Raw genomic sequence first — 112,743 nt, forward strand, 5'->3', positions numbered from 1 at the left:
GCTAAAATGCTCCACCTTCTGCAGGGTACCCATCCTGCCCGACACCGGCTATCGCAAATATGAAATATTCGTTGCGTCAGCCCAGTTTTTTCCAAGAGGTTCAGCAATGCCCACACCCAAGGTCGGCTTCGTCTCCCTGGGCTGCCCCAAGGCGCTGGTGGATTCCGAGCGTATCCTGACCCAACTGCGCACGGACGGCTACGAGATAGTACCCAGCTATGATGATGCCGACGTGGTGGTGGTCAACACCTGCGGTTTTATCGACAGCGCCAAGGCAGAGTCTCTCGACGCCATCGGCGAGGCCATCGCCGAGAACGGCAAGGTAATCGTCACCGGCTGCATGGGCGTGGATGAGGGCGCAATTCGCGACGTACACCCCAGCGTACTGGCGGTGACCGGCCCACAGCAATACGAGCGCGTGGTCGGCGCCGTGCACGAGGCGGCACCGCACCGTCATCAGCACGACCCGCACATCGACCTGGTGCCAGCCCAGGGCGTGAAGCTCACCCCGCGCCACTATGCCTACCTGAAGATCTCCGAAGGCTGCAACCACAGCTGCAGCTTCTGCATCATTCCCTCGATGCGCGGCAAGCTGGTCAGCCGCCCGGTGGGCGACGTACTGCGCGAGGCCGAGGGCCTGGCCAAGGCCGGCGTCAAGGAGCTGCTGGTGATCTCCCAGGATACCAGCGCCTACGGCGTCGATCAGCGTTATGCGCTGAGTGAGTGGCGCGGTCGCGAGGTCAAGACGCGCCTCACCGAGCTGTGCGAGGCGCTCTCGGAGCTGGGCATCCGTGTGCGGCTGCACTACGTCTACCCCTACCCCCACGTGGACGAACTGATCCCGCTGATGGCCGAGGGCAAGATCCTGCCCTACCTGGACATTCCGTTCCAGCACGCCAGCCCCAAGGTGCTCAAGGCGATGAAGCGCCCCGCCTTCGAGGACAAGACGCTGGCCCGCATCAAGCGCTGGCGCGAGCAGTGCCCCGAGCTGACCATTCGCTCCACCTTCATCGTCGGCTTTCCCGGCGAGACCGAGGAGGACTTCCAGTACCTGCTCGACTGGCTGAGCGAAGCCCAGCTCGACCGCGTGGGCTGCTTCCAGTACTCCCCCGTGGAGGGTGCACCGGCCAACGAGCTGGGGCTGGAGCCGGTGCCGGACGACGTCAAGCAGGAGCGCTGGGAGCGCTTCATGGCGCATCAGCAGCAGATCTCCGCCGCTCGCCTGGAGGGCAAGATCGGCCGCGAGATCGAGGTGCTGGTGGACGAAGTCGATGAGGAAGGCCCTATCGGCCGCAGCGAAGCCGACGCCCCAGAGATCGACGGCATGGTGTTCCTGGAGTCCAAGCGCACCCTGCGCCCTGGCGACGTGGTACGCGCCCGGGTCACCAATGCCGACGAATATGACCTGTGGGCAGAGGTGATCGAGGAAGCGCAGCCGGTCAAGTTTCTAGACTTCTACTCCGCATAGAAAGCCCAGACGCAAGAACGCCGCCCTTCGAGGCGGCGTTCTTGTTTGAGCCTGGGCTCACGGGCTCCGCGAACGGAGCCCGAGGGTCGATCAGTCCTGACCCATCTGCTGCTTGATCAGGTCGCCGATGGTGGTCGGGCCACCGGTCTCGACTTCCTGCTCGCGCAGCTTCTTCAGGTTCTGACGAGTGTCGTCCTGGTCCTTGGCCTTGATCGACAGGTTGATCGCGCGGTTCTTGCGATCGACGCTGACGATGCGGGCTTCGACGGTGTCGCCTTCGCTCAGCACGTTGCGCGCGTCTTCGACGCGGTCGGCGCTGATCTCGGATGCCTTGAGCACGGCGACGACGTCAGTGGCCAGCTCGACGTGAGCTTCCTTGGCGTCGACTTCGACCACACGGCCGGAGACGATGGAGCCCTTGTCGTTGACGGCCAGGTACTCGGCCACCGGGTCGGAGTCGAGCTGCTTGATACCAAGCGAGATGCGCTCGCGCTCCGGATCGATGGAGAGAATGACGGCTTCGGCTTCGTCGCCCTTCTTGAAGCGGCGTACGGCTTCTTCGCCAGTCTCGGACCAGGAGAGGTCGGAGAGGTGAACCAGGCCGTCGATGCCGCCTTCCAGACCGATGAAGATACCGAAGTCGGTGATCGACTTGATGGTACCGGACACACGGTCGCCCTTGTTGTACTGGGCGCTGAAGGTTTCCCACGGGTTCGGCGTGCACTGCTTGATACCCAGGGAGATACGACGACGCTCCTCGTCGATGTCGAGGATCATGACATCCACTTCGTCGCCGATGTTGACGACCTTGGACGGGTGGATGTTCTTGTTGGTCCAATCCATCTCGGAGACGTGAACCAGGCCTTCGACACCCTCTTCCAGCTCGGCGAAGCAGCCGTAGTCGGTGAGGTTGGTGACGCGAGCCGGCACCACGGTACCCTCGGGGTAGCGGTCCTTGATGTTGACCCACGGATCTTCGCCCAGCTGCTTCAGGCCCAGCGATACGCGGTTGCGCTCGCGGTCGAACTTGAGCACCTTGACGTTGATCTCGTCGCCCACGGCCACGATCTCGCTCGGATGCTTGATGCGCTTCCAGGCCATGTCGGTGATGTGCAGCAGGCCATCGACGCCGCCCAGGTCGACGAAAGCGCCGTAGTCGGTCAGGTTCTTGACGATACCGATGATCTGCTGGCCTTCCTGCAGCGTGGCGAGCAGGGCTTCACGCTCGGCGCTGTTCTCGGCTTCGAGCACGGCACGGCGTGAAACGACCACGTTGTTGCGCTTGGGATCGAGCTTGATGACCTTGAAGTCGAGTTCCTTGTGCTCGAGGTGCGTGGTGTCGCGCACCGGACGCACGTCGACCAGGGAACCCGGGAGGAATGCACGGATGGAGTCGATGTCGACGGTGAAGCCGCCCTTGACCTTGCCGTTGATCACGCCCTTGACGATTTCTTCCTTCTCGAAGGCCGCTTCCAGCACCTTCCAGGCTTCGGCGCGCTTGGCCTTCTCGCGAGACAGACGGGTCTCGCCGAAACCGTCTTCGACGGCTTCCAGGGCGACACTGACTTCGTCGCCGACGGCGATGGTGAGCTCGCCGTTATCGTCGCGGAACTGCGCCGCGGGAATCTGTCCTTCAGACTTCAGGCCGGCATTGACGGTGACCCAGTCACCTTCGATGTCGACGACGGTAGCCGTGACGATGGCGCCCGGCTCCATGTTGATGTCCTGCAGTGACTGTTCAAACAGTTCAGCAAAGCTTTCGCTCATGATTTTCCTACGTGATCAACGGTGTTGAGGCGTTGCCGCCTTCTCCGCACCACCAGCGAGTGCGGGCCTTATTTACCAAACCCCCGGGGATGTTAGCGCTGGTTGGACCTGGCCGGGCTTGCAAGAGTGAGTTGCCCGACCATGCCATGACATCCGCTCGAGAGCGCCGCAAGGGAGATCAAGTCTCGGGGACGAGGCCGCGCTCGGCCAGCCACTCCGTCAACCGTTCCACCACTTCCGGTATCTTCAGGCTCGTGGTGTCAAGCGTGATGGCATCATCGGCCGGCTTGAGCGGTGCCACGCTGCGTTGCATGTCGCGTGCATCGCGTGCCTGAATTTCCTTCAAAAGACTCGATAGACTAGCATCCACCCCCGCCTCCTGCAACTGGAGACGGCGCCTGCGCGCGCGTTCCTCGGCGCTTGCGGTGAGGAACACCTTGAGCTCGGCGTCGGGGAAAACCACGGTGCCCATGTCGCGCCCGTCGGCGACCAGCCCGGGGGGCTTCTTGAAGTCGCGCTGGCGCTGCAGCAGCGCCTGGCGCACGCCATTCAGGGCGGCAACCCGAGAGGCGGCATCCCCCACCTGCTCGGTGCGAATGTCATTGCCGACCTCGCTCCCCTCGAGCATCACGCGAGTCCTGTCCTCTTCGGCGAGAAAGGCCACATCGAGCTCTACGGCCAACCGCTCCAGCGACAGCTCGTCGTCCAGCGCCACGCCGTGACGCAGGGCCGCCAGCGCCGTAAGGCGGTAGAGCGCGCCGCTGTCGAGCAGGTGCCAGCCCAGGCGCTCGGCGACCAGGCGGCTGATGGTACCCTTGCCGGCACCACCGGGTCCGTCCAGTGTCAGCACCTTGGCGTCGTTCATGCCCTCACCTCTTGCGTCTCTTCGCTGACTCTGAGGCCGACCGCACGGGCAAGTTCCGTGAAGCCGGGGAACGACGTGGCGACGTTGGCACAGTCGTCGATGACGATTTCCGCGCCGGCGCGCAGCGCGGCCACGGTGAAGGCCATGGCGATGCGGTGATCGCCCAGGCTGTCGATGCGACCTCCGCCATAGCTCGCCCCCTTGGCCTTGCCGCTATTTTTTCCACTGCCGACGATATCGATGCCGTCCTCGCGTACGGTGTGCTCGACGCCCAGCGTCGCCAGGCCGTCGGCCATGGCCTGGATACGATCGGACTCCTTGACCCTCAGCTCTTCGGCACCACGCAGTCGGGTGGTGCCGTTGGCGCAGGCAGCCGCGATGAACAGCGCCGGGAATTCGTCGATGGCCAGGGGCACCTGGTCGACGGGGATGTCGATACCCTTGAGCGGGGCATAGCGGATATGCAGGTCGGCCACCGGCTCGCCGCCCACCTCACGCTCGTTGGTCAGGCGCAGATCGGCGCCCATCAGCTTGAGGATATTGATCACGCCGATGCGCGTGGGATTGATGCCGACATGCTCAAGCACCAGATTGGAGCCCGGAGTGATCGCCGCGGCCACCAGGAAGAAGGTCGCCGAGGAGATGTCCGAGGGTACGTCGATGGGTGCAGCGGTGAGCTTGCCGCCCCCTCGCAGCCAGCAGGTATCGCCTTCGCGCTGAACTTCATAACCGAAGCCGGCCAGCATGCGTTCGGTGTGGTCACGGGTGGGGGCCGGCTCGCGCACGCGCGTTTCGCCTTCGGCATAGAGCCCGGCGAGCAGCAGGCAGGATTTCACTTGGGCGCTGGCCATGGGCATGTCGTAGGTGATGCCCTTGAGCGCCTGGCCGCCGTGGATCTTGAGCGGTGGGCGACCGCCCTCGGCGGTATCTATCTTCGCCCCCATCAACCGCAGCGGGTCGGCCACGCGCCCCATGGGGCGTTTGGTCAACGAGGCGTCGCCGATCAGTTCGGTATCGAAGGCCTGCCCCGCCAGCAAGCCGGCGAACAGGCGCATGGCGGTACCGGCGTTGCCCACATAGAGCGGTCCGGAGGGCGCCTTGAGCCCGTGCATGCCGACGCCGTGCACGATGACCCGCCCCTGGTGCGGACCTTCGATCGCCACGCCCATTTCGCGGAACGCCTGGAGGGTAGCCAGGCTGTCCTCGCCCTCCAGAAAACCCTTCACTTCGGTGATGCCCTCGGCCAGCGCACCGAGCATGATCGAACGATGAGAGATCGACTTGTCGCCCGGCACGCGAATGCGGCCGGCCACGCGGCCACCGGGCGCCGCCCGGAAGGTGAGTCTGCCTTGTTCTTGCATCTGGTATTCCGCCTGATAACTGGTCTGGTTCAGCAGAGTGTCGAAATAGTGTCGTGCATGGCTGGCACGGTCGAAAATGGAGAGCATAGCATCGCCGTCGCCCGCTTCCACTGCCCGACGCAGCCGACCGAGCCCGGCCTCGAAATCGTCGAGGGAGGCCAGCACCGCGTCGCGGTTGGCGGTGAAGATGTCGCGCCACATCACCGGGTCGCTGCCGGCGATACGGGTGAAGTCGCGAAAGCCGCCGGCGGCATAGCGAAAGATCTCCAGCCGCTCGTCCTGACGCGCCAGCGTATCCACCAGCGAGAACGCCAGCAGATGCGGCAGATGGCTGGTACGCGCCAGCACCTGATCGTGGCGGTCGACATCCATCTGCAGCACGTCGGCGCCACAGGCACACCACATGGCTTTTACCCGAGCCACGGCAGCGGGCGCCGTCTCGCCAGCGGGCGTGAGGATGACCTTGTGGTTGACATAGAGCCGCGGGTCGGCAGCCGCCACGCCGCTCTTCTCGGAGCCGGCGATGGGATGCCCCAGCACCAGCCCGGCCGGCAGGCGACCGAACGCTGCCAGGGCGCAGTCACGTACCGCGGCCTTGGTACTGCCGACATCGGTGATCGCCACCCGCGGGGAGTCACCCTCCAGCGCCTCCGGCGGCAGCGCCGCGGCGAGTTCAGCCATCACGCCGCGCATGGCCAGCACCGGCACCGCCAGCACGATCAGCGTAGCTCCTTCCACCAGCGGCGTGAGCCGGGTGTCGCCCGAATCGATCAGGCCCATCTCGATGCCGCGCTCGATCTCACTGCGATCCGGGTCGCAAGCGATGATTTCTACCGGCCCGGAGCCCTCGGCGGGCGTGCCAGGAAAGCCGGCGGCACGCAGCGCAGCGGCCAGCGAGCCGCCGATCAGCCCCAGGCCGACGATGAGGATGCGAGCTTCATTGGGTGGGGTCGTACCGCCCACCACGCTTACAGCACACCCACGGGGTAGGAGCCGAGCACCTTCACCTCGGAGGCGCGCAGGCGCACCTCCTCGAGTACCGCGGCGACCCGAGGCTCATCCACGTGGCCCTTGAAGTCGATGAAGAAGACGTAGTTCCACACCCCGGTGCGCGAGGGCCGCGTCTCCAGGCGGGTAAGATCGATGCTGTGGCGATGGAACGGCTCGAGCAGATCGTGCAGCGCACCGGGCTGGTTGCGCATGGCGACGACGATGGAGGTCTTGTCCTCGCCGGACATGGGCACGTGCTGGCTGCCGATGATCAGGAAGCGCGTGGAGTTGTCGGGGCGATCCTCGATCTTCTCGGCCACTTTCTCCAGGCCGTAGAGCTTGGCCGCCATGTCGCCGGCGATGGCGGCGCTGTGCCACTCACTCTTGATCATGCGTGCCGCCTCGGCATTGGACGACACCGGCACGCGCTCGGCGCGCGGGTAGTGGGCGTCGAGCCACTTGCGGCACTGCGCCAAGGACTGCGGGTGCGAATAGACCCGCGAGACCTTGTCGCGCAGCGTGGTATCGGCCACCAGCAGATGGTGGTGGATGCGCAGAACCACCTCGCCGCAGATGCGGATCGAGGAGTCCATGAAAGAGTCCAGCGTGTGGCTGACCACGCCCTCGGTGGAGTTCTCCACCGGTACCACGCCGTAGTTGACTGCCCCCGCCTCCACTTCGCGGAACACCTCGTCGATGGCAGCCATGGGCATGCTCACCGCGCTTTCGCCGAAGTGCTTGAGTGCGGCCTGCTGGGTGAAGGTACCCTCGGGGCCCAGGTAGGCCACCTTGGTGGGCTGCTCCAGCGCCAGGCAGGCGGACATGATCTCGCGAAACAGCCGCGCCATCTCCTCGCTGTTGAGCGGCCCCGGGTTGAGTTCCATGATCCGGCGCAGCACCTGGGCCTCGCGCTCGGGGCGATAGAACACGGCACCCGGGTCGCTCTTGGTCTTGACCTCGGCGACTTGCTTGGCGCACTCGGCACGCGCACTGATCAGGCGCAGGATCTCGTTGTCGAGCGAATCGATACGTTCGCGCAGCGAATCGAGGTTGGTGGGGCTATCGGTCATGGCTTATCCCCTGCGTTGCTCGAAGTCGGCCATGAAGTCGATCAGCGTATCGACGGCCGCTTCCGGTACGGCGTTGTAGAGGCTCGCCCGCATGCCGCCGACGCTGCGGTGGCCCTTGAGGTTGAGCAGCCCGGCTTCCTCGGCCTCGGCCAGGAACGGCTTGTCGAGGCGTTCGTCGGCGAGGACGAAGGGAATGTTCGTGCGCGAGCGGTTGCGAATCGCGATGGGGTTGGAATAGAGCCCGCTGGCGTCGATGGCCGCGTACAGCTTGGCCGCTTTGCGCGCGTTGATCGTCGCCATGGCCTCGAGCCCGCCGATGTCGTGCTTGAGCCACTGGAACACCAGCCCCGCCAGGTACCAGGCATAGGTGGGCGGGGTGTTGACCATGGAGCCCGCCTCGGCCACGGCCTGGTAATCGAACAGGCTCGGGATGCGCTCGCAGCGCCGGTCGAGCAGATCATCGCGCACCAGCACCAGGGTCAGGCCCGCCGGGCCGATGTTCTTCTGCGCCCCGGCATAGATCACGCCGAAGCGCGAGACGTCCAGCGGCTCGGCCAGGATGCTGGACGAGTAGTCGCACACCAGTGGCACGTTCACATCGGGGATGTAGTCGAACTCGAGCCCGCCGATGGTCTCGTTGGCGGTGTAGTGCAGGTAGGCGGCATCCGCGGAGAGCGACAATTCGGCCTGGGTCGGCACCTCGGTGTGACCGCTGGGCTCGCTGGAGCCCGCCGTATGCACGGCGAAGCCGAGCTGCCGGGCTTCTGCCAGTGCTTTCTTGCCCCAGATACCGGTATACAGGAAGTTGGCCGCCCCGCCCTGCCCCAGCAGGTTCATCGGCACCATGGAGAACTGCAGGCTGGCACCGCCCTGCAGGAACAGCACCTTGTAGTTCTCGGGCACGGCGAGCAGTTCGCGAAGGTCGGCTTCGGCCTGCTCGGCAATGGCGACGAACTCCGGCGAGCGGTGGCTCATCTCCATTACCGAGAGCCCGCGACCCTGGTAGTCGAGCAGCTCTTCCCTTGCGCGTTCCAGCACTGGGGTGGGCAGCGCCGCGGGACCGGCGCAGAAATTATAGTGGCGTGTCATCAGCGTGGTGTTCCGTTCTACTCATGTCGTGGCCAGGCGAGATGAGCGCCGGGGGCAAGCCATAGCGAGGGTCTTTTGCCATGGATGGCAAAAGTAGCGCCCAGGGATGGGTTCACAGCGCCCTCGCGAGGCTTGTCGCCGGAACAGCTCATCGCTTTCCGGTATTGCAAACGCTTTATTCGTCGTTGTGGTTTTCGTCTGCACCGCCGTTTGCGTCCGCGTCCGGACCGTCCTGCCGCTCGGCTTGCGGCGCATCCTCCGGGGCGTGCTCGGCATCGTTCTCGGGCTCGACCTCCAACTCGGCCTCCGCTTCGGGCTCGTCGATGCGCACGGTCTTGACCAGCTTCTCGTCGTTGCCCAGGCGAATCAGCATCACGCCCTGGGTGTTGCGCGAAGTGATCGAGACCTCATCGACACGGGTCCGGACCAGGGTGCCACGGTCGGTGATCAGCATCATCTCGTCGGCGGAGTAGACCTGCATGGCTGCCACCAGGGAGCCGTTGCGCTCGCTGGTCTGCATGGCGATGACACCCTGACCGCCACGCCCGCGCAGCGGGAACTCCTCAAGACGGGTGCGCTTGCCGTAGCCGTTCTCGGAGGCGGTGAGGATGTAGATTTGCCCACCGTTGCCGTTCTCGAGCGTCGCAGCCTCTTCGCCTTCCGTCTCGCTGTCGGCGTCGGCGTCGATCTGCTGGCTCTTGGGAATGATCAGGCTGATCACCTCGGCATCGCCCAGCAGTTTCATGCCGCGTACTCCGCGTGCGGTACGCCCCATGGCGCGCACGTTGCTCTCTTCGAAGCGGATCGCCTTGCCATTGGACGACAGCATCATGACATGGTCGTTGCCCGAAGTGATGGCGGCCCCCACCAGGCGGTCACCCTCCTCGATGTCGATGGCGATCAGGCCCACGCTGCGCGGCCGAGAGAACTGGTCAAGGCTGGTCCGCTTGACCGTGCCCTTGGCTGTGGCGAAGAAAATGTAGCAGTCGGGGCTGTAATCCTTCACCGGCATGATGGCGTTGATAGACTCGCCCTCGTCCAGCGGCAGCAGGTTGACCAGCGGTTTGCCACGCGAGCCGCGGCTGGCCGCCGGCATCTCGTAGACCTTGAGCCAGTAGACCTTGCCCTTGTTGGAGAACAGCAGCACGGTGTCATGAGTGGATGCCACGAGCAAGTGCTCGATGACGTCCTCGTCCTTCATGCTGGTCGCCGACTTGCCGCGTCCGCCGCGGCGCTGGGCCTGATAATCGGAGAGCGGCTGGGTCTTGGCGTAACCGGTACGCGAGACCGTGACCACCATGTCCTCCTCGGCGATCAGGTCTTCGATGGAGAGGTCGAGGTGGCTGGCCTGGATCTCGGTGCGCCGCGGGTCGCCGAACTGGTCGCGCACCGCGGTGAGCTCCTCGCGAATTACTTCGAGCAGGCGCTCGCTGGAGGCCAGGATGGCCATCAGCTCGGCGATCTTCTCGAGAATGCCCAGGTACTCGTCGAGCAGCTTCTCGGTCTCGAGGCCGGTGAGGCGGTGCAGGCGCAGCTCGAGGATGGCCTGGGCCTGGGCCGGCGACAGGCGGTATTCGGTGCCGGTGGTGTTGAGGCCGAACCCCTCCTCCAGCTCCTCGGGCTTGCACGAGGTGGCGCCGGCGCGCTCGAGCATGGCGGTGACCTGGCCGGGCTGCCAGACCTTGTCGAGCAGCTTCTCCTTGGCCTCGGCGGCGCTCGGCGAGGCCTTGATCAGCTCGATCACCTCGTCGATGTTGGAGATGGCTACGGCCAGGCCTTCGAGGATGTGGCCGCGCTCGCGAGCCTTCTTCAGCTCGTACAGGGTGCGCCGTGTGACGACTTCGCGACGATGGCGAATGAAGGCCTCGAGCACCTCCTTGAGGTTGAGGATCTTCGGTTGACCATCCTCGATGGCGACCATGTTGATGCCGAAGACGTTCTGCAGCTGGGTCTGGGCGAAGAGATTGTTGACCACCACTTCGCCGGACTCGCCGCGCTTGACCTCGATCACCACGCGCAACCCATCCTTGTCGGATTCGTCGCGCAGTTCGGCGATGCCTTCGATCTTCTTGTCCTTGACCAGCTCGGCGATCTTCTCGATCAGCCGCGCCTTGTTCACCTGGTACGGCAGCTCGGTGACGATGATGTGGTCGCGGCCGGTCTTGTCGTCGTGCTCGATGGTGTGGCGGGCGCGCACGTAGATGCGCCCGCGACCGGTGCGATATGCCTCGAGGATGCCGGCGCGGCCATTGATGATGCCTGCCGTGGGGAAGTCGGGACCGGAGATGTACTCCATCAGGTCGTCGACGGTCAGGGTGTAGTCGTCGATCAACGCCAGGCAGCCGTTGATCACCTCGCCCATGTTGTGCGGCGGGATGTTGGTCGCCATGCCCACGGCAATGCCCGAGGAGCCATTGATCAGCAGGTTGGGCACCTTGGTCGGCAGCACATCGGGAATACGCTCGGTGCCGTCGTAGTTGTCGACCCAGTCGACGGTGTCCTTGTCGAGGTCGGCCAGCAGCTCGTGTGCCAACCGGGCCATGCGCACTTCGGTGTAACGCATGGCCGCGGCACTGTCGCCGTCGATGGAGCCGAAGTTACCCTGACCGTCGACCAGGACATGGCGCATGGAGAAGTCCTGGGCCATGCGCACGATGGTGTCGTAGACCGCGCTGTCACCGTGCGGGTGGTACTTACCGATGACATCGCCCACCACGCGGGCCGACTTCTTGTAGGGCTTGTTCCAGTCGTTGCCAAGTTCGTGCATGGCGAACAGCACGCGCCGATGCACCGGCTTGAGGCCGTCGCGCACGTCCGGCAGCGCACGGCCGATGATCACGCTCATCGCGTAGTCGAGGTACGACTGTTTCAGCTCGTCCTCGATATTGACTGGCAGAATCTCTCTGGCGATGTCACCCATGGGTTGTCGAGTCCTTTACGCTACAGCGATTTGGCACTAGGTAAACGCTCATTACGTAGCGCCATTAACAGCCTGCCATCATACCACTCCGGACGGCACAAAGGCAGCGTGAGGCGCATGCAAAGGATTCGCCGCACGGGAACGGGAGACAGGCGCGCGTCACGCCTCTTTCGGCAGTATCAACGGCACCAGCGCTTGGCGAATCTCGCCTTCGATGGGCATCGACTGCTGGGCACGCACGTCGAGCAGGACGAAGGTAAGGTCGGCATCGACGATCTGCCGACCGTCGCCGATGCGGCGGATCTCCTGATACATGCGTGCGCTCCGGCTGCCCAGTTCGGCAATGCGCGTGAGTATTTCGAGGTCGTCGCCGGCCACCGCAGCCAGGCGATAATTGATGTTGAGATTGACCGCCACCAGCGCCGGGTTCCCGGTGGCGAAATGCCGGGCGAGATCGGGGCGATCGTCGAAGTAACCCCAGCGCCCCTCTTCCAGGAACTCCAGGTAACGCGCGTTGTTGACGTGGCCATAGCCATCCAGGTGGTAGCCGCGTACACGCAGAGTGACGCGGGAGATACGATTGTCCATGGCAAGCCCCTTGGTTATCAGAAAATGATGCGGCTCGATTCTAGGCCTGCCGCCCCAGCGAATTCAAACAAGAGTTTGAATTCAGACAGACCACGGCCACCGTTTGCCACTGGAACCCTGATGCCCCCTTCGCCATAATATGCGTCCTTTCGCTCAGGGATTTGCTCCATGTGGTTCAAGCACTTGCACCTATACCGCCTGCACGGGTCGGCGGAGATTCCGGCAGCCGACCTGGAAGCCGCCCTGGCCGAGCAGGTAGCGCGCACACCCGGTAGCCAGGAAGCCCGGCGAGTGGGCTGGTGCCCTCCCGCCGGACGCGCCGGTACCGCGCTGCTGCACGAGCTGCAGGGACAGCGCCTGATGACCCTGCTGCGCCATGAGCGCCTGCTCCCCGCGGGTGTGGTGCGCGAAGAGCTGGAAGAACGTAGCGCCGACATCGAGGCTCGCGAGGGTCGCAAGCTGCGCCGCCAGGAGAAGCAAGAACTCAAGGAGCAGATTTACGAGGAGCTGCTGCCGCGCGCTTTCATTCGCAGCCAGAAAGTCGACCTGTGGTGGGACACCCGGCGCCACCTGATCGCAGTGAACACCAGCTCACGCAAGCGCGCCGAAGAAGCCCTGGACCTGCTGCGCGAGACACTGGGCAGCCTCAAGGTGACGCCGCTGGCGACCCAGACCCTGCCGATGCGGGCGATGACGGAGTGGCTTGCCGAGGAAGGCTCACGCCCCGCTACGCTGCAGCTCGGCGATCAGGTCGAACTCAAGGCCAAGGGTGACGACGGCGTCTTGCGCGCCCGCCAGGTGGATCTGGACAGCGACGAGATCCAGCAGTTGCTCGCCGCCGGTCGGCAGGCCAGCCGCCTGGGCCTCGAGATAGAGGGCCGTCTAGCCTATGTGCTGCACGACGACCTGACCCTCAAGTCCCTGCGCTTCAGCGATGCCTTGATCGACGAGGCGGGAGAGATCGAGGACGATGGTGATGCCATCGTGCGCCTAGAAGCCGACTTCATGCTGATGACCCAGGCCCTGGCCGAAGAGATAGAACAATTGATCGCTTGGCTGGGCGGCGAGGCCAATGCCGCTCCACAGGCGAGTGAATGACCCAACCCGGCAACCAAGACACACCGATGACCGACACCGCAACAGGCACGACTCCAACGGATCCCTGGGCCGACATCCGCCCCTACCGGGACGACGAGGTAGCAGCGGTTTTGGCGAACCTGGCCAGCAACCGCGAACTGCTGGACGCCCTGACCCGCTATCGCCTGCCACGCCTGAGCCGAACGCTGCCCTGGCTGGCCCGCACTCTGGCGTCTTATGTCATTCGCCGCGAAACGCGCGACGTGGCCAGCGTGCACGATTTCCAGATGCGCGTGGCCCACTACATGGCGCGCATGATCCGTACCTCCACTGACGACTTCAGTGTCGAAGGGCTGGAGCGGCTGAATCCCGACACCGCTTACCTGTTCATCGGCAACCATCGCGATATCTCGCTGGACCCGGCGTTCGTCAACTACGCCCTGCACCAGGCCGGACGCGATACCGTGCGCATCGCCATCGGCGACAATCTGCTCAAGAAGCCCTACGTGACCGATCTGATGAGGCTCAACAAGAGCTTCATCGTGCCACGCGCTTTGCGCGGCAAGCGTGCCATGCTGGCGGCCTACCAGAATCTCTCGAGCTACATTCGCCACTCGATCACCGCGGATAACCATTCGATCTGGATGGCTCAGCGTGAAGGGCGCGCCAAGGATGGCATCGACCGTACCGATACGGCCATCATCAAGATGCTGACCATGGCCAGGCGTCAGGAAGATCGCACCGCTCCCATCGGCGATGCCATCGCCGAACTGCGCATGGTGCCGGTCTCGATCAGCTACGAGTACGACCCCTGCGACCTGCAGAAAGCGCGTGAACTACATGCCATTCATACCCACGGGCGCTATGAGAAGAGCGAGTACGAGGATATCCAGTCCATCGTGGCCGGCATCACCGGCCACAAGGGACGCGTGGAGCTGCGCTTCGGAGAGCCGCTGGGCACCGGTTTCGATACACCGGAAGCCGTGGCCGCCGAGATCGACCGTCAGGTAATTGGGGGCTATCATCTGTTTCCTAGCCACTACCTGGCACTGGAAGCCTTGGGCGATGCGTCCGAGCTCCTGGACATGAGCGAGGTCAGCGATGTCGACCGGGCACGTTTCCAGGCGCGGCTGAACGAGGTACCCGCCGAGCTTCGCAACTGGTGGTTGGCACAGTATGCCAACCCGGTGCGCAACAAGGCCGCACTGCTCGAGAACAGCGACAAGCCCTCAGCGCGATGAACGCCACGTCACCATCACCTGCCCAAGGCAGCACCCTCAGTCGTCAGACCCAGGCTCGCGAGGCACATCGGGTCACCCTGATCGGCGCGGGGATCGATTGCCTCGTGGGGCTGCTCAAGCTCATCGCCGGCCTGCTGGTGGGCTCTGCCGCCTTGATCGCTGATGGCATTCACTCCTTTTCGGACCTGGTCACCGACGGCTTCGTGATGGCCGCCACCCACTTCGGGCGCCAGGCACCGGACAGCGACCATCCTTATGGCCATGGCCGCATCGAGACGCTGGCGACGCTATGGCTGGGCAGCGTGCTGATTTTCGTTGCTGGCGGCATCGCCTGGGCCAGCCTCTCACGCCTGCTGGCCGGAGAGCCCATCCCTGCCCCTGGGCTCTGGGCCATCGGCGTGGCCGTGGTATCCCTGGCAGCCAAGGAGTGGATCTTCCGCTATACGATGATAGTGGCCAGGCGGGTGCGTTCACGGCTGCTCGAGGCCAATGCCTGGCATTCCCGCTCGGATGCGCTCTCCACCGGCGTGGTTTTGGTCGGCTTGGTGGCCGCGCAGTTCGGTATCGGCTGGGTCGATGCGGTGGCCGCGATCATCGTCGGCGTCATGGTGGGCCAGGTGGGCTGGCGACTGCTGTGGGAATCCGGCCGGGAGCTGATCGACACCGCCCTGCCTGAAAGGGACCAGGAGCAGATGAAGGCTATTGCCGAGGCGGTCCCCGGCGTAGATAGCGTGCACGACCTGCGCACCCGCTCCGTGGGCAGCCACGTCGTCCTTGATCTGCATATCGTGGTTCCGCCACGGCTGACCGTTTCCGAGGCCCACGAGATCGGCAATGCGGTGAGTCGCCAACTGCGCAACGCCTACCCCGAACTGGCCGATGTGACCTTCCATATCGACCCCGAAGATGATTCGGACCAGATCGAACATAGCCTGCGTCCAGGCCTGCCACTGCGCCAGGATGTGGAAAGCATGCTCGACGAGGCGTGGCGAGAGTGTCCCGTGTGGCAGGATCGTGTTGCCCTGGACCTGCACTACCTGGCCGAACAGATCGATGTCTCGGTCTATGTGCATGAGCTGCCGCCCCGGCGCAGCCTGGAAGATGTCGCTCTCGAACTTCGCGAATCTTCCCGTGAGCTGACCTGGCTGGGCAGGCTGCGAGTGTGGCAAGGTCCGGGCAAGGGGTAAAGCAACAACAACCACTATACAGCTGACACAAGTCTCCTAACACAAATTGAGTTTTCCCAGGCTCTCTCATCTCTATATTTCTAAACCGGCTGGAAACAGAGCCGGTTTCAGATTGCGCGCTCGTTTACTCTTGATCGGGGCCTGCTATTGCCTGGAGAGCTAAGCTACGCAGGCCTCTGCTCGCGCCCTGTGGCATCCAGCATGCCCTCCATCTCGCTCTCTTCAACGCCGAGCATCTGCAGAATGTTGCGCTGGGCGGCGTTGAGGATGTGCTGGCGCTCCTGCTCGCTGGGCAAGCTCTTGGCGATGGCCACGGCGCCAACCAAGGAAGCGAGAATCACCCGGGACTTGTCGGCGATGATCTCGCGGTCGGGCTCGAACGGCAGCTTCTTCAGGCGGCTCAGGGCGATGAGGCGGGTTTCCAGCATCTTCTTCATGCGCAGGTAGGAGGCCTCGAAGAGCGTGCGGATCTCGGCGTTCTCGTTGCCGATCTCATTGAACAGCACCGTCTCGGGCCCTGGCTTGTGCTTGCGTTCCAACTCCTGGAGGTTCCAGCAGTTGGCGACCAGCTCCGTGAGGTGCTTCACTGAGAGGGGCCCCTTGACCAACCGTGCCGCGCGGCTGCTCTCCAGGGTTTCGCGCACCGAGGCGTGGTAGAGCGCTTCCTTTGAGGCGAAGTGGGCATAGAAGGCGCCATGGGTCATCTTGGCCAGCTTCATGATCTGGCCGATGGAAACCTTCTCGAAACCCTTACGGCTGAATAGCTCGGTGGCCGACTTGAGGATGCGTTCCCGCGATTTGGCCTTGTGGTTCGTCGAGTAGGGCATGGCGACCTCACACTCCCACGCTGAATATTATCTTGATCATATCAACCTGACTGCTAGCGTGGCACAACCCCAAGCTGTTCAGGAAAATACCATGCAATCACCGCTAGTTATTACCGGCATGGGCATGATCAGCCCGCTTGGCTGCGGCGTCAAGGCAGGCTGGGAGCGCCTGCTTGAGGGCCGTTCCGGCCTCTCTGCGATCACCCGCTTCGATTCAGGCGAGCTACCGGTCAAGGTGGCGGGCTCGGTGCCCGGTATCGGTGACGATCCGGAAGCCGGCCTCGATCCGGATCGCGTGCTCGACGCCAAGGAGCGTCGCAAGCTGGAGCTGTTCAGCCTTTACGCCATGGCGGCCGCCGAAGAGGCGCTGACCCAAGCCAACTGGTTCCCCGAAAGCGATGAGCAGCGCCTTGCCACGGCCACCATCGTGGGCTCCGGCATCGGCGGCTTCCCCACCATCACCCAGGCGCAGAATACCCTCTCGACGCGCGGGCACCGCCGACTCTCCCCGTTCACCGTGCCGGCCTTCCTGGCCAACCTGGCGGCGGGCAACGTCTCGATCCGCTATGGTTTGCGCGGGCCGATCGGCTGCCCCGTCACGGCCTGTGCGGCCGGCGTGCAGGCCATCGGCGACGGCATGCGCATGATCCGCAGCGGCGAGGCCGAGGTCGCCCTGGTAGGCGGCGCCGAGGCCTGTATCGACCCGCTGTCGCTGGCCAGCTTTCACGCCATGAAGGCGCTCTCCACCGAGCAGGACGCCCCTGCCAGGGCATCGCGCCCCTTCGACCAGGGCCGCGACGGCTTCGTCATGGGAGAAGGCGCGGGGCTGCTGGTGATCGAAACCCTGGCCCACGCCGAGGCACGCGGGGCAACCCCGCTGGCCATTCTCAGCGGCTACGGCACCAGCGCCGATGCCCACCACATCACCGCCGGCCCGGAAGATGGTGGCGGTGCCGCGGCGGCAATTCGCGCAGCGCTGCGCATGGCAGGCATGACGCCCACCGATATCGACCATATCAATGCCCACGCTACCTCGACGCCGGTCGGCGACCGGGCCGAGATCGCCGCCCTGCGCAACGCCTTCGGCGACGCCCTCGCGGGCATTCCGATCTCCGCCACCAAATCCTCGACTGGCCACCTGCTGGGTGCCGCCGGCGGCGTGGAGAGCATCTTCTCCGTTCTCTCCGCCATGCACGACCGCCTGCCCCCTACCCTGAACCTGGAGAACCGAGACGAGGATCTGCACGACCTGGACATCGTCTCGGGTGAGGCGCGCCAGCACGCGACCAAGCACGTACTGTGTAACGGCTTCGGCTTCGGCGGGGTGAATGCCGCGCTGATCGTGAGCAAGATTTAAGGTTCAGACCCTTACAAGCATCAGAAACGACAACACCCGAGCCATTTGCTGGCTCGGGGTGTTGGCTTGTTTTAATGATTTAAATTAGATTTTACCCAAGTACTGCATCTCGCCCAGCATGTGAGACGGCACGTCCTCAATCAGTACCAGAGTAATTTCTGACGCCCCTTCGTTCGTGGTGGCAACACTTTCGCCAAGCGATGCTCGCTTCCAAATTTTGCTGCTAATCTGGAATAAGGAAAGACGAGGAGTTAAGGACAACTTCCACCACGATAATGACAATTCCGGCATGGCGCCCAAGGGAGCCTGGCGCCAAGGCCTGCGTGGAGCAGCGCCATGACAAAACGTCCTCCTTATACAACACGAACCCGTGGCATCCATGAGCTATACGCCGAGGATCCCGAAACGGCAGACCGCCTGCTGTGGGGCCGAGAAGTCGATCCACTGACCCGACGCGGTTTTCTGATGCGCTCTAGCCTGCTGGCCATGGCCGCCGCTGTGGGCGGCTCCATTCCCTTTGCCGACCGCATGCCCGGCGGGCTCATCCCAGCCGCGTTAGCACAGAGTGACGAGCCCTTCACTCTCGAGGGAAAGGAAGGGTTGACCGTCCTCAACGACCGGCCGATCAACGCCGAGACACCCGCGCACCTGCTAGATGACGACATCACCCCGGCTGAGCACATGTTCGTGCGCAACAACGGTATACCGCCAGAGCTGGAAGACATCGACGCCGACAGCTGGGAACTGGAGATTGCCGGAGAGTCATGCGAGAACCCGCAGACATTCACTATTTCGGACCTCAAGGAACGCTTCGAGCAGCACACCCTGCAGCTGCAGGTTGAATGCGGTGGCAACGGGCGCAGCGAGTACGTACCCTCGGCTAGCGGCAACCAGTGGACGACCGGCGCAGTGGCCTGCCCGACCTTCACCGGCGTACGCCTGCGCGACGTACTGGAGGCCTGCGGAATCAAGGACGACGCCGTCTACATCGGATACTACGGCGCTGACCGTCATGCCAGTGGCGATCCCAACAAGGAGGCGATTTCACGCGGCGTGCCCATGGAGAAGGCGCTCGAAGACGAGTCGCTGATCGCCTGGGCCATGAATGACGAAGACATTCCCTATCTGAACGGCTATCCCCTACGGCTCGTCTGCTCCGGTTGGCCGGGCTCCGTTTCCGGAAAATGGTTAAAGCGGATCGTGGTGCGCAACCAGAAGCACGATGGCGCCAAGATGGCGCCCCCCTCCTACAGCATACCCGAGCATCCGGTGGCGCCGGGCAGCGTGGTTCCCGACGAGGATTTCGTCACCATCGAGTCGATGCCGGTGAAGTCATTGGTGACCTATCCGCGCTCGGGTATCGAGCATGCTCTTGGCGAATCGTTGACGGTACGTGGCCATGCCTGGGCAGGCGATTTGTCGGTTGAGGAAGTCCATGTCTCCCTCGATTTCGGCGCCACTTGGCAGCAGGCCGACCTGCAGCCGCCACCCAATCGCCTGGCCTGGCAGCGCTGGTCAACCACGGTGGGGTTCCCGGAGCCCGGTTACTATGAAATCTGGGCCAAGGCCACCGATTCGGACGGGAGATCCCAACCCATGGTGGTACCGGGCTGGAATCCCAAGGGCTACCTCAACAATGCCTGCCACCGTATCGCGGTGCAGGTGACCTGAGGAGATAGCCATGAAGCGTTCACACGCACTCGCCATGCCAGCGTTGGGGATGGCCCTGCTGTGCCTTCCCCTAGGGGCAGGAGCGCAGGAAACGGAAACGGATCCGGACACCGGCCTGATCAAGGCAAGTGGCTGGGAGACGGTGCGCAACAACTGCACCGCCTGTCATTCGGCCAACTTGGTGACCCAGAACAGCGGCACACGCAACCACTGGGAAAATCTCATTCGCTGGATGCAGGAGACACAGGGGCTCTGGAAGTTCGAAGCCGAAACGGAGGAGACCATTCTCGACTATCTGGCCGAGTACTACGGCCCCAAGGAAGACACACGGCGTCCTGCTCTACCGCGCACGCTAATGCCGGACAATCCGTATCCCACGGTCGCCGATGCCGACTGACCCGGAAGGCCCCTTGCGAGGGGTCTTCCGCTATAGGATTGTGCCGAACGGCAGTTGCGCCTCTTCACTCCGTCACGATACGGTCCCGTCCAGCCTGCTTGGCCCGATAAAGGCGTCGATCCGCCTGCTCGATCAGGCTCGCCGGCGTGCCGCTGACCGGAGTGGCGGTTGCCACCCCCATGCTGACGGTTACGAGGTGAGAAATATCGGAAGCCCGATGTGGGATGGCCGCGTCACTGATGGCCGCCCGGCAGCGCTCCGCCACTCCCCGGGCGGCCTCCCGGTCCGTTTCCGGCAAGACGAGGGCGAACTCCTCGCCGCCGAAGCGGGCCAGAAGATCGCGAGGGCGCAGGATAGACGAACCGAGAATGTGCGCGATACGACGCAGGCAGTCATCGCCGGCGAGATGGCCGTAGTGGTCGTTGTACTGCTTGAAGCAGTCGATATCCAACATAATGAACGACAGCGGGTGGCCGTTGCGCCGGGCACTCGCCCATTCGGCCTCCAGCGAGGAGTCGAGCAGACGGCGATTCGCCACGCCGGTGAGACCGTCCTGATAGGAGAGTTCTTCGAGCTCCCGCTGGAGCCGCAGCAGCTTCTCTTCGCTTTTCTTGCGCTCGCTGATGTCGAACATGAAGCCGATTAGCGCTTCCACTTCGCCCGCATCATTGCGCACTACATGCACCACATCGCGAATCCACACGTAGCTGCCGTCGGCCTTCAGTGCTCGGTAGTCCGCCTCGTGATCGACCCCCGCCTTGGACTGTGCGACGCAGAAGTTGACGACCCGGTCGCGGTCCTCCGGATGCATGCGCTCTATCCAGTCATCGATGCTGGCCCAGCTATGCTGAGACCAGCCCAGTAGGCTCTCGATCTGAGGCCCGATATAGGAGAATCGCAGTGTTTCCCAATCGATTTTCCAGGGGATGGCCTTGGTAGACTCCAACAGCGCTTTGTATACGGTGGTGTCTACATTCAGCTCCGCAGCAATGTCATTCATAGGGCATGGCTCCACTGGGCTGCTAGGCGCGTCCATGCGGTTATGAATCTTGGTTCTCCGACTCTGCCATAGCGAGCCTAGAATCAAAGCAAAAATTCAACTATTGGACTCATAGGGGGTAGGCGACTGCCTGATGCGAGCCTTGATTCGACTGAGAGCCACGGGCGTTACTCGAACATAGCCGGCGATGTCGCGGTCGGTCACTCGTTCGGCAATATGGGGATACTCCTCGATGAAACGCCGGTAACGCTCCTCCGCGGAGAGAGTCAGCAGGTCGCGCTCACGGGCTTCTTTGCGAAAGCCGTAGAGTTCAAAGGCTCGCCTGAGGGCGCGCTGCCACTGGGGGTACCTGTCACCGAGCTGGTCCAGCAGACTATAGGGCAACGATTCGACCGAAGCCGGACAGGCGGCGATGGCGCTGAAACTGGTGAGGCCACCAGGAGAAAATGCAGCAAGACTGGCAAAGAACCTGCCTTCCGCAGCAAATGCCTTGACCCAAGCATCGCCATCGCAGGTCTCGTAGATCATCTTGATGATCCCGGCTTCCACGAAATAAACGAAGGGATGCTTCACGCCGGCATGGAAGAGGATATCCCCGGGCAACAGCGTCTTGCGCCGCAGAGAAGGCTCAACGAGATGCCATTCGGGAAGCGAGCTGTCGGCCAGTCGCTCAAAAATGCGCTTCGCTGTGCTCAAAGAGGCTCCTGGTAAATTGAACTGAGGGTTTCGTCTTCAATATGCCACCAGAGCAACGTGTCGACTTATTACTATCCCTGATCGTCCCTTCCCAAGGTTCGCTCCATGACCAAATAGCCGAAAGAGGCCGACCACGTGATCATCATGAAGCCCACCAACGCCTCCGTGCCGGCGAGAAAGCGGATATGCCCGGTGGCAGCCAGGTCCCCCCAGCCCACTGTCGTATACGTGGCAGCGGAAAAGTAAACGCTATCCAGCAGGCCCACCGATGGATAACCTGCGATCTCCCCAAAGCCGTCATGGTTCAAGAGCCACCAGAAGGCCGCCCCAAACGCCCATATCTCAATGACATGTGCGAATATCAGCACGAACATGACACAAAGCAGGATCGGCCTGCTACGTACCTCGCCGGGAAAATTGCGCTGCCGCCTGCCACACCAGCGGCTCAGCAGCTGGATGACCTCGTAATGATAGACCACCACGATACCAACCACCGCCGCCGTTACCAGTACCATCACCCACTCAGGATCGACAAACAACAACGGCAGTCACCTTGTATCCAGTCTTGAAAAGCGTTCGCGTCTTGGTGCCAAGGCAGCAGCGGTCGGAGGTTTTAGGGGTCCATTCGCGACAGGCTCGGCCTATGGTTAGCCTGCCGCGTTCAAGGGCTGATGGGAAGCCCTGAGCACGGCGAACCGAAGGATGGTCATGAGCTGGGCTTTATTTCTTTCGTCATTAGGATCCAGTCTCCCGTGTGAGGGCAGCCAGGAAACTGAACGATCGGCCGACGAGCGTGGTCCTGGTAATCGAGCTTTTCGTACAGCCGTCGGGCGGCAGCGTTCTGTTCCGCCACGATCAAGCTAAGTGTCTTCGAATGCGTTTCGTCGGCAAGTTGCTCCGCCCTCACCATGAGCATGTGGCCCACCCCCTGGCCGTGATACGCCGAATCTACCGCCACGGCGTTGACGTACCAGGAGCCAGGAACCAAAGCCTCCATCTCGACGAGCGGGCGGACGATGTCCGGGATCTCATCCAACGGCCCTGTGTCGTAGGGGTCGGGAAGCCGATAGCCGAGCAGTATGCCAGCAATGGCTCCGTCGCAAACTGCCACATGGGCGTTCGTGTAGCTGAAACCACTTTCTGATCCGGCAACGCGACGAGCGCCAAACGCCATGACGTCCTCGCCCGGCTCAGCCATTTGCTCCCAGAGATAGGCTGGGATCCCCTCGCCTGCCATGTTCATTAACCCGGCCAGCTTCGGGGCATCTTCGATCTTGGCTTTGCGTATCGTCGCTTTCATGGCCAGCTCCCAACCCAATCGTGGCGGATTGCCTGGACCGCATTCGTGGCAACAACACTAGTATGGTTCAATCTACCACAGAGAGACGCACCATCTGGACGGCGTACCGCAGCTCGGGTGCATCGTCGAAGGTAGTGAGAGTCAGGTCGACCAAGCAGAGTTGTGTCATCAATCATCGGGTATCAAACGTTTGCCGAGGCTGACCGCCTCATCCACCGGATAGCCGAGCTTACGATAGAAAGCCAGCACGGTTTCGTTGGTGGTACGCACGAGGATGTTCAGCTTGGGGCATCCCATGGCATGCAGCTTCTGCTCGATGGTTGCCATCAGGAGGCGGCCCAGGCCCTGGTGTTGGCAGGCAGGATCGACGGCGAGGTAGTAAACGGAGCCACGATGCCCGTCGTAGCCCGCCATTGCCGTCGCCATGACACGGCCTTCCCGCTCGCCCACGAAGAACAACTCGGGCTGCATCGACACCTTTCTTTCGATGTCTTTCGCAGGGTCGTTCCAGGGCCGTACCAGACCGCAGGCCTGCCAGAGTGCAATGACCGCCGACTGGTCTTCCTCCTGGTAGGTTCTGATCTTGACCGTCACTCCGCGCATGCACTTGGCCTCAGACCAGTAGAAGTGCTTTATCGATGGGCTTGAACTCACTGGCGGCGTTCATCAGTGAGTGAGCCGTCAACTGAGGCACACCATAGACCTCGACTTTTTTCCCGTGGACTTCACGAATCTTATTCACCAACAGGTCAAAATCTCCATCGCCCGACACCAGCACGATGACGTCTGCCTTCTCGGCGTATTCTATGGCATCAAGGGTGATGCCGACATCCCAATCGCCCTTTGCGGTGCCGTCCGCTCTCTGGATGAATGGCTTCAACTTCACCTCGAACCCAATGGCACGAAGAATACGCTGAAATTCTTGCTGCTTCCGGTCGCCCTTGTCGATGGCATAGGCGATGGCTTTCACGACCTCTCTGCCCGAAGTGGTCTCCGACCAGAACTTGTTGTAGTCGAAATTCCGCTTATAGGCTTCCCGCACCGTGTAGTAGACATTCTGGACGTCAACGAATATTGCGACCTTTTCCATCCCCCCTCCCTGCCTCAAACAAGCCCATACAACCGCTAGAATTCCCGGCTCAAGCGACTGGTTGCAGCCGAGCGTAGTGCTTACTCCTTCTTCTGCCAAGGCCAATGGCCACTCAGTTCCACCTCGAGGGTAAAGCTGAGGAAGGTACGAATTATCACTACGATCGCCAGGATGCCTACCGTTTCGAAGGTCAACTCTACTGCAACGGTATGAATGATATCAGCCGCTACGAGGAGCTCCAGACCAAGCAGGATCCCTTTGCCGAGTCGCTGACGTACCTGCCCGAATATCGCTTCTGTATACCCTTGCCGCCTCAGTGATATCGGCTCGACGATCAGCGCATACAGGGTGAACCCCGCAATGATGAGGATACCGATTATCTCCATCGAAGCGACTCCGATCTCTGCAATGGGTGCTACGATCTCCACGCGTGCCTCCTCCATGATGTCTGCTACAGGTCGGCTCTAGCTTGCGCCGCCAGTTAGCCGCCGTGCCTGAATTAACGTAGCAGGATCGTGCAGATATGCGGACCAGAACGAAGCGCCCCGAGCCAGCGAACTGGCCCGGGGCGCTCTCGTGTTGCCGGGAGTGACAGCGGTACGGCTTACACCCCTACCCCTGCTCTGGCGGCACGGTGGGCGTGCAGCTTCTTGTAGCTCTCGATCAGGCGCTGGTGCTTCTCCAAGCCTTCGAGCTGCATGTTGGTGGGTGTCAGGCCGTGGAAGCGCACCTCGCCGTTCACCGAGCCGACCACCGCGGCCATGGTCTGCTCACCGAACATGCGGGTAAGGTTGTGGCGGTAGTCGTCGAGCTCCAGATCGTTGTCGAGTTCGATCTCCAGCACCGCGGCCATGGCCTGGTAGAACAGCCCGCGCTCCACGGTATTGTCGTTGTACTGTTGGAACATCCCGACCCGCTCCAAGGCTTCTTCGTGCTGCCCCAAGGCTAGATTGATCAGCAGCTTCAGTTCGAGAATGGTGAGCTGCCCCCACACGGTATTCTCGTCGAACTCGATGCCGATTAGGGTGATGATATCCATGTGCTCGTCGAGCTGGCTCTCCTCCAGGCGCTCCAGCAGGTCGGCGAGCCGCTCGTCGCTCAGCTCATGCAGATGCAGGATGTCCTCGCGGTAATCCAGCGCCATGTTGGTGTTGTCCCAGATCAGGTCCTCCACCGGGTACACCTCGGAGTAGCCAGGCACCAGGATGCGGCACACCGGCGCGCCCAGGTCCTCGTGAACAGCCATGTAGGCCTCGAGGCCCAGCTCTTCCAGGATGCCGAACAGCGTGGCGGCTTCCTCGGCATTGGTGCCGGAAAAGTCCCAGTCAGCGAACTCGACGTCGCTCTTGGCGCTGAAGAAACGCCACGAGACCAGCCCCGAGGAGTCAATGAAGTGCTCGACGAAGTTGTTCGGCTCGGAGACGGCCTGAGAATTGAAGGTCGGCGGCAGAAAGTCGTTCAGGCCTTCGAAGCTTCGACCCTGAAGCAGCTCGGTGAGGCTGCGCTCCAGCGCCACCTCGAAGCTGGGGTGAGCCCCGAAGGAGGCGAACACGCCGCCGGTGCGCGGGTTCATCAGGGTCACGCACATCACCGGGAACTGACCGCCCAGCGAGGCATCCTTGACCAGCACCGGGAAGCCCTGGGCCTCCAGCGCCTGGATGCCCTCGAGAATCGCCGGGTAGCGCTCGAGCACTGTCATGGGCACGTCGGGCAGCGCGAGTTCCTGCTCGAGAATCTCGCGCTTCACCGCACGCTCGAAGATCTCCGAGAGGCACTGCACCTGCGCCTCCTCCAGCGTGTTGCCGGCGCTCATGCCGTTGCTGAGGTAGAGGTTCTCGATCAGGTTGGAGGGGAAGTAGACCGTCTCCCCGTCCGACTGGCGCACGAAGGGCAGCGAGACGATACCGCGCTCGACCTTGCCGGAGTTGGTATCGATCAGGTGCGAGCCGCGCAGCTCGCCCTCGGGGTCGTAGATTTCGCGGGTGTACTCGTCGAGGATGCCTTCGGGCAACTCATCGTCGGGCCCCGGCTTGAACCACTCCTCGTTGGGGTAGTGCACGAAGGCGCTGCCCGCGATCTCTTCGCCGAAGAACTGGTCGTTGTAGAAGAAGTTGCAGCTCAGGCGCTCGATGAACTCGCCCAGCGCCGAGCACAGCGCGCTCTCCTTGGTGGCGCCCTTGCCGTTGGTGAAGCACATCGGCGAGGCGGCGTCGCGAATGTGCAGCGACCACACGTGGGGCACGATGTTGCGCCAGGAGGCGATCTCGATCTTCATGCCCAGCTCCGCCAGCATGCCGGACATGTTGGCGATCGTCTGCTCCAGCGGCAGGTCCTTGCCCTCGATCCAGGTGTAGGCCTCTTCGTCAGGCTGCACCATCAGCAGGGCCTGGGCGTCCTCGTCGAGGTTCTCCACCGTCTCGATCTGGAACTCGGGGCCGGTCTGCACCACTTTCTTGACCGTGCAGCGGTCGATGGAGCGCAGGATGCCCTCGCGGTCCTTCTCGGAGATGTCTTCCGGCAGCTCGACCTGGATTTTGAAGATCTGGTTGTAGCGGTTCTCGGGGTCGACGATGTTGTTCTGCGAGAGCCGGATGTTCTCGGTGGGAATGTCACGCGCCTTGCAGTACACCCGCACGAAGTAGGCCGCGCAGAGCGCGGAGGACGCCAGGAAGTAGTCGAAGGGGCTTGGCGCCGAACCGTCGCCCTTGTAGCGAATGGGCTGGTCGGTGATGACGGTGAAATCGTCAAACTTGGCTTCAAGCCTGAGATTTTCAAGGAAGTTGACTTTGATTTCCATGACGGGCTACCGATGGGGAAGTGTTGCTGGCGCAGGCCGAGGCGCGCAGTCTACCACACCACCACAGCCCTTTCGGCAATAGCTCGCGAGGCGGAAGGGTTTTTGGAATCCGGCACGTGTCGGATGGAGCGAGTGAACGAGAGGCTAACCGTAGGCCAAACAAGAAGCTACCCGGTAAACGGGTTACCGGGTAGTTCCCTGCGTACTGGTGTCTTTTTCGTCAGAGCTGTCTCAGCAGCTTTCGTTACTCAACTTAACGCTTGGTAACGATGAAAGCAACATAGACAAAGGACTAAGATGAAATACTGCACTCGTATCCCACGTCAGGCGGTAATGACGTTAAACAATTGAACGAGCAGTGGTTAGTGGCCTTTCATGAGCTCATATCATAGCGCCCTGCCCGATTTGTCGCAGCAAAAAGTCTAATACTGCCTTCATGAATTCCGCTGGGTATTCGATGTGAGTCATATGGGCAGCTGGCATGACCGCCAGCCTGGCACCAGGGATGGTGGCAGCCATGGCTTCGCTGTGGCTGACGGTGGTCACCGGGTCATGCTCGCCTGCGATGATGAGAGTCGGGGTCGTGATGAGCGCAATGGTACGCCGCATGTCGGTGTCGCGCACGGCTGCGTAGGAGCCAGCGAGGCCCTGCGGATCCGTCTCCAGAAGCGTAGTACGAAACGGCTCCACGACTGGATTCCCTGAATGAGGCGTCTCTTGCCAACAGACATTGAGACCATCCACGTAAACGTTAGTGGTCTTCGACAGCTCCTCTTCGCTGACACCGTTCAGGCAGCCGAGCGTGGGATTTGACTTCGTCCCACACTGACATGTCGTCTGGAGTCGAAGAAATCGACATGAGCCATGCTTCGTTCAGGGTTGCGTATCCTTCAACCATGCCAGCGCACGCTGTTCATGTAGCTTCACGAAATCCGCCTTGCCCTCGGAATAGAGAGTAATATCGTGGCGACAGGCTTTAGCGACTCGCTGCTTCAACTCGCCGTACTCCTGGGCCACGACGGGATGGGCGCGCAGGTAGTCACGAAATGCAAGGTGTCGCTGCACGTCGGCAGATCCCAACTCGAAAGCATGGATCTGATGGGTTCTACTATTCCCTCCCTTGCGGTAGTAACGACGTCCTGGCATGCCAAACTCTCCCAGACACTCATAGCCGATCGCCTCGAAGCTACACGAACGTCCATCCAGTTCCTTTAAGTCAGCCACTTCGAGGAGAATGTCGATAATGGGTTTGGCCTGCAACCCTTCGACGGAAGTGCTGCCGATGTGATGCACACGATATTGAAGACCGTCCACCGCCTCTTCGATAAGCCACCTCTCCTCATCGAATCGGCGCGCCCAGCCCTCCTCGTAAGGGACCACCACGATATCATTCATATTCATCATCAGGCTTATGCTCCGCTTGCATTAGATGCTCGAACGTCGCAGGCATCACGCAGTCCAAGGCTCCCAAGGGCATATACCGAAGACTAGCCGCAAGCTTATCGCCCGCCCGTCACGTCCAGCAATGCACCCGTCGAGTAGGAAGCTTCGTCGGAAAGCAGCCAGAGAATGGCTCGGGCAACTTCATCGGCCTGTCCGCCGCGCTGCATGGGCACGGAGGCTTTCACCCGCTCGACGCGACCGGGCTCACCTCCACTGGCATGGATCTCGGTGTAGATCACGCCCGGACGCACGGCATTGACGCGAATGCCTTCGCTGGCGACCTCCTTCGCCAAGCCGACAGTGAAGCTGTCGATGGCGCCCTTGGCAGCGGCATAGTCGACGTACTCGTTGGGCGCGCCAAGCCGCGAGGCAATGGAAGAGACGTTGACGATCGCCCCACCCCGGCCTCCGTGCCTGGTCGACATGCGCCGAATGGCCTCGCGGGCACAGAGGAAGCTGCCGACCACATTGGCCGTCAGCACCCGGCTCAGGCGCGCGGCATCCATGTGTTCGACGCGCATCTGCGTCTCCAGAATGCCGGCGTTGTTGACCAGCGCCGTGACCGGACCGAGCATCTCATCGACCTGTTCGAAGAGGCGCACCACGTCGGCCTCGGAGCCGACGTCGGCCGCCACGGCAATCGCCTCGCCACCGCCACGGGTGATCTCTTCGGTCACGGCAAGCGCCGCGGCTTCATTGTGCCGATAATTGACGCACACCGCGTAACCATTCGCGGCACCCAGGCGGGCGGTAGCCGCACCGATGCCCCGGCTGCCACCGGTTATCACCAGGACTCTCTTCAATGCGATTCCTCCTGTTGCCGTCCGCGCCCTGCTGCTGCCTGGCGATGAGCGACCATCCTCGAGAAAGGCTTGATGGAAGCTGACGCTACCCTAGTCTCCGAGGCTACTGCCCAAGCTGACCGGGCAAGGCAAGCATCGCTCAGACCTTGGTGACCTTCACCGCAGTACCGGTCGCCACCAGGAACAGCATCGACTTACCGCCGCCGGAAATCTCACTGTAATCGAGGTCGATGCCGATCACCGCGTTGGCGCCGATTTCCTCCGCTTCACGGCGCAGCTCGTCAAGACAGGTTATGCGGGCATCGCGCAGTGCCGCCTGTGACGACTTGTTGCGCCCGCCGAAGAAATCGCGGAAGCCTGCAAACATGTCCTTGAGGATGTTCATGCCGAACACGCATTCGGATGACACAACGTCGATGTGCTCGGTAACGCGATAGCCCTCGAGGTGCGATGAAGTGGTCAGGATCACTCGCTCGGACATGGGGTTTCTTCCTTCCGTGATGACTGTTGATTTGGCGAGACCGCGAGCAACGCGGCTTGGCGGCACTGCCTGATCGACATCATGCCCTGTCCGTCCGGCGGTGTGAACGGCTCCTGCATGGCCCCGCTGCCGGATTGAAGCCTGACCTGGCCAGCCCCTGCTGATGCATTCATGCTGTACCCAGCTGCCCGGCGGGGACTCACCGGGCGCCATCGAGGCAGCCAAGGAGCGAATAGCCATGCAGGAAGACGCCGCAGCGAATCCACGACTCCGCCTGGTATACGATGGCGAATGCCCAATGTGCCGTCGTTATGTGCGCTGGCAGCGCATTCGCAAGGAGGTCGGCGAGCTGGAGCTGATCGACGCCAGGCAGGAGAGCGAAGCACGCCGCGAGCTCACCGCCAGCGGCATCGACCTGGACCAAGGCTTTGCCCTGCAGATCGGCGAACGCTGGTACCACGGCAGCGAGGCGCTGCACCGGCTCACCCTGCTCGGCACCCGAAGCGGCGTGTTCAATCGTACGATGTACCGACTCTTTGCCAGCCAGCAACGCACCGAGAGGCTTTATCCGCTGCTCAAGGCGTGCCGCAACGGCCTGCTAAGCCTGCTCGGCATCGACAAGATCCGCAATGTAAAACCCCGGCGATGACCCATGCCTTGTCTGGCCATCGCTCGTCGACTCGTCAGACAGAGCCCAGGGATAGCGCGCCTGGGCTCCACCCGGACAGCCGCCCTGCGTTGGTACCGAATACTGGCATCGTCTACGTTGAGATGGCACATGGAGCAAGGACACATCCATCAGCCATTGCCTAAGGAGTTCCCATGAAGCCGCACGGCAAGGCAACCGTTTCATCTTTCGCCACCCTTACAATCGTCGTGCTTGCGAGCACGACAGCGTACGGCCGGGAGAACCCACGCCCTCTCGATGATTGGAATTACGCTGCTCTTTATGAGCAAGGTGGACTAAGGGCCGAGGCGCTGCTGGACGCGAAGGCGATGAGTGCCGAAGGTGAAGCGATTGGTGAGGTGAGCAACGTCATCCTGAACGAGGAGAACAAGATCGTCACCCTCGTCGCCGAGGTAGGCGGCATGTGGGACAGTGGCGACCGGCACGTCTCCATTCCCTGGGATGAAGTAGACCTCACCGAGAAGGGAGTTCGCGTACCGGTCCGCCGCGACAACATCCAGGAGTACGACCTGTTCAATGATGACTATGTCGATGAGGCCTACCTCTCCAAAGGGGAGCTAGAGCAGACCACGCAGATCGAAAGCGACGTCATGACGGGTCCACGCATCTGGAAAATAACCGACATTACGGATGAGTTCGTCAGCGTGGGAAAAGATACGGGCCTAGGCTATGTTACCGACGCCCTTTTTACCCGAGATGGCCTGCTTCAGGCGATCGTGGTAGAGCCCTCCAATAGCGAATTCGGAAATGGCCCACGCGCTTACCCCTTCTATGGCTATTCCGACGACTGGCAGCCGGGATCTCCGAAATACGAACTTCCCTACTCCAAGCAGGCAATCCAGGATCTGCCCACCTTCGACTACGACCAATACGATACTCTTTGGAATGAATGAGTGATCACTCGCTCACGCTTGCCATAGGCGGCAAAAGGAGAGCTGAATGAACAAGCGTATTTTGATGGTATTGACCTCCCACGATCGCCTCGGCGACACCGGCGAGCCCACCGGCTTCTGGCTGGAGGAGCTGGCGGCGCCCTACTACGTCTGCCTGGACGCCGGCGCCGAGGTGGTGCTGGCCTCGCCCAAGGGCGGCAAGCCGCCGCTGGACCCCAAGAGCGACGCCGAGGATAGCCAGACCGAGGCGACTCGCCGTTTCCAGCAGGACAGCCATGCCCAGCAGGCACTGGCCAATACCCACAAGCTGAGCGAAGTCAGCGCCGACGATTTCGACGCCGTCTTCTACCCCGGCGGCCATGGTCCGCTCTGGGATCTGGTCGAGGACAAGGACTCCATCCGTCTGATCGAAGCCTTCTGGGCCCAGCAAAAGCCGGTGGCCGCCGTGTGCCACGCGCCCATCGTGCTGCTCCATGCGCGTGACGAAGAAGGAAATCCGATCATCCGTGGTCGCCAGGTGACCGGCTTCACCAACGAGGAGGAAGAAGCCGTCGGTCTCACCCAGGTCGTTCCGCACCTGGTGGAGAATGCCCTCAAGGAGGGCGGAGCTCACTACTCCAAGGCCGATGTCTTTGCCTCCTACACCCGCCAGGACGGACGGCTTATCACCGGCCAGAACCCACCCTCCTCCGAGCCGACGGCCAAGCTGCTGCTGGAGGCACTCGGAAAGTAACACCTCAATTTCGTTCAATACCGCGTTCTAGCGACGAGGCACGCTTGGCTCATTGCCACCCAGGAGGATGACGATGAGCCTTGCCTTGATTCTGCCGATGTCGGCATTCGCCCTTGCGGCTTCGATCTCGCCGGGGCCGGTGAACCTGGTGTGCCTGAGCAGCGGCACGCGATACCCCCTATCGCAGGGGCTGGTATTCGTTACCGGCGCAACGCTGGGCTTCGTGGTGCTGTTCGTGGCAGTGGGGCTGGGGCTCTATTCGGTATTGTCGGTGGTACCGGGGCTGGACATGACACTGCGCTGGGCAGGTGTGGCATTCCTGCTGTACATGAGCGTTCGGCTGTTCCGCGACGATGGCCAACTGCCGCAGGGGAACACTCAGCGGGCGCCGGGTTTCATGACGGGAGCGCTGATGCAATGGCTCAATCCCAAGGCTTGGCTGGCTTCGGCTTCGGGGATCGGCGCCTATACCAGCGGCAGCGAGCTGAACCAAGTGGTGCTGTTCGCCGCGCTTTACCTGCCGATTTGCTGGCTGTCTCTGGGCAGTTGGGTCTACGCCGGCGCCTTCCTTCGTCGTTACGTTCACAGGCCAACCGTACTGATAACGGTCAATCGCACGCTGGCGCTGTTGCTGGCCGGTAGCTGTTTATATCTCCTGCTCGACTAAGTGCCGAGCAAAGACTACTGCTCGTGTGAAGGCTGGCGATACTGTTTCGGCGTGGCAGCCACCAGGCGCTTGAAGGTGCGCTGAAAATGCGGCTGATCGGAGAAACCGGCGTTCAGCGCCGCCTCGGCGATGGGGGTGCCGCCCTTTAGTTCACGCTGGCCGAGCTGAATGCGCCGGTTGACCAGGCAGGCATGTGGCGTAAAGCCGAAGTGCTGCTTGAAGGCGCGAATCAGGTGGCCTGGGCTGTAGCCTGAACGCTCGCAGAGTTCGTCGAGGGAGATGTCTTGCGCCGCGTTCGCGTCCAGGTAGGCGGTAAGCTCGCGCAGCATGACCGGCGCCTCGGGCAGCGGCTGGGCGGGCTGGCCGGCAAGTTTGTGCATCAAGGCACCGAGATATTCGACTACCCCGGTCTGCTTGGCCAGCAGGTCGCGGCTCGGGTCCAGCAGACAGGCCGCCATCTGGCAGTAGCCTTCGTACCAGCGGGGCTCGCCAAGCACGGCGGTGGCGATGTCCTGCCAACGCGGTTCCGCCAGCAGCCCCGCCTGGTAACGCAACTGGGTCAGCCAGCCGATATCGACATAGAGCATCAGGTAGGCCCAGGGCTGGTCGTCGATCGCGCTGCAGGCATGCATCCACTCGGGATTCATCATGACCAGGGTGCCGGCTGTTACATGGTAGCGGTTGCTGCGGTAGCAGAAAGTGCTCTCACCCGCGGTAATGGCGCCTAGCGACCAGCATGTATGGCTATGCGGCGCGTAGCAGACCTTGCGGCCATCCTCGACTTTGCGCAGCTCCACGTGGGGTAGGCGCGGGTCGCGCCAGAACAGGGGTTTGGTGGCATCCGACATGGCAAGGCTTCCCGATTACCGAGTACTTACGATAGCGCTCAGCGGCAAGCACTGCCACAGGATGATGCGTTGCAGGAGTGAACTCTCTTTGCTACCCAGAAGAAGGAAGGGATGTTGAGTGACCATGATGGCGCAGGAGGTGCCAAATGGCGGATTACCTCGAACAGGGCGAGATCTATTTCTTCTATCGGCCCAAGGTCAATGTAGAGAAGGTGCAGAGCCTGGATGACGTTCAGCGGCTGCATGTGGTACTGGCCCCGAAGGATGGCGCCAAGATTCGACTGTTCCTGGTGGGCAAGAAACGCTTGCCCGAGATTAGCAGGGGCAAGCCGAAGTCCACCGCTCGCGAGTGGATGATGAACGACCTGAGCGGAAAGCCGCAGGAGATCGGCAAGGCGCTGGCGCCTCTCGAGTACGACACCAAGACTCGTGGTGAACAGGAACAGGGCGAGGCGATTCCTGCCGGCGAGGGCCGCTACGCCATCTTCGAGCGCGACGGCAGTTCGCGCTTGGCCTATCGCCTGACTAGCCCCGACAAGCCCGGCAAGGCGCAACGTGAGCTGGGTATCCTGCCCCAGGCAAGCTACATCATCTCGGTGCGCAACCCGGCCATCGACGTGCCCGGCTTTCCCCACGCCAAGCCGGACTTCCCCAAGCGCCTCGAAGAGAAGTTCGCCGATAAGCGCTGGATCGACATCGACGATCCCAAGCTGCTCGATTACGAAAAGGCTCAACTGTTGCTGATCGGCGCACATGACGATCTCGGCGAGGAGGGCATCGAGATAACCGGCTCGGCCAATCTGTTCAAGACTCTCGGCTTGAACGAGCGCGAGTGGCCCACCGACGCGCTCGAGGGTGGCAAGCTCGCCGAGCCGCAGATGCAGGCCGAAACGCTCGAGCCCAAGCGCGACCGCACCAAGGGCGGCGAGCGAGGCGGCCAGGCAGCACGTAGAACGGCCTCCGCTGCAGGTATTGCCCAGGCGTTGAAGGGGGTGGAATTTCCCTGCGACAGCCAGGCATTGCTCGAGCAGGCCAGGGCCAACAATGCCCCGCAGGAGGTCGTCGAGGTGCTGCAAGAAATTCCCTCGCGCAAGTTCGAGACCATGGCCGACGTGCAGAAGGCCGTTGGGGAGGTGCGCTGATGACACAATTCGTTTGCGACATCTGCGGCGCCACGTTCGAGCAGAAGTCACGCTACGAGCGACATATGCTCACCTCACATCCGAAGCGAGCCGTGTCTGCCGCCGATATCGAAAAGGCGCTGAGAGGCATCGACTTTCCCAAACAGCGCAGCGAGCTCATCGATGCCGTGAGCGGCGAGGATCGAGAGATACGCGACATCATCGAGCAGCTGCCGATGCGGGAATACCGCGATGCCGCCGAGGTCGCGCGTGCCTTCGGTGAGCTGCGTACCCATGTGAGGGCCGCCGAGAACCAACCAAGCAGGCGTGGAGGGAAGCGCGCCGCGCAAGAGCATGCTTCCGCGCCCTCCGCTGCTCGCATCGCCAGTCTGTTCGCCGGCATGACATTTCCGGCCAGCCGCGGCGCCCTGCTAGAGCATGCCCGGACCGAGGCGAACGCTGCGGAGATGCGCCTGCTCGAGCAGTTCGGCGAGCATACCTACCACAGCATGGCTGAGGTGACACATGAGCTGAAAAGCTTACGCTGATACTGCTTGCGGCTCAGACAAGTGCTAGGCTAAACGGCAAATCCCAAAGAGATGGCTCCGCCTTGGCAACAGGTCATCTCGTTGTTTTGCAGGCCGGGTCAGACCAGTATCTTGGAAAAATTCCGCTCACCTGTCACTCGTGCTTCATTTCCTCCCAGGCGACCTCATCGCCTGGCGAAGGCGACATTGGCACCTCGCACTTTCGCTTTCTGCCACACCTTCGGTCTTACCGTGTGGATTGCCCTGGCGGAGGATCGCGGCTGGGCATTGATCGGGTCAGGCCTGCTCCTGCTCCTGTGGCCAGCGGTGGCGTATGGCCACGCCACCGTTGCCAACGACTCGAAGCGGGCCGAGTTTCGCAACCTGTCGCTGGACAGCTTGCTGTTTGGCCTCTGGTGCAGCGTGCTGGACTTTTATGTGCTGGCCACCGTCACCATCGGCCTTGCCTGCCTGATGAACAATATGGTGACAGGCGGCCTGCGTCGGATGGCCGTTTCCATGGCGCTGTTTGCCGGCGGCGCGCTGGGCTGGAGCCTGTTGACGGGATTCGACTTCAGACCCTACGCCAGTACCGGGATCGACATCTACCAGGGGACCGGCGCAGTGGTCTACTTGCTTGCGCTTGCTTATGTCATGTACCAGCAAAACCGCAAGATCGGCCGCAGCATCGTCGAGATCAAGTTCCAGAACCGGGTGTTTCACGCCCTGCTCGAACTCGGCGTCGCGGCCAATCGCGCCTCGAACATCCACACCTTGCTGGATGAATCGCTCAAGCACCTGCATGCCGATTTCCCCGAGTATGGGTTCGCCGTGTTCCTGCAGGAACGGCAGCGCCCCGAGGTGACACGCTACGCAGCCGTGGCCGGCCTGCGCCTGGGCGCCGAGGATGAGCGCCGCCTAGGCGGCTTGCTGGCAAAGCTCCAGGAGCGGACGGAAAACACGATCAAGCTGCGCGAGAAAACCGACGGCGAACAACTCTATGCCACCTCCATGGCCGGGCGGCTGAGCCTGTACGACGGCTGGCTGATCGTGCGAGCCCCCCGGCTCGACGCCCCGCTGGAGCGTATGTTGTCCCTGTTCGTCGACCAACTGGCGGCAGCGACCGAAAACAAGCTGCTTCAGCTCGCACTGAAGGAAACTGCGGAACGTGACGGGCTGACCGGGCTCTACAATCGAGGTTTCTTCGAATCCGCCCTTCAGTTGAGCATCCAAGGCAAGGCCCAGACGCCGAGCCTGGAGTTCGCCGTGTTGATGATGGATGTCGACGGGCTCAAGGTGGTGAACGACCGCTACGGTCACGTGGCAGGGGATCAGCTTATCACCACAGTGGCCGAGCGACTTCAAGTTCACTGCCGTGCCAGCGACATCCTGGCCCGCTATGGAGGCGATGAGTTCGTGGTGTTGTTTCCCTCTGCGGACATTACCGCCGTAAACCGCCTGGCCAAACTGATCAGAACGCATATCGAAGGCCAGCGCTGCACCATCACTACCGCCAGTGGAGAACAGCTGGCGCTGGAGCTGCGCCTGAGCCTCGGCGGCGCCAGCTCATGTGAAACAGCGGCCCAGGAAGTCCTCTCCCTGGCCGACGAGCGCATGTACGACGACAAGACCCAGCGACGCAAGCAGCGCGCCGTCTACGGTTGACGCTACCTCACCGGCACTCGACGCCCGGTCAGCCCGGCGTCATCACGCGCCCCGCAGCGCCCAGACATTCGCCGCCAGAAACAGACCGAGGTCAAAGGCGGTATACGCCGCCAGACTCTTCAGCCGGGTTATCGTGGGACTCGGGGTACGCGCGCCGGCAATACCGACACCGAAGGCGGGCTGCATGACGAAGAAGGGAACTGCGACAGTGCCGACGCCAACGACCAGCGCCGGCGCCAGCGTGGGGTTGCGCACCCACTCTACTCCCCAGAGGTAAACCAGCAGGGCAGCAAAGACGATGCCGATGGCATAGTGCACGATCCACCCCCAGGCGCGCTCGTTGGCAATGGGCGATGCCGCCATGATGGATGCATGCCGGAAACGACCTCGCGCAAAATGACCGAGCCACCTGGCCACCAACGCGTAATCTAGGGATGGCGATTTAAACAGCCGTTGCTGAATGCAGCCCCATAGGTCCATAACCAGCGTGGCGCCGATACCGATCACCATGGAATGCAAGAGTATTTCGTCAACTTCGTGCATGATTGAAATCGCTCGATTGTCCACGACGTGTGCAATGTACGAATTCAAGTGAACTTGAGGTCAAGAGTGAAAACTTTGGATATCGCGGACGTCGCGCGGCGCTCCGGTCTGCCGCCCTCGACCCTGCGCTACTACGAAGAAAAGGGGCTCGTTCGCTCGGTGGGAAGAAATGGCCTGCGGCGACTGTTTGCGGAAAACGTTCTGGAGCGATTGTCACTGATTGCCCTGGGGCAGCATGCTGGGTTCTCGCTGGATGAGATAGGCGGCATGCTCGGCACCAAGGGCGGGCCCGATATCAATCGCGCCCAGCTCATGGCCAAAGCGGACGAGCTGGACCGGACGATTCGGCACCTGACGGCAATGCGCGATGGCCTGCGCCATGCCGCCGCCTGCCCTGCCCCGAGCCACATGCAGTGCCCGACGTTTCGGCGCCTGTTACGCCATGCGACGCGACCACCTCGGCAGCGGGGCAAATAAAGGGCAGCCACTTCACAGTCAGGCTTATTGAGACATCAGCGGCTTCCTTCAATGGAGCCGGCTCTCGAATGTCAGATAATAGTTGTTGAGCAACGGCGGCATCGGCTTGCTGCTCAGCAAGCGTGTCGGAGGTTTCAAGCGGTACTCACGCCCTTCGAGCAGCCTGGCCAACATGTGGCTCCCCACCAGCAGCACCAGATGACGACCGGGGCAGATACCGGTTCCCTCGCTGAACGGCATCAGCACCCGTTGCTCCATCTGCTCCGGCTGCAGCCACAGGTCGGGATGGAAGCGGTGCGCATCGTCAAGATAGCGGTCGTCCCGGTGAAAGAAGGGAGCGTGCAGCAGCATGGAGGTGTTGGCCGGCATCCAGCCGTTCTCCCACTGCGTGGCCACTGTTGACTCTCGCAGCACCAGTGGCACGGTCGGCCATAGCCTCAGCGACTCCAGGATGCTGGCCCGCAGAAAGCCAAATCGTGGAGACGCATGTGGAATGTCATGTGCAATTTCAGCCTGGGCGCGTTCAGACTCACCGGGGTGCGCTGCCAACAGCGCCAAGGCACGGAAGGTCGCCATCCCCGCTGGGTTGAAAGCCGTCAGCCACTGCGGCACCTGATGCACCGGCTGGGTGACTTCATTGTGAGAAGTCCGCGCCACTTCGGCAGCCAGACTGCCCTTTTCCGCCCGTTCCAAATAGCGAAGAAGTCGTTCGTGCAGATCCTTCCTGAGATGCTCACGTCCGGGGTGGAGAAAGCCCCAATTGGCGACGGCACGCAGCTTGGATAGTGTCTCGGTGAGCGCGCGGTCGTCGCGGGCGGTATCGCCCAGAACCACACGCCGCACTACCCGGTTCCAAGCGTCGACGAATGCGTCCCAGTCGAGATGACCGCCAGCCTGGCGGATGTCTTGCAGCAGTTCGCCGGCTTCCTCTTGGACCACCGTGGCGAAGCGGTCGCCCAGATGGTGCAGGGCACAGTGGCTCTGCAGGACGTCATCATTGAACCGGCGTCGCTCGGCACGCTCGACGCCGTGGGAAATCAACGACATATGGGGTTCGAAGTGGGCCAGCACGCTGCGCTTGGCCCATTCGGCGGTGGCAAAGGGTTCGGGTGTCTGCTCGAGTATGCGACTGGCGTGGCCGGGGTCGAGTACCAGCGCCATCGGCTTGCTATCGGGGCTGCGCAACATCAGCGGACCTGGGCCATACTTCGCCTCGAGCCGCTGCACGCGAAGTATCGCCCGCTGGTCGAGTTTCATACGCTCCGCCAGGCCCACGATCCTGGGGCGTCGGATGATGACACCCTTGGCCACGCTCGGCAGCAGACATCGTTCATGACGGCCAGCGTTTCCGACACGCTCGCCCTGGGCAACCCGTGCTGCAGCGATTCCTTAGCCATCTCACGCTCCTTGGACTGTGTTCCTGACGGCAGTCTAGTCGCGACATCACCCCGCAAGCCTTTGTCGTACCAAACGTTACAAGAGCGAGCGGTTTCGCCACACATCAGCCTCTACAAAAAAAGAGCCGCAGCATGCGGCTCGAGGCTAAGGCGGAGGATAGCGTCAGAACTCGCTCCAATCGTCTTCCGCCATATTCTGTTGGCGGGAACGGACAGGCTTCGGATCAGTCAGCCTGACCAATTGATGCTTCTCATGCCGCTCCTCCCGACTGACGTCTGGTTCATGGTGCGTGGTGACGTTCTGACGCTCGCCCTGCGCCGACGCTGAAGAGGCTCTTTCGTCGACACGGAAGGTGGCGATCAGGGCGGCGAGACGGCGGGCTTGATCCTCCAACGAGGCCGCTGCAGCGCTGGTCTGCTGCACCAGGGAGGCGTTCTGCTGGGTCACTGAATCCATTTCGGTCAAGGCCGTGTTGATCTGCTCGATGCCGCTGTTCTGCTCACGTGTGGCGGTGGAAATTTCGGCCATCAGCGCACTCACCTGACGAATCGAGTCGACGGTCTCGTTGATGGTCTGCCCGCTACGCTCGGCCTGCTCAGCGCCGCTGGTAATGCGTGAGGTGGTGTCCTCGATCAGGCCGCGGATCTCCTTGGCGGATTCGGCGCTGCGGCTGGCCAGGGAACGAACCTCGCTTGCCACCACGGCGAAGCCACGCCCCTGCTCGCCCGCCCGCGCCGCCTCGACCGAGGCGTTCAGTGCCAGAATATTGGTCTGGAAGGCGATGGAGTCGATCACTCCGATGATGTCGTTGATGCGTTTGGCGCTCTCGGCAATTTCACGCATCAGTTGTACGGTACGTTCGACCTCCTGTCCGCCGGCCACGGCGGTTTGCGAGGCGGTGGCGGAGAGCCGGTCGGCCTCGATGGCCGAGTCGGTGTTCTTGCTTACCGTGGAGGCCATCTCCTCCATACTGGAAGCGGTCTCCTGCAGGGCGGAAGCCTGCTGTTCGGTGCGCGAAGAGAGATCCTGGCTACCCGTGGCGATTTCGCCGGCGCCGGTGAAGACGTTCTCGCTGCTGTCGCGCAGCGAGACCACCAAGGACTTGAGCTTCTCCTGCATGTTCTTCAGCGCCGCGTACAGCTGTCCGATCTCGTTGCGGCCGCGATCCTCGATGCGTGCGGTCAGGTCGCCATCGGCGATACGCTGGAAATGCGCTATCGCTTCACGCAGCGGGGTGACCACCACCCGCATCAAGGCGATGCGAATGAGGAAGGCGGCTACCACCGCGACCACCAGCAGCGTGGTTGCGATGATCGTTACGTTGCGATCCAGCGCCTCGATCGCCCCGATGTCATCGGCAGCGCGTTGCTCGATGTAATGGATGAAGACCTCCATCGCTTCGTCCAGCGTCGCGCCCAGCTCGGCCAACGTGTCCTGGCTGCGCTGGACCTGGAACGGCGCAGCATCCAGCAGCGGCACCAGGCCCTCACTGACGAGCGCCTCGTAGGCCTCGGTGATTGCCTGGACATGCGGCCAGCGGCTATCTTGCGAATCGATAGGCACGGCGCGGAATTCCGCGAAGCGTTGCTGTGCCGCATCAATCGCGGCCACGGCCCGCTGCTGGTTCTCCTGTGCCTTGTCGGGGTTGCCTTGGGTGCTGAGGCTGGCGTAGCGATCCAGGAAGGTCTGTGCACGCAGCACGTTCACCTGGGCCCGGTTGACCGTATCGGCCAGCACCATGTTGGTTTCCACCAACTCGTGCAGGGCCGCTTCCCCCTTGGCACCGGAGTAAAAGCCCAGCCCGCTGATCAAACCGATCATCAGCACCAATGCCGCGAGCGCCGCTGTCAGGCTCCACTTGATGGATATGTTTTTCATCGTTAGCCCCTTGCATGCTGCTTTAGTTCTTTTGGTTTTGCGTTTACCTTTTTCATCGGCCTGCGAACCGAAAAGTTGAGAAAACGTGGAAGACAAATTCGATCTCTGGATATAGAGCAATCGCATAAGTGCGTGCCTGCAATTCCGCTTTGGTCTAGCCCGCACTGGCCGACGATCCGGCCGAGGTGCGTAGAAACGGTGGAGGCATGAGCACTTCCCGCTGCGTTGACGCTATGCTGTGAGCCAGGTAGGACGGCGCAAACAAGGAAATGGACAAGGGAAGGAAAGATGCGCGCATCGCGGGATAAGGCAACGGATGAATCCACCTCGGAACCACGCAACCTGATCGAATTGATGCAGGCCATCGACGCGATCGACACGCCCTCGGGACGTATCCGCTTCGACGAGGTGCTGGATGCCATCGGCCGACGCGCCTTCGGCCCACTGCTGTTGCTGGCAGGCTTCATTACCATGCTGCCGATCGTCGGGGACATTCCCGGCGTTCCCACGCTGATGGCCCTGTTTACCCTGCTCGTCTGCGGTCAGCTGCTGCTGGGTCGCCGCACCTTTTGGCTGCCTGCCTGGCTGCGTAACCGTTCCCTGCCAAGCGACAAGTTGCACCGTGGGCTCAAGTGGATGTACCGCCCGGCCAAGTGGATCGATCGACTGCTGCATCAGCGCATCACCGTCCTCACGGGCCGTGTCGGCATCCGCTTCACCGCGGCCGCCTGCTTGCTCATCGCCCTGTCGATGCCGCCCATGGAGTTCATTCCGTTTACCGCCAATCTTGCCGGCGCGGCCCTGACACTGTTCGGCCTGTCGATCATGGCGCGCGATGGCGTGCTGGCGATCATTGGCTTCGTCATAACAGGGCTGTCCCTGGGCGTGGTGCTCGTCAATCTGTTATAGGAGACTTCCATGCTCCCGCTCGAACGGCTGCAGGACGCCCAGCGGCTGATTGCCGATACGTTGGCTCCCACCCCTCTGCTGCTCGACCATGTCCTGTCGGAGCGTATCGGCCGGCGCGTGTGGCTCAAGGGCGAGTTGTTCCAGCGTACTGGCTCGTTCAAGCCACGCGGTAGTCTGCACTGGGTGCGAACCGCCAGCCGAGAGGAACTGGCCGGAGGGCTGGGAGCCGTCTCGGCGGGCAATCATGCCCTTGGGCTTGCCTGGGCGGCGGGTCAGCTCGGTATTCCGGTCACCATCGTGATGCCGGAGAATGCCAGCCGATTCAAGGTGGAGGGAAGCCGCGCACTGGGCGCCGAAGTGATCCTGCACGGCGACATCAACGAGGCCTGGGAATTCATGCACCGGCTGGTGGAGGAGCGAGGATTGACCCTGGTGCACCCCTACGACAACGAGCGCATCATTGCCGGCCAGGGTACCGTGGGATTGGAAATTCTCGAGCAGGCGCCCGAAGCCACGGCCGTTCTCTGCCCGGTGGGTGGTGGCGGCCTGATCGCCGGCATCGGCTCGGCCACCGCGGCGCTGCGCCCGGGGCTGTCGCTCATCGGCGTAGAACCCAGCGGCGCAGCGAGCATGGCCCACGCCTGGGCGCAAGGTGCCCCTTCAAGGCTGAAGAAGGTGGAAACCTGCGCCAAGAGCCTGGCTGCGGCCATCGTCGGCGAGCATAGCTATCCGCTTTGCCGGGAGACGACACAGGCCATGGTGCAGATCGACGACGCGGCGATCGGTCGTGCCATGCACCATCTGCTCTACCAGGCCAAGCTGATGGCCGAGCCGGGTGCCGCAGTGGGTGTGGGCGCCCTGCTGGAAGAAGCCGTCACGCTGCCGCCCGAAGGCGATGTGGTCGTGGTGATTACCGGCGGCAACATGAGCCGGGAGGAGCTGACACCCTTTCTTTGATCTTTTCTGGCACTCCGCTGTCAGCTCAAGACAGTATGAAGTAGACGCAGGCCGCGGTGAGTCCGCCCATGGTGCCGTTGAACACACGCCAGGCGCGCGGCGTGCGCAGCCAGCGCCCGATGGCCATGCCGAAGCCCGCCCACAATGCAATGCAGGGTAATCCCACGACCTCTGCGAACCCGGCGAGCAAGAGGGCATTGATCACCGTATTGCCCTCTTCCGGAAGAAAACCGGCCATCAGCGCCAGCCCCATCACCCACGCCTTGGGATTGGCGAACTGAAAAGCGGCTGCCTGCCAGAAGCTCAACGGCCGCCCCTCGCCCCGCATGCGCAGGTCGGGCGGCGGCGCCGTAGCGATCTTCCACGCCAGATAGAGCAGATAAACGCTGCCCACCAGCCGGAGCACGACCTGAACCATGGGATAGCGTTCGAAGATAAGGCCCAGGCCCAGGGCGATACTGGCGAACAACAGGAAGCAGCCGCCGAGAATGCCGAAGATGTGCGGCAGGGTACGCAAGAAACCGTAGTTCGCTCCCGAAGCCGTGAGCATTACGTTGTTGGGGCCGGGAGTGATGGTCATCGAGATCATGTAGAGGGCCACCGGCCCGAGGAACGCCAGAGCTTCCATGTCGTTGCACCCATACAATTTATCGGTTTCGAGGTAGATTGTGACCACCATTCCCAGCATAATGGGTGCAAACGGGGCGTCAAAGGTTTTATTGTCACCATGACAATGTGGATTCCATCGCTTTCCCACCAAGGCGTGCGCTACCGCGCCATTGCCGAATCCATTGCCGTGGCGGTTCAGGCCGGCGAACTCGCTCCCGGCGAAAAGCTGCCACCTCAGCGTCGCCTGGCTGACCGTCTCGGCGTCACGGTGGGTACCGTGACCCGGGCCTATGCCGAAGCCGAGCGCCAGGGATGGGTCGTGGCCCGGGTGGGCAGCGGCACGTTCGTGCGCGGCGGCGAGGGGTCGGCAGGCCAGGATTTCCTCGCCAGCCGCCCCGTGGCGGATGGCACCATCGACCTCAGCCTGAGCCTGCCGCCACCGCATCCGATGCGTGCCGCCAGCCTGGGGCGCGTACTGCAAGAAATAGCCGAGCAGCCGGCGGTCCTGCAGCGCGCGGTGGAGTACCAGCCGGATCGCGGCGTACCCGCGCATCGAGAACAGCTGGCCGCCTGGATGACCCGCCTGGGCATGCCCGCCGACCCCGAGCCGCTCATCGTCACCCAAGGAGGGCAGCACGGCATCAACCTGGCGTTGCAGAGCCTAACGCGCCCGGGCGAGCGCATCGTCGCCGACGTGCTCACCTACCCCGGCCTGATCACCGCCGCCAGCCAGGCCCATCTCAAGCTGCAGGGCGTGCCGATGGACGACCAGGGCATGGACATGGATGCCCTCGCCCGGCTCTGCGCACAGCAGGCGCCGCGACTGGTTTACGTTACACCGGATCAGAACAACCCTACCGGCACCCCGCTGAGCGAGACACGGCGCGAGCGGCTGGTGGCGCTGGCCCGCCAGCACGACTTCTGGATCGTCGAGGATGGCGTGCAATACCTGCCCGAGGCGGAGCGCGGTACACCGATCTATCGCCTGGCACCGGAACGCACGCTGTTCATCTTCAGTACCGCCAAGGTGCTGGCCGGTGGCTTGCGCATCGGCACGCTGCTCGCACCCCCCGCGCTGCGCGAGCGGCTGGGCACGGCACTGCGCGCCCAAAGCTGGATGGTGCCGCCGCTGATGGTCGAGGCGGTGTGCCGTTGGGTGGCAAGCGCAGAGAGCGATACTCTGCTGGCCTGGCTGATCGAAGAGCTGGGCGAGCGCCAGCGCATGGCACGGAAACGCTTGGCCGGCCACGCCATCAACAGCCGCGGGCACAGTAACAATTTATGGTTGCCGCTCCCCGAAGGACTGCGCAGTGCCGTGTTCGTCGAGGCATTGGCCCAGCGCAAGATTCTGGTGAGTAGCGCCGAGCCCTTCTGCGTAGGCAGCGAACCCGCCCCCCAGGCCTTGCGGCTCTGCCTCAGCGCCGCGCCCTCACGTGAGGCGCTGGCCCAGGCGCTGGATACGCTCGCCGAGCTGCTTGCCGCGCCGCCCGCAGCCCCCTGGCAGACGCTGTAGCATGACGCAATGGATCATGACAGACGCAGCCGCAGCCCGCGAAAGCGCCTTCGATACTGGCTGGGTGTCAGCCCCACGCGACGGCCGAACAGGCGTCGGAAGAAGCTGGGCTCGGCATAGCCGAGCTGCTCGGCGATTGCCTCGATGGGCTCGTCACCTTGCTCCAGCAGCTGCTTAGCCTCCTCCAGCCGCAGCGTGTGTACGTAGTCCATCGGCGTCATGCCGGTGGCCGCCTTGAAGCGTCGCTTGAAAGCGCGCTCCGACAGACGGCTGACCTCCACCATGCCCGCCACCGGCGAGTGACAGTCGTAGTGCTGGGCAAGCCATACCTGGCAGCGCGCGATGCAGGCATCTTCTACCTGGCGCGAGCTGTTGAGCACGGCGTAGGGCTGCTGCCCCTCCCGGTGCCAGTCGATGAGGTGGACACGGGCCAGGCGCATTGCCTCGTCGGTGCCTAGCAGTCGCGCCACCAAGTAGAGGGTCAGATCGAACCGCCGGCCTGACCAATCTCACCTTCGAGGTGCGCGACCTGAGCGACTTCGAGACGACGGCCGAACCCGACGCCTTCGATCTGGTCACGACCTTCGATGGCATTCATGACCAGGCGAGGCCGCGCAGCCTTCTCCGGGGCATCCACCGCACCCTGGCACCGGACGGCGTCTATCTGGTGCAGGACATCCACGCCTCGAGCCATCACCACCTCGACCGCGAGCATCCGCTGGGCACCATGCTCTATGCGGTATCGGTGAGCCACTGCATGACGGTCTCCCTGGCCCAGGGCGGCGAAGGACTCGGTACCATGTGGGGACGGGAGCGGGCGCTGGCCTACCTGGAGGAGGCCGGCTTTTGCGACATCGAGGTTCACCAGCTCGAGCATGACATCCAGAACGACTATTTCGTCTGTCGTCCCGGGAAAGGCTAGCTAGCGAAGCAGCTCGGCAGCGGTGTACCAGGCGATCATGCGCTCCTCGTCGGTGGGGATGACCCACAGCCGCAGCCGGCTGCCCTCGGCATCGATGCGAGTGGCATGAACGGCGTTGGCCTGTGGCTCGAGCCGCGCGCCCAGCCACTCGCAGCCCTGCGCTACGGCGGCGCGCACCGGGGCGGCACGTTCGCCGATGCCGGCGGTGAAGACGAGATGATCGAGCCCACCCAGCGCCGCCGCGAGGCTGCCGATCTCGCGCACGATGCGATAGATGAACAGCTCGACGGCCTCGGCCGCTTCCGACGCCTGGCTGGCCAACAGCTCGCGCATGTCGCCACTGATACCGGAGACGCCGAGCAGGCCCGATTCCTGATAGAGCATGCTCTGTACCGCCTCGGCGCTCATGCCCTCCTGCAGGATCAAATGCAGCACCAGGCCAGGATCGAGGCTGCCACTGCGGGTTCCCATCATCAGGCCCTCCAGCGCCGTGAAACCGGTGGTCGCAGCGATGCTCCTGCCATCACGCAGCGCACACAGGCTCGCGCCATTGCCCAGGTGGGCGATGATTGTCCGCCCGCTCGCCGTCGACTGGCGGCACCCTGACAATGCCTCGGCCAGGGCACGACTGACGTAGTCGAAGGAGAGTCCATGGAAGCCGTAGCGGATCATGCCTTGCTGGCGATAACGACGCGGCAACGGGAAGGCCTGGGCCACATCCGGCTGACCGACATGAAAGGCGGTATCGAAGCAGGCGACCTGCGGTAGCGAGGGACGCAGGCCGGCGAGCGCCCGAACCGGCGCCAGGCCATGGGGCTGGTGCAGAGGGGCCAACGTCACCAGCTGTTCCAGTTCGGAACGATTGACCTCATCGAGTCGCAGCGGCGCACGATACGTCGCGCCACCGTGCACGATGCGATGGCCCACGGCCTGCACGTCGCCCAGCGCCGGATTCGCTTCGACCCAGCCCAGCAGTCGCGCCAGCGCCCCCTCATGCGACAGGCCTGGCGGCACGTCACGCAGCGCCACGTCATGCGCTGTTCCCATGTCGCTGCCGAACCCCTCCCCGAGTTCCAGCCGTGCCTGACTGCCGAGCCCCGAAAACTGACCACGACAGCGCAGCCTCAGCCCCATCGGGGTCTCCGGACGCGCGGCCTCGAACAGGGCAAACTTGAGGCTGGAGGAGCCGCTGTTGATGGCCAGGATCTCTCCGCTCATGGACCGACCTTCTTGTGCTGCTCCGTCACCAGTAGCGCCAGGGCACAGGACGCCAGGCGGGTAATGGCATCGTCGGCACGGCTGGTGAGAACGATCGGCACCCGCGCGCCCACCACCAGCCCGGCCCCGGAGGCATCGGCGAGATAGGTGAGCTGCTTCATGAGCATGTTGGCCGACTCGAGATCGGGGGCGACCAGAATATCGGCTCGCCCCGCTACCGGCGAGACGATTCCCTTGGCCGCCGCTGCGGCCTCGGAGACGGCATTGTCGAAGGCCAGCGGCCCGTCGAGCACGCCTCCGGTGATCTGGCCACGCTCGGCCATCTTGCACAGCGCCGCAGCCTCCAGGGTCGAGGCGATCTTGGGATTGACCGTCTCCACCGCCGAAAGGATCGCCACCTTGGGCAACGCATTACCCACCGCATGGGCCAGGTCGATGGCGTTCTGAACGATGTCCTTCTTGTCGGCCAGCGTCGGATAGATGTTGATCGCCGCATCGGTGATGAACAGTGGGCGCGGGTAGGTCGGCACATCGAAGGCCATCACGTGGCTCAGGCAGCGCTCGGTGCGCAGGCCGGTGTCGCGTTTGACGACCTCGTGCAGCAGTTCGTTGGTGTGCAGCGCGCCTTTCATCAGCGCTTCCACCCGTCCCGCGCGGGTCATGGCCACGGCCTCGGCGGCGGCCGCATGGCTGTGGGGTACGTCGACGAGCTCGAATTCGGCGATATCGATACCGGCAGCTTCGGCGGCGGCCTGCACCTTGGCCCGCGGCCCCACCAGCACCGGGCGGATCAGGCCCTGACGCGCCGATTCATAGGCGCCCAGAATCGAGACTTCATCCACCGGGTGCACCACGGCCATGCTCACCGGCTCGGGGTGCTCAGCGGCACTGAGCATCTCATGCAGGCGTGCCCGCTCGGCCATTCTTACGCGCGGCAGCACGGCACGCGGCCGGCTCACTTTCTCGGTGGGTGCCTGCACTTCCGCCTCGCCTTCGATGACGGTCTCGCCGTTCTGGTTAGTGCAGTGACACGCGAACACGATTCGCTTGTGCTGAGCCTCCTTGCTCAGTACACGCACGCTTACCCGCAGCACGTCGCCGAGGCGCACCGGCTTGCGAAAGCGCAGGGTCTGGCCGAGGTAGATAGTGCCCGGACCAGGCAGTTCGGTGCCGAGCACGGTGGATATCAGCGCCCCGCCCCACATGCCGTGGGCCACCACTTCCTGGAAACGGGTGCTCTTGGCGAAGTCGTCGTCGAGGTGAGCCGGGTTGATGTCCCCCGACATGATCGCGAAGAGCTTGATGTCGTCGAGGGTCAGCCGCTTCTCGAGCGATGCCGTATCGCCTACCCGGATCTCGTCGAAGGTGCGATTCTCGATATGACCGTTCGCGGTCGACTGGCCCTGCTTGTCCATGCGCTACGCCTTGATCGAAGGTGAGAGGAATCGGCCGCGCCGATAGTGCAACGCAGCAAGTCTCAGCCGCTAGCATCGAATACGCTTCCGAGGATGGCAAGCGCCTTGCAGCCCCCAAGCGAAACGTCACAATGAAGGAGACGACCACTCATCGAGCCGAACCATCATGCATCGCTTCCTCAACGATCCGACGTTAGCCGTTCCGGTCTTTCCGGGTAGCCATATCGCCATGGATGGACACTACCTCTTTCTCTCTGGCTTGACCGTGACCGACATCCAGGGCGGCGACGCCGTCGTCGGTGACATCGCCGAGGAAACGCGCTGGGTGATGCGCCGCCTGTCCCGCATGCTGGAATATGCCGGCGCCTCACTGGCGCACGTGGTGCGGGTCGACATTCACCTGACCGACCTGGATACCATCCACACCATGGACGCCGCCTACGCGGAGTTTTTCACCTACCACAGCTACCCCGCGCGCACCTGTACCGAATCACCGCGGCTGAGCGGAGGCGCCAACGTCGAAATCACCCTGATGGCGCGTCAGCCGGACCCTACCTCCGCCGACTGACCCGCCAGCACCGAGACATGACGCCGCAGCGCCGATAGCCTGTCTCGACAAAAGTCGCGTGTTGCACCATACTGGCCGCGTTTGCGATTGGGAATGATACGCAACAGCAAGTTTTTTCGCTTTCCTTAGCGGGCTGTTCGAGATGCCAAATGCACCGTCTAATCGACGCTCCGACCTGTCCCACCTTCTCAACGAGTGAACATGAAAAGCCATTTTTCGAAGGTTCTCTGCGGCACGGCTCTGGCACTGGGCTGTACCACCGCACTGGCCGAACAGATCACCGTTACCGATATCGCCGGCCGCGAGGTCACCCTCGAGGTTCCCGTCGAGCGCATGATTCTCGGCGAAGGGCGGCAGATCTATCTGCTCGGCGCACTATAGCCGGAAGACCCCTTTGCCGGCGTAGTGGGATGGCGCGAGGATTTCTCCCAGGCCGACCCGGACAACTACGCACGCTACGCTGCCAAGTTTCCGGAACTCGAGGAGCTGCCCACCTTCGGCGGCTTCAAGAACGGCACCTTCGACGTGGAGCAGGCTGCCTCCCTCACCCCTGATGTCGTGCTGATGAACCTCGAGGCCAAGGAGGCCACCGAGGATGCCGCCTATGACGAGAAGCTGGCGGAACTTGGTATCGCCATCGTCTACGTGGATTTCCGTGAAGATTCCCTGCGGCATACCATTCCCTCCATGCGCATGCTTGGCCAGCTGTTGAGCGAGGAGGAAGACGCCGCGGCCTTCATCGAGTTCTCCGAGACCCAGATGGAACTGGTCACCCAGGTGATCGAGGCCGAGGTCGAGGCCGGTGAGCGTCGCGGCGCGTATCGAACCCTGCTCGAAGGGGCGGCCCCAGCTCATCGTCGAAGAGAGCATCTGAGCCGACGGCGGGTTCATCAAAGCGTCATGCCCGGCTCGATGGTATAGCCCATGTCGATGACCCGCTGGCCGGGCTCGCCGCCCTGGATGCGCCGTAGCAGCTCGCTGGCGGCGCGCTTGCCGATGGCCTGGCGCGGCGTGACCACGCTGGCCAGCCGCGGCGTCATCACCTGGCCTACGTCATGGCCGTGAAAACCGGCAATGGCCAACTGCTCAGGCACTTTGACCCCGCGCCTCAGGCAGGCGAAATAAGCGCCCACGGCGACATCGTCGTTGGTACAGAAGAGTCCATCGGTCTCTGGGTATTCATCGAGGATTTCGTTGAGCAGCGCCGCCCCTACCGAGTAGGAAGAACGCTGGCTGCGCTGCTTGGTCAACGGCAAGAGCCCATGCTCCTCCATGGCCTGTCGATAACCCTGCTCACGCTGCAGGGTGCGCGAGTCGAGGCGTACCGCGAGGTAGACGATCCGACGCCGGCCATGGCGGATCATTTCGGTCACCATGTCGTGGGCGGCACGCACGTTGTCGAAGCCGATCGACTGGTGCAGCGGCGGAGTCAGTGAATCCATGATCTCTACGGTGGGAATACCCGCCGTCTCGAGCATACGGCAGGTTCGCGCTGTGTGATGGCTGTCGGAGAGAATCACACCGTCGACATTGTACGACAGGAGTGAAGCCAGGCTGCGTTCCTCCAACTCCTGGCTGTAGCCGTAGTGAGAGAGCATCAGATGATAGCCCAGCGGCTCGGTCACCTCTTCGATGCCGACCAGCACATCGGCGAAGACCTGGTTGGTCAGCGACGGCACCAGCACGCCGATGGAGTGGCTGGTGGCACGTGAGAGCAGATCGGGCGCGCGATTGGGAATGTAGCCGACCTGCTCCGCGGCACGGAAAATACGCTCGCGCAAGCCCTCCGACACGGTCGTGGGATCGCGCAGGCAGCGGCTAACGGTCATCTTGGTCGCTCCGACCCGGTCGGCGATGTCCTGGAGTGTCGGTCGTTTCTTCTTCACGCTGCCCCATTGGCTACGGTTGGATCTGACAGGCCGCGCAGCGCTCGCTGTCGGCACGAGCGGCATGATACCGGAGTCGTCACGGTCATGCCGCTGTCGCTACCCAACGTTCAGGAATCGCGGTGACAGTGCGGCAGCGTCGTCAGGAAAGCCTCGACGATCGCCTCGGGCGTGTCACCGATGCGGCACGACACGGCTTCGCTCTCGCCTGGCGGTTCGAGATCGTGGAGTTGGCTGTCGAGCATCGCCTCGCCGCGAAAGAAGTGCTCCTCGCGCTCGGCCAGGCGGTGGCGCAACTGTTCGCGCTCTCCTTCGAGAAATAGAAAGACGAGTTCGGAATCGCCGCGGCGCAGGATGTCACGATAGCGCTGCTTGAGTGCCGAGCAGGCCAGCACCAGCGAGGCATCACGACGGCGATGGTCGCCGATCAGCCCCGCCAGGGTCTCCAGCCACTCGCGGCGGTCCTCGTCGTCGAGCGGAATGCCATTGGCCATCTTGTCGACGTTGGCCGGCGAGTGGTAATCGTCGCCATCGATGAAGGCAACGCCCAGGCGACTGGCGAGCAAAGCGCCGATATGCGACTTGCCCGACCCTGACACTCCCATCACCACGATGCGATAGGTGGCATCCTTCACGAGACCTCCCGGTTGACAGTTGCCGCACTCAGTTACCACGGACTGCGGCCATATCGGGCAGCCAGGTCACGATCCCCGGGAAGGCGATCAATACCACCAGTACCACCAGTAGCGCCACGTAGTAAGGCAGCATCGCCCTGACCAGTTGCTCCATGCTGACCCGACCGACGCCGCAGCCCACATATAGGCAGGTGCCTACCGGAGGCGTCAGCAGGCCGATACCGAGAATGAAGGCCATCAGCACGCCGAAGTAGACCGGATCGACCCCTACCGAGGTGACGATCGGTGTCAGCATCGGCGCCATGATCACCATTGCCGGAGTCAGGTCCATCACGAAGCCCACCAGCAGCAGCAGGCCGGCGACGATCAGCAGCAGCCAGAACGGCTCCTGGGTGATTGCCTGAACCTGGCGCACCAAGGTCTGCGGCACCATGTTGATGGTCAGGAACCAGGCAATTACGGTGGCGAAGGCCAGCAGCAGCAGGACCATGCCGGTCAGCCGCGCGGTGCGAATCAACATGCCCCACAGTTCGCGGGGATGGAACTCGCGATAGACCGTCAGCGAGATGAGCAGCGAATAGAGCAGTGCCGCCACGGCGGCTTCGGTGGCGGTGAAGACGCCGCCGAGAATGCCACCGATCACGATCACTGGCAGCACCAACGCCAGCCACGCCGCCTTGAAGGCCTGCCACAGGCGGGCCAATTCAAACTTACGAGTCTGCCCGGCATGCTCGATGCTGGCCATGATGAACGTCGTCACCATCAGCGCGAAGCCAATCAGAAGCCCCGGTACGATGCCGGCAATGAACAGGCGGCTAATCGAGGTTTCGGTCACGATGCCGAACAGGATCAGCGGGATGGACGGCGGAATGATGATGCCGATGACCGAGGAAACCGTATTGATCGCCGTGGCATGCGGGGCGGTATAGCCCTGCTGCTTCATCGACGGGATCATCATCGCACCCGTGGCGGCGGTGTCAGCCACGGCGGAACCGCTGATGCCGCCGAAGAACATCGAGCCGGTGATCGCCACTTGCCCGAGCCCGCCGCGTACGAAACCGACCAAGGCACCGGCCAGCTCCATCAGCCGGCGGGCGATGCCGCCGTTGCTCATCACCTCCCCCACCAGGATGAAGAACGGAATGGCCAGCAGCGGGAAGTTGTTGACCCCGCGGATCGACTGCTCGATCAGGATCGACAGCGGTATATCGGTGAGAATCGCCATGACTACGGCGGCAATGCCAAGGCCGAAGGCGATGGGTAGCCCCAACACGATGGAGGCAAACAGAATGATGAGAAATATCCACAGCATGGGTCAGTCTCCTGGCTGCCGCGCGGCGGCTCCGGGTTGGCGCATCAGGCGCAGGCACAGCCAGGCGCGCCAGAGGGCCACGGTGACGATGAACAGCGAACAAAACACCAGCGAGACGTTGATCAGGTTCCACGGTACGCCGAGGATGGCGGTCCGACCGGTGGAACGCGACATCACCAGATAGCCGCCCCAGACCATGATGCTCATCAGCGCAGCGATGATCAGGTGCTGGAGCAGGAACAGGGAATAGGCGGCACGGGGCTTGAGCCGACGCACGAGGAGATCCACGGCGATGTGCTCATAGCGGGCGAAGGCCGCCGCGGCACCGACGAAGATCAACCAGATGAACAGCATCCTGGCCAGTTCGTCGGCCCAGGGCAGCGAATGGTTGAACACCGATCGGCCGAGCACGTTAGCCGATACCGAGACGATCAGGGCCACCAGAATGGTTGCGATCAGATGCTCCATGGCCAGGGTCAGCCAGCGGAAGGCCACCGGGCCGCGGCGCTGTTCGGTATCGATCTCGAGCGGCTCGCGATTGGGGTCGTCAAGATACACGCCGGGATCGGCCGGAGGTTGGTTGGGCGTGGTCATGCAGCGCTCCGTGCAGGACAAGGGCTTTCCCCTTGCCCTGCAAAATCAGGCAGATGGGAGGATTACTGGTTGGATTCGACGATGCCCTGAATCTCGGCGATCAGGTCTTCGCCGATTTTCGGTGCCCATTCGTCATAGACCGGCTGCACGGCTTCCTGGAAGGCCGCGATCTGCTCATCGTCGAGCCGAGTGATCTGCATGCCCTTCTCTTCGAGCTGTTCGCGCGACCAGTCGTCATATTCGGTGGCCAGTTGAATCTCGTACTGGGCCGACTGACGTGCCGCCTCCTGCACCAGCTCCTGATACTCCGGCGCCAAGCGATCCCAGGTGCGCTCGGAGATCATCAGAATGAAAGGCGTGTAGACGTGGCGGGTTTCGGAGCCGTAATCCTGCACTTCGTGGAAGTTAGAGGTCAGGATGGTGCTCCACGGGTTCTCCTGGCCGTCCACGACGCCTTGCTCCATGGCCGAGAACAGCTCACCGAAGGCCATGGGGGTGGGGTTGGCACCGAGCGTTTCCCAGATCGACAGGTGCACCGGGTTCTCCATGGTGCGAATGGTCAGCCCGCCCACGTCCATACCCCCCACGTCTTCGGGGGTTTCGACCGGGCGTACGCTGTTGGAAAGCTGCCGATAGCCATTCTCGGAAAAGGCCAGCGCCTTGATCCCGCTACCTTCGAAGGCGTCGAGCATTTCCTGAGCGGTATCGCTCTGCATGACGGCCACGGCCGCATCGCGGTTGGGCAGCAAGAACGGCAGGTCGAATACTGCCAGCTCCTCGACATAGGTGGTCGCCGGGGAGGATGAGGGATAGGTCATGTCCAGCGAACCGGTCTGCAGCATTTCCATCATCTGCACGTCATCGCCCAGCTGGCTATTGGGGAAGATGTCGACGCTGATGCGGCCCTCGGTGCGCTGGTCGAGGATGTCGGCAAAATATTGCACGGAAAGGTATTGCGGCGAACTCTCGGCCAAGCCGATGCCCATGCGCAGGGTATGGCTGCCATGGTCGCCGACCACGTCGCCGTCGATCTCGGGCGGGTCGGAGAGGTCCGGGCTCTGGGCGTAGGCAATGCCTAGGGAAAGGGTAGCAGCACCGGCTAGCGTGAGGGTGTTGCGCCAGATGGTGGTCATGGCGGACTCCAGTCGGATTATCGTTGTGAGTTGACACTGCGTGGCGTCTTCCCGTCGGCATTACATGCCGTCGGGGGTCGAATGCCGGACATTGTTACCGGTAACATCCGATGTTTGAAGGCTAGACATACCCAGCGAGGCTGTCAATCTCGAGCGAGGCAACCTCCGTTATACGTTCGTCGCATAGCAATCACGCCATCGACCTCCGTTCCGTCACGATCCCCCCTCGAACGCCCCCGCCTCCCACACGGCGCGGCCCACTGCCGCCAGCATCCGCTCATTGCGCGCCACGTCGAGTTCACCCCGTACGCAGGCCACGATCACCATGCGACGCGCTTCCTCGCCTTGTCCCTGCGTGGCAATACCGCCATCGCAGGCGAGGCGATGCTGGGTACCTGTCTTGTGGGCCAGCCGAATGTCGCGCCCCAGCCCGGCCTTGAGCCGTCGATCGCCGCTGCTGGCGCGTGACATCACCGCGAGCAACTCGGCGGTGGCGTGCGGTCCCAGCGCCCTGCCCCGAGCCAGTGCCTCGAGCATGTCAGCGAAGGCGTCGAGCCGGCCACTGTTGAGATCGGTGGCGTAATAGCGCCGAAACGCTTCGTCGATACTCGATGTCAGCAGTTCCTGCGGCGCCAGACCGAGGCGCTGGCGTAACCATGCTACCCGAGCCGCATCGCCATGACGTTTGCGTACTTCGATGAAGTCCATGCCGCTCAACTGGAAAGCGCCCGGGTGCAGATTGGCGTAAGCATGACGTCGCACGTCGACCAGCGTGGTGATCGGCCCTAGTCCACCGGTGGGCGTGTGTCGTCGTACCCGAGCATTGACCGCATCCAGGCCCAGATGGCGCATCAGCATGTCGCTGGCGGTGTTGTCGCTGACGACCAGCATCGACTCCAGCAATTGACGCAGCGTCAAGGTGCTGCCCGGCACTGCCCAGTTGGTCGAACCGGCACCGTCCACATAGTCGCTACTCAGTAGGGTCAAGCGGTCTTCGAGTTCCATTTCGCCCGCCTCGACACGAGCCATCAGCTCGATCGCCACCGGCACCTTCACCAGTGAAGCCAGATACCAGCTCTCTCCGTCGCGCCAACCATACCGCGCGCCCGTTTCGAGGCTGCGCACGTGCACACCGAGTTCACCGTCGAAACCGGCCTCAAGCAGCGCCAGCCGCGCCCGCAGACGTTCTGCCCAGGGTGGTTTGACCCAGGCGTCGACCTGTTCCGCCCAACCGGGCTGCGCCGCAGCCAGCGTCGGCAGTGCCATGGTCAGCCACAACAGCGTTCGTGCGAGAACCTTGCACCAGCGCTCCGCTGTTCTCATCGACTCAACTCCCGAAATCGGCGTATCAGGGCAATCCATACGGCAGTCAGCAGGATCAGGCCCATGCCCAAGGCCAGCACCTGTGGGTAGCTGTAGACCTGCCAGGCGCCCAGCAGCAAGCGAAAGATCAGGAATATCACCACGATATGGAAGATGAAAGCGCGCAGGGCATCGCTGCCGATCACGCTAAGGGGCTTGAGCCACCTCGCCGCGCGGCTGCCTCCCAGCAGGCACAGGGCCATGATCACCAGCGCCCCGCCGGCACTGAACAGCATGAACAGCAACGCCGGCGGGTGCTTGCCGTCGTTCCAGGCCACGGCCTGCAGCGCCGCATACCATTCAGGCAGCGAAAGCACGGCGAAACCAGCCAGGAACAGCGCCCCGAAGCCGGCCAGCCACGCCACCAGCCGTCGACGGTTAGCCGGCTCGCCATACCAGCGCAGGATGGCCTCGCCGATCAGCAGGCCACTCATTACCAGCGGCAACCGCGCCAGTTGGCCCCATGTATAGTGATCGGCGTCTTCCACCAGCAGCGCCTTGAGGATCAGGTTGTCCCAGAAGTGAAAGTGGCGTTCGAGCATCACCGAGATCACGCCTATTGCCACAGGCGCCAATAGACGCGACCACAGCGGCATGCGACACCACAGCGGCAGCGCCCACGGCAGCCATAGCAGTGCCAAGGCGTAGAAGCCGAGGATCTCGACCCATATGGCGAAGCGCTGATAGAGCAGGGCATCGAGGATGTCTTGTGGCGTGAACATGGGCAGCATCTCGACGATGGTCAGCGCCTTGTACCAGAACAGCACTTCGAGCCCGCGCAGCATCAGCTTGCGTCGGCGATGAGGCCAGTCGGGCGTCTCTACCTTGGGCAGAAAGGCCACCGCCAGGGCGATGCCGAACACCATGATGAACAACGAGGAGGAAAACTTGGTGGTGAGATGGATCGGCACCATGCCCCAATCAGGCACAAGGCGGATGCCCAGCAGTCCACTTACCGTGTGACTGAGGATCATCAAGGCAATAGCGATACCGCGAGCCAGGTCGATGGCCGCTACCCGATGCGACAGGGATGGTAGCTGAGGCCGCTGGCCAAGCCCGATCATGGCGGTTCCCTCGCGACGTAATGTCCCGTGCCTGCCTAGCGCCACCCGACCGGCTCGCCGTTTCGCCGAAGTTCACGACGTGCACTGCTGGAAGCGCTGCAGAGCGCTCTGCTGAGAGAATAAGCGAAAACATTGCCGACGCGCACCGTCCGAGCTGCGCGCACCGGGGCACGCTATGCTGTTCATGAGAGGACACACCACCACTGCAAGGAGGCACACCATCAGCGTAAGTCGGCCGTCGTGCCGAGGGAGAGAGTGTCATGGCTATCCCGGCAACCCTACGGGAGTACTTGAGAGCCTGTGATATCGATTACGAGGAGGTCAAGCACGCCCGTGAAGTCAGCGCCAGCCGCGTTGCCCAGCAATCCCACATCACCGGCGAGCAACTCGTCAAGGCCGTCATGCTGCACGGCAGTTCAGGCTATCGCATCGCCGTACTGCCCAGCACCTGCGATGCCGATCTCGACAGCCTTTCCCAGCTGTTCGACGAACCGGTAGAACTGGCCACGGAGGAGGAGATCGTCAGCCGCTTTCGCGACTGCGACCCCGGCGCCACCACCCCGGTAGGCCAGGCCTACGGCCTGCAGGTCTACGTCGACGACATGCTGCGTCATCAGCCCGACATCTATTTCGATGCCGGCGATCATGAAACGCTGCTGCACATGAGCGGCAACGAGTTCGATAAACTGATGGGTAACAGTCCGCACGGCCAGTTCAGCCGCCACCACTGAGCGCACCAGGCGCCGCCTGGCGGCCTGTCCGCTCGCCTCCCTCCGGGCCTCGCCATCGGCGAGGCCCGTTCCACTGCCGCAGCCCGACTCAGCGCATGGCCAAGGCCTCGAGCATTGCCGCGAGCGATTCGGTCAGCCTGGCCAGGGTGGGATAATCGAGGCGGTCGTGCGTGTCCTCAGGACCGTGATAGTAAGGGTTACGGAAATTGGCCGTGTCGGTCAGCATGATGGCGGGATACCCTGCCTCCCAGAACGCCCAGTGATCGGACCGGCGTATGTCACCGAGCTGGGGCGGCGCCACCAGCCCCTCGGAGGGAACCTCGGCATGGTGGCGAAACGCGCCGATGGCCCGGTGGAGCAGGCTGCGCGACGCCAGATTGCTGACGAACGCAAGAAAGTCGCCGCTGCCGGGATAGAAGTGGCTCAGTGGGAACGGATAGGCCTGACTGCCAGGCGCGTCGGTGTAATAGCCGAGCATTTCCAGCGATATCATGCCCACGATATCCCTTTCCTCGGCCTTGGCCTGCCTGGCGTACTGCAGGCTACCCATGGACTTGCTGGCGAAGAATGGCACCTCTTCATTGACGAACGCCACCAGATGCAACGAACGGTCCAGTCCGGCGTCCTGCAACAGGTTGCCCAGCTCGATCAACACGGCCACGCCGGACGCGTTGTCGTCGGCCCCCGGGCTACCGCGCGTCGTATCGTAATGCGCACCGACTACGAGTACCTCGTCCGCCAGTTCTCCGCCGGGCAGAACCACCTCGATATTATGAAAAGTGCGATTGCCGGTCGGCACGGCCTGTCGCCGAGGCCGGTGTCCTACCCCCAGGAAGGCACGTTCTATGTAGTCGCCGGCAGCCTCAAGCGCTTCCGGTCGCCAGTAGTGGCGTTCGCCGATCTCCTCGGACAGCGCCCGCACGTGCGTGTGGAGCCGTTCGCTGAGGGCTTCGCCTCGTGCCCCCAACGGCGCGGGCTCACCGCGAAAGGAGCTGCCCGGCATGGAGAGCATCAGCCAGTATCCCCCGGTCAGCGCCGTCAGGGCGAGAAGGGTGAAAATTCCGAGCAGCGTGGCCAGGAAGAAGCGCCTGCGCTTGCTCGCCCGCCCTTCTCCGCGCTTCTGCCATCCCGGGATTCGTTTCGCCTGCATCCCCCCTCCTTCCCTGGAGCCTCACCTTTCTTTGGAAGATAGGCACGAGGAGGGGTACTGAACAGCAGAAATGCTGCGCAACCACCGCCTCTGCTTGGCCTGACCCCAGCGCAGCGGCCAAACTGGTCAAAAGACACAAGGAGGCGCACGATGTTCAAGTCCGTACTGGTCATCGGTCATTTCCGCGGCATTCGCCTGGAAGTTCACATCAGTTGGCTGATCATCTTTGCCCTGTTGCTGACGACCATGAGCGCGGGGTTTCAGAACCAGTATCCCGACTGGTCCCTTACCAGCGCCGTCGTCACTGCATTGGTGACCGCGCTGCTGTTCTTTGCCTCCATCCTTGCCCATGAGCTGGGACACAGCCTCGTGGCGATCCGTCGAGGCGTTCTCGTCACGGCAATCACCCTGTTCATCTTCGGCGGCGTCGCTCAGATGGCACGCGACCCCGACAAAGCCGACGACGAGTTCTGGATCGCCATCGCCGGGCCGGGCGTCAGTTTCGTCCTGGCGGGCATCTTCGGCCTGCTGGCCGCACTCACCAGCGGCTGGTATCAGCCCGTCCCCGTTGCCTTGGGCTGGTTGGCAACGATCAATCTGCTGGTGGCCGTCTTCAACCTGATCCCCGGCTTCCCTCTCGATGGTGGACGGGTCCTGCGGGCCTTGGTCTGGAAGCTGAGCAATAATGCAGACAAGGCAAACGAAGTAGCCTTTGCCAGCGGCAAGCTGGTCGCCTACGGCCTGTTCGGCCTGTCCGTATGGAACATGGTAGGGGGCAATCTCGTCGGCGGGCTGTGGATCATGCTGATCGCCTGGTTCCTGCTCAACATGACCCAGGCTCAGAGCCGCATGTACATGCTCAGAGAACGCCTGGCCGGCGTGCGGGCACGAGACCTTGCCGACCCCGACGTCCCCTTGGTGAATGGGCAACGTCCGGTTGATGCTTGGTTGTACCAGGACGTCCTTCCCTCGGGCCGCCGCGCCTTTCTGGTGGGTCGCGACATCGCTCATGTGGAGGGCCTGGTCTCGCTGACCGACACACGCCGGGTGGCGCAATCACAGTGGCCCGACACCCGGCTGGCGGAGATCATGACACCGACCGACAAGCTGTATCATGTCGCCCCGGGTGCCAGGGCCGACGAGATACTCCAGTTGCTCAACGAGCACGGTCTGAATCAGGTTCCGGTCATGGAAGACGGGCGTGTCACTGGCTGGATCGATCGCCAGCGTCTGCTGCGCAGCATCGAAATCCACTTGGAAGTGAAGCGCTGACAGTCATGGCGCAGCGGGAGTCGATTATTGAACCCTACGCCTCTTACCGGCGCCCTCAAGGGGCTCGGCCAGGCACACTCGGTTGCGCCCGTCGGCCTTCGCCCGATAGAGCGCCTCGTCGAGACGCTTATAGCACTGGGATTCCGGCTCGTCGAGGCCCAGCTCGGCGACGCCGAAGCTGCTGGTGATTCCGGGTACCGGGCTGAAATCCTCCTCCTCGACCGCCCGGCGCAGGCGCTCGGCCAGCGTCACGGCTCCGGCCAGCGGCGTCCCCGGCAGCAACAACATGAACTCCTCGCCACCCCAGCGTGCCAGCACGTCCACTTCACGCAGCAACGCACTGCAGGTATGCACCAGCTTGGCCAACACCATATCGCCCACGCTGTGGCCGAAGGTGTCGTTGACGCGCTTGAAGTGGTCGATATCGAACATGACCAGGCTCAGCACGCGACCGTTGCGCCGAGCTTCCTGCCGCTCGCGCACCAGCAGATCGATGAAGCGGTTGCGGTTGACCGCACCGGTCAGCGGGTCGTGGCCGGCGTGGTATTCGAGCTCGGCCTGGTAACGCTTGGCCTGGCTGATGTCGCGCATGATGGTCGCGATGCTCTCGATATCTCCGTTCTCGTCCCGACGGGTGACGATCAGCTGCGAGACCGGAATCTCGCCGTCGCGCCCAAGCACCGCCGTCTCCGCATACCAATGGCCGTGCTCCATGGCGTAGGGGATCCCCTTCTCCTGGATCAGCCGACGCGCCCATAGGGGGTGAACGGCCGTCAGTGCGTCCGACAAGGCTTCAGGCAGTATACCCAGCAACTCTCGCCCAGCCTTGTTGAGATAGACGACGCGATGATCGGCATCGGCAATCGACACGATATCCGGCGAGGCATCGAGCAGATGCGTGAGACGCTCCTGGTTGACCTGGGCCGCGTAGCGTTCCGTCACGTCTTCGACGATGCCGCTGTATTCGATGTCGCCACCCGTCGCGGTCTGTCGATAGGCAGTCACTTCAGCATGGATGAGACGCCCTTTCAGAGTACGCAATCGCAGTGGGCGGCGAAGCACGGCGCCGTCGCGTTCGAGGTCGGTCAGGAAGCGGTTGATCTCTTTGGGGCAGTAGTAGAACCCGCTCATCGGCGCGGAAAAGAGCGCCCGGTGGGAATCCGCCTCGAAGATGCGCAGCATGGCGGGATTGGCGGCAGAGAAGTGCCCCCGTGGATCCGCCGTATGACGGTAGACACCCACCGGCAGATTGTGGAACAGCTCATTGTAGGTCTCGAGCTGGGCGCAGTAACGCTTCTCGTCGGTGACGTCGACGATGATCGAATGCAGATATTCGCGTTCTCTCAGCAGCACCGGACCCGAATAGACGTGAACGTCACGAATCTCCCCGTTGGCCAGGCGATGGCGAAACTCAAAGAAGAGCTGCTGGCAGGATGTCGCCCTGGCCATGCCGGCATGAATCTCCTCGGGGGCCATGCAGTTGATATCGGTGATCTTGAGCTGCTTGAGGGTGTCGAGCGGATAGCCGTAGAAGGCCACGGCAGAGGCATTGGCGTCGACGATGCGACCGTCGCAGGGATCGATCAGCAGCTTGATCGCCGGGTTGGTGTTGAACAACTGCTGGTAGAAAGGTTCGTTGCCTGCTCGGGTGCCCTGAGCAAGCGGTGCCAGGGTCAATTGCCACGCAGCCTGGCCTTGCCATTGGGTACGCCGTAGCAGCGCCTCGAACGGCGGTTGGCCATCGATGCCCTGGCACACGACGCTGGCGGTCGTGGTTTCCTGCTGTGCCAGAGCGGCTTCGAGCGCCTGTCGGTCGGCATTACCCAAGAGGGCCTGCCACGACATGCTCGCGACCTCTCCGGCGAGGTCGAAGTAGTGCCGGGCAGCCTCGTTGGCGTAGCACAATGGCCAGTCCTGCTTGGCTCCAACCACTAGAACCGGCAGGGGCAAATCATATAGCAGGCGGCCTTGATCGTCGCCAAAAGGCGCCGTCGAGTTACCTTCGTTCACAGCCGGTTCCCTTGCGTATCGGCGCTTTACAACAGCTACCAAGGACCGCAACCTGTCCAGGGATCTGTCTCTGCGCCTTATAATAGTCGCTAAGTCTAGCGGTAGGTACGGCCTGAGACTAAATCAGCAGACAACCTACAACTTACAGATTTAGGCTTTCCTGGCGAGGATGAACAGATTCCTCGGCGTCAATTTCGCGTCGCAGAACGTGCCCACCTGTGCCCTGTAGCCGGCCTCTTCCATCAAGGTGAGTCGATCCAGCACCAGCCAGATTTCCAGCGGCCGACGGAACAAGTGACGCACCAGTTCCAGCCGTGCCACTTCGGCCTGGCGCTGCCAACCGATGCGTTCGAAAGGCACGAGATCGAACGCGCCAGGCAGCGCCAGCCCCTTTCGCGACGCCGCCCAGCGGCAGAAATCTTCGAAGCGCTCGGGAAGCTGGCCATATGCCAGGCTGGGTACCGGCAGGTAGCGGTCCTCGCCACGCAGTTCACGCTGCAGCTCGTCGAACCCCAACCGCCAGGCATTGGCTTGCTCACGACGACGACGCACGCCGCGTGGTGCGGTAACCGTTTCCTGCACCGCCAAGCTCAAGTCGTCGCGGTTCAGTCGCAGGCCGAAGTCGCCTGACAGCGCACGGCCTCGCGCCGACACGGGCCGATATACTGCCTCCTGCGTACGGTGGTAACAGCACGGCGCCAGCGTGACCGCGCTCCCCGCAGCCACTGCCAGCTCGAGCAGCCGCACGTGTAGGTCGCCGCAGGCATGCAGCGCGACGACATGGGTCTGGGAAGAGAGATGGCGCACCACATCCGGCGCCATGACATCCTGCTGCCGCATGCATACGGCGGCTCGCTGTTTCGCCGCCAGGCGGCGCCCCTCTGCGCATAGTGGTGCCTGCCACTCCAGCGCGGCGACCTCCGTGGCATGACAACGGGCCAGAGCGCGGGCCAGGTGCCCCTTACCGGCGCACCATTCCAGCAGGCTGTCCTTTGCAGAAACCTGCAAATGTCGAGCGAAGGCCTCGATCTGCAGCCACTTGCGGCCGCCCACGTGTTGCCCCCAGGCTGGGGGCAACGAGAAGTTCTCGGCCGCCAGCGGCGCCAGACGCACCAGATCGGCCAGCTCCTCGACCGGCAGCCAAGCACGCAGCAGCGAATCCTGCAAGGGGTCGGCCTGCAGGCGTGTCACCTCGTCATCGCTCAGTTGCCGCAGCATCTCAGCCAGCTCCCGGTAGGCCGACTGCCAGGGTGGCTGGCGATACATGAATGGCGCGGGTTGCCACAGCGGCTGCCACCCGGCCAACAGTTCCGTGAGGCGGGAAAAGCGGCGCTCAGTATTCGATTCTGGATGCTTCGGCATCGAACTTCACCGAGATGTCGATGCCTTCGTCTGCGATGGCGTCCTCCCCCAGTTCTTTCTGCAGGGCGAGGGTGCCCTCGACTCTGCCGGTCAGATGAACCTTGCTGCCCTGTAGGTCGAAAGCCTTCAGATTCAGTTGCACCGAGGCATTGTCGGACGTGAACACGGGCGGCATGGCGGTAGCTCCGATGGGATGCAGGACATCGAATGACGTCACTTCCCCTTCTACCAAGGTGATGCTGAGCGAGAGTGAATCCCGGACCTGCCAATCGTCGGGCTCGACAAAGCCGACCAGATCGATCGTCACCTGATCGCCTAGCTCAACGAAAGTAGCGTTGGAGTCGGTTCCCTGGCTGACGATGAACCATTCGCGCTCCTCCCCGTCGAGCAATCCGACCATGCTTCCGCTGATCTCGGGCTCATCCGGCGTGCTGGCCGCCACCGGGATGACCGCCAACAGGGCCCACGCCCCCAGCCACGCCCATGGCGCGCGCTTGCTTTTCATGATTCCCCCTTGCCGCCGCTGCGGCGCGTCTACAGCCGCTCGGCGCCATTCTCAAGCGCCCCCGCCTACCTGACAAGCCCAAGGCGCTCATGCCACTCTGCAAGGCTCTCCTGCGGGTAGCGATCGAAGCACTTGTCGTGCGGCTTGACATCCGGCTCGACCCAGTCGGCCTTGCTGTCCAGCAGCAGATGAACCCGCTCGGGTGGTATCGGCAATGGTGTGTCGATGGCCGAGGCGAAAGGGTGTACCAGCGTCGGCCAGCTCGGGTCGAAGACCCACAGGGCACTGCCGCAGCGGGAACAGAAATGACGCTCGCCCGAGCTCGGTTCGCCATCGATTAGCGCATGGTAGACAGAGATGTGCTCCTCCCCCGCGACTCGAAGCGTGTCGTAGCGGCCACCGAGGTTGATGGCATATCCGCCGCCTCCTGCGGTCTTGCGGCAGATCGAGCAGTAACAGCGCTGGTAGGGATACGGGTGCGGCGACTCGAGCTCGAAGGTGACCGCTCCGCAGTGACAGGACCCTTGCAAATGCATGGCTTGTCTCGCAGCTTCGGTGAATGTTCCTTCAGCGTAGCTGCTGGCTTGGCCCTGACGAGGCAGCCGGGCCGTTACGCCGAATCCGGCGACAGTGGTATGGTCTGGGCAGACTTCGCCGATGCGCACAGCGAATGCCTAACCCCTCAGGCACAAGGATACCGCAATGATCGACCTCTGGACCTGGACCACTCCCAACGGACGCAAGGTTTCCATTCTGCTCGAGGAGCTCGGCCTGCCCTACCGCACCCACGCCGTCGACATCACCCAGGGCGAGCAGCACGAGCCGGACTTCCTTGCGGTCAGCCCCAACAACAAGATACCCGCCATTCGTGATGACGATACCGGCATCGCCCTGATGGAGTCGGGTGCCATCCTCTTTTATCTGGCCGAAAAGGCCGAGCGATTCCTGCCCAAGGATCCGGAGAAGCGCTATCGCACCCTGGAGTGGCTAATGTGGCAGATGGGCGGCCTCGGCCCTTTTCTCGGCCAGGCGCACCACTTCCTTCACTTCAATCCCGGCAAGGCCCCCTACGCCGAGGAGCGCTTCCATGGCGAGGCGCAGCGTCTCTACCACGTCATGGAGGCACGCCTGGCCGATCACGCCTACCTGGCCGGCGACGAGTACACCATCGCCGATATCGCCTGCTGGCCCTGGGTATCGCGCTACGAGTGGCAGCGCATCGATCTCGCCGACTATCCCAACGTCAAGCGCTGGTACCTCGAGATTGCCAAGCGCCCGGCGGTTCAGCGCGGCTATCAGGTGCCGAAACAGGTCAACGAGATCCCGCTGCCATGAGTCGTCATGCCCCTTCCCACGGCGGCACGCCACCCAGCGTTCTGGTGACCGGTGGCTCCAGCGGCATCGGTCATGCCGCGGCACATGTCATGGCGCAGCGCGGCTGGCGGGTCTTCACCACGGCTCGCCGCGAGGAGGATATCGCACGGCTAGAGGGAGAGGGTCTCGAAGTTCTGTCCCTGGAGCTTTCCTCCAGCGAATCGATCGAGCGCTGCGTTGCGCAGTTGCTGGAGCGTACCGATGGACGACTCGACGCCCTGTTCAACAATGCCGCCTACGGACAGCCGGGCGCGGTGGAGGATCTTTCCCGGGAGGTGCTGCGCGCTCAGTTGGAAGCCAACCTGCTCGGCACGCACGAACTCACCACACGGATCATTCCTGTGATGCGCAAGCAAGGCAGCGGACGCATCGTGCAGAACAGCTCGGTGCTTGGCTTCGCCGCCCTGCCCTACCGTGGCGCCTACGTGTGCTCGAAGTTTGCCCTGGAGGGATTGACAGATGCCCTGCGCCAGGAGCTGCATGGCAGCGGCATCCATGTCAGCCTGATCGAGCCCGGCCCTATCGCCAGCCGCTTTCGCGAGAATGCCTATCGCGCCTTCAGGGTCAACATCGATACAGAGCACAGCGTTCACCGCGAGACCTATCGCGCCGTGGAAGCGCGGCTGGCGGGTCGCAAGGACTCCTCCGGCGGCGCTTTCACCCTGGGTCCCGATGCCGTGGTCGACAAGCTGATCCACGCGCTGGAAAGCCGGCGCCCCAAACCGCGCTATCATGTGACTCTGCCCACCCACCTGTTCGGCGTGCTCAAGCGACTGCTCTCCACGCGCGGCATGGATCGGGTGCTGCTGGCCTCGACACGCGACGAGCGCAGAACCTAGCCGATTTATCATTATTAGGAGAGATACACTTGGGTCGACTCATCTCGCTGATGTTCATCGCCGCCCTGGCCTATGGCGGCCTCTACTTCTATTACGGCCATGTCGTCGAACAGGCCCTCGAGGAGCAGCTCGAGGCACGCGGGCTAACCGCACTGGAGGTACAGCGCATCGAATACGAGCCGCTGGCGCCCCTCAGCACCGAGGCCACCATCCGCGCGGAAGTCGGCTACCGCGGTGCCGATGCCACGGTCACCATTCGCCTGCACGGCCACCCGCTGTTTTCGGACGAAATGCGCATGGAGCTCGACGGCCTGCAGAACCTGCGGCTTAGGTTCAACGTGGGAGAATGATCGAAAGGAGCGACGAGTTCGCGAGGCATGGCTCTCATGCTATGCTCGCCGCCCTGAACCCACCAACATGACGGGAGCACGACATGGCCAGGGCAACGGCACGGCACATTCTGGTAAACGACGAAGCGAAGTGCGAGGCCCTCAAGGCCGAGATCGAGGGTGGCCGCGACTTCGCCGAAGTGGCACGCGAGCACTCCACCTGCCCCTCGGGCCGCCAGGGCGGCGACTTGGGCAGCTTCGGACCCGGGCAGATGGTGCGCGAGTTCGACGAAGTGGTGTTCTCCGGCGAGCTGAACAAGGTTCACGGCCCGGTGAAGACTCAGTTCGGCTATCATCTGCTGGAAATCACCAGCCGCAGCTGATGCCAGCCCCGGTGCCCCCCGCCGGGGCCACGCCCAAAGCCGCCGTGCCTGCCACGGCGGCTTTGTCGTTTCTGCAATGTCGCCCCCTCCCTTGACCTTATGGAAACCTGGCCTGCTACCTTTAGTCGTTCATGCTGATAGCAAGGAGTCGTGTGTGACAGGGAAGCAACAGGAGCAGGAAGCTCATTTCCGTGACCGGGTACCCGACCCGCCTCAAGGCAGGCAGCGCATCAAGTGGTACGGCCCCGGCCTGCTGTGGATGCTCTCCGCCGTGGGTACTGGCTCGATCCTCTTCACCCCTCGCGTGGCCTCCGCCTACGAGTATCAGCTGCTGTGGATACTGCTAATGGTGGTGCTGTTCATGTGGGTCATGATCCGGGAGATGGCGCGCTACTCCATCGTCACCGGCCACTCCATGCTGGAGGGCATGCACACACTCAGCGGGCCGAGGAACTGGGCCGTATGGGTAATCTTCGTGCCGCAGTTGCTGGCGGCGGCGATCGGCATCGCCGGGCTTGCCGCCGTCGTCGGCAGTGCCCTAGGCGAAACCATGCCCGGCAACAACACGCTCTATGCCATGGCCATGGTGGTGGCTTCCACCCTGTTCACCGCCACCGGGCGCTACTCGATGATCGAGACTTTCAGTCGCGTGATGGCTCTGGCGCTGATGGTGATGGCCATTATCACGGCGGTCATCGTCTTTCCCGGCCTGGCGCCGCTCGCCGAGGGTCTCACCTTCAACTGGCCCGAGAGCCCTGATCTTTATGTGATCCTGCCTTGGGTGGGCACCATTCTTGCCGGTTCCATGGGCATCGTCTGGTTCGGCTACTGGACCGCCACCCGTGGCTTCGGCGGTGGCCTGCAGAGCCGAGAACCCGATGACGAGCAGCCCGACGACTCGCGCAGGGAGATGAACAGGACCGGCCCGAAGCCGCAGGAAACCCGTGTCGCCCATGCCCGGGGCTGGATTCGCGCCATGAGCGTGACCGCGGCACTCGGCGTGGTCGGCGGGCTGGTGGTGATCTTCTCTTTCCTTGTGCTCGGCGCTGAACTGCTGGCCCCGGAAGGCATCATGCCCGAGGGTCCGGAGGTCGCGGTGGACCTGACCCGTATCTTCTCGGAGGTGTGGGGAGAGGTCGGTCGCTATGTGTTGCTGGCGGCGATCGTCATCGCGCTGGGCGGCAGCATCCTGGCCAACCAGGACGGCTGGGGCCGCAGCTTCGCCGACATGACCCTTATCGTGACCCGGGCCCGTCGCGAGGCCGCTGAACCGGGTCCGCTGCTGAAGGGTCTGACTAGCCTCGATCGGTGGCTGCCGTGGGACATGTTAGAGCGTCGCTGGCTCAAGCGGCTCTATATCGTCGTCGTGACCGGCATCGTGCCACTGCTCATCCTGCTGGCTTTCAGCGATCCAGTGCAGGTCATGTCCGTTTCGGGCATCATTGCGGCAGCCCATACGCCCTTCATTGCCCTGGCCGCGCTCTACGTCAACCGCACGCGCCTGCCGACGGCGCTCAGACCGGGCTTGACGGCAACCGTCACGATGACCCTGGCCGGGCTCTTCTACCTCGGCTTTGCCGTGCTTTATCTCCTCAACATGGCGGGCCTGTTGAATGGCTGATGTACAAGGACGAAGCGCCTTTGCCTGTTCCGTCAAGCACTGCGCCTGGCGTTGCCACGCGCTAGGATAGGGCATGTCGATTCGCTCTTTCGAAAACAGGAACACCGCATGACTCTTTCAGCCAATCTCGCGCCGATCGCCATGGCCGAGCATGGGACTGCCGGTGGCGACATCGGCGCCGGTACGCCGATGATTCAGGTCGAGAGGCTCTCCAAGGCCTATGGCGACGGTTTCCAGGCGCTGAAGGAGGTCGACCTGACCATTCGCCGCGGCGAGATCTTTGCCTTGCTCGGCCCCAACGGCGCCGGCAAGACCACGCTGATCAGCGTGATCTGTGGGCTGGTCAACGCTACCAGCGGAAGCGTCAAGGTGGATGGTTTCGACAATGTGACCCAGTATCGCGAGGCACGCGAGCGAATCGGCCTGGTGCCACAGGAGCTGACCAACGAGGCTTTCACCACGGTGTGGGATACGGTCAGCTTCAGTCGCGGGCTATTCGGCAAGCCCAAGGACCCGGCACACATCGAAAACGTGCTGAGGGCCCTGACCTTGTGGGACAAGCGCGACAATCGCCTGCTGGAGCTCTCGGGCGGAATGAAACGCCGGGTTCTGATTGCCAAGGCGCTGTCGCACAAGCCCCAGGTGCTGTTCCTCGACGAACCTACCGCCGGTGTCGACGTGGAGCTGCGCCGCGAGATGTGGGAGGTGGTACGCGGCCTGCGCGACCAGGGCGTTACCATCATCCTCACCACCCACTACATCGAGGAAGCCGAGGAGATGGCCGATCGCATCGGTGTGATTCGCCGCGGTGAACTGGTGTTGGTCGAGGAGAAGTCCACGCTGATGCGCCAGTTGGGCCGCAAGGAGCTGACGCTGCACCTCGCCACTCCACTGGATGCCGTGCCTGCCGCCCTCGCCGGCCACGATCTGGTACTGACCGAAGAGGGCCATGCGCTGGTCTACACCTACGACGTCACCCACCTGGACGAAGGCACCGGCATCGCCGGTCTGCTGGCCGATCTGGAGGCGACCGGCATTCGTGTCAAGGATCTGCATACCCGCCAGAGCTCGCTGGAGGAAATCTTCGTCAACCTGGTCAGGGAGAGAACATGAACCTGCAGTCGGTCAAGACCATCTATCTGGCCGAGATGGCCCGCAGCCTGCGCACCGTTCTGCAGAGCATCGTCTCGCCAGTGGTGTCCACCTCGCTCTACTTCGTGGTGTTCGGCGCTGCCATCGGCTCGCGTATCAGCGAGGTGGACGGTGTGAGCTACGGCGCCTTCATCGTGCCCGGACTGATCATGCTAATGCTGTTGACCCAGAGCGTTTCGACCGCCTCGTTCGGCATTTTCTTCCCACGCTTTTCGGGCACCATCTACGAGATCCTCTCGGCACCGATCTCGTACTTCGAGGTCGTGCTCGGCTATGTCGGCGCGGCGGCCACCAAGTCGGTGATCCTCGGCTTGATCGTGCTCGGCACGGCCCGCCTGTTCGTGTCCTTCTCGATCGAATACCCGCTGGTAATGCTGCTATTCTTGATTCTCACTGCGCTGACCTTCAGCCTGCTCGGTTTCATCATCGGCATCTGGGCCGACGGCTTCGAGAAACTGCAACTGGTGCCTCTGCTGATCGTCACGCCACTGACCTTCCTTGGCGGCACCTTCTACTCCATCGATATGCTCCCGGACTTCTGGCAGGCCGTGACCCTGCTCAACCCGGTGGTCTATTTGGTCAGCGGGTTCCGCTGGAGCTTCTACGGCTCTGGAGATGTCAGCATCTGGGCCAGCCTGGCCATCATCACGCTGTTCCTCGGCGTCGCACTGGCGGTGATCAGTTGGATCTTTCGCACCGGCTATCGCCTCAAGCCATAGGTTGGCCGTTTGGGCATAGTTACGCCTGGCGCGTCTGGCGGTTCTTGACCATCCTTTAAAAGCATTACCCTCCGTTACCGGGCGTGAGGGGAAAGCTGTTGCAAGACCAGTCAGTTCAGGAAAAAAATCAATAAAAGCCGTTGTTTGGCGTCAGACGACCTTGATGCCATCTCTCAAGGGAACAATGCATGACTGCTGGAAAGCACGAGGCTGAGGAGGGGGCTTCGCTTGACTGGCGCGACGAATTTCAGGACGCCGCGCTGGAGGCCCTGTATCGCCGTACCATGCAGCTGCAAGACGCGCAGCAGTTACGTCATGCGCTCCATCTCGTTGCCGGAGTTTTCCTGCTCTTTGGCGTGGCAGACTATCTCCTGCTCGGCACGAGTATCCATCTGCTGGCCCTGCTCCTCATCCGCCTCCTCGTGGCACTCAGTTGCCTGGCGCTGGCACGCCTGATCGGTCGCCATTCGGCGCACGCCCATCGCCCGATATCGCTCAACCTGGTCTATTTCATCGCTCTCACCGGCTTGCTGACCTCCATCCTGTTGCACCCCGGCAGCATTGGCCTGCATATCTCGAGCGTCGTGGTGGCATGCCTGGCCATCTACCTGCTGGTACCCAACCGCTTGCCGTGGATCTTGGCCTGGAGCGGCTACCTGGCGAGCGGGTTCATTGTGATCGCGGCTCTATGGAAACCCCTTTCCCCCGGCATGCTGGCCAGCACCGCCTTGATACTCGCCTTTGCCAACCTGATGGGCTGGCTGACTTACGCTCGCCTCAACCGGTTGCAGCGCAAGCAGTTCGCCCTGCTGGTGGCGGAGCGCGAAGTCAATCGCAAGCTGCAGAAGGAGATCGAAGAGCGCCAGTTGTTGGAGGCTCGTCTCCGCCACATGGCCAGCACCGATCCGCTCACGGGTCTCGCCAACCGCAGGCATTTCTTCGACCTGGCCGAACGCGAGTTCAGCCGTGCCCAGCGCGACGGTATGCCGCTGACTATCTGCATGGTCGATATCGACTTGTTCAAGACGCTCAACGACCATCACGGCCATGCCGTCGGCGACCTCGTCCTGACCACTGTCGCCTCCTGCTGCGCCTCGGTGCTGCGAGAAACGGATATCATCGGCCGCTACGGCGGCGAAGAGTTCGTCATCGCCCTGCCCCAGGCCGATCTCGAAACCGCCACCTTCATCGCCGAACGCCTGCGCCGCAAGGTGACATCGCTGCACTTACCCATGTTCGAGGAGGGCCAGCATCTCTCCGTGACGGTGGGCATCAGCCAGATCAGGCTCGACGAGGGGAAGCTCGAACAGGCGCTGCAGCGCGCGGACAATGCGCTCTATGTCGGCAAGGCCCGCGGGCGCAACTGCGTGGTTGTGGCAGGCGATACCCCCTCCACGATAGCCGCCGGCGCCTGACGAGCAGCAGCCGAGCACGCATCGTGCCGCCCATGGGTTGATCTCATCCATGGGCCGGGTATGATGCGCCTCTCCATGCCGGCGCAGCGCTGCCGGATATCCATGCTGTCTCCCTTCGCTTCGCAGGAATACCGGCCATGCCGATACAGCACTGCATCGTCCACGCCATCGACAAGACCGGAAGCGACCAGCCCGCCAGCCTGAAGCCGGCAAACGCGGAGCTGGCTCCCTCTGCGCTGCTGGAGGAGCTGCTGGCGAGCTTCCACGACGCCTACCATGCCAAGACCAAGGCTTGGGGACACTTCATTGCAGAGAGCGACGACCCGCACGAAACGGTGGCAGAATTCGCCAGCGACCTGGCCGGCCACCTCGACGGAAATAGCGATTTCGTGGCCTTCACCCGTGCTGCGGCCGAGCGCCTGCTGCCGGTGATCGATGCCCACCTCTCGGTCTCTGGCCACCTGCTGTGCGTCGATTACCGCCAGGGCGAGACGCATTACTTCGCCGCGGCGCTACTCCATCAGCGCGAAGGAGTCGGAGTCACCGACTCGCTGGATATCGTACCCGCCAGGCAGCTCAACCTGGCGCGCATGAGCCTGGGCCTGCGTATCAATCTGACCCAGTGGCGCGACGGTGCAGCCTCTCGTCACTATCTCTCATGGATTCATGACCGCGGCGGCAAGAAGCTCTCCGAGGATCTGGCCGGCGTGCTCGGCGCCACTGAGGGCATCGACGCTACCGGCGAGACTCGCACGCTGCTCAAGGCCTTCAGCGACTACGTGGAGCAGCAGGACATGCCCGAGGAGCAGAGCCGGGAGCAGACCGAGACGCTGATCGACTATGCCAACGAGCAGGCCGGGCGCGGCGAACCGATTACCCTGGAAGCGCTCTCCGAGCTGCTCGACGAGCAGCAGCCCAAGGCCTTCTACGACCATATCCGCAACGCCGACTACGGCCTCTCCCCCGAGATCCCTCCCGACAAGCGTACCCTGCGGCAATTTCGCCGCTTCACCGGGCGCGCCGGCGGCATGTCGATCAGCTTCGACTCCCACCTGCTCGGCTCCAGCATCGAGTACGACGAGAGCCAGGACCGCCTGATCATCAAGCAAGTGCCCAAGCAGTTGAAGGAACAATTGAAGAAACGCCAGAGCTGACCCGGCCCTGGCACGCACCCGCCGGCGTGGACGCTACGCGATGTCGTGAGCCGCTTCCGCCGCCGCCAGCCATTCGCGCAGAACCTGTTGCCCGCGGATCCTGAGCCCAGGACCGTAACGTGCAGCCTGCTCACGCAGCGCTACCGGATCGATTCCCGCGGCGTCCAGTTCGGCGGCATGTCCGATCAGCCAAGGCTCGATCCTGGCCGGGTCCACCTCGAGATGAAACTGCAGGCCCAGCACTTGCTCGCCGACGGCAAAGGCCTGGTGGGAGCAGGCATGGCTGTAGGCCAGGCGTGTGGCACCGGGCGGTGTCTCGAACATGTCGCCATGCCAGTGCAGCACGACGTCCGGGTTGCCGAGATGGCGCAGCGCTCCCACTTGGCCTTCGCGGGTCAACGAGACATCGGCGAAGCCGATCTCCTTCTCCGGCATGGGAAATACCCGCCCCCCCATGGCCCGAGCGATCAGTTGGGCCCCTAGGCAGATGCCGAGCAGTGGACGGCCCGCCTCGAGGCGATGGCGGATGGCGTCCAGCTCCGCTGACAGGAAAGGATAGAGCGCATCATCGTTGGCCCCGATGGGGGCGCCGAGCACCACCATCAGCTCCGGGCTATCGACATCCAGCGCCTCGAGGGCATCGGGGCCGAGCAGCCCAGGATCGAGATAGCGAACACGATAACCGCATTCCTCGAGAATCGGCTCGAAGATACCCAGATCCTCGAAGGCCACGTGGCGAATGGCAACGACACTCTTCATGAACGAGAAGCTCCCTTTCCTTTCTGAACGGTTTGGCGTTTGCGCCAACACCTTAGCAGCATAGCCAATGCAGCCTGCGCCAAGGAACCGCCCGAGTTTGCCGTTCGGGCGCAAACCCGACTAGCTTGAGTGTGCAGCAGCGAGAAGGCACTTCAACGCAGTAGCGAGGAGGGAACCCTGGCCATGCAGGACACGGAAGTGGCAACCCAGGAGAAACCGCTGGTGGTGATCACAGGTGCTTCGGGTGGCGTGGGAACCGCGCTGACCCAGAGCCTCAAGGATGACTATCTCATCATCGGCCTGGACAGAAGCAGCGGAGAAGAGACCCATGAGAGCTACGAATTCGACCTGACCGACGTCGAATCCATCCGCGAAGCGCTGGACAAGATCCGCGAAAGGCATGGGCACGACATTGCCGCGGTGGTGCATCTGGCCGCCTACTTCGACTTCACCGGCGAGGAGTCGCCGCTCTACGAAAAGGTCAACGAGCAAGGCACCAGGAACCTGCTGGATGCGCTCAGCGACATGAACGTCGGGCGTTTCGTCTATTCAAGCACCATGCTGGTCCACGAACCGCAGGTGCCGGGTCACCGGGTCAGCGAAGAGACCCCGATCGGACCTACCTGGCCCTACCCGCAGTCCAAGGCGCGCACCGAAGAAGTGATTCGCAAGCATGCCAGCATGCCCTATACCCTGCTGCGACTCGCCGGCATGTACGACGAGAAGACCAGCGTGCCCACCCTGTCGCACCAGATCGCGCGTATCTACGAGCATACCTTCAAGAGCCACTTTTATTCGGGCAACACCAACGCCGGCCAGGCCTGCGTACACAAGGAGGACATGATCGATGCCTTCCGCCGCACCATCGACCGCCGCCGCGAGCTGCCCGAGCATAACGAGATCCTCATTGGCGAGGAACACGCCGTCAGCTACGAGGCGCTGCAAAACCGGCTCGGTGAGCTGATCCACGGCAAGAAGAAGTGGAAGACCGTGGTGATGCCCAAGCCGCTGGCCAAGACCGGTGCGCTGCTGGAAGAAAAGAGCGAACCGCTGGTGCCGGACGATTTCGACAAGGGCGAGAAGCCCTTCATCCGCCCGTTCATGATCGACATGGCCGACGACCACTACGAGCTGGACATTCGCCGCGCGCGGGAGCAACTGGGTTGGGAGCCACGCCATGGGGTCTTCGACACGCTCGAGGCCATGGTCGACAACCTGCTCGCCGACCCACACGGCTGGTACCAGGCCAACGGCATCACCCCGCCCGACTGGGTCGAGGAAGCCGAGGAGAAGGGCGCCAACCCCGAGCGGGTATTAGAGGACTACCAGGCCCATGCCCAGCGTGAGCATTATCGCTTCCTGTGGGCGCACTTCTTCAATGTCGCCCTGGGCGCCTGGCTGGTGGCCTCCCCCGCCACGCTCGGCTACAGCGGCGGCATGGCCGTGAGCGACATGGCCTCGGGGCTACTGCTGGCGCTGTTCGGTGCGCTCTCGCTGTCGTTGAAGATGAGCTGGGCGCGCTGGGCGGCGGCGGTAGTCGGCCTGTGGGTGCTGTTCGCCCCGCTGGTGTTCTGGAGCGAAAGCGCCGCGGCTTACCTCAACGGCACGCTGGTCGGCACCCTCGCCATCGGCTTCGCCGCTCTGGTGCGACCGGCGCCGGGGTTATCGCCCGCCGCAGCGATGACCGGCCCCACCACGCCGCCCGGCTGGAACAACAACCCCTCGAGCTGGTTCCAGCGCATGCCGATCATCGTACTCGCATGCGTCGGCTTCTTCGTATCGCGCTACCTCGCCGCCTACCAGCTCGGTCATATCGATGTGGTATGGGATCCGTTCTTCGCCGGCACCCGCGGCGGGCTCAACGGCACCGAGGACATCATCACCTCCAAGGCCTCCGAGGCGTGGCCGGTACCCGACGCCGGCCTGGGTGGCATCGTCTACATGCTGGAGATCCTGCTCGGCTTCGTTGGCGCGACCAACCGCTGGCGCACCATGCCTTGGATCGTCGCCTCGTTCGGCGTGCTGATCGTGCCGCTCGGCGTGGTCTCGGTGACCTTCATCATCATCCAGCCAATCCTGATCGGCACCTGGTGTTCCCTGTGTCTGCTACAGGCCGGCGCGATGCTGCTGCAGATCGCCTACGCCTTCAACGAGTTCGTCGCCACCGGGGAATTTCTCAAGCGGCGTCACAAGGCCGGTGCACCGCTGCTAAAGATCTTCTTCACCGGTGACACCGACGAGGGACCCAACGAGTCGACCGCGGAAAACTTCCAGCGCAAACCCAGCCGCATCATCGGCGATGCGCTCGCCACTGGCGTAAACCTGCCGTGGAATCTGGCGCTGTGCCTCCTGATTGGCGCCTGGCTGATGTTCACGCGGGTGACCTTCGGTGCCGAAGGCACCCTGGCCAACTGGGATCACCTGATCGGTTCGCTGATCGTCACCGTGAGCGTGGTCGCCATGGCCGAATCGGCACGCCCCGTGCGCTGGCTGCTGATACCGCTCGCAGCCATGCTGCTCTTCATCCCCTTCCTGCACGACGCCGATATGGCAACAACCGTCAACAGCCTGGTCTGCGGGGCTGCCGTGATTTCCCTCAGCCCGCGCCGCGGGCCGATATGCGGCCAATACGGCAGCTGGAGCCGGCTGCTGGGCTGAGGGCGGAGCTGGCCGACAGGGAGCGCTCCCGGGGCGCTTCCTGTCGCTTTCATGCACACACCCGGCCACACTGGTATCGTGTCGGCATGCCTGCCACGAGCGACAACCCCACCATGACCTCACGCCCCGACCCTCGGGTACTGCTGCGCCTGATCGCGTTGCTGGCGCCCTATCGTGCCCGGCTGGCCATCGCCGCCCTGGCGCTGCTGCTGGCCTCCGCCAGCGTACTGTTGCTGGGCCAGGGGCTGCGCCTGGTAATCGACCAGGGCTTCCTCGCCGAGGACAGCAACCGCCTCAACCAGATGCTGGCCGCCATGCTCGCGATGGTAAGCGTGCTGGCCGGCGCTTCCGCCCTGCGCTATTACCAGGTGAGCTGGATCGGCGAGCGGCTGGCCGCCGACTTGCGCCGCCAGGTGTATGACCATCTGCTTGACCTAGAGCCGGCCTTCTTCGAGAGCGCAGCCCACCGTGATCGCGGCCCCGCCGAGATCGCCTCGCGCTTGACCGCCGACACCAGCGTACTGCAGACCCTGTTCGGCTCGTCGATCTCGCTGGCGCTGCGCAACCTGGTGATGCTGCTGGGCGCGGTGGCGCTGATGCTGGTAACGCAGCCTTGGCTCTCGGCGCTGGTGCTGGTCGGCATCCCCGTCACGGTGCTGCCGATCCTGTGGTTTGGCCGCCGCGTGCGGCACCTCTCCCGTCACAGCCAGGACCGAGTGGCCGAACTCGGCCGCTACGCCAGCGAGACCCTCGACGGAATCCGCACTGTGCAGGCATTTACCCATGAAGCCATCGACCGTCACGACTACGGCGAACGCGTCGAACAGGCCTTCGCCACCGCCGTGGTGCGCACTCGCCAGCGCGCCTGGCTGACCGGAGCAGCCATGCTGGCAGTATTCGCCGCGGTGGGCCTAATGCTGTGGCAAGGCGGCCAGGCAGTGCTGGCCGGCGAGATGAGCGCGGGCGAGCTTTCCGCCTTCGTCTTTTATGCCGTGCTGGCCGCCGGGGCGGTGGCCACCCTGGCCGAGGTCGCCGGCGACGTGCAGCGGGCCGCCGGCGCCGCCGAACGCTTGCTCGAACTGCTCGACGCCGAGCCGGGCATTCGTCCACCGGCGCAGCCGACGTCCCTTCCCCAGCCACTGCGCGGCGAGATCCGCCTGGAAAACGTGAGCTTTGCGTACCCGGGTCGCACGCTACCGGCGCTCGACTCCCTCGAACTATGGATTCGACCCGGTGAGCGCATTGCCCTGGTGGGGCCCTCCGGGGCCGGCAAGAGCACACTGCTGGGGTTGCTGCTGCGCTTCCACGACCCCGATCGGGGCCGCGTAACTCTCGATGGGATCGACCTGCGTGCACTGGATCCCCGCGAACTGCGTGCCGCCATGGGCCTGGTCGCCCAGGAGCCGGTACTGTTCACCGGCTCGGTGGCCGACAACCTGCGTTACGGCAAGCCCGACGCCAGCCTCGACGAGCTTCGCGCCGCTGCACGCGATGCCAACGCCCTGGGTTTCATCGAGGCCCTGCCCGACGGCTTCGACACCCAGCTCGGGCCGGGCGGCGTGCAGCTCTCCGGCGGCCAGCGCCAGCGCCTGGCAATAGCTCGCGCGCTGCTAAAGGATCCCCGCGTGCTGCTGCTCGACGAAGCGACCAGCGCGCTGGATGCCGAGAGCGAACGCCTGGTCCAGCAGGCCCTGGACAGGTTGATGGCCGGACGCACCAGCCTGGTAATCGCCCACCGGCTGGCCACGGTGACCGCTGCTGATCGCCTGCTGGTGTTCGACGAAGGCCAGCTCGTCGCCGCCGGCCGCCACGCCGAACTGCTCGACCAGAGCCCGCTCTACCGTCACCTGGCGGAGCTGCAGTTTGGCCGCCACCGGGTCGAAGCATGAGCAAGAAGGCGATTGGTCCTGTTCAGATGGTGTTTCGCAAGCCCAGCTCGTAGGGGTGGGGATCGAGGTAGGTCTGTTGGCGGATGTACGCCGAACCGTGGCGCTTCACATAGTGGTTGAGCAGGCGCACCGGTACGGCGAGATGCACATGGCCCAGGCGGTACTCCTCCACCGCCTGCAGCAGGTCCTGCTTGACCTCGCTGTCCACCGCCTGCTTCAGGTAACCGAGCACGTGCATCAGCGCGTTGGTGTGGGTCTTTCGCGTGGCCGGGCGCGACAGCGCCGCCATGAAGCGTTGCAGATACGAGCGCTTGACTTCTTGCAACGGCAATGCATGCGCCTCGCTGCCCAGATAGCGGCCCAGCTCGCGGTAGGCTTCCACGTGATGCGCCATCAGCAGGTACTTCTGGCGGCTGTGGAACTGGATCAGGGCGTGGAACTCGCTCGCCTCTTCAACGTGGCGCTTCCAGTCGTCGAAGGCGAATACCCGGGTGATGAAGTTCTCGCGCAGCACGGCGTCGTTCATGCGCGCCTCCTCCTCCAGCGGCAGCTCGGGGAAGCAATCACGCATCACCTGCACAAAGAGTCCCGAGTCGGCATGGCTGGGCATGCCGTTCTCATGATAGACCTTGACCCGCTCCAGCCCGCAGCTAGGCGAACCCTTCATCAGAATGAAGCCACGCAAATGTCGGTGACGGGCTATGAACGCCTCGCCGACCTCTCTCAGGCGCTCGGTGACATCGAGCTCCGGGTCGACAGTGCCCTTCACCCGCGGCGGTTCACCGGGCGAGCCGACCAGGCGAATCGGCTCCCGAGGAACGCCCAGACCAGCCTCGAGTTCGGGGCAGAACGGCTCGAAGGAGAAGCACTCCTGCAGCACCTCCAGGCAGTAGCGGGAACGCTTGTGTCCGCCGTTGTAGCGCACCTGCTCGCCCATCAGGCAGGCACTGATGCCTACCGGAATGGCTGTCGTAGACGTTGTCGCTTCCGCCAAGGCAAACCTCTCATTTCAGGCCACACCGGTTTATCGTCGCCGTTCCGACGCTTTCCGGCAAGGGGAATGCCGGCTAGAAGGCCTCCTGCTCTGCTGTTACGGCACTCGCCTGTAGTCGTGGCAGTCCCATCAGATTGGGTGTAGCAGGCGCCGGTGCCTGGACGTCGCTCCGATGCCGTGGCATCGACGCTTCGCCGCCGAGGGCAAAGGCATTGATCAGGCGCGTCAACATTTCCGCCTGGCTGCGCATGACGGCGGCGGTGTCGCTATTGTGGCCGACCATCGCGGCATTCTGCTGGGTCATAGTATCCATTTGGCTGACTGCCGAGTTGACCTCATGGATACCGACGCTCTGCTCACGCGAGCCGGCGCTGATCTCGGCGATGACATCATTCACTTCGGTAATGCTGGTGAAGATCTCCTGCATGGTGAGGCCGGCGTGGTGCACGATCTCCGTGCCCTGGCGCGTTCGCGTCATCGACTCGTCGATCAGCGTCTTGATCTCACGCGCGGCGTCGGCCGAACGCTGGGCCAGGGAGCGAACCTCCTGGGCCACCACGGCGAAGCCGCGGCCATGCTCGCCGGCCCTGGCAGCCTCGACGGAAGCGTTGAGCGCCAGGATGTTGGTCTGGAAGGCGATGCCGTCGATCAACGAGACGATCTCGCCGATCTTCACCGAGGAAGCATTGATCTGCTCCATCGTCTCCTCGACCCGCTGCATCGACGCCTTGCCCTGCTGTGCCACTTCGCCGCTGCGACGCACCAACTGATCGGCCTGCTGGGTGTGCTCGGCGTTGTTCTGCACCGTAGCCGTTATCTCCTCCATCGCCGAGGAGGTCTGTTGCAGACTGGCGGCTGCCTGGTCGGTACGCGAGGCCAGGTCGTCGCTGCTGCGTGCGATGCTCAGTGAGGCAGCATATACCCCATTGGCGCTTTCCCTCACCTCGCGCAGCGTTGCCTGAATACGTTCGAGAAAACCATTGAACTGCCGCGCCAGCTCCCCGATTTCGTCCTTGCTGGTGACGCTAAGACGTCGGGTCAGGTCACCGCGCCCCTCGGCCACGCCCTGAGCGATCTCGTGCATGTCGCTGGCGGTGCGGCGGATCTGGCGCACCGTGCGGCGCGTGATCCAGATGGCGAAGCACGTGATGATCAGGTTGATGGCCGAAGCGATGAGCCACAGCCTTACCAGAGTCTTCACCAGTTGCTCCCGGGCGGTGGCTTCGATACCCACCATGGCGGCGTCGACATCGTTGGCATACACGCCGGCACCGACCACCCAATTCCATTCGGGAAAAGCCATGACATGGGAGTATTTCGGCTCCACTTCGCCGCTGGCCGGGTTACGCCATTCATATTCGTAGGCACCTCCGCCACCGCGTGCGATGTCGATCATGTCTCGAATAAGCGGCTTGCCGCCGGGATCCACAGCACCCAACATGTTGCGCCCTTCCTGTTCAGGCACAGCCGGCTGGACCAGCATGGTGCCCTCGTAGTCGAAGACGAAAACATAGTTATCCTCCTCGAAGCGCAGATCGCGCAGCAGCTCGATGGCCGTCTGCCTAGCCGCATCAGGGTCGCCGACATTACCAGCCACGCTTTCGATCAAGGTGCTGGCCATGGCGACGAGGTTTTCGATCCCGTGTCGTCGAGACTCGAGCAAAAACTCACGCTGCTGCGTCAGTTGCAAGCGGTTGGCCTCAATGCGCTCGAGTCCTTCGAGAACCAGCAGGCACGAGGAGGAAACTATCAGCGGTACCAGGACCAGAAGCAGGATCTTGTTCTGCAGGTTGAGCGTCAGCAGCCGCTTGAGGCTGGCAAACCCGTTCCCTTTGTTTGCGTACGTTTTCATGGCGAGGCCGTTTGCGAGTGGTGTCATTGATATTGTTCAGGAATCGTTATGCCTGCCATGAAGCCCCAAGCCTGCCCGCTGCACCAGTGGCGCCAAGACTAAATTCCTCAACTTGTTGATCTGCATCAACCTAACGACACCATCCCGCTTTCCAGCCCCAGCCATCCTTGTGAAGGAAAGCCAGCCATAGGCGCTGGCTTTCCAGTTGCTCGAGATCCTCGCGAAGCCTTTCAGGAGGCGTCGCGAGGGAGGCTGTGGCCGGCAACCAGGCCGTATCGATCTTGGGTGCTTGCCGCGCCGGCTGCAGGAAATCATGCTCAAGCACCGCGAGAAAGCCGTTCAGTGCATGCAGCGTACTCTCCAGCTGAAAGCGCACTGACGGCGACAACGACTCATGGCCATAGCAAACGATGGCGAGGGATTGGTAGAGCCGAAACAGCGCCACCGGCAAAGCCTGGTCCGGAGCCGCCTGGTGATAATAGTGAAGGATCGGATAGGCGAGGTGTTGCTGCCCCACGGTGATGATGCTCGCCTTGAGGCCGTCGGCCTGGCGGGCCAGCTCTTCGAAATTGCCGCTCTCCTCGAATCTGCTCACGATGCCTGCCGGCGTGGGGCCAAGCGTATGAATGGAAAGCGCCAGCTGACGCTTCTGCACCAGCGCCGACATGACCGAGAGAATATAGGTCACGGCGAGAGTAAGCAGGAAGAAGCCGTTGGCCGCTGCCAACACCGCCAATACCTGCCACTTACCCGTGCCTGCGACGAAGTCTCCGTACCCCAGCGTAGTAAGGGTGTAACCGACGAAATAGAGTCGTTCCACGGGGTTGGCATAGGTGCCCGAAGCGGGATGAAACACCGCTACCTCATGACTGCTGAAGGCCAGCCACCACCCCAGCCAGACCAGCCCGACCCATACCGTGATCAGGCTGACGGTGAGCCACGGTCCGACGCCCCCAAGCAGTCCTTTCCACCCGAGCCGCCGCTGCAACCCCAGCGCAACGAACCAGACGAGTCGCCCCAACCAACCGGTAATGGGCCCGGCTCCGGTTGCCGCAAGCGTGGTTTTGACAGCATCGTAGATGACCAGCCCCACCAGAAGAAAACCGCTTGTTGCAATGAATATCGCCATGCCGCTTTCCTTGCCAATCGAATGGTTTGTGCCGTTACCCTAGCCCATGAATTCGCTCAGTGGAGCCATAGGCTGACTGCTCCCGGCAAGAAGGCCACTTCACGTAAGTCATTCTGCCGCTGTCGGATATCCTTCTTTAGAAAAGCAAACTTTTCTTTGCATTAGGAAACTCCTATGACCTTGATCCCCCCAAGTGTCGTTCCTACGTTTACCCGTGATGGCAGACGCCAGCAGTGCCGGAAGTACCGGTAAATGGATGTACGAACACGCTTGTGATTCGACAGGCACTTTAGGAAGGAGATCTGACATGGCACAGCGCAACCAGAATCCGGGCAACTTTGCCAACGACCCGCAGAAAGCTGCCGAGGCCGGCCAGAAAGGCGGCCACGAAAGCAGCGGAAACTTTGCCAACGACCCGCAACGCGCGTCCGAGGCCGGACACAAAGGCGGCCAGCAGAGCAGCGGAAATTTTGCCAACGACCCACAGCGCGCGTCCGAGGCCGGCCAGAAAGGCGGTCATGAAAGCGGCGGTAACTTTGCCAACGACCCGCAGCGCGCGTCCGAGGCCGGCCAGAAAGGCGGTCATGAAAGCGGCGGTAACTTTGCCAACGACCCGCAGCGCGCCTCCGAAGCCGGCCAGAAAGGCGGTCAGCATAGCGGTGGCAACTTTGCCAACGACCCGCAAAAGGCCTCCGAAGCCGGCCAGAAAGGTGGTCAGCATAGCGGTGGCAACTTTGCCAACGACCCGCAAAAGGCCTCCGAAGCCGGCCAGAAAGGTGGCAAGAACCAAGGACGCTAAGCGATTCTGATGTTCCGTCCATCTCAGGGATCGAGGCAATGGGCAGGAAGCTTTGGCGGAACGAAGAATGGCTCTGCTTGCGAAGCTGTCAGGTACACCCTGGCAGCTTTTTCTGTGCTTGACGTTGTCGTACTCGACGAAGGTCGAGTTGCGGCAGAGGTGCCGAGCGCTCACCCTACCCAACAATAAAAAAGACCCCCCGAAGGGGGTCAGGTGGAGCACGCCAGCTCACATCGGTAAATCGCCTTGGTTCCTCACCGTTGGCGACGTTGCCGAGGAAGGTGAAGCCGACCTTCCTGCAGCGTTGTTCGGTTAGCTGACAAACATAATGCGATTACTGCGCCAACAACTACAGAAATGCTTGAAAAACAAAGCCCTGCAAGAAAAACAGCTACGCAGGCTTTGTGCCATCTACCGCCAGCTCACCATCTTTGCACCACCGAAGATCGCTTAAGCAATTTCTTGCCACATTTTGATGCGTTGCAAAATTAGCGTAACGACATAAAACAGCCGAGCACCGCTACGCTGCCGTACCTCATTACAGCCACTCGCGAGTGACCTCCATTACACGCCCATCCACCGTGCGTTGCAGCTTTTCCTCGATTTCACTGCACAGCGACTCCGCTTTCTGACGCTCGTTACCCATCACCACGAAGGTCCATTCGCTGGCTTCCAGTCGGCCGTGCTCGCCGCTCTCGCATACCGCCACCACCGGGTTGCGACCATAGCGTTCATGCAGGCCACCCATGCGCTGGCGCTTCTCCTTTAGCGACGTACAGCCGGGTAGGGAAATCCGTACATTCATGACGGCGATATGCATACTACACTCCCTTTTCGTGATCGATTATCGCCCTGGCGGCTACACGCTAGCATACACATCGACCATGGCCTGACCGAGTGTGCGTCTGACGCTTGCAGTGCCCATGCCAAACTGGCATGAGGCCGGCCCTACAGGCGATATCGCAACGCAGCAAGCCATGCTATATAAGCGCTGAGTTCTCCCGCTCCCTTCCTCAGGACACTCCCATGCCCCTCGGCTGCTCCACCTCCGCCAGGCCCCGGTTTCTCCGTGGCCCGGCACTGCTGTTGCTCGTCGTTGCTGGTTTTCTCGTCAGTCCGCTGGCGCATGCCGCTACCGGCCCCCTGGCGTTGACGAATTCCCTGGTCGGTTTCATTGCCGTGATGCTGTTCGTGCTCGCCTATGCACTGGTGATGGCCGAAGAGAAACTTCACATGCGCAAGTCCAAGCCGGTGCTGGTCGCGGCCGGTTTGATCTGGTTCATGATCGGCTGGGTCTACGTACAGGCCGGCATGCCCGATGAGGCCGAACACGCCTTCCGCGAGACCTTGCTCGAGTTCACCGAGCTGATGCTGTTCCTGTTGGTGGCAATGACCTACATCAACGCCATGGAGGAGCGCCGGGTATTCGATGCGCTGCGCGCCTGGATGGTGCGCAAGGGCTTCAGCTATCGCCAGCTGTTCTGGTTGACCGGCGGGCTCGCCTTCGTGACCTCGCCGGTAGCCGACAACCTGACCACCGCCATGCTGATGTGCGCCGTGGTGATCAAGGTGGCAGAGGGCGACAAGCGCTTCATCAACTTGGCCTGTATCAATATCGTGGTAGCAGCCAATGCCGGCGGTGCCTTCAGCCCTTTCGGCGACATCACCACGCTGATGGTTTGGCAGGCCGGCATGCTGCAGTTCTATGAGTTCTTTGCCCTGTTGGTTCCGTCGCTGGTCAATTTCCTCGTGCCGGCAGCGATCATGACGCTTTTCATCGGCCATCGAACGCCCCACGGCGTCGAGGACGAAGTCGACCTCAAGCGCGGCGCTCGCCGCATCATCCTGCTGTTCCTGCTCACGATTGCCACCGCCGTGGCCTGCCACAGCCTGCTCCATCTGCCGCCGGTGCTGGGCATGATGACGGGCCTCGGTTATCTGCAGTTCTTCGGCTACTACCTGCGTCGTACCCTGCCCCGCTCGCTGGAACGCAAGCGTGAACACTACACGCGTACCGGCGACGAGCGTCGACTGGCCCAGCTCGGCAGCGTAGTACCGTTCGATGTGTTCAACCGCGTGGCACGGGCCGAGTGGGATACCCTGCTGTTCTTCTACGGTGTGGTCATGTGCGTGGGTGGCCTCGGCTTCATGGGTTACCTGGGCCTGGTTTCGGAAGTACTATACAGCGGCTGGGACGCCACCTGGGCCAACATCGCACTGGGTGTGGTTTCCGCGGTGGTGGACAACATTCCGGTGATGTTCGCCGTATTGACCATGCAGCCGGAAATGTCCCACGGCGATTGGCTGCTGATCACGCTCACCGCCGGGGTCGGTGGCAGTATGCTCTCGATAGGTTCCGCCGCCGGTGTAGCCCTGATGGGTCAGGCCCGTGGCTACTATACCTTCGCCGGGCACCTGCGCTGGGCTCCCGCCGTCGCCCTGGGCTACGTCGCCAGCATTCTGGTTCACCTATGGCTGAACGCGGGGAGTTTCCACGTCTACGGCTGACCTGCAAGCCTTCAAGCCGGCGCCAGAGATGGCGCCGGAACACGCCACCGCCGATCGTCATCCAGGGTGGCGACCCTTACGATAACGTGCGGCTGTCCCTCTCGTTCGGCGATGAGGTGTGAACCGCAGGTACGACAGAACCAGCGTTTCTTGCCGGGAGAGGACTCGAAAGAAGACCGCACCTCCTCCCCCTCAAGCCAACGAAAATGTTTACGCATCGCCCCTGCCGTGGTGGCAAAGGCCGCAGCATGGGCCTTCTGGCACGTACGACAATGGCAATGTCGTATTGGCATGTCCAGTTGATCGATCTCGTAGGTAACCGCACCGCACAGGCAACTTCCTTTCATGTAGTGATTTCCTCTCAGATATCGATGACCAGATCCGGCACGAACAGGGGCGGCTCGAACTCCCCCGGGTACCCCCCGGGGTTGGCCAGTACCCGCGTGCCATTGACCTGGTGCTCGACCGGCTCGTGCACGTGACCATGAATCCATAGATCCATGCGCCCCATCATGGCCGACAGATGCGAGGCAAAAGCAGGCGACAGCGCATCGCCTTGGTAACGTGGCGGAATGCACTCCGCCAGCGGTGCATGATGGCTGATCACCACCCGCGGCCCATCGCAGGGCTTGGCCAGCTCCGCCGCCAGCCAGGCCAGGGCTTCGCTATGCAGCCGCTGGCTTTCGGCCGGGCTGAACGTCTCTCCTTCGGGCTGTTCGATGATGCTGAAATCCGGCATCAGCCAGCGTGCCTTCTCTGCGGTCAGTGCCGGGTCGTGGTCCGGGTCATCGGCGTATAGCGCGAAATCGGTCCACAGCGTGGTGCCATGGAAGCGTACGCCATCCAGCGTCAGCGAACGGTTGTCGAGCAGGTGGATCCCTACCCGCTCTGCCTCGGCGGCCAGCGCCTGGCGCAGCAGCGGCATACTGCTGCCGTAGAACTCGTGGTTGCCTGGCACGTAGAGGATGGGCAGTCCGGCAAAACGCTCCGCAGCCCAGGCAAGCCCTTCGGCATGGCGATGGATATCACCGGCAAGGATGACCACGTCCGCCGCCACGGCAGGCAACTCGCGCCCCTCGTCGAAATGTTCCAGATGCAGATCCGACAGCACTCTGAGCCGCATGGTCATCTCCTTGCTTGACGGCGCACCGTCAGTCGCGCCGCTCCAATCGGATTGGCCCAGCATAAGCGGATAGCGAAAGGCTTCGCCAGGTTTGGCTGATGCCAGCGCTTGCGACTATGTTGAGATGGCCCGTTGCAAAGGGCATAACGACTCAATGGAGGGAGTCTCATGACCGTGCAGAACACCACCGCGTCCGCCCAGGACGTCGTCGACATTCTCACTCTCGACCATCGCGAAATGGAGGAGCTGCTCGACAGGATCCAGCGCTCTCCCGATGCCGAGCAGCGCCGCGACCTCACCGATACGCTGATCGCCGAAGTGATGCGCCACTCCGTTGCCGAGGAGATGTATGTCTATCCGACAATGGAAAAACGCATTCCCGATGGAGAGGAGGAAGCCGAGCACGACAGGGAGGAACACGACGAGATCGTGCAGGTAATGAAACAGTTGGAAGACGCCGATGCTGCTGAGCCGGCCTTCATGGACCGTGTGCACAAGCTGGACGAGCTGCTGCGCCACCACGCCAAGGACGAGGAGGCCGACCAGTTTCCCAAGCTGCGCCAGCGCATCCCAGGCGAGACCCTTGTCGAGCTGGGCAGGAAGGTTGAAAAAGCCAAGCAGATGGCACCGACTCGTCCCCATCCCAGCGCACCGCACTCCGAACTGTTCCACAAGACGGTAGGCCCCGGCGTCGGTATGGTCGACCGCCTGCGTGACCAGCTTAGCGGCAGAATGACCGGCTGAAGGTTGAGTCCACGCTTCACCCGAGCGCCTGATCAGGCGCTCGGCCCCACTCCCTGATAGCTACCGAAGGACTTCCCTTCCCCGGTCTCGCGTCAGGCCGAGCTGCTGGAGAAGCCGAGAGGACAGCGCTGCCCACGCTCAGCCAGGAGGAGCTCGCAATGAACGGAACGACCACACCCGACAAGGGCGACGCCATCTCATTGATGGCACGCTGGGGCTATGCGGCCCGCGGCGTCGTCTACCTGATGGTGGGCGGCCTCGCCGCGTTGGCGGCACTCGGCCAGGGCGGCGAAACCACCGACAGCCGCGGCGCGCTGGAGCGTTTGATGACGGCCCCGTGGGGGGACGTGCTGCTCGGCGTCATCAGCGTGGGCCTGGTGGGCTACGCCATCTGGCGCGGTACCCAATCACTCAAGGATACCGACCATCATGGCACCGATGCCAAGGGCCTGGCGATTCGCGGGGGCCTACTGGTAAGTGCCGGCACGTATCTGCTGCTGGCGTTTTTTGCCGCCAGCCTGATCTTTACCCTGGGCGGCGACGGTGGCGGCTCCGGGAGTGGTTCGGAAACCCTTGCTGGCTGGCTGATGCAGCAACCTTACGGGCGCTGGCTGGTCGGTGTCGTGGGCGTGGCCATCATCGGCGCAGGCGTCGCTCACGGCATCAAGGGCTGGAAAATGAAGTTTCACCGCCACTTCGACATGCCACCCCACACACAACGCTGGGCCTATCCCGTCTGCCGCTTTGGGCTGGTGGTGCGCGGGCTGGTATTCCTGCTCATCGGCGCGTTCTTCGTCCTAGCCGCCTACGAGGTAAATCCCGACCAGGCGGGCGGCTTTGCCGAGGTCTTCAGCACGCTGCGAAGCCAGATTTTCGGCCGTTGGCTGCTGGCCTTCGTTGCCCTGGGTCTGTTCGCCTTCGGCCTCTACAGCCTGCTCGAGGCCATCTATCGGCGTGTGAACGCACCCGGCTGATCCCAGCGCCGAAGCGCAAGAGACGGGCTCCTGCCTGACCCAGTTGATGGAAAACCTTTCCACGGGCATGCTAAGCCACTCATCCTTGCCGCCACTGCTGGAGAATGACATGCCTCAGCCCCGCCTCGGTTTTATCGGCATCGGCCTGATGGGCGCCCCCATGACGCGTCGCCTGCTGCAAGCCGGCTTTGCCGTCACGGTATGGAACCGCACCCCGACCAAGGCCGAGCCTCTGCGCGAGGCCGGCGCTACACTCGCGGGCTCCATCGGCGAGCTGATGGCGGAGGTGGACGTGGTGATGCTGTGCCTGGCCAACACCACCGTGGTGGAAGAGGTGATTTTCGGTGAAGGCGGCGTAGCCGCGCATGGCCGCACGGGACAGCACCTGGTCGACCTCTCCAGTAGCGACCCGGCGGCAACGCGCAGCTTTGCCGAGCGGTTGGAAGAAGAGTGCGGCATGCGCTGGGTGGATGCGCCGGTCTCCGGCGGCGTAGCAGGGGCCGAGGCCGGCAGCCTGGCGATCATGTGCGGCGGCACCGAGCAGGATATCGAAGCTGTGCTTCCCTTGCTCGCCCCGCTCTCGGCGAGGGTGACACACATGGGCCCGGTGGGCACCGGTCAGGTCACCAAGGTGTGCAACCAGATGATCGTCGGCTGCCAGGCGGCGGTGATCGCCGAGATGGTGGCCCTGGCCGAGGCCAGCGGCGTGGATGCCAGCCGCCTGACCGAGGCGTTGGCCGGTGGCTTCGCCGATTCCAAGCCGTTCCGGATCCTCACCCCGCGCATGGCGGCGAGCGAGTTCGACAACCCGGCCTGGCACCTGCGCACCCTGCTCAAGGATCTCGACCTGGCCCTGGCCCAGAGCCAGCGCGCCGGCAGCGCCATACCCCTGAGCGGCCTGGCGGCCCAAGTGATGCGCGCCCATGCCAATCATGGCCACGCCGAGCACGACCCGGCGACGTTGGTGGAGGCATATCGCCGGAAGGAGGACTAGCCCTGCGACCCATGCCTGCCCGACTGTATGGCAGATGACGCCTTGGGGCTTAGCAATGGCTGGATCAGCATGCGATCCAGCCTCAGCTCGCGGGGGTCGCGGAACTCTGCGATGCCGATCGTCATGTTCAGGTGTCCGGCGTCGGGCTGGTCGCGATAGGTGCCGAACAGCCGGTCCCACCAGGGCAGGTTGAAACCGAAGTTGCTGTCGGTTTCACAGCGCACGATGGAGTGATGGACGCGATGCATGTCCGGCGTCACCACGATGAGGCGTAACCTACGGTCGAGCCGCTCGGGCAGACGCACGTTACCGTGATTGTACATGGAGGTGGCATTGAGCAGGACCTCGAAGATCAGCACCGCCACGGCCGGCGCTCCCAGCAGCGTCACCACGGCCACCTTGATGCCCATCGAGATGACGATCTCCAGCGGATGGAAACGCAGGCCGGTGGTGACGTCGAACTCGAGATCCGCGTGGTGCATGCGATGCAGGCGCCACAGCCAAGGCACGGCATGGAACAGCCGGTGCTGGAAATAGATCGCCGCGTCCAGTAGCAGCACCGAGAGCGGCAGCGCCAGCCACAGTGGCGCCGGAACCAGGTGGAACAGCCCCCAGCCGCGCTCGGCAGCCACCAGAGCAGCCCCTACCGCCGCCAGGGGAAAGAGCAGGCGCACGGTCAGCGTATCCAGCACCAGAATCAGCAGATTGCCGGGCCAGCGCTGCCAGCGCCGTATCCGCTGCTCGCGACGCGCAGCGAGGACTTCCCACAGCGCCATCGCCGCCAGTACCAGCAGGAAGATGCCGAGGCGGATCAGCGGTTCGTGGCTTTGCAGCGTGTCGCTCATGCTCATGGCTCCGGCGAATCCTGCCCTGATGGTATCGCTGTCGAGCGGGATTTGTCCCCCACCCCGCCCTTCCGTACACTTGTTTGACTCTCCCCCACACGACGCTACGCCGAGGCATGACCATGGCTTTCGATTCGACCTCTAGCTACGTGGCTACCGATGCTTTGAAGCAGGCGGTGAACGCCGCCGTGACCCTGGAGCGACCGCTGCTGATCAAGGGCGAGCCGGGCACCGGCAAGACCCTGCTGGCCGAGGAGCTGGCGAACTCTCTGGGCACCCAGTTGATCACCTGGCATATCAAGTCCACCACCAAGGCGGCCCAGGGACTCTATGAATACGATGCGGTGAGCCGCCTGCGCGACTCCCAGCTCGGCGTGGAGGGCGTGGAGAACGTCGAGAACTACATCAAGCCCGGCAAGCTGTGGGAGGCCTTCACCGCCGATGAGCGCGTGGTGCTGCTGATCGACGAGATCGACAAGGCCGACATCGAGTTCCCCAACGACCTGCTCCAGGAGCTGGATCGCATGGAATTCCACGTCTACGAGACTGGCGAGACCGTGCGTGCCCGCCACCGGCCGATCATCGTGATCACCTCGAACAACGAGAAGGAGCTGCCCGACGCCTTTCTGCGCCGCTGCTTCTTCCACTACATCGAATTTCCCGACCGCGAGACCATGCAGGCCATCGTCGATGTGCACTTCCCCGACATCGCGCCGAAGCTGGTCAGCCAAGCGCTCGAGGTGTTCTTCGACCTACGCCAGGCGCCGGGGCTGAAGAAGAAGCCCTCTACCTCCGAGCTGGTCGACTGGCTGAAGCTGCTGATGGCCGACGAGCTGGCCCGAGAGGCGCTCTATCACCGCGACCCGGTCAAGGCGATCCCGCCGCTGGCCGGCGCCCTGGTGAAGAACGAGCAGGATACCCAGTTGCTCGAGCGGCTGGCCTTCATGATGCGTCGACACGGCAACCAGAGGCGCTGAGCCATGTTCATCGGCCTGTTCGAGACCCTCAGGCGCGCCGGCGTGCCGGTGTCGCTGCGCGAACTGCTCGACCTGCACGCGGTGGTCGAGCGCGGCGTGGTGTTCGCCGACATGGAGGCGTTCTATCAGGTCGCGCGCACCGTGTTGGTCAAGGACGAGCGTCACTTCGACCGCTTCGACCGTGCCTTCGCCGCCTGGTTCGACGGCCTGGAAAATCTCGATGCCGCAATCGAGGCGTTGATCCCCGACGACTGGCTGCGCCGCGAATTCGAGAAACATCTCTCCGAGGAAGAGAAGGCCCAGATCGAGTCGCTGGGCGGACTGGAAAAACTGATCGAAACCTTCAAGCAGCGCCTCGATGAGCAGAAGGAGCGCCATGCCGGCGGCAACAAGTGGATCGGCACCGGTGGCACCAGTCCCTTCGGCGCCTACGGCTACAACCCCGAGGGCATCCGCATCGGCCAGCAGGGCTCGCACCACCGCCGCGCGGTGAAAGTGTGGGACGAGCGGCGCTTTCGCGACTACGACGACTCCCTCGAGCTGGGCACTCGGAACATCAAGATGGCGCTGCGCCGGCTGCGCAAGTTCGCCCGCCAGGGTGCGGCGGAGGAGTTCGACGTCGAGGCCACCATCCGCGACACCGCCCGCGACGCCGGTCTGCTCAACGTGCGCCTGCGTCCGGAGCGGCATAACTCGGTGAAGGTACTCCTGTTCCTCGACGTGGGCGGCTCCATGGACGATCACATTCGCGTCTGCGAGGAACTGTTCTCCGCCGCCCGCTCGGAGTTCAAGCACCTGGAGCACTACTATTTTCACAACTGCTTGTACGAAGGTGTCTGGCGCAACAACCAGCGGCGCACCAGTGAGCGCATTCCCACCATGGACGTGCTGCATACCTACGGCCGCGACTATCAAGTGGTGATCGTCGGCGATGCCGCCATGTCACCCTACGAGGTGACCCACCCTGGAGGCAGCGTGGAGCACTTCAACGACGAGGCCGGCGCGGTGTGGCTCCAGCGCCTGGCTGACAAGTTTCCCAGCCTGGCCTGGCTCAATCCCATGCCGCCGCGGGCCTGGGAGTACACCCACTCTACCCAGTTGATCCGCCAGTTGATCGACGACCGCATGTACCCCATGACCCTGGAAGGGCTCGAGAATGCCATGCGCGACCTGGCTCGCTGACCCAAGCACTGCGAGTGAATGCGACCCGGTTCAGGACCGCTTGCCCCATTGCCAGCCCAACCTTATACTGTGTTTCCATACAGCTTTCGTATGACCATGCTGTTTTGCCCGGTCCGGAGGAGAAGATAGCGCATGGACTCGCCATAGCCCTTTTTGGCTATTTTCTTGAAAAATAGCCCCTAAGGGCTATCATCCAGACATCACCGATGCGTAGTACAAGCCCATGGCGCAATGCATTGCCGTACTCACGGGCGACCTGGTCGATTCTCGCAAGGCCAGTGACCCCAAGCGGCTCTTTAAGGTGCTCGATACCACCCTCGAGACGCTCACCGAGCGCTACGGAGGTCAAAGCGAGCGCTACCGCGGCGACGGGTTCCAGATCGCCCTACCCGACCCGGCAATCGCCCTGCCTGTCGCAGTGCTGCTGCGTGCGGCGCTGATTCGTCACTCGGAGGAGCGCCAACGCTGGGATGCACGTATCGCCGTTGCCATCGGCAAGGATCGCTGGCAGCCCGAACAACGGGTCACCGAGGCCAGCGGAGAGGTGTTCGTGCGCTCTGGCCAGACGCTGGACGCCATGAGCGAAGGCACCTCACACCTGTGTCTCAGCCTGACCGAGGAGGACGGCAGCGAGTGCCTGGCGCTGTTGACCCGTTTCGTCGACGATCTGATCGACGGCTGGTCGCGCTACGCCGCAGAGGCCGTCTACCTCAGCCTGTGGCACGAGGAATCCCAGCAGGCGCTCGCCAAGCGGCTCGGTATAAGCCAGCCCAGCGTCCACAAGCGGCTGCGCGCCGCTCGCTGGGCGCTGCTCGAGGACTACCTGCGCTACCTCGGCCAACGCTTCAAGGACGACTCACGATGAACGCCGATCTCTCGCTACTGCTGGGGCTGGTGCTGGCCCACCTGCTCGGCGACTTCGCCTTGCAGCCAAGCCGCTGGGTCGAGGCTCGCCTTGTGCGCAAGGTGCGCTCCCCCCAGCTCTACCTGCACGCGGCGCTACATGGCGGTTTGGCCCTGACGGTACTGGGTGCAGCCACCCTGAGCCGCGCTAGCGGCGCTTCCTGGGGAGTGGTCCTGGGTGGCGCGGCAGCGATAGCCTTAAGCCACGCTGCGATCGATCTCGGCAAGGCCTACCTGTCACCGACGAGGCTGCGCTGGTTCATGCTCGACCAGGCGCTGCATCTGTTGGTGCTGCTGGGCGCGTGGCTGGCCTGGCTCGGCAGTTGGCAGCCCTTGCTCGCGTTCTGGCAATGGCTGTTCACCCCGCAGGTGCTCGGCATCGTCGTCGCCTACGTACTCGTCACTCGCCCACTGTCGATCGTAATCGCCCTGGTGATACAACGTTGGAGCGCGCAGATCGACAATCCCGGCACGCTCATCGCCGCCGGAGCACGCATCGGCATGGCCGAGCGCGTACTGGTGCTGACCCTGGTATTGCTCGATCAGCTGACCGCCATCGGCTTTCTGCTGGCGGCCAAGTCGGTACTGCGCTTCGGCGAACTGCGCGGCGCCCAGGATCGCAAGCTGACCGAGTACGTGCTGATGGGCACCTTGCTCAGCGTATCGACCGCCATGGTACTCGGCTTGTTGATACGGCTGGTGATACAGGGGAGCTGAGCATGCCGAAGCGCTGGACCACCCTGTTGGGCATCGCCATGGCGAGCGTTTGGTTGGCCGGCTGCGCCGCGCCGGAACACCTAGAACGGCGCGACGGCTACGTGGTGGACCATGCCCACGTGTCGCCCTCGCACACCAGCCGCGTGCGCCATCTGGTGATCCACTACACCGATGTCGACGAGGCCGAATCGTTGGCCGTGCTCACCGGCCCCCATGTCAGCGCCCATTACGTGCTGCCGCTGCCGGCGCGCGACCACCGCGGCCAGCCGCTGGTCTACCAGTTGGTCGACGAGGAGCGCCGCGCCTGGCATGCCGGCGCCAGCGCCTGGCGGGGCCGCACCAACATCAACGACACCTCGATCGGCATCGAGATCGTCAATACCGGGCCCGACCGCCCCTATGCCGAGGTGGAGAGGCTGCTGGAAGAGGACCCGGAGGCGTCTGTGGAAATCGGCTGGGCTCCCTATCCCGAGGCACAGATCGAAGCGCTGATTGCTCTTTCCAGCGATATCATCGAGCGTCACGACATCCATCCCACCGACGTGGTGGCCCACTCCGACATCGCACCGACACGCAAGATCGACCCCGGCCCGGATTTTCCATGGCGCCGGCTGCATGAGGCCGGCATCGGCGTATGGCCTGAGGAAGACAGCGTTGCACGCTGGCGGGCCCGCTTCGAAATCGAAGCCGTACCGCTCGCCACCCTTCAGGAAGCGCTCAAGGGCTGGGGCTACCGGCTGGAGGCAACCGCTGAGCTGGATCGCGAGACTCGCGCCGTGCTGCGCGCCTTCCAGATGCGCTTCCGCCCTTCCGACTACCGCGGGCGACCGGATGCCGAAACCGCCGCGATTCTCTGGGCGCTGCTGGAACACTACCGTCCAGCAGCGCTGGATTGCCTCGATCAGCCGTTACGAAATAGGTAGCTGTAGGCGTTTAGCGCCGGCACCCCGCCCAGGTGCGCGTAGAGCACGCGAGAGCCCTCGGGGAACTCGCCATTGCGCACCATATCGATCATGCCCTGCATCGACTTGCCCTCGTAGACCGGGTCGGTCAGCACGCCCTCGAGGCGCGCACAAAGACGAATCGCCTCCAACGTACCTTCACTGGGCAGGCCGTACTCGGGGCCCCCGTAGCGAGTATCCAGCACCACATCCTCATCGGCGATTCCCCCTTCCAGCTCGACCAGCTCGGCTGTGTGTCGGGTGATGCGCAGGATCTGCTCACGGGTGCGCTCCGGCTTGGCCGAGGCGTCGATGCCGATCACCCGCCGCGCCCGGCCGTCAGCGGCAAAGCCGACCACCATGCCGGCCTGGGTACTGCCTGTCACCGAACAGACCACGATGTAGTCGAACTTGAAGCCGAGCTCCTGCTCCTGTTGGCGCACCTCCTCGGCGAACCCCACGAAGCCCAGGCCACCATAAGGGTGCTCTGAACAACCGGCGGGAATGGGGAAGGGCTTACCGCCGCGCTTGCGTACATCCTCCAGCGCCTGCTCCCAGCTCGGGCGGATGCCGATGTCGAAGCCAGCCTCGTCGAGGCGCACCTCGGCTCCCATGATGCGCGACATCTCGATGTTGCCGACTCGATCGTATACGGCATCGGAGTAGTTGACCCAATCCTCCTGCACCAGCACGCATTGCATGCCGAGATGGGCCGCCACGGCAGCGACCTGACGCGTCTGATTGGACTGGATACCGCCGATGGAGACGAGTGTGTCGCAGCCCTGCTCCAGGGCTTGGGGAATCAGGTATTCGAGCTTACGTGTCTTGTTGCCGCCGAAAGCGAGGCCGCTGTTGCAGTCTTCACGCTTGGCGTACAGCTCAACCTTACCGCCCAGATGCTTACTGAGGCGTTTCAGCGGGGCGATGGGTGACGGACCGAAAGTCAACGGATAACGGGGGAAGCGCTGCAAATTCATGGAGATTCTCCTGCTGAAGGCAATGCCGACGGTCGTTCTGTTATGACCACGGGGCTCACGAGCGCCACGGAATGGCCTTTTTCATACTAACCGGCACGGAGAACCGCCTGGTTGCAAAAGAAAGTCAATTATTTAAACAATAAATGCGAAGACCGAGCTTTGATGATCAAAAAGTTCTTCACACCTTATTTAAAGGAAATAAAATTGCACTCCACAAGCACCCGCTCTGCGCCTGATACCGAGCTTGATCGCATCGACAAACGCATTCTCAAGAGGCTGCAGCAGAACGCCTCGATTTCCAACGTGGCCCTTGCGGCCGAGGTCAATCTCAGCCCACCCGCTTGCCTGCGGCGCGTCGAGCGGCTCAAACGGGAAGGCTTGATCCGCGGTATCGTCGCGCATCTCGATCCCGAGCGGCTCAATGCCGGCATGGTGGTCTTGATAGGAGTGGTGCTGGATCGCTCGACGCCGGCGTCTTTCGCCGCCTTCGAGGAGGCTGCGCAGCGTGTCACCGGGTGCATGGAATGCCACGTCGTTACTGGCGAGTTCGACTACTTCATGCTGGTGAGGACTCGAGACAGCCAGAGCTTCAACAAGCTGCACGCCGAGCAGTTACTCTACTTGCCCGGCGTGCGCCAGATCCGCTCGTTCATGGGTCTGAAAGAGGTGGTATCGACCCACCAGGTGCCGCTGTAGCGCGTGCTGGCAGAAGGCAGACCTAAGGGGAGACGACGCCCCTTGGCTGGCCTTACATCGTGGCCAGCCGCTCTTGGTCGTTGATGCCAGCCATGCGCACCAGGGCCAGGGCCTCGTCGAGGCTATCCACCTCTTCGACCCGCACCAGCTCGCTGTCGAGGCTGAAAGACTTGCCGGTTTTCTCGGAGAGCATCCGCTCCAGGGTAGGCAAGTCCATGCCCTCCTCCATCTGCAGAACATCGACGCTGGCACTGCCGTGGGTACCGGGCAGGTAGATGGTGCCGTTGGAGAAATCCACGGCGTAGGCGATCACGCCCGGAACGATGAAGAACAACAGCCCCACGCCATTGGCAATGGCAACCACCGGGTCGATGCGGCCGCTCATCTGGCCCTTGCGCTCGGGATGAAAGACGGTACCGCAGCCCACCAGAGCGGTGAAAGAAGCAGCAAGCACCAGCCCGGTCAGGGCACGACGGATCTGGATCCTCATGGAAGAAAGGCTCCGCAGAAGGTCGGGTTACCGGCGCCGGACGATTGCCGCCCCTGGCGCCGCCATGGAGAATGGCGGGAGATTACCACAACGGCAGCTCATACGAGCGTTTACATCTTTCACGGAGGCCCACATGAGCGAAACCGCATTGCATACCTGCCAGGGTAGCGCCATCGAGCCACGGCTTGAGGAACTGGCTCATCTGCGCATCACTGTATTCCGTGATTACCCATATCTCTACGATGGCAGCTTCGACTACGAGGCGAACTACCTGCGCCGCTATGCCGAATGTCCGCAAAGTCTGTTCGTGCTGGCCGAGGATGGCGATGCGCTGGTGGGTGCAGCCACGGGCATGCCGCTGGCCGAGGACGTGGAAGAGTTCCGCACGCCGTTCGAGCAGACCGGTTTCGATATCGACAGCGTATTCTACTACGGCGAATCGGTGCTGCTGCCGAGCTACCGCGGCCGGGGTATCGGCAAGGCGTTCCTCGCCGAGCGCGAGCGTCATGCGGCCAAGCGTGGCTTTTCCACCGTAGCGTTCTGCGCCGTGGAACGCCCTGACGATCATCCGCTGAAGCCGGCAGGCTACGTGCCGCTGCATGGCTTCTGGCGCTCGCAGGGCTACGAGCGCCATCCGGAGCTTTCCACCACCTTCCGCTGGAAGGACATCGGCGAGTCGAAGGAGACCGACAAGCCGATGGTGTTCTGGCTGAAATCGCTGCAGTAACCTGCACAACTAACCTCGGGGCTTATCCGTCGACAGGGCCCGGAGCGCCGGACCGCCGATGAGGCGCTGTAAACCCATCCTTGGGCGCTACTTTTGCCCTGCTTCGCTCTCGCGTCCTGCTCCGCTTGCAGGACCGGGGCTGGCCATCCATGGCCAGCCCGTTCGGAGCAGTGCTCCTCACCCATGGCAAAAGACCTCCTCTACGCCCTGTCCCCGGCGCCCCTCGTTCGTGGTGGCGAACTGCCATGCCAGGTTAAGCAACGCTTTTGCCGCCGTTCCCCGTTGGCCGTACAATGCCCCGAACGCCGCCCGTCGCGGCATCTCGACTCATGTCAGCCCACGCTGGAAGGAAAAGCCGGACCCATGCGCGCCACTCAACTGTTGATCGCCACCCTCAAGGAAACGCCTGCCGATGCCGAGGTCATCAGCCATCAGCTGATGCTGCGTGCCGGCATGATCCGCCGCCTCACCTCCGGCCTGTACAATTGGCTGCCGGTCGGCCTGCGTACGCTGCGCAAGGTGGAGCGGATCGTGCGCGAGGAGATGGATCGCGCCGGGGCCCAGGAAGTACTGATGCCGGCGGTGCAGCCCGCCGAGCTGTGGCAAGAGTCAGGCCGCTGGGAGCAGTACGGCCCCGAACTGCTGCGCCTAAAGGATCGCCATGAGCGCGACTACTGCGTCGGTCCCACCCATGAAGAGGTGATCACCGACCTGATGCGCCGCGAACTCTCCAGCTACAAGCAGCTGCCGGCCAATTTCTACCAGATCCAGACCAAGTTCCGCGACGAGATCCGTCCGCGCTTCGGCGTGATGCGCTCGCGCGAGTTCATCATGAAGGATGCCTACTCCTTCCACATCGACCAGGCCTCGCTGAAGGAAACCTATCAGGCGATGTACGACGCCTACGTGAGGATCTTCACCCGCCTGGGCCTGGACTTCCGCCCGGTGCTGGCCGACACCGGTGCCATCGGCGGCACCGACTCCCATGAGTTTCATGTGTTGGCCGCCTCGGGCGAGGACGATATCGCGTTCTCCACCGAGTCCGACTACGCCGCCAATATCGAGAAGGCCGAAGCACTGCCCGCGCCACTGGGTACCACACCTGAGCGCGCCGCGCCGAGCGAGGAGCTGCGCCTGGTCGATACCCCCAACGCCAAGACCATCGCCGCCCTGGTGGAGCAGCATGGCCTGCCGATCGAGAAGACCATCAAGACATTGATGGTGCGCGCCAGCGAGGGCGGCCTGATCGCCCTGCTGGTACGCGGCGACCACGAACTCAATGAGATCAAGGCCGAGAACCTGCCCGAGGTGGCCGAGCCGCTGACCATGGCCACGGAAGAAGAAATTCGCGCCGTTGTCGGTGCCGGCCCCGGCTCGCTGGGTCCGGTCAACCTGGACATGCCGATCATCATCGACCGCAGCGTGGCGCTGATGAGCGACTTCGGCGCCGGTGCCAACGTCGACGGCAAGCACTACTTCGGCATTAACTGGGAACGCGATGCGGCGCTGCCCAAGGTGGCCGACATTCGCAACGTGGTCGAGGGTGACCCCTCGCCGGACGGCAAGGGCACGCTCTCGATCAAGCGCGGCATCGAGGTCGGCCACGTGTTCCAGCTGGGCAAGAAATATTCCGAGGCAATGAATGCCACGGTGCTCGACGACAACGGCAAGGCGGCCCATCCCTGGATGGGTTGCTACGGCATCGGTGTGACCCGCGTGGTGGCCGCCGCCATCGAGCAGAATCATGACGACAACGGCATCATCTGGCCCAACGCCATTGCCCCCTTTCAGGTGGCACTGGTGCCGATGAACGCGCACAAGTCGCAGCGCGTACGCGAGGAATCGGAGCGGCTCTACCAGGCCCTCACCGCAGCCGGCATCGACGTGCTGCTCGACGACCGCGACCTGCGTCCCGGGGTGAAGTTCGCCGATCAGGAGCTTATCGGGATCCCCCATCGCCTGGTGGTCGGCGACCGCGGGCTGGACAATGGCGAGCTGGAATACAAGGGGCGGCGTGACAGTGAAGCGACCATGGTGCCTGCCGATACGATCGTCGAGTTCCTGCGCGAGCGAGTCGAAGGGTAATCGTCGACTGGCCGCGACGCTGCTGGTCGCGGCCGGCCTGATGAGTGGCGTTGCAGCAACGGCGCAGGTGCCGGGAGAGGGCGCCGAGGCCGCGGGCTTTCTCGATGCACTGCCCGTTGCACTGCAGTCTCCGCCCACCCGGCGCGTGCGGGAGGAGCCCGACGTTCCCCCCTCGCTGCGCCAGACCCTCGACACGCTGGTCGCCACGCCACCTTCGCCGGATCGGGTATGGGCGGCTCGGCAATGGATGAGCCAGATGGAGCCCAGGCTCGCCCGCTTCGTTGACGACGAGACCCTGCGCGGCGAGATGCTGACACGTATCTATCATGAAGCTCGGCTGGCCGGATTGCCGCCGGAAATCGTGCTGGCAGTGATCCAGGTCGAGAGTGCCTTCCAGGCCGAAGCCGTTTCATCGGCCGGCGCCGTGGGGCTGATGCAGATCATGCCGTTCTGGATACGTGAGCTGGGGCGTAGCGCCGATGACCTGATGGACCCCTGGCTCAACCTGCGCTACGGCTGCACCATCCTCGCCCACTATCTGGCCGTAGAGCGCGGCGATTTCACCCGCGCCCTGGCACGCTACAACGGCAGCCTAGGCCAGACCTGGTATCCCGAGCGGGTAATGCGCGCCTGGACCCACCACTGGTGGTACGCACGTTGAAAACGCCAGACAAAAAAATGCCGGCCCAATTGGGCCGGCTACTGGGGGGAAAACTCCCCCCTCCCCTGACGACTTGCTCTGCTGGCTGGCTCAGTGCTTGCGCTTGCGACGGTGATCGCGAATCACGAAGCCGACCCAACCTGCCATGAAAGCGACCATCATCGCGACGGTTACCAGCCCGAAAACTACTGCATCATCCCAGTACATGGTGGTTTCTCCCCGTCACCCGATGTGATGAGTTCACTCTAGCCGGTTGATGCAAAGGGAAAACTGACCTGCATCAAATTTCGCCTCGGCCGCGTCAAGTGCCGCTCAGCGAATTGATACAGGTCAGTTTTTTGGGGTGATTCGGGGTTTCGAACGGTCAGGGAGCCTTGCGATCTTCGACCTGGGACGGTTCGACACCGACGGGAAGCGGATGCCCCTTGGCCAATTCGGCACGAGTCGCCTCGCGCACTTCGAGCACTTCCAGAGCATAGCTCAGGGTCTGCCCTGCCAAGGGATGGTTGGTATCGATCAGCACACCGTCGGAGCGCAGCTCGAGTACGGTGACGATCTGAGGACCGTCGTCGCCTGGTGTCTGGAAACGCATGCCAGGCGCCAGGTCATCCTGGGGAAAGGCGCCGCGTCCGACCTCCTGGATCAGGCTATCGTTGCGCTCGCCGTAGGCTTCTTCTGGCGCCAGTGTCACGCTCAGCCTGTCGCCGGCAGCGTGGCCTACCAGGACGCGCTCGAGGCCAGCCATGAGGTTGTCATGCCCATGCAGGTACTCGAGGGGCTTGGCACGCGCCCGCGAGTCGTCGAGTACCTGGCCGTGTGCGTCGCTGAGCACGTAGTGCAGGGTCACGACCCGCTGTGGGGCGATCTTCATGAATAACTCCTGTGGTCGTTGGCAGGGCATGCCTCAGGCGATCACGTTTGCGGACGCAGGTTCGCCACGGGCATTTCCAGTTGCTGCTGGCGATTGAGCAGATTGAGCAGCACGATGGCCCGTTCGTCACCCTTGTGGCTGGCAAAGACGGCCTGCAAATCCTTGAACGGCCCTTCGGTTATTTCTACTTTCTCGCCGGCACGGAAATAGACGTTGGCGGCGCTCTCCTGCCCTTGTGCGCCCTGTTCACGCAGCAGTGCAACCAGTTCGTCGTCCACCGGCAAGGGACGATCGCCGAAGGTGACGATTCTGAGTACGCCGCGGGTCGAGCGGATCGGGCGCCAGTTGCTGGCGATACGATCGAGTCGAATAAAGAGATAGTGGGGGAACAGCGGCTCATCCAGCCATACCAGCTTGCCACCGCGCTTCTTCTGTACCTGCAGGATAGGATGGAACAGCTCGTAATCCTGGTTGGCAAGGTGCTCAGCAGCACGAAAGGACTCTCCACCCTTGCACTGAACGACGTACCAGCGCGGCAGGCTGTCGTTCTCGTCTTCGATCGGCTGACGTTCGCTGTGACTCATGAAGGTCTCCTACCGGATCTCCCGCTGGCATCAATGCCGGGGCTCTGCAACAATCGAGCGGCCGAACGATGGCCTGCTGGGCCGCCCACCTCCGCCGAACGGTGGGCCATTCTACCATTGTTACCGGCAGCGGGCCGACCATCGGTCTCTGTTCATCGAGGAGTGTCGCCACGCATGACCCCCCCCTTCCCTCAGCGTAGCTGGCAAGCCGCTCTGGCCATTTATCTGCGCGCCCCTGTGATCACCATGCTGTTCCTGGGGTTCTCGGCTGGCTTGCCGTTCCTGCTGGTCTTCTCGACCCTTTCGGCCTGGCTGCGCAGCGATGGCGTTCAGGTAGCCGCCATCGGCTTTTTCGCGTGGATCGGCATGCTCTATTCGATCAAGTTCTTCTGGGCGCCGGTGGTGGATCGCCTGGCCTTGCCGGTGTTGACGCGCACCTTCGGCCAACGGCGCAGCTGGATGCTGCTGGCCCAGGCCCTGATCGCCGGAGGACTGGTGGGCCTGGCGAGTCTCGATCCACAGCAGAACCTGCCACTGGTGGCTGGCTTCGCGCTGCTGGTGGCGTTCGGTTCGGCCACGCAGGATATCGCCATCGATGCCTTTCGCATCGAATCTGCACCCGACGACATGCAGGCGGCCATGGCATCGACCTATATCATTGGCTATCGCGGTGGACTGGTGGCCGCCGGGGCCGGCGCTCTCTACGTGGCGTCCTGGCTCTCCTGGCAAGCCGCCTACCTGACCATGGCGCTGCTCGTTGGGGTTGGCATCATCACGGTACTGCTGCGTCCCGAGCCCGAGCGACTATCGCTGACCAGCCAGTTGATCCATGAACCCCGCGTGCGTGCCTTCATTCGCGTCAGCCGCGGCAAGCCGCGGCTGCTGCGTCGTCTAGGTGCCTGGCTAATCGGCGCTGTGGTATGCCCTTTCACCGATTTCATTTCCCGCCATCGCCTCAAGGCGCTGTGGCTGCTGGTGTTCGTGGCGGTGTTTCGCATCAGCGACCTGGCCATGGCCTCAATGGCCAATCCCCTCTACATCGACCTGGGCTTTTCACTGGAAACCATCGCCAACGTCACCAACGTATTCGGCATCGCCATGAGTATCGGCGGCGGCATCCTGGGCGGGCTGCTGGTGGCGCGCTACGGTATCGGTCCGATACTGGTGCTGGGGGCGGTGGCAGCGACGTTGACCAATCTGCTGTTCGCCGCCTTAGCGCTGGCCGGTCAGAGCCTGCCAATGCTGGTAATGACAATTGTGGGCGACAACTTGTCCAACGGCCTGGCCAGCGCGGTGTTCATCGCTTTCCTGTCGAGCCTGACATCGCGCGCCTATACCGCCACCCAATACGCGCTGTTTTCCTCGCTGATGACGCTGCCGGGCAAATTCCTCAGCGGTTTCGGCGGGATGGTGGTGGCAGCGGAGGGATACCCCACCTTCTTCGTGATTGCCACGGCCCTGGGGTTGCCGGCCATTGCGCTGGCGATTTGGATCAGCCGCGACAAGGCGCTGGTGCCCCCCCCGGCCCCCCGCACGGCGTGACCGGGCACCTAGGCGTCGATCTGCTCTTGCAGCCAAGCCAGAGCCCCGGGGGTCGTGCGCCACTGGTCGCGCATCAGCGTGCGGTACTGCCATGCCTCGGCACGGGTGCCAGGCTCGGCGACGCTGTCCGGGCCCGAGGGGACTGGACGGGTCTGTTCAGCGCACAGCATGGTTAGTGCGTGGGGATTGTGACGGCGCACCTCGCGCAGCGTTTCGTTGGCCTCGTCGATACGCTCCAGCCGAAACAGCGCCAGCGCGCGGCCCATGAGGAGTCCTAGCACCGGCGCATCCTCACGCCGGTTCTCGGACACGGCGAGCGCTTCGCGGTTGCGCCCTTCGCGCAGGAGTTGGTCGAGCACCAGCTCCTGCAGGCCCAGGCTGTCCTGATCGTCAAGCGACAAAAGCCGCTCGGCCAGACGCCGCGAACGCTCACGAGCGCCCCGCTCCATGCCCACCACGAGCGCCAGGCCGGTGCGCAGCAGTACGGCATTATCGGCGCTGTCCCACAGGAAAGCGCCTTCGCCTGCGTCCCGCACTCGTTCGAGCCAGCGCTCCAGGCGATCGGCCAAGGGTTCGAACAGACTCGGTGACATCCACGGTAGGCTGCCGAAGCGGCTGGTCAAGGCCAGTGTGAGCGACTCCACCACGCGCGGCGCATCGAGCCATTCAGGATGAGCGCAGAGTTCGCGCAACCAATCCCCCGCCTGGACCCAAGGGTCGCCCTTGAGTCCCAGTGCACTCTCGTCATCCACTTCCACCTGGAAGGATTTCTGCCAGGCGGCGAACAAGGTGTCCTCCCGCGCGCTGCTGTGGTACTCCAGCTCGCCTGCCTCGGTTCGATGCACATCCAGTCCGGGCGCCATAGGCAACTCCGACAGCAACTCCTGCAAGGCGGCTAGTGGCTCCGCCAGGTCCTCCTCGGCGTTGAGCAATTGGTCGGCCAGGGTGGCACCGGGGTTCTCCGCCAGGTCGGCCAGGAACTGCAGCTGGTCCGGCTCCAGTTCACCCTTGCGCGCCAGACGCCGGAACCAGAAACGCGCTCGCTCTGCGGCCTCCTCCTCGTGGCCCTCGTGCAGCAGCAGCATGGCTTCGATATAGGCCAGCGTGGGCGAATCGGGCAGCGCCTGCTGGGCCCGCACGAAAGCGGAACGGGCGCTATCCAGGTCGTCGTTATCCAGATGCATCAGGCACAGCCGTTCCAGGGCCACGCCGCGCAGGAACAGCGGACCGCGCTCGAGTACCTCGTCGAGCAGTTCGGCACGCTTGCGGATGAAGCCGCGCTCCTGGTAGAGGTCGATCAACAGTTCGAAGGCGGGCTCGGCCTGGGCTGGCAGCCGCGACCAGTCGGCCCGCTGGAACAGCGACTCGAGGATCTGCTGGGCACGTCCGCGCTGGCCCGTTTCGGCGGCGATCAGCCCGGCCTCGAGCAGGGCCTGGGCGGGCGCGTTGCCACTCTCGAGTGCGGCCTTGAGCGTAGGTCCCTTCCAGTCGCGCAGCGAGAGCATCCACATCAGGTGATCAGGCACTTCGGCAGGCATCGCAACGGCGCCGCAGCAGTGCTTGGTCTTGCGCCCGGAGTCGCACCAGCAGGGTTCGTTGCGGCCAGGGCGTGCCAAGGGTTCGCAGGTGAAGCCGGCACGCTCGAGTGGGGTCTGGCTCCACAGGATCGGGGCGAGTGCCTGGGCCATGGCCAGGTCACCGCCCATCAGCTCGGCCCCCTCCTCACGCGCCCAGGCCATGAAGGCCGGATAACGCTCCTCCTCACGGATAGCCGCCAGGGCACCCGACGCATAGCCCAGCAGCTGTTCCACCCATACTGCCAGCATCACACTCTCCGCCAGTTCAAAAGGCGCATATAGTAACAGGGAAGCGTGGTTCGGTGCTGCACACAAGCCAGGCGTCGCCGCATGCCTTCATCGTTGCGCCCAGGCCAGTAGCGGGCGGATACGGGCATGCATGTCGAGGCGAGCCCCAAGGCGCACCAGGTTCCAGTAGTGCCCGTTCAAGGTGCGTGACAACAGCAGTATGTCCGCCGGCGGCTGCAGGCGATCCATGGCCGCCCATACCTTGGGGGAAAGCTCACGCAGGCGACGGTGCACCCGCACATCGGAGAAGTCCTGTGGACCCGGCTCGAACAGCGGCGCCACCGCCTCGGCGGATTCGCGATAGAGCGCCAGCGGTGCCCCCTGCCCCTGGCGCCCACCCAGCCGACGCAGGGCATCGTCCATGCCCATGGGGTCAGCCGCCAGGGTGGCATCGAGTAGTTGCAGCGTCGCCTTGAGGTGCGCTGCCGGCACCGGGATCACCGCGCCCAGGTCGTAGATCACCAGCCGGCCCTCGGCATCGACGGCAAAGTTGCCAGCATGCGGATCGGCATGCAGTTCGCCATAGGTGAAAAGTTCTTCGGTTAGCCAGTCGGCCAGAGTCGTGGCGATGCGTTGCCGCAGAGCATCGTCCGCTTCCTCGAGCCCACGCAGCGGCGTACCCGCCAAGTAGCGCATGGCCAGCACCCGCGGACCGGAAAGAGTAGGCAGCGGCTCGGGGATGACCAAGCTCGCGTGATGGGCATAGCGCAGCCGATAGCGTTGCAGGGCGCAAGCCTCGGCATGGTAGTCGAGCTCGCTGCGCAGGCTGGCGGCTAGCTCCTCGAACAGGGTGTCCAGGCGTGCCTGGGGCACCTGGAGCCAGCGGCCGAGGCGCATGAGGCGCCGAAGCTGGGCCAAGTCGCTCTCGAGTACTTCGGCCAGCCCCGGATACTGCACCTTGAGTACCAGCGTCTCGCCGTCATGCGTGGTCGCACGATGCACCTGTCCCATGGAAGCACTGGCGAAGGGCCGAGACTCGATCTCGCGGAAATGTGTGTCCAGCTCGCCATACTGCTCGACCAAGGTACGCCGTATGCCCTCCCAGGGCATGGGCTCGGCCTGGCGTTGCAGGCGCGCCAGCTCAGCGGCGAGATCCGGCGGCAGCAGGTCGTCCCACTGAGCCACGATCTGGGCCAGCTTCATGGCCGGCCCCTTCAGCTCGGAGAGCCCCGCGAATAGCGCCTCGCCCAGCGCGCGCCAGTCGGCCTCGCCGCCGAATCGGCTGCGCAGCAAGGTGCCGCCGGTGCGCGCCCCGAGACCCAACAGTCGCCGCGTCCTTCCCCGCTCCCGCATGGTGGCGCTCTCCTCGTTGATATTCGCTGGAGCCATTGTACAGCTCGTGGCACTTTCGGCCTCTGGCCTTGTCGGCCGTTTACTGTAAGAATATCCATAAAGAATACGACTCGACTGCAGCGAAAGGGTGATATGCGCCTGATCATCGCCGAAAAACCCAGCCTGGCCCGGGCCATCGCCGAGGCGCTACCGGGCGGTGCACGCCGCGAGGACGGCGCCCTTCACGCCGGTGACTCCATTGTCACCTGGTGCCTGGGCCATCTGCTGGAGCAGGCGCCACCCGATGCCTACGACCCCGCCTTCAAGCAGTGGCGCCTGGACCACTTGCCGATCCTGCCATCTCGCTGGCAGCTCAGCCCGCGGCCCAAGGCCAGGGGGCAGCTCGCCGTCATTCGCAAGCTGCTCAAGCAGGCCCACGAAGTGGTGCATGCCGGCGATCCGGACCGCGAGGGGCAACTGCTGGTACAGGAAGTGATCGAGTACCTGGGCTGGAAGGGGCCGGTGTCACGCCTGCTGGTCAGCGACCTCAACCGGCCCGCGGTACAGCGGGCCCTGGCACGGCTGGAGGACAACGCACACTACCAGCCGCTCTACCGCGCCGCCGAGTCCCGCTCTCGCGCCGACTGGCTGTACGGCATCAACCTGACCCGGGCCTGGACCCTGACCGGGCGTCAGGCCGGTCACGACGGTGTGCTCTCGGTGGGTCGGGTGCAGACCCCGGTGCTCGGGCTGGTGGTGCGCCGCGACGCCGAAATACGCGATTTCAAGCCCCACCCCTTTTATGTGCTGTGGGCCGATCTGCCGGTGGCCAGCGGCCAGCTGCGCGCCTGGTGGCAGCCGGGCGAGAACCATCGGCTTGACGAGCAGGGCCGCCTGCTCGAGCATGCTCCGGCCCAGGCTCTGGCCGAACGGCTGCCCGGCGCCGAAGGCCGGCTCACTTCGCTCGAGACCCGCCAGAAGCGCCAGTCCGCCCCGTTGCCCTACTCGCTCTCGGCGCTGCAGGTGGACGCCGCGCGGCGCTTCGGGCTCTCCGCCAAGGCCGTACTGGACATCTGCCAACGCCTCTACGAGCGCCACAAGTTGATTACCTATCCGCGCTCGGACTGTCGCTACCTGCCCGAGGAGCACCTGGCCCAGGCTCGTGCCACTCTGGCGAGCGCCTGCGGACAGGACGAGACCCTGCGTGGCTGGCTGGCAGGCGCCGACTTCAGCCTGCGCTCCAAGGCCTGGGACGACAAGAGAGTGGGCGCACACCATGCCCTGGCGCCCACCGGCAAGCCGGCCAAGCTTGAGCGACTGGAGCGCACCGAAGCCGACGTGTTCCGCCTGATCGCGCGCAACGTGCTGGCCCAGTTCTATCCCCCGCTGATCACCCGTGAAGTGAAGGCAGAGTTCACTATCCTCGCCGAGCGTTTTCGCGCCAGCGGCCAGGAACTGCTCCAACCAGGCTGGAAGCCGCTGTTCACCACCCGCGAGGAAGCCCCGCCGCTGCCACCGCTTACGGAGGGCGAGAGCTGCCGGGTCACGGCATGCGAGGTCGAGGAGCGCGAGACACGCCCACCGGACCCCTTCACCGACGCCAGTCTGATCAAGGCGATGATGAACATCGCCCGCTATGTCGACGACCCCGAGGTCAGGCGTACCCTGCGCGAGCATGACGGACTGGGTACCGAGGCAACCCGCGCCGGCATCATCGAGACACTCATCGAACGCGGCTACCTGGTACGCCAGAAGAAGTCGCTGCGCGCCACCCGGCTGGGTAGTGGGCTGGTGGCCTCACTGCCCGAGGCTGCTTCACGGCCCGAGCGCACGGCACAGTGGGAACAGCGACTGACGGCCATTGCCGAGCACGGCGACGACCCGGCACCGTTCCTCTGCGCCTTGATCGAGGACCTGCGTGGCCTGCTGGGCAGCGCCGACGCAAATCGCCTGCGTCAGGCCATGGCCACGGCCCAGGGTGAGGTCGCTGCCGCACCGAAACGACGCGGGGCGGCCGACAAGAGACGAGGCGGCCGCAGCACTTCGCCACGCACTCGCCGCAAGCCACGCACGAGCGCTTGAGCCCGCAGGCTGGCATCCGGTCACCGGGCATCGGTATGCTGCCTTTGTTCATCCACCAAGGCATCTCATGAACGACCAGACCCACCTGATCGTCGGCCCCGGCGCCCTGGGCCGGCTACTGGCCATGCACCTGGCCGATGTCGTGCCGGTCGTGCTGGCCGGGCGCCGAGCGTTGCCCGCCGAGCAGATCCTGACCACGCCGGAGGGCGCGCAGCGCTCACGTCGCCTTGCCGTTGCCGAGCTCGAAAATCTGCCGGCCGCAACGCCGGTCTGTCTGCACCTGACCACCAAGGCCTATGCCGCCGAGGCCGCCTATGCTGCCGCCATGGCCCGGTTGCCCGGCGCACCGACGCTGGTGCTGTGGCAGAACGGCTATCAGATACAGCCCGAACTCGAGCGCCGCCATCCGGGCCCGGTGGTGTGTGCCTCTACCACCGAAGGTGCCTGGGTGAATGGTGACGACGCCGTGACCCATGCCGGCCGCGGTATTACCTACCTCGGCGACCTCGCCAACCGGCATGCGTCGGCGTGCCGTGAATTGGCTGACCTGCTCGGCCAGGCCGGCCTGGCCGCCGAGGCGGTCGAGGACATCGAGACCCGGCTGTGGCACAAGCTGGCGGTGAATGCGGCCATCAATCCGCTGGTGGCACGCTTTCGTATCCGTAACGGCCAATTGCGCGACCGCCCCTTCCGCCCCATGGTGGAGCGAATCATCGCCGAAGTGGCAAGCATCTTGGCATCGGAGCATGTTCCACCTCCCACGGCGGGCTGGCACGCGCTGGTCTGGCAGGTGATCGCGGCAACCGCCAAGAATCGCGCCTCGATGCTGCAGGACGTCATGGCTGGAAGACCTACCGAGCGTGAGGCCATCCTCGGCCCCCTGCTGGCTGCCGCCCAACGGCACGGTATTGCCGCCCCCTGCCTGAGCGAACTCGACGCCTCTCTGGCCCAGGCTCGGCCGCTCCAGCGTTGAGAGGCCACCTGGCAGGCACAAGGGGAGGCTGCTAAGCTCTTGAGATGGGTTTTGTCGCCCGAGCTAGACGCGTGTTCCGTTTGCCGCTTACGGGCCAACGAACCGTATCGCACAGGGATATAGGTCAGAAACATGAACGCGTGTTTCAGAGGTGCCATGATCATGGCTGCCAGCCTGACATTGCCACCACTCGTGGCCATGGCAGACAATGGTTTGCCTGAGGGTGGGCACGCGCCTCTGTACAGCGAACCCTTCGCCTACACCGACGCCTCCCACGATTTGCTGGCCTCCCTGGCACTGCCTTCCCTGAAAAGACCCTCCTACGCCAGTAGAACCAGCGACCTGATGCATCTCGACAATGGCGTCGTGCTGGAAGGCGGCGACCTCGAGTCGATCGACGGCCATACTTCCGGCTTCCGCGTGACCGCGGGCTTCTCCCCGATGAACCTGCCTCAGCTCGACCTCGGCGCCGAGTTTACTTATCGCGAAAGCGACGAAGTCCCCACCCATCATTCCGATCAGGCCATGCTGGTCAATACCACTACCCTGGGCGGTAGCCTGGTCGCAGGAGTGCGCATGGGCCAGCTAGGACTTTATGCCAAGTCGGGTTTCGCCGAGTGGGACGGCGACCCGGTCACACAGACCGAGCCGCTTTTCGCGACGAACGGCACCGCTCGCATCCAGGGCTTCGGCGCGAGATTGCAGTACGACCGCCTCGTCAGTCGCCTGGAGTTCGAGGAAATCGACTCACCCAGCATGGCTCACCTGAACCTGATCACGGCCTCGCTCCATTACGCTTTCTAAGCCACCGCACTACCCGCTAGATACGCCGCGCCATAGAGCGTTTGGATTGGCTCAAGCCCTCTTGTCATAGCCGGGTGTTCTTACGCATCATGTCCTATAGTGAACTGGCGGGTCGCGCAGCGTTGTGGCCCTCTCCCTGAACCTGTTCCCTGGAGTCACGCAGATGAGTCTCAGAATCGGCGATACCGCGCCCGATTTCACGGCGCAAACCACCCAAGGTACGCTGAACTTCCATGAATGGATCGGTGACAGCTGGTGCATTCTCTTTTCGCATCCCAAGGACTTCACCCCGGTATGCACCACCGAGCTCGGTTACATGGCCAAGCTCAAGCCCGAGTTCGACAAGCGCAATACCAAGATCATCGGTCTCTCGGTGGACCCGGTCGACAATCATGCCGCCTGGTCCAAAGACATCGAAGAGACCCAGGGCGCCGCGCCCAACTACCCGATGATCGGCGATGACAAGCTCGAGGTCGCCAAGCTCTACGACATGCTGCCTGCCGAGGAACCGGGCAGCGCCGAGGGCCGCACTCCGGCCGACAACGCCACGGTCCGTTCGGTGTTTCTCATCGGACCGGACAAGAAGGTCAAGGCGATGCTGGTCTATCCGATGACCTCGGGGCGCGACTTCAACGAAGTCCTGCGCCTGCTCGACTCGGTGCAGCTCAACGCCAAGCACACCGTGGCCACGCCGGTAAACTGGCGCCCCGGTGACGATGTGATCATCCCGCCCGCAGTCAGCGACGAAGAAGCGAAGAAGAAGTACCCGGAGGGCTTTACGACCATCAAGCCCTATCTGCGTACGGTGAAGCAGCCGCAGTAAGCCACGTCTGAGCTGACTACGCATGAATCGCCCCGGCCAAGGCCGGGGCGATTCGTCCCAACCATGGCCGAGCTCAATGCCTTCTAGCCCGTGTTGCGCAGGCCCGCAGCGATACCCGCCATGGTCACCATCAGGGCGCGTGAGAGTTCGCCACTGATGGCGCCATCGGCATCGCGGTTACGCTGCAGTAGCTCGGCCTGCAAGCCGTGAAGCGGGTCGATATAGGGGTTACGCACCTCGATGGCCTGACGGATCAGTGGCGTCTGCTCCAGCAACTGCGGCTGGTCGAGAATCGTCAGTACGACGGACTGCAACTGGGTGAACCGGCGACGTAACTCAGTGCCGAGTTCCTTGAGCGCCGGCTCATCGACCAGGCGCTGCTCGTAGTAGGAGGCGATGCCCACGTCGGCCTTGGCCAGCAGCATCTCCAGCATGTCCAGGTAGGTGCCGAAGAAGGGCCAACGATCGCGCATCTCGCGCAGGACCTCGAGCCCCCCTTCCTCTTCCATACGTGCGGAAAAGGCTTCACCGCTGCCCAGCCAGGCCGGCAGCATCAGCCGAATCTGGGTCCAGGCAAAGATCCAGGGAATCGCGCGCAGTGTCTCCACACCGCCATCCTGGCGACGCTTGGTCGGGCGTGATCCCAGCGGCAAGTGCCCCAGCACGCCTTCGGGGGTGACTGCGCGAAAATAGGGCACGAAGTCGGCATCCTCCCGCACCACGCCGACATAGGCCGCATGGGCGATCTCGGCCAGGCGATCCATCTCCTCACGCCAGCGAGGCTCGGGCGCCGGGGGCGGCAACAGCGTCGCCTCGAGTACGGCGCAGGCGTAGATTTCCATGGAGCGCAGGGCAATATCCGGCTGACCGAACTTGAAGCGAATCATCTCCCCTTGCTCGGTGACCCGTAGGCTGCCATTCACCGAGCCCGGCGGCTGCGACAGGATGGCCGCATAGGCCGGACCGCCACCGCGACCGACGGCACCGCCGCGACCATGGAAAAGGGTCAGATCTACGCCGTGGTGACGGCACACCTCGACCAGCCTTTCCTGGGCGCGGTACTGGGCCCAGGCCGCCGCCAGCTGCCCGGCGTCCTTGGCCGAGTCCGAGTAGCCGATCATCACCTCCTGGCGTTCGCCGGCCAGCGTGCGGTAGCCCGGCAGCGCCAGCAGGCGATCGATCACGTCGCCGGCGCGGTTGAGGTCGTCGAGGGTTTCGAACAGCGGCGCGATGGGCAGCGAGACGGTGCCTCCAACCTCCTTCATCA

General features: G+C 63.3%; 110 protein-coding genes (1 of these 110 running past the window's edge). 54 read left to right on the forward strand and 56 right to left on the reverse strand.

The genetic code is table 11. The annotated features are described in order from the left end of the window. Window positions 1-106: 106 nt before the first annotated feature. A complete protein-coding gene (rimO, locus tag KPL81_RS12855; protein WP_219792519.1) occupies window positions 107-1,468 on the forward strand; it encodes a 30S ribosomal protein S12 methylthiotransferase RimO in 1,362 nt (453 codons plus the stop codon). Between the two features lie 90 nt (window positions 1,469-1,558). Here rimO and rpsA read toward each other — a convergent pair whose 3' ends face one another. The 7 genes from rpsA to KPL81_RS12890 form a co-directional block, all read right to left on the reverse strand. After that, a complete protein-coding gene (gene rpsA / locus KPL81_RS12860; RefSeq protein ID WP_209478004.1) occupies window positions 1,559-3,235 on the reverse strand; it encodes a 30S ribosomal protein S1 in 1,677 nt (558 codons plus the stop codon). Between the two features lie 178 nt (window positions 3,236-3,413). Next, window positions 3,414-4,100: a (d)CMP kinase gene (gene cmk, locus KPL81_RS12865; RefSeq protein WP_219792520.1), complete on the reverse strand. Its 687-nt coding sequence runs from the start codon at window positions 4,098-4,100 to the stop codon at window positions 3,414-3,416. Continuing rightward, a complete protein-coding gene (locus tag KPL81_RS12870) occupies window positions 4,097-6,427 on the reverse strand; it encodes a bifunctional prephenate dehydrogenase/3-phosphoshikimate 1-carboxyvinyltransferase (protein WP_338035618.1) in 2,331 nt (776 codons plus the stop codon). Before KPL81_RS12870 ends, cmk begins: the two co-directional genes overlap by 4 nt. A 2-nt stretch (window positions 6,428-6,429) precedes the next feature. Next, window positions 6,430-7,521, reverse strand: a complete 1,092-nt coding sequence (gene pheA, locus KPL81_RS12875) for a prephenate dehydratase (RefSeq protein ID WP_219792521.1) — start codon at window positions 7,519-7,521, stop codon at window positions 6,430-6,432. A 3-nt stretch (window positions 7,522-7,524) separates the two neighbouring features. Further along, window positions 7,525-8,610, reverse strand: coding sequence for a 3-phosphoserine/phosphohydroxythreonine transaminase (gene serC / locus KPL81_RS12880; protein ID WP_219792522.1), 1,086 nt, complete (start codon window positions 8,608-8,610; stop codon window positions 7,525-7,527). Between the two features lie 175 nt (window positions 8,611-8,785). Then, window positions 8,786-11,530, reverse strand: a complete 2,745-nt coding sequence (gene gyrA / locus KPL81_RS12885; RefSeq protein ID WP_219792523.1) for a DNA gyrase subunit A — start codon at window positions 11,528-11,530, stop codon at window positions 8,786-8,788. 159 nt (window positions 11,531-11,689) lie between these two features. After that, window positions 11,690-12,118, reverse strand: coding sequence for an acyl-CoA thioesterase (locus KPL81_RS12890; protein WP_219792524.1), 429 nt, complete (start codon window positions 12,116-12,118; stop codon window positions 11,690-11,692). A gap of 168 nt (window positions 12,119-12,286) precedes the next feature. Here KPL81_RS12890 and KPL81_RS12895 point away from each other — a divergent pair, with 168 nt between their 5' ends. Genes KPL81_RS12895 through KPL81_RS12905 form a run of 3 tightly spaced genes read left to right on the forward strand, consistent with a single transcriptional unit; the run spans window position 12,287 to window position 15,623 of the window. Beyond that, entirely contained in the window at window positions 12,287-13,216 is a 930-nt protein-coding gene (locus tag KPL81_RS12895; RefSeq protein ID WP_219792525.1) for a recombination-associated protein RdgC, read from the forward strand. Between the two features lie 26 nt (window positions 13,217-13,242). Beyond that, the gene (locus KPL81_RS12900) at window positions 13,243-14,436 is read left to right on the forward strand and encodes a 1-acyl-sn-glycerol-3-phosphate acyltransferase (protein WP_219792526.1); all 1,194 of its coding nucleotides are present in this window, start codon (window positions 13,243-13,245) and stop codon (window positions 14,434-14,436) included. Beyond that, window positions 14,433-15,623: a cation diffusion facilitator family transporter gene (locus KPL81_RS12905; protein ID WP_219792527.1), complete on the forward strand. Its 1,191-nt coding sequence runs from the start codon at window positions 14,433-14,435 to the stop codon at window positions 15,621-15,623. The genes KPL81_RS12900 and KPL81_RS12905 overlap by 4 nt, the downstream gene beginning before the upstream one ends. 164 nt (window positions 15,624-15,787) lie before the next feature. Here the strand turns inward: KPL81_RS12905 and KPL81_RS12910 are convergent, their stop codons facing one another. Continuing rightward, window positions 15,788-16,450 carry a TetR/AcrR family transcriptional regulator gene (locus KPL81_RS12910; RefSeq protein ID WP_209477987.1) on the reverse strand — a complete coding sequence of 221 codons (663 nt, stop codon included), beginning with the start codon at window positions 16,448-16,450 and terminating at the stop codon, window positions 15,788-15,790. A gap of 91 nt (window positions 16,451-16,541) precedes the next feature. Between KPL81_RS12910 and fabF the strand changes: the two genes are divergently transcribed. The 3 genes from fabF to KPL81_RS12925 all read left to right on the forward strand — a co-directional run bounded on the left by fabF (window position 16,542) and on the right by KPL81_RS12925 (window position 19,875). Further along, entirely contained in the window at window positions 16,542-17,807 is a 1,266-nt protein-coding gene (gene fabF / locus KPL81_RS12915; protein WP_219792528.1) for a beta-ketoacyl-ACP synthase II, read from the forward strand. Between the two features lie 336 nt (window positions 17,808-18,143). Next, a complete protein-coding gene (locus tag KPL81_RS12920) occupies window positions 18,144-19,478 on the forward strand; it encodes a sulfite oxidase (RefSeq protein WP_219792529.1) in 1,335 nt (444 codons plus the stop codon). 10 nt (window positions 19,479-19,488) lie between these two features. Then, the gene (locus KPL81_RS12925) at window positions 19,489-19,875 is read left to right on the forward strand and encodes a hypothetical protein (RefSeq protein WP_219792530.1); all 387 of its coding nucleotides are present in this window, start codon (window positions 19,489-19,491) and stop codon (window positions 19,873-19,875) included. Between the two features lie 64 nt (window positions 19,876-19,939). On the opposite strand, the gene KPL81_RS12930 is transcribed toward KPL81_RS12925, so the two are convergent. The 12 genes from KPL81_RS12930 to KPL81_RS12985 all read right to left on the reverse strand — a co-directional run bounded on the left by KPL81_RS12930 (window position 19,940) and on the right by KPL81_RS12985 (window position 29,485). Beyond that, window positions 19,940-20,875 (reverse strand): GGDEF domain-containing protein, encoded by a 936-nt coding sequence (locus tag KPL81_RS12930; protein ID WP_219792531.1) that lies wholly within the window; start codon window positions 20,873-20,875, stop codon window positions 19,940-19,942. 96 nt (window positions 20,876-20,971) lie between these two features. Beyond that, the gene (locus tag KPL81_RS12935; RefSeq protein ID WP_219792532.1) at window positions 20,972-21,571 is read right to left on the reverse strand and encodes a Crp/Fnr family transcriptional regulator; all 600 of its coding nucleotides are present in this window, start codon (window positions 21,569-21,571) and stop codon (window positions 20,972-20,974) included. A 71-nt stretch (window positions 21,572-21,642) separates the two neighbouring features. Continuing rightward, window positions 21,643-22,113 (reverse strand): ion channel, encoded by a 471-nt coding sequence (locus tag KPL81_RS12940; RefSeq protein WP_240549236.1) that lies wholly within the window; start codon window positions 22,111-22,113, stop codon window positions 21,643-21,645. A 164-nt stretch (window positions 22,114-22,277) separates the two neighbouring features. Continuing rightward, window positions 22,278-22,871 (reverse strand): GNAT family N-acetyltransferase, encoded by a 594-nt coding sequence (locus tag KPL81_RS12945; protein WP_219792533.1) that lies wholly within the window; start codon window positions 22,869-22,871, stop codon window positions 22,278-22,280. A gap of 168 nt (window positions 22,872-23,039) precedes the next feature. After that, window positions 23,040-23,474 (reverse strand): GNAT family acetyltransferase, encoded by a 435-nt coding sequence (locus KPL81_RS12950; protein WP_219792534.1) that lies wholly within the window; start codon window positions 23,472-23,474, stop codon window positions 23,040-23,042. Between the two features lie 10 nt (window positions 23,475-23,484). Then, window positions 23,485-23,961 carry a LabA-like NYN domain-containing protein gene (locus KPL81_RS12955; RefSeq protein ID WP_219792535.1) on the reverse strand — a complete coding sequence of 159 codons (477 nt, stop codon included), beginning with the start codon at window positions 23,959-23,961 and terminating at the stop codon, window positions 23,485-23,487. A gap of 80 nt (window positions 23,962-24,041) precedes the next feature. Then, window positions 24,042-24,389: a DUF1622 domain-containing protein gene (locus KPL81_RS12960; protein ID WP_338035619.1), complete on the reverse strand. Its 348-nt coding sequence runs from the start codon at window positions 24,387-24,389 to the stop codon at window positions 24,042-24,044. 176 nt (window positions 24,390-24,565) lie between these two features. Beyond that, window positions 24,566-26,758: an OsmC domain/YcaO domain-containing protein gene (locus KPL81_RS12965; RefSeq protein ID WP_219792537.1), complete on the reverse strand. Its 2,193-nt coding sequence runs from the start codon at window positions 26,756-26,758 to the stop codon at window positions 24,566-24,568. Between the two features lie 381 nt (window positions 26,759-27,139). Next, on the reverse strand, window positions 27,140-27,448 hold the full coding sequence (locus KPL81_RS12970; protein WP_219792538.1) for an alpha/beta fold hydrolase: 309 nt from the start codon (window positions 27,446-27,448) through the stop codon (window positions 27,140-27,142). A 183-nt stretch (window positions 27,449-27,631) separates the two neighbouring features. Next, entirely contained in the window at window positions 27,632-28,162 is a 531-nt protein-coding gene (locus KPL81_RS12975) for a GrpB family protein (RefSeq protein WP_240549237.1), read from the reverse strand. 95 nt (window positions 28,163-28,257) lie between these two features. Next, window positions 28,258-29,004: an SDR family oxidoreductase gene (locus KPL81_RS12980; RefSeq protein ID WP_219792539.1), complete on the reverse strand. Its 747-nt coding sequence runs from the start codon at window positions 29,002-29,004 to the stop codon at window positions 28,258-28,260. 139 nt (window positions 29,005-29,143) lie between these two features. Next, on the reverse strand, window positions 29,144-29,485 hold the full coding sequence (locus KPL81_RS12985; RefSeq protein ID WP_219792540.1) for a YbjQ family protein: 342 nt from the start codon (window positions 29,483-29,485) through the stop codon (window positions 29,144-29,146). A gap of 238 nt (window positions 29,486-29,723) precedes the next feature. Here KPL81_RS12985 and KPL81_RS12990 point away from each other — a divergent pair, with 238 nt between their 5' ends. The 4 genes from KPL81_RS12990 (at window position 29,724) to KPL81_RS13005 (ending at window position 32,466) form a co-directional block, all read left to right on the forward strand. Further along, window positions 29,724-30,134, forward strand: coding sequence for a DCC1-like thiol-disulfide oxidoreductase family protein (locus KPL81_RS12990; protein WP_219792541.1), 411 nt, complete (start codon window positions 29,724-29,726; stop codon window positions 30,132-30,134). A 173-nt stretch (window positions 30,135-30,307) separates the two neighbouring features. Then, the gene (locus KPL81_RS12995) at window positions 30,308-31,066 is read left to right on the forward strand and encodes a PRC-barrel domain-containing protein (RefSeq protein WP_219792542.1); all 759 of its coding nucleotides are present in this window, start codon (window positions 30,308-30,310) and stop codon (window positions 31,064-31,066) included. A gap of 46 nt (window positions 31,067-31,112) precedes the next feature. Next, the gene (locus tag KPL81_RS13000) at window positions 31,113-31,799 is read left to right on the forward strand and encodes a type 1 glutamine amidotransferase domain-containing protein (protein ID WP_219792543.1); all 687 of its coding nucleotides are present in this window, start codon (window positions 31,113-31,115) and stop codon (window positions 31,797-31,799) included. 73 nt (window positions 31,800-31,872) lie between these two features. Further along, window positions 31,873-32,466, forward strand: coding sequence for a LysE family translocator (locus KPL81_RS13005; RefSeq protein WP_219792544.1), 594 nt, complete (start codon window positions 31,873-31,875; stop codon window positions 32,464-32,466). Window positions 32,467-32,480: 14 nt separating this feature from the next. On the opposite strand, the gene KPL81_RS13010 is transcribed toward KPL81_RS13005, so the two are convergent. Then, on the reverse strand, window positions 32,481-33,314 hold the full coding sequence (locus KPL81_RS13010; protein WP_219792545.1) for an AraC family transcriptional regulator: 834 nt from the start codon (window positions 33,312-33,314) through the stop codon (window positions 32,481-32,483). Between the two features lie 146 nt (window positions 33,315-33,460). Here KPL81_RS13010 and KPL81_RS13015 point away from each other — a divergent pair, with 146 nt between their 5' ends. From KPL81_RS13015 to KPL81_RS13025, 3 genes are all read left to right on the forward strand, one after another. Next, window positions 33,461-34,456, forward strand: a complete 996-nt coding sequence (locus KPL81_RS13015; RefSeq protein WP_219792546.1) for a DUF2795 domain-containing protein — start codon at window positions 33,461-33,463, stop codon at window positions 34,454-34,456. After that, window positions 34,456-34,983, forward strand: a complete 528-nt coding sequence (locus KPL81_RS13020; RefSeq protein ID WP_219792547.1) for a DUF2795 domain-containing protein — start codon at window positions 34,456-34,458, stop codon at window positions 34,981-34,983. Before KPL81_RS13015 ends, KPL81_RS13020 begins: the two co-directional genes overlap by 1 nt. Before the next feature lie 186 nt (window positions 34,984-35,169). Then, on the forward strand, window positions 35,170-36,627 hold the full coding sequence (locus tag KPL81_RS13025) for a sensor domain-containing diguanylate cyclase (protein WP_240549238.1): 1,458 nt from the start codon (window positions 35,170-35,172) through the stop codon (window positions 36,625-36,627). A 42-nt stretch (window positions 36,628-36,669) separates the two neighbouring features. Here KPL81_RS13025 and KPL81_RS13030 read toward each other — a convergent pair whose 3' ends face one another. Beyond that, window positions 36,670-37,170 (reverse strand): DUF2938 domain-containing protein, encoded by a 501-nt coding sequence (locus tag KPL81_RS13030; protein WP_219792549.1) that lies wholly within the window; start codon window positions 37,168-37,170, stop codon window positions 36,670-36,672. A 66-nt stretch (window positions 37,171-37,236) separates the two neighbouring features. Between KPL81_RS13030 and KPL81_RS13035 the strand changes: the two genes are divergently transcribed. Further along, window positions 37,237-37,647 (forward strand): helix-turn-helix domain-containing protein, encoded by a 411-nt coding sequence (locus tag KPL81_RS13035; protein ID WP_219792550.1) that lies wholly within the window; start codon window positions 37,237-37,239, stop codon window positions 37,645-37,647. 48 nt (window positions 37,648-37,695) lie between these two features. On the opposite strand, the gene KPL81_RS13040 is transcribed toward KPL81_RS13035, so the two are convergent. Both KPL81_RS13040 and KPL81_RS13045 read right to left on the reverse strand, forming a co-directional pair. Then, window positions 37,696-38,904 (reverse strand): cytochrome P450, encoded by a 1,209-nt coding sequence (locus KPL81_RS13040; protein WP_240549239.1) that lies wholly within the window; start codon window positions 38,902-38,904, stop codon window positions 37,696-37,698. 303 nt (window positions 38,905-39,207) lie between these two features. Then, window positions 39,208-40,923, reverse strand: a complete 1,716-nt coding sequence (locus tag KPL81_RS13045; protein ID WP_219792551.1) for a methyl-accepting chemotaxis protein — start codon at window positions 40,921-40,923, stop codon at window positions 39,208-39,210. A gap of 288 nt (window positions 40,924-41,211) precedes the next feature. Between KPL81_RS13045 and KPL81_RS13050 the strand changes: the two genes are divergently transcribed. Beyond that, the gene (locus KPL81_RS13050; protein ID WP_219792552.1) at window positions 41,212-41,832 is read left to right on the forward strand and encodes an exopolysaccharide biosynthesis protein; all 621 of its coding nucleotides are present in this window, start codon (window positions 41,212-41,214) and stop codon (window positions 41,830-41,832) included. Window positions 41,833-41,841: 9 nt separating this feature from the next. Then, window positions 41,842-42,789, forward strand: a complete 948-nt coding sequence (locus KPL81_RS13055) for a threonine ammonia-lyase (protein WP_219792553.1) — start codon at window positions 41,842-41,844, stop codon at window positions 42,787-42,789. 25 nt (window positions 42,790-42,814) lie between these two features. Here the strand turns inward: KPL81_RS13055 and KPL81_RS13060 are convergent, their stop codons facing one another. Next, a complete protein-coding gene (locus KPL81_RS13060) occupies window positions 42,815-43,417 on the reverse strand; it encodes a LysE family translocator (protein ID WP_219792554.1) in 603 nt (200 codons plus the stop codon). A gap of 99 nt (window positions 43,418-43,516) precedes the next feature. Here KPL81_RS13060 and KPL81_RS13065 point away from each other — a divergent pair, with 99 nt between their 5' ends. Further along, a complete protein-coding gene (locus tag KPL81_RS13065; protein WP_219792555.1) occupies window positions 43,517-44,911 on the forward strand; it encodes an aminotransferase-like domain-containing protein in 1,395 nt (464 codons plus the stop codon). Between the two features lie 14 nt (window positions 44,912-44,925). Here KPL81_RS13065 and KPL81_RS13070 read toward each other — a convergent pair whose 3' ends face one another. Then, window positions 44,926-45,381, reverse strand: coding sequence for a helix-turn-helix domain-containing protein (locus KPL81_RS13070; protein ID WP_338035620.1), 456 nt, complete (start codon window positions 45,379-45,381; stop codon window positions 44,926-44,928). Between the two features lie 50 nt (window positions 45,382-45,431). Here KPL81_RS13070 and KPL81_RS13075 point away from each other — a divergent pair, with 50 nt between their 5' ends. Then, entirely contained in the window at window positions 45,432-45,833 is a 402-nt protein-coding gene (locus tag KPL81_RS13075; protein ID WP_338035621.1) for a methyltransferase domain-containing protein, read from the forward strand. On the opposite strand, the gene KPL81_RS13080 is transcribed toward KPL81_RS13075, so the two are convergent. Both KPL81_RS13080 and KPL81_RS13085 read right to left on the reverse strand, forming a co-directional pair. Then, window positions 45,834-47,051: an acetate/propionate family kinase gene (locus tag KPL81_RS13080; protein ID WP_219792557.1), complete on the reverse strand. Its 1,218-nt coding sequence runs from the start codon at window positions 47,049-47,051 to the stop codon at window positions 45,834-45,836. Next, entirely contained in the window at window positions 47,048-48,466 is a 1,419-nt protein-coding gene (locus KPL81_RS13085) for a bifunctional enoyl-CoA hydratase/phosphate acetyltransferase (RefSeq protein ID WP_219792558.1), read from the reverse strand. The genes KPL81_RS13080 and KPL81_RS13085 overlap by 4 nt, the downstream gene beginning before the upstream one ends. Window positions 48,467-48,632: 166 nt before the next feature. On the opposite strand from KPL81_RS13085, the gene KPL81_RS13090 reads away from it, so the two are divergent. The 3 genes from KPL81_RS13090 to KPL81_RS20645 all read left to right on the forward strand — a co-directional run bounded on the left by KPL81_RS13090 (window position 48,633) and on the right by KPL81_RS20645 (window position 49,955). After that, on the forward strand, window positions 48,633-49,034 hold the full coding sequence (locus KPL81_RS13090) for a RidA family protein (protein ID WP_219792559.1): 402 nt from the start codon (window positions 48,633-48,635) through the stop codon (window positions 49,032-49,034). Between the two features lie 201 nt (window positions 49,035-49,235). Continuing rightward, window positions 49,236-49,415 carry a hypothetical protein gene (locus KPL81_RS20640; RefSeq protein ID WP_240549240.1) on the forward strand — a complete coding sequence of 60 codons (180 nt, stop codon included), beginning with the start codon at window positions 49,236-49,238 and terminating at the stop codon, window positions 49,413-49,415. 24 nt (window positions 49,416-49,439) lie between these two features. Further along, entirely contained in the window at window positions 49,440-49,955 is a 516-nt protein-coding gene (locus KPL81_RS20645; RefSeq protein WP_338035622.1) for an ABC transporter substrate-binding protein, read from the forward strand. On the opposite strand, the gene gntR is transcribed toward KPL81_RS20645, so the two are convergent. The 7 genes from gntR to KPL81_RS13130 all read right to left on the reverse strand — a co-directional run bounded on the left by gntR (window position 49,925) and on the right by KPL81_RS13130 (window position 57,020). Next, complete coding sequence (gene gntR / locus KPL81_RS13100) at window positions 49,925-50,920, reverse strand: gluconate operon transcriptional repressor GntR (RefSeq protein ID WP_219792560.1); 996 nt, start codon at window positions 50,918-50,920, stop codon at window positions 49,925-49,927. The genes KPL81_RS20645 and gntR overlap by 31 nt on opposite strands. Before the next feature lie 110 nt (window positions 50,921-51,030). Next, complete coding sequence (locus KPL81_RS13105; RefSeq protein ID WP_338035623.1) at window positions 51,031-51,555, reverse strand: gluconokinase; 525 nt, start codon at window positions 51,553-51,555, stop codon at window positions 51,031-51,033. Window positions 51,556-51,583: 28 nt separating this feature from the next. Continuing rightward, window positions 51,584-52,867 (reverse strand): TRAP transporter large permease, encoded by a 1,284-nt coding sequence (locus KPL81_RS13110; RefSeq protein WP_209477919.1) that lies wholly within the window; start codon window positions 52,865-52,867, stop codon window positions 51,584-51,586. 3 nt (window positions 52,868-52,870) lie between these two features. Then, on the reverse strand, window positions 52,871-53,461 hold the full coding sequence (locus KPL81_RS13115; RefSeq protein WP_219792561.1) for a TRAP transporter small permease: 591 nt from the start codon (window positions 53,459-53,461) through the stop codon (window positions 52,871-52,873). Window positions 53,462-53,523: 62 nt separating this feature from the next. Further along, window positions 53,524-54,594 (reverse strand): TRAP transporter substrate-binding protein, encoded by a 1,071-nt coding sequence (locus tag KPL81_RS13120; RefSeq protein ID WP_219792562.1) that lies wholly within the window; start codon window positions 54,592-54,594, stop codon window positions 53,524-53,526. Between the two features lie 213 nt (window positions 54,595-54,807). Continuing rightward, window positions 54,808-55,917, reverse strand: a complete 1,110-nt coding sequence (locus KPL81_RS13125; RefSeq protein WP_219792563.1) for a serine hydrolase — start codon at window positions 55,915-55,917, stop codon at window positions 54,808-54,810. Continuing rightward, window positions 55,914-57,020: a heparan-alpha-glucosaminide N-acetyltransferase domain-containing protein gene (locus KPL81_RS13130; RefSeq protein ID WP_219792564.1), complete on the reverse strand. Its 1,107-nt coding sequence runs from the start codon at window positions 57,018-57,020 to the stop codon at window positions 55,914-55,916. The genes KPL81_RS13125 and KPL81_RS13130 overlap by 4 nt, the downstream gene beginning before the upstream one ends. Window positions 57,021-57,280: 260 nt before the next feature. On the opposite strand from KPL81_RS13130, the gene KPL81_RS13135 reads away from it, so the two are divergent. Continuing rightward, a complete protein-coding gene (locus KPL81_RS13135) occupies window positions 57,281-57,751 on the forward strand; it encodes an aminoacyl-tRNA deacylase (protein WP_219792565.1) in 471 nt (156 codons plus the stop codon). Between the two features lie 88 nt (window positions 57,752-57,839). On the opposite strand, the gene KPL81_RS13140 is transcribed toward KPL81_RS13135, so the two are convergent. Beyond that, on the reverse strand, window positions 57,840-58,901 hold the full coding sequence (locus KPL81_RS13140; RefSeq protein ID WP_219792566.1) for a M28 family peptidase: 1,062 nt from the start codon (window positions 58,899-58,901) through the stop codon (window positions 57,840-57,842). Window positions 58,902-59,051: 150 nt separating this feature from the next. Between KPL81_RS13140 and KPL81_RS13145 the strand changes: the two genes are divergently transcribed. After that, a complete protein-coding gene (locus tag KPL81_RS13145; RefSeq protein WP_219792567.1) occupies window positions 59,052-60,173 on the forward strand; it encodes a site-2 protease family protein in 1,122 nt (373 codons plus the stop codon). Window positions 60,174-60,197: 24 nt separating this feature from the next. Here the strand turns inward: KPL81_RS13145 and KPL81_RS13150 are convergent, their stop codons facing one another. The 4 genes from KPL81_RS13150 to KPL81_RS13165 form a co-directional block, all read right to left on the reverse strand. Continuing rightward, window positions 60,198-62,183: a sensor domain-containing diguanylate cyclase gene (locus tag KPL81_RS13150; protein ID WP_219792568.1), complete on the reverse strand. Its 1,986-nt coding sequence runs from the start codon at window positions 62,181-62,183 to the stop codon at window positions 60,198-60,200. 150 nt (window positions 62,184-62,333) lie between these two features. Further along, window positions 62,334-63,545: a methyltransferase gene (locus KPL81_RS13155; protein ID WP_219792569.1), complete on the reverse strand. Its 1,212-nt coding sequence runs from the start codon at window positions 63,543-63,545 to the stop codon at window positions 62,334-62,336. Then, the gene (locus tag KPL81_RS13160) at window positions 63,517-64,050 is read right to left on the reverse strand and encodes a hypothetical protein (RefSeq protein WP_219792570.1); all 534 of its coding nucleotides are present in this window, start codon (window positions 64,048-64,050) and stop codon (window positions 63,517-63,519) included. Before KPL81_RS13160 ends, KPL81_RS13155 begins: the two co-directional genes overlap by 29 nt. Before the next feature lie 65 nt (window positions 64,051-64,115). Further along, window positions 64,116-64,586, reverse strand: coding sequence for a GFA family protein (locus KPL81_RS13165; RefSeq protein ID WP_219792571.1), 471 nt, complete (start codon window positions 64,584-64,586; stop codon window positions 64,116-64,118). Window positions 64,587-64,752: 166 nt separating this feature from the next. Here KPL81_RS13165 and KPL81_RS13170 point away from each other — a divergent pair, with 166 nt between their 5' ends. The 9 genes from KPL81_RS13170 (at window position 64,753) to yejK (ending at window position 73,036) form a co-directional block, all read left to right on the forward strand. Further along, window positions 64,753-65,385: a glutathione S-transferase family protein gene (locus KPL81_RS13170; RefSeq protein ID WP_219792572.1), complete on the forward strand. Its 633-nt coding sequence runs from the start codon at window positions 64,753-64,755 to the stop codon at window positions 65,383-65,385. After that, entirely contained in the window at window positions 65,382-66,263 is an 882-nt protein-coding gene (locus KPL81_RS13175) for an SDR family NAD(P)-dependent oxidoreductase (RefSeq protein WP_219792573.1), read from the forward strand. The genes KPL81_RS13170 and KPL81_RS13175 overlap by 4 nt, the downstream gene beginning before the upstream one ends. 29 nt (window positions 66,264-66,292) lie before the next feature. Continuing rightward, window positions 66,293-66,613, forward strand: coding sequence for a hypothetical protein (locus KPL81_RS13180; protein WP_219792574.1), 321 nt, complete (start codon window positions 66,293-66,295; stop codon window positions 66,611-66,613). A gap of 83 nt (window positions 66,614-66,696) precedes the next feature. Then, window positions 66,697-66,975, forward strand: a complete 279-nt coding sequence (locus KPL81_RS13185; RefSeq protein ID WP_209477891.1) for a peptidylprolyl isomerase — start codon at window positions 66,697-66,699, stop codon at window positions 66,973-66,975. A 154-nt stretch (window positions 66,976-67,129) separates the two neighbouring features. Further along, the gene (locus tag KPL81_RS13190; RefSeq protein ID WP_219792575.1) at window positions 67,130-68,596 is read left to right on the forward strand and encodes an Nramp family divalent metal transporter; all 1,467 of its coding nucleotides are present in this window, start codon (window positions 67,130-67,132) and stop codon (window positions 68,594-68,596) included. Window positions 68,597-68,737: 141 nt separating this feature from the next. Continuing rightward, on the forward strand, window positions 68,738-69,709 hold the full coding sequence (locus tag KPL81_RS13195; protein WP_219792662.1) for an ABC transporter ATP-binding protein: 972 nt from the start codon (window positions 68,738-68,740) through the stop codon (window positions 69,707-69,709). Continuing rightward, entirely contained in the window at window positions 69,706-70,467 is a 762-nt protein-coding gene (locus KPL81_RS13200; RefSeq protein WP_219792576.1) for an ABC transporter permease, read from the forward strand. The genes KPL81_RS13195 and KPL81_RS13200 overlap by 4 nt, the downstream gene beginning before the upstream one ends. Window positions 70,468-70,655: 188 nt before the next feature. Beyond that, window positions 70,656-71,882: a GGDEF domain-containing protein gene (locus tag KPL81_RS13205; RefSeq protein ID WP_219792577.1), complete on the forward strand. Its 1,227-nt coding sequence runs from the start codon at window positions 70,656-70,658 to the stop codon at window positions 71,880-71,882. 137 nt (window positions 71,883-72,019) lie between these two features. Further along, the gene (yejK, locus tag KPL81_RS13210; protein WP_219792578.1) at window positions 72,020-73,036 is read left to right on the forward strand and encodes a nucleoid-associated protein YejK; all 1,017 of its coding nucleotides are present in this window, start codon (window positions 72,020-72,022) and stop codon (window positions 73,034-73,036) included. A gap of 33 nt (window positions 73,037-73,069) precedes the next feature. Here yejK and KPL81_RS13215 read toward each other — a convergent pair whose 3' ends face one another. Then, window positions 73,070-73,795 carry a glutamine amidotransferase gene (locus KPL81_RS13215; protein WP_219792579.1) on the reverse strand — a complete coding sequence of 242 codons (726 nt, stop codon included), beginning with the start codon at window positions 73,793-73,795 and terminating at the stop codon, window positions 73,070-73,072. A gap of 183 nt (window positions 73,796-73,978) precedes the next feature. Here KPL81_RS13215 and KPL81_RS13220 point away from each other — a divergent pair, with 183 nt between their 5' ends. After that, window positions 73,979-76,453 carry an NAD-dependent epimerase/dehydratase family protein gene (locus tag KPL81_RS13220; RefSeq protein ID WP_219792580.1) on the forward strand — a complete coding sequence of 825 codons (2,475 nt, stop codon included), beginning with the start codon at window positions 73,979-73,981 and terminating at the stop codon, window positions 76,451-76,453. Between the two features lie 113 nt (window positions 76,454-76,566). Continuing rightward, entirely contained in the window at window positions 76,567-78,342 is a 1,776-nt protein-coding gene (locus KPL81_RS13225) for an ABC transporter transmembrane domain-containing protein (RefSeq protein WP_219792663.1), read from the forward strand. A 22-nt stretch (window positions 78,343-78,364) separates the two neighbouring features. Here KPL81_RS13225 and KPL81_RS13230 read toward each other — a convergent pair whose 3' ends face one another. The 3 genes from KPL81_RS13230 to KPL81_RS13240 all read right to left on the reverse strand — a co-directional run bounded on the left by KPL81_RS13230 (window position 78,365) and on the right by KPL81_RS13240 (window position 82,317). Further along, window positions 78,365-79,336 (reverse strand): YbgA family protein, encoded by a 972-nt coding sequence (locus KPL81_RS13230; protein WP_219792581.1) that lies wholly within the window; start codon window positions 79,334-79,336, stop codon window positions 78,365-78,367. A gap of 73 nt (window positions 79,337-79,409) precedes the next feature. Then, a complete protein-coding gene (locus KPL81_RS13235; RefSeq protein WP_219792582.1) occupies window positions 79,410-81,188 on the reverse strand; it encodes a methyl-accepting chemotaxis protein in 1,779 nt (592 codons plus the stop codon). Between the two features lie 130 nt (window positions 81,189-81,318). Continuing rightward, window positions 81,319-82,317 carry a potassium channel family protein gene (locus tag KPL81_RS13240; RefSeq protein ID WP_219792583.1) on the reverse strand — a complete coding sequence of 333 codons (999 nt, stop codon included), beginning with the start codon at window positions 82,315-82,317 and terminating at the stop codon, window positions 81,319-81,321. Between the two features lie 307 nt (window positions 82,318-82,624). Here KPL81_RS13240 and KPL81_RS20890 point away from each other — a divergent pair, with 307 nt between their 5' ends. Further along, entirely contained in the window at window positions 82,625-83,116 is a 492-nt protein-coding gene (locus KPL81_RS20890; RefSeq protein WP_219792584.1) for a con-10 family general stress protein, read from the forward strand. Window positions 83,117-83,654: 538 nt separating this feature from the next. Here KPL81_RS20890 and KPL81_RS13250 read toward each other — a convergent pair. After that, window positions 83,655-83,936: a DUF503 domain-containing protein gene (locus tag KPL81_RS13250; protein WP_219792585.1), complete on the reverse strand. Its 282-nt coding sequence runs from the start codon at window positions 83,934-83,936 to the stop codon at window positions 83,655-83,657. Between the two features lie 206 nt (window positions 83,937-84,142). Here KPL81_RS13250 and nhaD point away from each other — a divergent pair, with 206 nt between their 5' ends. Then, window positions 84,143-85,624, forward strand: a complete 1,482-nt coding sequence (gene nhaD, locus KPL81_RS13255) for a sodium:proton antiporter NhaD (protein ID WP_219792586.1) — start codon at window positions 84,143-84,145, stop codon at window positions 85,622-85,624. A gap of 11 nt (window positions 85,625-85,635) precedes the next feature. On the opposite strand, the gene KPL81_RS13260 is transcribed toward nhaD, so the two are convergent. Further along, window positions 85,636-85,971 (reverse strand): GFA family protein, encoded by a 336-nt coding sequence (locus KPL81_RS13260; RefSeq protein ID WP_219792587.1) that lies wholly within the window; start codon window positions 85,969-85,971, stop codon window positions 85,636-85,638. A gap of 14 nt (window positions 85,972-85,985) precedes the next feature. Beyond that, window positions 85,986-86,747: a metallophosphoesterase family protein gene (locus KPL81_RS13265; protein WP_219792588.1), complete on the reverse strand. Its 762-nt coding sequence runs from the start codon at window positions 86,745-86,747 to the stop codon at window positions 85,986-85,988. 168 nt (window positions 86,748-86,915) lie between these two features. On the opposite strand from KPL81_RS13265, the gene KPL81_RS13270 reads away from it, so the two are divergent. The 3 genes from KPL81_RS13270 (at window position 86,916) to KPL81_RS13280 (ending at window position 89,459) form a co-directional block, all read left to right on the forward strand. Continuing rightward, on the forward strand, window positions 86,916-87,491 hold the full coding sequence (locus KPL81_RS13270; RefSeq protein ID WP_219792589.1) for a hemerythrin domain-containing protein: 576 nt from the start codon (window positions 86,916-86,918) through the stop codon (window positions 87,489-87,491). A gap of 158 nt (window positions 87,492-87,649) precedes the next feature. Beyond that, window positions 87,650-88,465, forward strand: a complete 816-nt coding sequence (locus tag KPL81_RS13275; protein ID WP_219792590.1) for a DUF1206 domain-containing protein — start codon at window positions 87,650-87,652, stop codon at window positions 88,463-88,465. Window positions 88,466-88,574: 109 nt separating this feature from the next. Continuing rightward, entirely contained in the window at window positions 88,575-89,459 is an 885-nt protein-coding gene (locus tag KPL81_RS13280; protein WP_219792591.1) for an NAD(P)-dependent oxidoreductase, read from the forward strand. On the opposite strand, the gene KPL81_RS13285 is transcribed toward KPL81_RS13280, so the two are convergent. Next, window positions 89,456-90,304: a sterol desaturase family protein gene (locus tag KPL81_RS13285; RefSeq protein ID WP_219792592.1), complete on the reverse strand. Its 849-nt coding sequence runs from the start codon at window positions 90,302-90,304 to the stop codon at window positions 89,456-89,458. The two genes, KPL81_RS13280 and KPL81_RS13285, sit on opposite strands and share 4 nt — an antisense overlap. Window positions 90,305-90,426: 122 nt before the next feature. Here KPL81_RS13285 and KPL81_RS13290 point away from each other — a divergent pair, with 122 nt between their 5' ends. The 5 genes from KPL81_RS13290 (at window position 90,427) to KPL81_RS13310 (ending at window position 95,006) form a co-directional block, all read left to right on the forward strand. Continuing rightward, complete coding sequence (locus KPL81_RS13290) at window positions 90,427-91,281, forward strand: AAA family ATPase (RefSeq protein ID WP_219792593.1); 855 nt, start codon at window positions 90,427-90,429, stop codon at window positions 91,279-91,281. A gap of 3 nt (window positions 91,282-91,284) precedes the next feature. Continuing rightward, complete coding sequence (locus tag KPL81_RS13295; RefSeq protein WP_219792594.1) at window positions 91,285-92,463, forward strand: vWA domain-containing protein; 1,179 nt, start codon at window positions 91,285-91,287, stop codon at window positions 92,461-92,463. 223 nt (window positions 92,464-92,686) lie between these two features. Next, complete coding sequence (locus KPL81_RS13300; RefSeq protein ID WP_219792595.1) at window positions 92,687-93,328, forward strand: hypothetical protein; 642 nt, start codon at window positions 92,687-92,689, stop codon at window positions 93,326-93,328. After that, complete coding sequence (locus tag KPL81_RS13305) at window positions 93,325-94,083, forward strand: DUF3307 domain-containing protein (protein WP_219792596.1); 759 nt, start codon at window positions 93,325-93,327, stop codon at window positions 94,081-94,083. Before KPL81_RS13300 ends, KPL81_RS13305 begins: the two co-directional genes overlap by 4 nt. A 2-nt stretch (window positions 94,084-94,085) precedes the next feature. Beyond that, the gene (locus KPL81_RS13310) at window positions 94,086-95,006 is read left to right on the forward strand and encodes a peptidoglycan recognition protein family protein (protein ID WP_219792597.1); all 921 of its coding nucleotides are present in this window, start codon (window positions 94,086-94,088) and stop codon (window positions 95,004-95,006) included. Here KPL81_RS13310 and KPL81_RS13315 read toward each other — a convergent pair. Continuing rightward, the gene (locus tag KPL81_RS13315) at window positions 94,985-96,001 is read right to left on the reverse strand and encodes a 1-aminocyclopropane-1-carboxylate deaminase (RefSeq protein WP_219792598.1); all 1,017 of its coding nucleotides are present in this window, start codon (window positions 95,999-96,001) and stop codon (window positions 94,985-94,987) included. The two genes, KPL81_RS13310 and KPL81_RS13315, sit on opposite strands and share 22 nt — an antisense overlap. Window positions 96,002-96,163: 162 nt before the next feature. On the opposite strand from KPL81_RS13315, the gene KPL81_RS13320 reads away from it, so the two are divergent. Beyond that, the gene (locus KPL81_RS13320) at window positions 96,164-96,697 is read left to right on the forward strand and encodes an Lrp/AsnC family transcriptional regulator (RefSeq protein ID WP_240549242.1); all 534 of its coding nucleotides are present in this window, start codon (window positions 96,164-96,166) and stop codon (window positions 96,695-96,697) included. A gap of 52 nt (window positions 96,698-96,749) precedes the next feature. Here KPL81_RS13320 and KPL81_RS13325 read toward each other — a convergent pair whose 3' ends face one another. After that, the gene (locus KPL81_RS13325; protein WP_219792599.1) at window positions 96,750-97,187 is read right to left on the reverse strand and encodes a hypothetical protein; all 438 of its coding nucleotides are present in this window, start codon (window positions 97,185-97,187) and stop codon (window positions 96,750-96,752) included. A gap of 133 nt (window positions 97,188-97,320) precedes the next feature. Here KPL81_RS13325 and KPL81_RS13330 point away from each other — a divergent pair, with 133 nt between their 5' ends. From KPL81_RS13330 to KPL81_RS13340, 3 genes are all read left to right on the forward strand, one after another. Then, complete coding sequence (locus KPL81_RS13330) at window positions 97,321-97,914, forward strand: GNAT family N-acetyltransferase (RefSeq protein WP_219792600.1); 594 nt, start codon at window positions 97,321-97,323, stop codon at window positions 97,912-97,914. A 363-nt stretch (window positions 97,915-98,277) separates the two neighbouring features. Further along, the gene (locus KPL81_RS13335) at window positions 98,278-99,999 is read left to right on the forward strand and encodes a proline--tRNA ligase (protein ID WP_219792601.1); all 1,722 of its coding nucleotides are present in this window, start codon (window positions 98,278-98,280) and stop codon (window positions 99,997-99,999) included. Between the two features lie 40 nt (window positions 100,000-100,039). Beyond that, on the forward strand, window positions 100,040-100,660 hold the full coding sequence (locus KPL81_RS13340; RefSeq protein WP_240549243.1) for a lytic transglycosylase domain-containing protein: 621 nt from the start codon (window positions 100,040-100,042) through the stop codon (window positions 100,658-100,660). A 90-nt stretch (window positions 100,661-100,750) separates the two neighbouring features. Here the strand turns inward: KPL81_RS13340 and ccoM are convergent, their stop codons facing one another. The 3 genes from ccoM to rfaH form a co-directional block, all read right to left on the reverse strand. Further along, window positions 100,751-100,867, reverse strand: a complete 117-nt coding sequence (ccoM, locus tag KPL81_RS20760) for a cytochrome c oxidase subunit CcoM (RefSeq protein ID WP_275951365.1) — start codon at window positions 100,865-100,867, stop codon at window positions 100,751-100,753. Between the two features lie 157 nt (window positions 100,868-101,024). Beyond that, window positions 101,025-101,531, reverse strand: a complete 507-nt coding sequence (locus tag KPL81_RS13345; RefSeq protein WP_219792602.1) for an FKBP-type peptidyl-prolyl cis-trans isomerase — start codon at window positions 101,529-101,531, stop codon at window positions 101,025-101,027. Window positions 101,532-101,572: 41 nt separating this feature from the next. After that, window positions 101,573-102,115: a transcription/translation regulatory transformer protein RfaH gene (rfaH, locus tag KPL81_RS13350; protein WP_219792603.1), complete on the reverse strand. Its 543-nt coding sequence runs from the start codon at window positions 102,113-102,115 to the stop codon at window positions 101,573-101,575. Between the two features lie 174 nt (window positions 102,116-102,289). Here rfaH and KPL81_RS13355 point away from each other — a divergent pair, with 174 nt between their 5' ends. After that, window positions 102,290-103,657 (forward strand): AmpG family muropeptide MFS transporter, encoded by a 1,368-nt coding sequence (locus KPL81_RS13355; RefSeq protein WP_219792604.1) that lies wholly within the window; start codon window positions 102,290-102,292, stop codon window positions 103,655-103,657. An 8-nt stretch (window positions 103,658-103,665) separates the two neighbouring features. On the opposite strand, the gene KPL81_RS13360 is transcribed toward KPL81_RS13355, so the two are convergent. Together KPL81_RS13360 and KPL81_RS13365 are read right to left on the reverse strand one after the other, a co-directional pair. Further along, the gene (locus KPL81_RS13360) at window positions 103,666-105,483 is read right to left on the reverse strand and encodes an SEC-C domain-containing protein (protein WP_219792605.1); all 1,818 of its coding nucleotides are present in this window, start codon (window positions 105,481-105,483) and stop codon (window positions 103,666-103,668) included. A gap of 87 nt (window positions 105,484-105,570) precedes the next feature. Then, the gene (locus KPL81_RS13365; protein ID WP_219792665.1) at window positions 105,571-106,815 is read right to left on the reverse strand and encodes an ABC1 kinase family protein; all 1,245 of its coding nucleotides are present in this window, start codon (window positions 106,813-106,815) and stop codon (window positions 105,571-105,573) included. 132 nt (window positions 106,816-106,947) lie between these two features. Here KPL81_RS13365 and KPL81_RS13370 point away from each other — a divergent pair, with 132 nt between their 5' ends. The 4 genes from KPL81_RS13370 to KPL81_RS13385 all read left to right on the forward strand — a co-directional run bounded on the left by KPL81_RS13370 (window position 106,948) and on the right by KPL81_RS13385 (window position 111,476). Next, window positions 106,948-108,876, forward strand: a complete 1,929-nt coding sequence (locus tag KPL81_RS13370; RefSeq protein ID WP_219792606.1) for a DNA topoisomerase III — start codon at window positions 106,948-106,950, stop codon at window positions 108,874-108,876. A 67-nt stretch (window positions 108,877-108,943) separates the two neighbouring features. Further along, the gene (locus tag KPL81_RS13375) at window positions 108,944-109,849 is read left to right on the forward strand and encodes a ketopantoate reductase family protein (RefSeq protein ID WP_219792607.1); all 906 of its coding nucleotides are present in this window, start codon (window positions 108,944-108,946) and stop codon (window positions 109,847-109,849) included. A gap of 162 nt (window positions 109,850-110,011) precedes the next feature. Continuing rightward, a complete protein-coding gene (locus KPL81_RS13380; RefSeq protein WP_240549244.1) occupies window positions 110,012-110,653 on the forward strand; it encodes a hypothetical protein in 642 nt (213 codons plus the stop codon). A 163-nt stretch (window positions 110,654-110,816) separates the two neighbouring features. Continuing rightward, window positions 110,817-111,476 carry a peroxiredoxin gene (locus KPL81_RS13385; RefSeq protein ID WP_209477833.1) on the forward strand — a complete coding sequence of 220 codons (660 nt, stop codon included), beginning with the start codon at window positions 110,817-110,819 and terminating at the stop codon, window positions 111,474-111,476. A gap of 83 nt (window positions 111,477-111,559) precedes the next feature. Here KPL81_RS13385 and ppc read toward each other — a convergent pair whose 3' ends face one another. After that, on the reverse strand, window positions 111,560-112,743 hold the final stretch of the coding sequence (ppc, locus tag KPL81_RS13390) for a phosphoenolpyruvate carboxylase (RefSeq protein ID WP_219792609.1). The gene runs 1,465 nt beyond the window's last position; only the last 1,184 of its 2,649 coding nucleotides appear in the window; its start codon lies off the right edge, out of view; the stop codon is at window positions 111,560-111,562.

Origin of the sequence: Billgrantia antri (assembly GCF_019430905.1) — a bacterium.
Taxonomy (GTDB): Bacteria; Pseudomonadota; Gammaproteobacteria; order Pseudomonadales; family Halomonadaceae; genus Halomonas; species Halomonas antri.

Bases quoted from the DNA above. Each gene is read 5' to 3' on its own strand.
- KPL81_RS12910 (WP_209477987.1), bottom strand. From the start codon at position 16,450: ATGCCCTACTCGACGAACCACAAGGCCAAATCGCGGGAACGCATCCTC.
- KPL81_RS13320 (WP_240549242.1), top strand. From the start codon at position 96,164: ATGATCAAAAAGTTCTTCACACCTTATTTAAAGGAAATAAAATTGCAC.
- KPL81_RS13165 (WP_219792571.1), bottom strand. From the start codon at position 64,586: ATGCATTTGCAAGGGTCCTGTCACTGCGGAGCGGTCACCTTCGAGCTC.
- KPL81_RS13290 (WP_219792593.1), top strand. From the start codon at position 90,427: ATGGCTTTCGATTCGACCTCTAGCTACGTGGCTACCGATGCTTTGAAG.
- KPL81_RS13260 (WP_219792587.1), bottom strand. From the start codon at position 85,971: ATGAAAGGAAGTTGCCTGTGCGGTGCGGTTACCTACGAGATCGATCAA.
- KPL81_RS13355 (WP_219792604.1), top strand. From the start codon at position 102,290: ATGACCCCCCCCTTCCCTCAGCGTAGCTGGCAAGCCGCTCTGGCCATT.
- KPL81_RS12945 (WP_219792533.1), bottom strand. From the start codon at position 22,871: ATGAAAGCGACGATACGCAAAGCCAAGATCGAAGATGCCCCGAAGCTG.
- KPL81_RS13005 (WP_219792544.1), top strand. From the start codon at position 31,873: ATGAGCCTTGCCTTGATTCTGCCGATGTCGGCATTCGCCCTTGCGGCT.
- KPL81_RS13345 (WP_219792602.1), bottom strand. From the start codon at position 101,531: ATGAAGATCGCCCCACAGCGGGTCGTGACCCTGCACTACGTGCTCAGC.
- KPL81_RS13330 (WP_219792600.1), top strand. From the start codon at position 97,321: ATGAGCGAAACCGCATTGCATACCTGCCAGGGTAGCGCCATCGAGCCA.
- KPL81_RS13130 (WP_219792564.1), bottom strand. From the start codon at position 57,020: ATGATCGGGCTTGGCCAGCGGCCTCAGCTACCATCCCTGTCGCATCGG.
- rpsA (WP_209478004.1), bottom strand. From the start codon at position 3,235: ATGAGCGAAAGCTTTGCTGAACTGTTTGAACAGTCACTGCAGGACATC.
- KPL81_RS13055 (WP_219792553.1), top strand. From the start codon at position 41,842: ATGCTCCCGCTCGAACGGCTGCAGGACGCCCAGCGGCTGATTGCCGAT.
- KPL81_RS13160 (WP_219792570.1), bottom strand. From the start codon at position 64,050: ATGAAAAGCAAGCGCGCGCCATGGGCGTGGCTGGGGGCGTGGGCCCTG.
- KPL81_RS20640 (WP_240549240.1), top strand. From the start codon at position 49,236: ATGAAAAGCCATTTTTCGAAGGTTCTCTGCGGCACGGCTCTGGCACTG.
- gyrA (WP_219792523.1), bottom strand. From the start codon at position 11,530: ATGGGTGACATCGCCAGAGAGATTCTGCCAGTCAATATCGAGGACGAG.
- KPL81_RS13010 (WP_219792545.1), bottom strand. From the start codon at position 33,314: ATGTCGGATGCCACCAAACCCCTGTTCTGGCGCGACCCGCGCCTACCC.
- KPL81_RS12975 (WP_240549237.1), bottom strand. From the start codon at position 28,162: ATGATGAATATGAATGATATCGTGGTGGTCCCTTACGAGGAGGGCTGG.
- KPL81_RS13340 (WP_240549243.1), top strand. From the start codon at position 100,040: ATGAGTGGCGTTGCAGCAACGGCGCAGGTGCCGGGAGAGGGCGCCGAG.
- serC (WP_219792522.1), bottom strand. From the start codon at position 8,610: ATGACACGCCACTATAATTTCTGCGCCGGTCCCGCGGCGCTGCCCACC.
- KPL81_RS13080 (WP_219792557.1), bottom strand. From the start codon at position 47,051: ATGAGCGGAGAGATCCTGGCCATCAACAGCGGCTCCTCCAGCCTCAAG.
- KPL81_RS13315 (WP_219792598.1), bottom strand. From the start codon at position 96,001: ATGAATTTGCAGCGCTTCCCCCGTTATCCGTTGACTTTCGGTCCGTCA.
- KPL81_RS13030 (WP_219792549.1), bottom strand. From the start codon at position 37,170: ATGCACGAAGTTGACGAAATACTCTTGCATTCCATGGTGATCGGTATC.
- nhaD (WP_219792586.1), top strand. From the start codon at position 84,143: ATGCCCCTCGGCTGCTCCACCTCCGCCAGGCCCCGGTTTCTCCGTGGC.
- KPL81_RS13040 (WP_240549239.1), bottom strand. From the start codon at position 38,904: ATGAAACTCGACCAGCGGGCGATACTTCGCGTGCAGCGGCTCGAGGCG.
- KPL81_RS12985 (WP_219792540.1), bottom strand. From the start codon at position 29,485: ATGTCCGAGCGAGTGATCCTGACCACTTCATCGCACCTCGAGGGCTAT.
- KPL81_RS13280 (WP_219792591.1), top strand. From the start codon at position 88,575: ATGCCTCAGCCCCGCCTCGGTTTTATCGGCATCGGCCTGATGGGCGCC.
- KPL81_RS12930 (WP_219792531.1), bottom strand. From the start codon at position 20,875: ATGAATGACATTGCTGCGGAGCTGAATGTAGACACCACCGTATACAAA.
- KPL81_RS12965 (WP_219792537.1), bottom strand. From the start codon at position 26,758: ATGGAAATCAAAGTCAACTTCCTTGAAAATCTCAGGCTTGAAGCCAAG.
- KPL81_RS12895 (WP_219792525.1), top strand. From the start codon at position 12,287: ATGTGGTTCAAGCACTTGCACCTATACCGCCTGCACGGGTCGGCGGAG.
- KPL81_RS12995 (WP_219792542.1), top strand. From the start codon at position 30,308: ATGAAGCCGCACGGCAAGGCAACCGTTTCATCTTTCGCCACCCTTACA.
- KPL81_RS13085 (WP_219792558.1), bottom strand. From the start codon at position 48,466: ATGGACAAGCAGGGCCAGTCGACCGCGAACGGTCATATCGAGAATCGC.
- KPL81_RS13140 (WP_219792566.1), bottom strand. From the start codon at position 58,901: ATGCAGGCGAAACGAATCCCGGGATGGCAGAAGCGCGGAGAAGGGCGG.
- KPL81_RS13170 (WP_219792572.1), top strand. From the start codon at position 64,753: ATGATCGACCTCTGGACCTGGACCACTCCCAACGGACGCAAGGTTTCC.
- KPL81_RS13220 (WP_219792580.1), top strand. From the start codon at position 73,979: ATGCAGGACACGGAAGTGGCAACCCAGGAGAAACCGCTGGTGGTGATC.
- KPL81_RS13125 (WP_219792563.1), bottom strand. From the start codon at position 55,917: ATGAGAACAGCGGAGCGCTGGTGCAAGGTTCTCGCACGAACGCTGTTG.
- KPL81_RS13325 (WP_219792599.1), bottom strand. From the start codon at position 97,187: ATGAGGATCCAGATCCGTCGTGCCCTGACCGGGCTGGTGCTTGCTGCT.
- KPL81_RS13015 (WP_219792546.1), top strand. From the start codon at position 33,461: ATGGCGGATTACCTCGAACAGGGCGAGATCTATTTCTTCTATCGGCCC.
- KPL81_RS13310 (WP_219792597.1), top strand. From the start codon at position 94,086: ATGCCGAAGCGCTGGACCACCCTGTTGGGCATCGCCATGGCGAGCGTT.
- KPL81_RS12925 (WP_219792530.1), top strand. From the start codon at position 19,489: ATGAAGCGTTCACACGCACTCGCCATGCCAGCGTTGGGGATGGCCCTG.
- KPL81_RS12905 (WP_219792527.1), top strand. From the start codon at position 14,433: ATGAACGCCACGTCACCATCACCTGCCCAAGGCAGCACCCTCAGTCGT.
- KPL81_RS13120 (WP_219792562.1), bottom strand. From the start codon at position 54,594: ATGACCACCATCTGGCGCAACACCCTCACGCTAGCCGGTGCTGCTACC.
- KPL81_RS12920 (WP_219792529.1), top strand. From the start codon at position 18,144: ATGACAAAACGTCCTCCTTATACAACACGAACCCGTGGCATCCATGAG.
- KPL81_RS13045 (WP_219792551.1), bottom strand. From the start codon at position 40,923: ATGAAAAACATATCCATCAAGTGGAGCCTGACAGCGGCGCTCGCGGCA.
- KPL81_RS13200 (WP_219792576.1), top strand. From the start codon at position 69,706: ATGAACCTGCAGTCGGTCAAGACCATCTATCTGGCCGAGATGGCCCGC.
- KPL81_RS13020 (WP_219792547.1), top strand. From the start codon at position 34,456: ATGACACAATTCGTTTGCGACATCTGCGGCGCCACGTTCGAGCAGAAG.
- KPL81_RS13235 (WP_219792582.1), bottom strand. From the start codon at position 81,188: ATGAAAACGTACGCAAACAAAGGGAACGGGTTTGCCAGCCTCAAGCGG.
- pheA (WP_219792521.1), bottom strand. From the start codon at position 7,521: ATGACCGATAGCCCCACCAACCTCGATTCGCTGCGCGAACGTATCGAT.
- KPL81_RS13380 (WP_240549244.1), top strand. From the start codon at position 110,012: ATGGCTGCCAGCCTGACATTGCCACCACTCGTGGCCATGGCAGACAAT.
- KPL81_RS13065 (WP_219792555.1), top strand. From the start codon at position 43,517: ATGACAATGTGGATTCCATCGCTTTCCCACCAAGGCGTGCGCTACCGC.
- ccoM (WP_275951365.1), bottom strand. From the start codon at position 100,867: ATGTACTGGGATGATGCAGTAGTTTTCGGGCTGGTAACCGTCGCGATG.
- KPL81_RS13300 (WP_219792595.1), top strand. From the start codon at position 92,687: ATGGCGCAATGCATTGCCGTACTCACGGGCGACCTGGTCGATTCTCGC.
- rimO (WP_219792519.1), top strand. From the start codon at position 107: ATGCCCACACCCAAGGTCGGCTTCGTCTCCCTGGGCTGCCCCAAGGCG.
- KPL81_RS13250 (WP_219792585.1), bottom strand. From the start codon at position 83,936: ATGCATATCGCCGTCATGAATGTACGGATTTCCCTACCCGGCTGTACG.
- KPL81_RS13090 (WP_219792559.1), top strand. From the start codon at position 48,633: ATGCATCGCTTCCTCAACGATCCGACGTTAGCCGTTCCGGTCTTTCCG.
- KPL81_RS20890 (WP_219792584.1), top strand. From the start codon at position 82,625: ATGGCACAGCGCAACCAGAATCCGGGCAACTTTGCCAACGACCCGCAG.
- KPL81_RS13375 (WP_219792607.1), top strand. From the start codon at position 108,944: ATGAACGACCAGACCCACCTGATCGTCGGCCCCGGCGCCCTGGGCCGG.
- KPL81_RS12900 (WP_219792526.1), top strand. From the start codon at position 13,243: ATGACCGACACCGCAACAGGCACGACTCCAACGGATCCCTGGGCCGAC.
- KPL81_RS13000 (WP_219792543.1), top strand. From the start codon at position 31,113: ATGAACAAGCGTATTTTGATGGTATTGACCTCCCACGATCGCCTCGGC.
- KPL81_RS13175 (WP_219792573.1), top strand. From the start codon at position 65,382: ATGAGTCGTCATGCCCCTTCCCACGGCGGCACGCCACCCAGCGTTCTG.
- KPL81_RS13360 (WP_219792605.1), bottom strand. From the start codon at position 105,483: ATGCTGGCAGTATGGGTGGAACAGCTGCTGGGCTATGCGTCGGGTGCC.
- KPL81_RS13185 (WP_209477891.1), top strand. From the start codon at position 66,697: ATGGCCAGGGCAACGGCACGGCACATTCTGGTAAACGACGAAGCGAAG.
- KPL81_RS13155 (WP_219792569.1), bottom strand. From the start codon at position 63,545: ATGCCGAAGCATCCAGAATCGAATACTGAGCGCCGCTTTTCCCGCCTC.
- rfaH (WP_219792603.1), bottom strand. From the start codon at position 102,115: ATGAGTCACAGCGAACGTCAGCCGATCGAAGACGAGAACGACAGCCTG.
- KPL81_RS13115 (WP_219792561.1), bottom strand. From the start codon at position 53,461: ATGACCACGCCCAACCAACCTCCGGCCGATCCCGGCGTGTATCTTGAC.
- KPL81_RS12890 (WP_219792524.1), bottom strand. From the start codon at position 12,118: ATGGACAATCGTATCTCCCGCGTCACTCTGCGTGTACGCGGCTACCAC.
- KPL81_RS12990 (WP_219792541.1), top strand. From the start codon at position 29,724: ATGCAGGAAGACGCCGCAGCGAATCCACGACTCCGCCTGGTATACGAT.
- KPL81_RS13385 (WP_209477833.1), top strand. From the start codon at position 110,817: ATGAGTCTCAGAATCGGCGATACCGCGCCCGATTTCACGGCGCAAACC.
- KPL81_RS12950 (WP_219792534.1), bottom strand. From the start codon at position 23,474: ATGCGCGGAGTGACGGTCAAGATCAGAACCTACCAGGAGGAAGACCAG.
- KPL81_RS13215 (WP_219792579.1), bottom strand. From the start codon at position 73,795: ATGAAGAGTGTCGTTGCCATTCGCCACGTGGCCTTCGAGGATCTGGGT.
- KPL81_RS13305 (WP_219792596.1), top strand. From the start codon at position 93,325: ATGAACGCCGATCTCTCGCTACTGCTGGGGCTGGTGCTGGCCCACCTG.
- KPL81_RS12955 (WP_219792535.1), bottom strand. From the start codon at position 23,961: ATGGAAAAGGTCGCAATATTCGTTGACGTCCAGAATGTCTACTACACG.
- KPL81_RS13195 (WP_219792662.1), top strand. From the start codon at position 68,738: ATGGCCGAGCATGGGACTGCCGGTGGCGACATCGGCGCCGGTACGCCG.
- cmk (WP_219792520.1), bottom strand. From the start codon at position 4,100: ATGAACGACGCCAAGGTGCTGACACTGGACGGACCCGGTGGTGCCGGC.
- KPL81_RS13270 (WP_219792589.1), top strand. From the start codon at position 86,916: ATGACCGTGCAGAACACCACCGCGTCCGCCCAGGACGTCGTCGACATT.
- KPL81_RS13225 (WP_219792663.1), top strand. From the start codon at position 76,567: ATGACCTCACGCCCCGACCCTCGGGTACTGCTGCGCCTGATCGCGTTG.
- KPL81_RS13135 (WP_219792565.1), top strand. From the start codon at position 57,281: ATGGCTATCCCGGCAACCCTACGGGAGTACTTGAGAGCCTGTGATATC.
- KPL81_RS13285 (WP_219792592.1), bottom strand. From the start codon at position 90,304: ATGAGCGACACGCTGCAAAGCCACGAACCGCTGATCCGCCTCGGCATC.
- KPL81_RS13050 (WP_219792552.1), top strand. From the start codon at position 41,212: ATGCGCGCATCGCGGGATAAGGCAACGGATGAATCCACCTCGGAACCA.
- KPL81_RS13335 (WP_219792601.1), top strand. From the start codon at position 98,278: ATGCGCGCCACTCAACTGTTGATCGCCACCCTCAAGGAAACGCCTGCC.
- KPL81_RS13240 (WP_219792583.1), bottom strand. From the start codon at position 82,317: ATGGCGATATTCATTGCAACAAGCGGTTTTCTTCTGGTGGGGCTGGTC.
- KPL81_RS13370 (WP_219792606.1), top strand. From the start codon at position 106,948: ATGCGCCTGATCATCGCCGAAAAACCCAGCCTGGCCCGGGCCATCGCC.
- KPL81_RS13205 (WP_219792577.1), top strand. From the start codon at position 70,656: ATGACTGCTGGAAAGCACGAGGCTGAGGAGGGGGCTTCGCTTGACTGG.
- KPL81_RS13365 (WP_219792665.1), bottom strand. From the start codon at position 106,815: ATGCGGGAGCGGGGAAGGACGCGGCGACTGTTGGGTCTCGGGGCGCGC.
- KPL81_RS13060 (WP_219792554.1), bottom strand. From the start codon at position 43,417: ATGGAAGCTCTGGCGTTCCTCGGGCCGGTGGCCCTCTACATGATCTCG.
- yejK (WP_219792578.1), top strand. From the start codon at position 72,020: ATGCCGATACAGCACTGCATCGTCCACGCCATCGACAAGACCGGAAGC.
- fabF (WP_219792528.1), top strand. From the start codon at position 16,542: ATGCAATCACCGCTAGTTATTACCGGCATGGGCATGATCAGCCCGCTT.
- KPL81_RS13275 (WP_219792590.1), top strand. From the start codon at position 87,650: ATGAACGGAACGACCACACCCGACAAGGGCGACGCCATCTCATTGATG.
- KPL81_RS13110 (WP_209477919.1), bottom strand. From the start codon at position 52,867: ATGCTGTGGATATTTCTCATCATTCTGTTTGCCTCCATCGTGTTGGGG.
- KPL81_RS13295 (WP_219792594.1), top strand. From the start codon at position 91,285: ATGTTCATCGGCCTGTTCGAGACCCTCAGGCGCGCCGGCGTGCCGGTG.
- KPL81_RS13265 (WP_219792588.1), bottom strand. From the start codon at position 86,747: ATGCGGCTCAGAGTGCTGTCGGATCTGCATCTGGAACATTTCGACGAG.
- KPL81_RS13145 (WP_219792567.1), top strand. From the start codon at position 59,052: ATGTTCAAGTCCGTACTGGTCATCGGTCATTTCCGCGGCATTCGCCTG.